The sequence below is a fragment of the Streptomyces sp. BK340 genome, from assembly GCF_007827595.1.
Classification (GTDB): Bacteria; Actinomycetota; Actinomycetes; order Streptomycetales; family Streptomycetaceae; genus Streptomyces.
Window position 1 is genome coordinate 57,672 of record NZ_VISR01000031.1, and the last position, 83,437, is coordinate 141,108.

The window sequence follows — 83,437 nt, forward strand, 5'->3', positions numbered from 1 at the left end:
GATCAACGCGCCCGGCCTCGGCCCGGTCGTGATCCAGGCGCTGCAGTCGCTCGACGTGGGCACGGCCTTCAACGCCGGACTCGCCATCGTCGTCATGGCGATCGTCCTGGACCGGGTCACGACCGCGGCCGCCGCACGCGAGGAGAACGCACGGAACACCGAGCACAGCTTCGCCAAGTGGCGGCGGCCGCTGCTGGGCGCCGGCGCGGCGGTCGCGGTGGTCCTGGTCTACCTCTCGCACACCTACGTGTGGGCGGCCGACTTCCCCGGTGACGGCACCGTCGGCAGCCACATCGCGAGCGCGGCGGACACCGCGACCAACTGGGCGCAGGACCATCTGTCGGGCCTGACCAACGCCATCCGCGACGTCATCACCAACGGCCTGCTCAACCCGTTCCAGACGCTGCTCACGGACTCTCCGTGGTGGCTCGTCGGCGCGGTGCTGGTCGCGCTCGGCGTGGTGCTCGGCGGATGGAAGGCCGGGATCACCACGGCCGTGTGCGTGGGCCTGCTGGTCGGCACCGGTCTGTGGTCGGACGCCATGACCACGCTGGCCTCGACACTCGTCGCGACGGTGCTGGTGATGGTGCTCGGCATCGTCTTCGGCGTGTGGATGGGGCGCAGCGTGATGGTGGACCGGCTGATCCGGCCCAGCCTGGACGCGGCCCAGGTCATGCCGCCGTTCGTCTATCTGGTGCCGTTCCTCGCGCTGTTCGGTGCCAGCCGTTTCACGGCCATCGTCGCCGCGGTCGTCTACGGGGCGCCCGTCGCCATGAAGATCATCGCGGACGGGATCCGGGCCGTGCCCGAGACCACCGTGGAGGCGGCCACCTCCGCCGGGTGCAACACCTGGCAGATCATCACCAAGGTTCAACTGCCGATGTCACGCAGTGCCCTGACGCTCGCGACCAACCAGGGGCTGATCTACGTGCTGTCGATGGTTGTGGTGGGCGGCCTGGTAGGCGCGGGCGCCCTCGGCTACGACGTCGTGGCCGGATTCTCGCAGGGAGAGCTGTACGGCAAGGGGCTGGCGGCGGGACTCGCCATCGTACTGCTCGGAGTCATGTTCGACCGGATCACTCAGGCAGCGGCGCGACGCGCGAGCGCTTAAGGAGCACGACACCATGGCAAGACACTGGCGAGCCGGCGCGGCCGGCCTGGCCGTCCTCGGCCTCACGCTCACGGCGTGTTCGGGCGCGAAGGTCGGTGACACCTCCTCGGGTTCGGACAACGCGGGCGGCTCCGGCAAGTGCGGCACGTTCAACCTCGCGGTCAACCCGTGGGTGGGCTACGAGGCGGACGCGGCGGTCGTCGCGTACGTGGCCGAGCACAACCTCGGCTGCAAGGTCACCAAGAAGAACCTCAAGGAGGAGATCGCCTGGCAGGGCTTCGGCACCGGCGAGGTCGACGCCGTCCTGGAGAACTGGGGCCACGACGATCTGAAGAAGAAGTACATCACCGATCAGAAGACCGCCGTCGACGCCGGCCAGACCGGTAACAAGGGCATCATCGGCTGGTACGTGCCGCCGTGGCTGGCCAAGGCGCACCCCGACATCCTCGACTGGAAGAACCTCGACAAGTACGCGTCCAACTTCAAGACCTCCGAGTCGGGCGGCAAGGGCCAGCTCCTGGACGGCGACCCGTCGTACGTCACCAACGACGCGGCGCTGGTGAAGAACCTGAAGCTGGACTTCAAGGTGGTGTACGCGGGCAGCGAGACCGCGCTCATCCAGGCCTTCCGCACCGCCGAGAAGAACAAGCAGTGGGTGATCGGCTACTTCTACGAGCCGCAGTGGTTCCTGTCCGAGGTCCCGCTGAAGAAGGTCTCCCTGCCGAAGTACACGACGGGCTGTGACGCCGTCGCCGAGAAGATCGCCTGTGACTATCCCGTGTACGACCTGAACAAGATCGTCAGTGCGAAGTTCGCCAAGTCCGGCAGCCCCGCCTACAACCTGGTGAAGAACTTCAACTGGACGAACGACGACCAGAACGAGGTCGCCAAGTACATCGCCCAGGACAAGATGTCCGACGACGCGGCGGCGAAGAAGTGGGTCGACGCCAACAAGGACAAGGTGGACGCCTGGCTCAAGTAGACCGGGTCGGGAAGACGGGTCGGACATGCCCGGCGGGCGGTGCGTGCAGGTGCGCGCCGCCCGCCGGGCATCGCCGTGTCCAGGGGCCTGTTCCGGTCCGTTCCCCGACGTCACGGACCCCTTGACACCCCCTTCAGGGACGGGCACATTGAGTTGCGCAACCTGAACCAAGTTGCGGAACAAGCAACTGCACCGGTCTCAATGTTCGGAGGTTGGGCGATGGCGGGACCCCGAGTGGTCATCATCGGAGCGGGTGTTGTGGGAGCGGCCCTGGCGGACGAGATCTCCGCACGCGGCTGGACCGAGGTGACCGTCGTCGACCAGGGCCCCCTCCCGGCCACGGGAGGATCCTCCTCGCACGCGCCGGGCCTGGTCTTCCAGACGAACCCCTCGAAGACCATGACCGAACTGGCGCGTTACACCGTCGAGAAGTTCTGCTCACTCGACGTCGACGGCAAGCCCTGCTTCCTCCAGGTCGGCGGCCTCGAAGTGGCCACCAGCCCCGAGCGCCTCACCGAACTGCGGCGCCGCCAGGGCTGGATCGCCTCCTGGGGCATCGAGTCGCGCCTGCTGACCCCCGACGAGTGCGTGGAGCAGCACCCGCTGGTCGACCGCGAGAAGGTCCTCGGCGGACTCCTCGTCCCCACCGACGGCCTCGCCAAGGCCGTCCTCGCCGTCGAGGCCCAGATCCGCCGGGCCACCGAGCGCGGTGTGCGCTTCCTCGCCCGCCACGAGGTCCTCGACGTGCGGCAGAGCGAGGGCCGCGTCACCGGTGTGGTGACCGACCAGGGCGAGATCCCGGCCGACATCGTCGTCTGCTGCGCCGGCATCTGGGGACCGAGGATCGCCCGCATGGTCGGGATGAACCTGCCGCTCACCCCGCTCGCCCACCAGCTCGCCTGGACCGGCCCGATCCCCGCCCTCGCCGGCCAGACCGAGGAGGCGGTGCGCCCGATCCTGCGCCACCAGGACGCCGACCTCTACTACCGCGACCGCTTCGACGCCCTCGGCATCGGCTACTACGGCCACCGTCCCATGCCCGTCTCCGCCGACGACATCCTCTCCGTGGACGAGGCCGAACAGATGCCCTCGGTCCTGAAGTTCACCGAGGCGGACTTCGAGGACGCCTGGACCGAGACCCGGTCGCTGCTTCCCGCGACCCGCGAGGCCAAGGTCGAGGAGGGCATCAACGGCCTGTTCTCCTTCACCACCGACGGCTTCCCGCTGCTCGGCGAATCCCAGGACGTCCAGGGCTTCTGGGTCGCCGAGGCCGTGTGGGTCACCCACTCCGCGGGCGTCGGCCGGGCCGTCGCCGAATGGCTGGTCGACGGCTACTGCTCCTCCTTCGACCTGCACGAGTGCGACGTCAACCGCTTCGAGCCGCACCAGCTCTCCCCGGAGTACGTCCTGGCCCGCGACTGCCAGAACTTCGTCGAGGTCTACGACATCCTCCACCCCCTCCAGCCGAGCGGGAAGCCGCGCCCGATCCGCACCAGCCCCTTCTACGCCCGCCAGCAGGAGCACGGCGCGTTCTTCCTGGAGGCGAACGGCTGGGAGCGCCCCCAGTGGTACGAGGCGAACGCCGGGCTGGTCGAAGGCCGCACCATCCCCACCCCCAACGACTGGGCCGCCCGCTACTGGTCGCCCATCGTCGGCGCCGAGGCCCAGGTCACCCGCGAGACCGTCGCCCTGTACGACATGACGGCCCTCAAACGCCTGGAGGTCAGCGGCCCCGGTGCCGCCGGCTTCCTGGAGAGCCTGGTCACCGGCAAGGTCGCCAAGTCCGTCGGCTCGGTGACGTACACCTTGCTGCTGGACCACGACGGCGGCATCCGCAGTGACATCACCGTCGCCCGCCTCGCCCGCGACCTCTTCCAGGTGGGAGCCAACGGCAACCTGGACCTCGACTGGCTCACCCGCCACCTGCCCGCCGACGGTACGGTCCAGGTCCGCGACATCACCCCCGGCACCTGCTGCATCGGCCTGTGGGGCCCGCTCGCCCGCGAGGTCCTGCAGCCGCTCACCGACGAGGACTTCTCCGACGAGGGCCTCAAGTACTTCCGCGCCAAGCGCGCCTACATCGGCTCGGTGCCGGTCACCGCGATGCGGCTGTCCTACGTCGGCGAACTCGGCTGGGAGCTCTACACGACCGCCGACCAGGGCGCGAAGCTCTGGGACACCCTGTGGCAGGCGGCCGAGCCGCTCGGCGGCATCATCGCCGGCCGCGGCGCGTTCAACAGCCTCCGCCTGGAGAAGGGCTACCGCTCCTTCGGTACCGACATGACCTACGAGCACGACCCCTACGAGGCCGGCGTCGGCTTCGCCGTCAAGCTGGACAAGGGCGACTTCGTCGGCAAGGCCGCACTGGAGCGCCGCAAGTCCGACGTGCGGCGCAGGCTGAGCTGCCTCACCATCGACGACCCGCGGGCCGTGGTCATGGGCAAGGAGCCGGTCTACGACGGGGACCGCGCCGTCGGCTACGTGACCAGCGCCGCCCACGGCCACACCATCGGCAAGGGCATCGCCTACGCCTGGCTCCCGGCGGAGCTGGCCACCCCCGGTACCACGGTGCAGATCGGCTACTTCGACCAGCGCATCGAGGCCACCGTCGCCGAGGAGCCCCTGTTCGACCCGACCATGTCCCGCCTCCGTGGCTGACCTGGCGAAGGAGACCCGCCGGTGACCGCACAACTCCTCGACGGCAGGGCGACCGCCGCCGTCATCCGCCGTGAACTCGCCGAGCGCGTGGCCAAGGTGACCGCCGCCACCGGACGGCAGCCCGGCCTCGGCACCGTCCTGGTCGGGGACGACCCCGGCAGCCGCGCCTACGTCGCCGGGAAGCACCGCGACTGTGCGCAGGCCGGTATCGCCTCGCTCCGCCGCGAACTGCCGGCCGACGCCACCCAGCAGCAGGTCGAGGACGTCATCGACGAACTCAACGCCGACCCGGCCTGCACCGGCTACATCGTCCAACTGCCGCTCCCGCGCCATCTGGATGCGGGCGCCGTGCTGGAGCGCATGGACCCCGCCAAGGACGCCGACGGCCTGCACCCGGTCAACCTCGGCCGGCTCGTCCTCGGCGCCGACGCCCCACTGCCCTGCACCCCGCGCGGCATCGTCGAACTGCTGCGCCGCCACGAGGTCCCGCTGGCCGGAGCGCGCGTGTGCGTGGTCGGCCGGGGCATCACCGTCGGGCGGCCGATCGGACTGCTCCTCACCCGCCGCTCGGAGAACGCCACCGTCACCCTGTGCCACACCGCGACCAAGGGCCTGGCCTGGCACGTACGCGAGGCGGACATCGTCGTAGCGGCGGCCGGCTCGCCCGGACTGATCACCGCGGACATGCTGCGCCCCGGCGCGGCAGTCCTGGACGTCGGCATCACCCGCACCGAGCACGGGCTCGTCGGCGACGTCCACCCTCAGGCCGCCCAGGTCGCCGGACGGATCGCGCCCATGCCCGGGGGAGTGGGACCCATGACCCGGGCGATGCTGCTGGCCAACGTCGTCGAGGCCGCAGAGAGGAACGCGAACGCCGTGTGACCACGCTGAACGCCCCGCGAGGGGCGGGCCGGCAACGCGTGGGCGAGGGCGATGCGCAGGCGTTCGCCGCCGGGCGCTCGGCGCCTGCGGGCGTGCTCCTTCTTCGCCCCGGTCCGAGACCCAACTGGGTTCGAACGCAGAGGCGATAGCCGCTATGATCTCCGCGGCAAGGCTGTAGCGCAGAGGTCGTCGCGCCCAAGCATCAAGCTGGAGGACGTCGGTTCGAATCCGACCAGCCTTGCCGCCCTTGTCGTGGAGGAAAGTCGATTGGCGTCGGTTCGTCCTGGGCGGGCGGAGGGCGATGCCGCCCTCGGCGAGCCGGGCACCGGCGATGGACCGGTGGAGTGGTGATGACGCAGCCGACGCCCGTACGCTGCCCCGCGATCGAGCACCCCGACATCCCGATCAGTGATCCCGTCGCTCTGGAGCCGCTGCTCGCCCGCCTGCGGTCCGCCCGGCGGGTCGAGGCCGACGAGACCTTCCCACTCGGCACGGTGCGCGCGGACGGACGTGTCGACCTGTGCAAGCAGGGCCTCGGAGCCGTCGGCGCCGCCCGGCTGATGCCCGTCGCCGCCGCCTCCGCGCACGCCGGGCACGTCCTGCTCGGCACCAACGCCATCGGCAACGAGGGGGCCCGCACGGTCGCTGGCGCGCTGGCCGACGGCCACGGCCTGCGCACGCTCTACCTCGGCTGCAACCGCATCGGCCCCGAGGGCGTCACCGCGCTCGCCGACGCGCTGACGACGGACGGCACCGTCCGCGCCCTGTGGCTCAAGCGCAACCCGGTGGGCGACGAGGGCGCCCGCGCGCTCGCCGCGATGCTCCGCCGCAACACCACGCTGCGCACCCTCGACCTCGTCAACACCGGTCTCACCACCCACGGTCTGCGGGCCCTGTTCGACGCCCTCACCGACCGGCCCAGCCCGGTCGAACGCCTCTTCCTCGGCGGCAACGGCCTGACCGCCGACGCGGCCCCGCTGCTGGCGGCGCTGATCCGTGAGGCGGGTGTGCGCGAGCTGTACCTCCCGGCCAACCACCTCGGAGACGAGGGCGCCGCGATCCTCGCCGCCGCGGCCGACGCCGCACGACCGGTGCGCCTCGGTCTGGGCGGCAACGGGATCGGCCCCGTCGGAGCCCGGGCCCTCGCCGACTCCCTCGGCGGGATCGAGGCACTCGACCTGGGCCGCCCGCCGTCGGAACGCAGCCTCGGCGCCCCCGCCAACACCACCGGCGACGAGGGCGCCCACGCGCTGGCCGCCGCCCTGCCGGGCAGCCCACTGCGCCGGCTGGAGCTGTGCCACACCGGCCTGACCGGCCGGGGCGCGAAGACGCTGCTGGCCGCAGTACCCGACAACTCGTCCCTGGAGTACGTCGGTCTGGGGCCCGGCCTGCCCCGCAAGGTGAAGCGGTCCTTCACCCAGCGACTGCGGCCCGTCGGCAGGGCGCACGCCGACCTGCGCGCGATAGGGAGTGTCTACCGTTGAGCTCTCACAGCGAACTGCGTTGTTTCCCCGCGGACGAGGCGTCGAGCCGGCGCCGGATCCGCCGGTACGCGGTGCCCGGCCGGATGATCGAGCGCGCGACCGAACGCCGTCTGGCCGGTGACTGGCGCGGCGCCTGCGCCGCGGCGAACGTCGACGTCGCCTTCGACCCGGCCGAAGTCGCCGGCCACTGCGGCGACGAGGTCGCCGCGGCTCTCGAGGACGACCTCCGCCACTTCGCCCCCGACCTGCTGCGCTGGCACCTGCCGCGCGTGCTCGGCGGGCGGACCACGCTCGCCACGGACACGACGGTCGTCCTCGCGCGCTACCGCCCCAAGGCAGCGGACGAGGGCCGCCGGGCCACGCCGTACCTGCACATCACCACTCCCGCGATGATCGACGGACCGCAGCGGATCGCCCTGCGGTTCAGTACGGTGACGGACGAACAGGCCGCGGGCGTCTTCGGGCGCACCACGCAGGACTGGCGGTACGCACGGCACCTGTGGGACGCGCGGCACGCCGCCGAGCTGCGCGAACGGTGCGGCGGCTCGGACAGGCCGCCGTTCCTGCACGCCGACGCCACCCCGCGCGGCACGGACGAACTGCCCGCGGCCGACCCCGGCGACGGCGACCCGGCGGCGCGGGCCGAGTGGGTCACGCTGCTGCACCAGAGGGGCGAGATCCAGGCCGCCTTCGCCGCCGCCGGCATCGAGCTGGACCTGACACCCCCGCAGAAGTCGGGCTGGTACCAGGCGGATCCGGAGCGGCTCCTCGGCGGGCTCGCGCTCGACCACACCCGTCTGGAGCCGGAAGTCCGCCGGCACATGGCCGAGGGTGTCGGCGACCGCTTCCTCATCGCCGCGCACTGGCGGACCTACATCCTGCTGGAGCCCGTGGACGCCGGCGGGCTGCTGGCGCGGGCGGTCGACCGGGACGACGTGAAGGGCGAGCCCATCCTCGCCGAGGCCCTGTGGCGCAGGCTCCCCGACCTGGACCTGATGCGCAGCGCAGGCGTCGCGGCGGAGCACCTGCATCCGCTCGTCCGTCAGGCGCTGTTCCCCGCCCTCCGGGCCCCGGACAGCCCGGCCGGCCCGCCAGGGGCACCGGCGCCCGCACCCGTACGGGTCAGGTGCCGAGGGGAATGGCACGAGGTGGCCTTCCGGCCCGGCGGCCTGCTGCACATGCCGCACAGCGACGAGGAACAGCAGCGCGAACGAGCCATGCGCGCCTTCGGCGGTGCCGTCGCCGGATGCTTCGCCGTGGAGCAGACGTGGACCTCCGGAGAGGGCCGTCTGCCGAAGGCGCTGCGGGCACAACGCCACGAACTGTTCCTGCGCGCCCAGCACGGTGACACTCACGGCGTGCTGGAGCTCCTGGACGCGGGCGTCGACCCCCGCGTGCGCGACGCCGGCGGCCGCACCTTGCTGCACGTACTGAACCTCCTCGACCACGAGACGCTGCTGCCGCGGCTGCTGGCGGAGGGACTGGATCTGGAGGCCCGGGACCGGCGGGAGCGCACGCCGCTGTTCGTGGCGGTCAACGACCTCGGTTCGAAGGCGCTGGTGGAGGCGCTCGTCGCCGCCGGGGCGCGACTCGACGTGATCGATCAGTCCGAGTTGTCGCTCGCCCAGCTCGTCCGCCGGTACAAGCGGCCCGACCTGGCCTTCCTCCGGGAACGCGTGCAGGAGGAGCATCCGGGCGTCGGCGCCGAGTGGTGGGACGAGTGGATGGACGACCAGGACGAGTACTACTCCGATGAAGCCGGCGAAGCCGATGAAGCCGACGACGAGGAAGAAACGGCCCCTTGAGCACCGACCGTACCGTCCCGACCGCGCCGTCCGGCCCGCTGGCGGCCGCGGACGAACTCAACCGCAGGCTGCGCTCACGACGGACCGAGCCCGCCGCGAACCCGCAGCTGGAGGCGCTGGCGCTCGCCGTGACGGCCAATCAGCCCGTGCTGCTGTGGGGCGAGCCGGGAATCGGCAAGTCGGCCGCCCTGGAGCAGCTCGCCGCCGGGCTCGGCCTGCCGCTGGAGACGGTCATCGCCAGCGTGCACGAGCCCTCCGACTTCGCCGGGCTGCCGATCGTCGGTGACGACCCCGCCGTGACCGGTGTCCCGATGGCCCCGCCGGACTGGGCGGTCCGCCTCGCCCGGGCCGGACAGGGCCTGCTCTTCTTCGACGAGCTGTCCTCCGCACCGCCGGCCGTGCAGGCCGCGCTGCTGCGCGTGGTGCTCGAACGACGGGTCGGCAGCCTGGTCCTGCCGGAGGCGGTGCGCATCGTCGCCGCCGCCAACCCGCCGTCCAGCGCGGCGGACGGCTGGCATCTCAGCCCGCCGCTCGCCAACCGGTTCGTCCACCTCGAATGGACGCACGACCCCCGGACGGTGGCCCGCGGCATGGCCGGCACCTGGCCGGAGCTGACCGTGCCCCTCGTCTCTGCCGGCAAGGTCCCCGGTGCGGTCGCCCGGGCGCGCGGTGCGATCTCGGGCTTCCTCACGGCCCGGCCCGGCCTGGTCCACCACATCCCCGGCGACGCCGAGAGCCGCGGGCGGTCCTGGCCGTCCCCTCGTACCTGGGAGATGGCACTCAAGCTGCTCGCCGCCGGGTACGCGGCCGGCGCCGGCCGCGAGGCGCTGGCCGCCGCGCTCACCGGCGCCGTCGGGGACGGCGCGGGCATCGAGCTGCTGTCCTACCTCGAACACCTCGATCTGCCCGACCCCGACCGGGTCCTCGCCGACCCGGACGCCTTCGCCCTGCCCGACCGCGGCGACCGGCAACTGGCGTTCCTCATCGCGGTGGTCGCCGCCATCCAGAGCGACCTCACCCGGCCCCGGTGGGAGGCCGGCTGGGCGGTGCTGGCGAAGGCCGTCGACGCGGGCGTACCGGACGTGGCCGCCCGGGCCGCCACCGACCTCGCGGCGATGCGGCGCCTCGACTGGCCCGTACCGCCCGGCATCGACGGGTTCCTGGACCTGCTGCAGATGTCCGGGGCGCTGCCCGGCGCCGGCCGGTGAGCAGCGTGGGGATGACGGAGGAGACCCGCCGCCCCCTGGACATGACCAAGCTGCTCGCCGCCCGCTACCGGGCGGCGAGCGACCGGCCCTATCTGGCCTCGGCGTTGTACGCCCTGACCGTCGTCCCGAGCACAGAGGTCCGGACGATGGGCGTGGACCGGCACTGGCGCTGCTACGTGTCGCCCGCCTTCGTCGACGCGACGCCGGTGCCCGAGCTCGCGGGCGTATGGGTACATGAGGCGGCGCACCTGCTGCGCGACCACCACGGCCGGGCGGACCGGCTCCCGGCCGCCGCCCAGCGCGACTGGCACCGTGTCAACGTCGCGCAGGACTGCGAGATCAACGACGACCTGCTCGCCGACGGCCTGCGGCTGCCCGAGGGGCGCATGGAACCCCGCCTCTTCGGCCTCCCCGAGGGCCAGTTGTTCGAGGTGTACCTGGACCGGCTGCCGCCGCATGTGCGGGCGCCGGACTGCGGATCGGGCGCCCACGGGCGGCCCGCGCCCTGGGAACTCCCCGACTCCGCCGGCCCCGCACGGCTCGGCGACGTCGAGGCGCAGGCCCTGCGGCGGCAGACCGCCGAGGCGATGCGCGCCCATCAGCGCACCCGTGGCACCCTGCCCGCGGGCTGGCAGCGCTGGGCCGAGGAGGTCCTGGAGCCCACGGTGGACTGGCGGCGGGCGCTGTCCGGCGCGGTCCGGGAGGCCGCCGCATGGGCCGGCGGAGCCGTCGACTACACCTACCGCCGCCCCTCGCGCCGCACCCCGGCGCTGCGCGGTGTCGTCCTGCCGAGCCTGCGCCGGCCGTTGCCGCGGGTGGCCGTCGTCATCGACACCTCCGGTTCGATGGGCGACGCCGAACTGGCCGCCGCCCTCGCGGAGGTGACGGGCGTCCTGCGCGAGGTGGGCGTACGGGGCAACCGTGTGACCGTGCTCGCGTGCGACGCCGACGTGCAGGCCGTGTCCCGGGTGGCCGCCACCGAGCAGATCACCCTGGGCGGTGGTGGCGGCACGGACATGCGCGTGGGCATCGAGGCGGCGCTCGCGACGCCGGACCGCCCGAGCATCGTCGTCGTCCTCACCGACGGGTACACCCCCTGGCCCGACGAGACCCCGCCCTGCCGCGTCATCGCGGCCCTGATCGGCTCCGCCGCACCACAGCCCCCGAGCTGGGTGGAGACGGTACGCATTCCCACCTGACACGGGGAGCCCGGCGCACTCCCGGCTCACAGCAGCAGCGGAAGACTCACCAGGGCCGCGCCGCTCGCGCCGAGCGCCGCCAGGATCGAGGCCGGCCAGTTGCGGGACTGGGCGTACGTCAGCAGACCCGCCAGCAGTCCCGCCACCACCGCGGCCAGGAATATGAGCGCCCAGCGCAGTGACAGCCGCTCCGGCGGAGGCGTGGGCGAGGTCGGTTCGGGCATACGGCTCTCCTGCGGCTGCGTCAGAACGGGGACGAGGCAGCCCTGCGTCAGCTGCCGCGCGTTGACTCCGGCCCTGCGACGGCGCACATCCACCCGCTCCGGCCGGTCTTGGGCGATACCGAAACCTTTCGAATGGGTGACCACGCTACTCATGTGATCTAGGTCAGAGAAGGCCTCTGATGCTTCGTCAGCGGGTCTCGGAGTCGCATGGCACGGGGTGGAGCGCTCCGGCGCGCGCCCCCAGGGCGTTCCGTGCTTCTTCAGGCGGTGTCCGGATGGCTGACCAGTCTGCCGCTGTGACCTAGCATCTGCGCCATGACTGGTCCCGAAGCCGACCCGCCCGAAGGAACCGAGGACGCGTTACGGGGCTCCACCGCGAGGGTGGTGGAGCAACTGGGCTGCCAGATCGTGGAAGGCGGCAAGCCCCGCGACCACCACCTCACCGTGGACGCCGTCACGCAGGAGTTCGAAGTCACCCGGCCCATGGCCCGCGAGGCCCTGCAGTCGCTGCACCAGAAGGGCCTGGTGAATCTGCAGCCCCGGATCGGGGCCACCGTCCAGGCGCTGGAGCGGTGGGACCTGCTGGACCCCGACGTGATCGCGTGGCGTCTGGAGGTGGCCCCCGACAGCCAGATGCGGTCACTGACCGAGCTGCGCGAGGTGATCGAGCCCCGGGCGGCCAGACTGGCCGCCGAGAGCCGGTCCGCGGAGATCTGCCACGACCTCACCAGCCACGCCCGCACGCTGCTCGCCCTCAGCCAGGACCCGGACTTCGCACAGCCACGTGAGGGCGCGGCGATCCGGCAGCGCTTCAGGGACGTGGACGCGGCCTTCCACCGGACGCTCCTCGCCGGCTCGCGCAACGAGCTGTTCGTGCGCCTCTCCTATCCGGTCGTCATGGCACTGAACCACCGCATCGACAGGAACTGGGCCGGCGCTCTCCAGGAGGCGATGATCACGCCGACGCGGGCCGTCGCCGGCACCGACACCGTCCAGAGTTACCCCACCCGGCCGGAACCGATCGCCATGTGGCTGCACATGGGGCTGGCCTACGCCATCGACCAGGGTCTGGCCACGGCCGCCGAGGCCTTCGCGGAGGCCCTCCTCGCCGAGATCCGCAGCGGTCGGCTGCACGATCCCGGCGTGCGCGACCGACTGCGGGCGGGCCTGGACCGGTTCAACACCAACGGGCTGCCACCCGCTCATCGAGCCGGGTTCCAGAAGGCCATGTCGGGCTTGTTCCACGCCCGGCGCGCGCCCGTTGTCGTCATGGGCGTGAGCGGGTGCGGCAAGAGCACCGTCGGCCGCTACCTGGCGGACTCGCTCAGGGTGCCGTTCGAGGAGGGGGACAGCTTCCATCCCCGGCGCAACGTCCGGTCGATGGAGAACCGCACCCCTCTCGACGACCGCAGCCGCAGTCCGTGGCTGGCCGCCCTCGCGGGCCGTATGCGGGCGGCGGGTGCGGAGGAGGGACTGGTGATCACCTGCTCCGCACTCAGACGCATCTACCGCGAGTTGCTGCGCGTGGCCCGGCCCGACGCCTTCTTCGTGCACCTGACGATCGACCGGGAGACGGCCACCACCCGTGTGGAGAGCAGGAAGTCGCACTTCATGCCCGCCGCTCTGGTGTCCTCGCAGTTCGAGGACCTGGAACCGCTCGAGGACGACGAGGCAGGGATGACCGTCGACGCGACCCTGCCGGTCGAACGCATCGTCGCCGAGGTCCAGACCGTGCTGGCCCGTCGCACCCGGGGCCGCTGACCCGGGTGTCATCCGGGCGCGGCCACCGCACATGACGGCCGCGCTCTCCGAGAGCAACGACCGAACCGAGCGACCGAACGGAACGACCGCCCGACCGAACGGAACGACCGAACCGCCGGAAAGTGGGGGATCCACCGTGCAGATCGTGTCCGCCGAGGTGATCGTCACCAGCCCGGGACGGAACTTCGTCACCCTGCGCATCATCACCGAGGACGGCGTCGTCGGCCTGGGCGACGCCACGCTCAACGGCCGCGAGCTGGCCGTCCACTCCTACCTGGACAGTCATGTCGTGCCCCTGCTCGTCGGGAGCGACGCCTCCCGCATCGAGGACACCTGGCAGCAGCTCTACCGAGGGGCGTACTGGCGGCGCGGCCCCGTGACCATGGCGGCCATCGCGGCCGTGGACACCGCGCTGTGGGACATCAAGGCCAAGTACGCGGGGATGCCCCTCTACCAGCTCCTCGGCGGGGCGTCCCGCACCGGCGCCCTCGCCTACGGACACGCCTCCGGCCGCGACGTGCCCGAACTGCTCGACTCCATCCGGGCGCACCGGGAGCAGGGCTACCGCGCCATCCGCATACAGACCGGGATACCCGGCTTCGACTCCGTGTACGGCGTCGCCGCGTCGAGCGCCGGCGGCGGAGACCGCTACGACTACGAGCCCGCGCGCCCCGTCGGCGGCGGCCGGTCCCCGCTCACCGTGGAGACCTGGGACACGCGCGCCTACCTACGGCACCTGCCCGGCGTCTTCGAGGCCGTTCGGGCGGAGTTCGGCCCGGAACTCCCGTTGCTGCACGACGGACACCACCGGATGACCCCGATCCAGGCCGCCAGGCTGGGCAAGGCACTGGAACCGTACGACCTGTTCTGGCTGGAGGACGCCACGCCCGCGGAGGACCAGGCGGCCCTGCGCCTGATCCGGCAGCACACGACGACACCGCTGGCCATCGGCGAGGTCTTCAACTCCGTGTACGACTACACCACGTTGCTCAGCGAGCGCCTGATCGACTACGTGCGCTCCGCGGTGACCCACACCGGCGGCGTCACCGCGATGAAGAAGCTGCTCGACCTCGCGGCCGTCTACGGCGTCAGGTCCGGGATGCACGGTCCCACCGACATCTCCCCGGTGGGCATGGCCGCCGCCCTCCATCTGGACCTGGCCGTGCACAACTTCGGCATCCAGGAGTACATGCGCCACTCCGAGCCCACGCTGGAGGTGTTCCGCACCTCCTACCGGTTCGAGCAGGGCCTGCTGCATCCGTCCGACACGCCGGGTCTGGGCGTCGACCTCGACATCGAAGCGGCACGTCACTTCCCCTATCAGCAGGCGTACTTGCCCATCAGCAGGCTGCAGGACGGGACCGTGCACGACTGGTGAGCGACGGCGGGTCGCCCCGGGTGCGTCCGGGGCCGGTGCGTCAGGCCGGTGCGTCCGCCGCGGCAGGGGCTCCTAGGCCCTGTCGTCAAATTCCCGTCTGCCCCACGACGCCTGGCACGCACTCTCGCCGCACCGGGCGAAAGCCCAAGTACGTCCAGTACGAGGACTTCCGCCCGGCACGCCGAGAGCACGCACCAGACGCCGCGAGGCCGCCCTTCGGGCGACGACGGGAATTTGACGACAGGACCTAGGGGATGGCCAGTTCGGCCCAGATCGTCTTCCCGGACGAGGTGTACCGAGTGCCCCAGCGCTGAGACATCTGGGCGACGAGGAACAGGCCGCGGCCGCCCTCGTCGTCCCGGCGCGCCCGCCGCAGGTGGGGTGCGGTGTGCGCGTTGTCGGAGACCTCGCACAGCAGGGAGCGGTCCTTGATCAGCCGCAGCATGACGGGCCCGGTGGCGTACCGGATGCTGTTGGTGACCAGTTCGCTGACCACGAGTTCGGCGGTGAACGACAGTTCGGACAGGCCCCAGTTCTCCAACTGGCGCTCGGCGACCGTGCGCGCGTGCGCCACCATGGCCGGGTCGGGCGGCAGCTCCAGGTCCGCCACCCGGTCGGCGTCGAGACGCCGGGTGCGGACGAGCAGCAACGTGGCATCGTCCGCCTGCGGTCCGGGCGGCCGGGCCGACAGCGCCCGGTCACACAGTTCCTCCAGCGGGCAGCGTTGCCAGGTCAGCACATGGGCAAGCCGGTCGATTCCACTGTCGATGTCGGTGCGCCGGTCCTCCACGACGCCGTCGGTGAAGAACGCCACCACGCTGCCGCTGGACAAGTTCAGATCGACGTTCTCGTACGGCAGGCCGCCCAGGCCCAGGGGCGGTCCCGGCGCCAGCGCAGACAGGGCCACCGAGCCGCTCGCATCGGCCACGATCGGCGGGGGATGGCCCGCGCTCGCCCAGGAGCACCGGCCGCTGACCGGGTTGTAGATCGCGTACAGGCAGGTCACCCCGAGCGCCTCGTCGCTCAGCCCGTCGTTCCCGTGGGGTTCCGCGTCCTGCGCGACCAGGCTGTCCAGCCGGGTGAGCAGTTCGGCCGGGTCCAGGTCCAGCAGGGCCAGGGTCCGCACGGTGGCGCGCAGCCGGCCCATGGTCGCGGCCGCGTGCATGCCGTGCCCCACCACGTCGCCGACGGTCAGGCCCACCCTGGCACCGGACAGCGGGATCAGGTCGAACCAGTCGCCGCCCACACCCACGCGGCTGTCGGCAGGCAGGTAGCGGTACGCCACGTCGACCGCGCTCTGCTCGGGCAGGTGCTGGGGCAGCAGGCTGCGCTGCAGTACCAGGGCCGCCGCATGCTGGCTGGTGTAACGGCGCGCGTTGTCGATGCCGACGGCGGCTCGCTCGGCCAGTTCCACGGCGAGCGTCTGCTCCTCGGGTCCGAAGGGGTCGGGGTTGCTGGTGCGCCGGAAGGTGGCGAGGCCCAGGACCGTATTGCGGGTGAGCAGCGGCACGAAGAGGCAGGAGTGCGAGGCGGCCGCTCGCTCCCCGCGCGCGGCCTCGGGCGGGGAGTCGTCGACGACGAGGCGGCCGGTGCCCAGACTCTGCGCCTGCGGTGACGACGGCGGGTAGGAGACGGGACTGGTCCGGAACTCTTCCGGGGTCCTGCCGTGCATCCGCAGCAGACTGTGCCCCGGTGCCGAGCCCGTCGGCGGCTGCCGGCCCTCGATGACCGCCGGCGGCAGGTCCACCAGCACTTCGTCGGCCAGCTGCGGTACCGCCACGTCGGCGAGCTCCGCGGCCGTACGCCGCACGTCCAGCGACGCACCGATGCGCTTTCCCGCCCGCACCAGCAACGACAGCCGTTCCTGGGCACGGTAGCGCTCGGTGATGTCCAGGGACTCCTCGAACAGGCCGAGCAGCTCGCCGCGGGCATCCACCAGCCGGTGGTACGAGCAGGACCAGACGTGCTCGCGCACCGGGTCGGCGGGGGCGCGGCCGCGATAGTGCATGCCCATGATCGGTTCGCCCGTCGTCATGACGTGCTCCATGATCTGGTCCTCGTCCGGGGGGTGGTGCCGGGAGATGAACTCGCCCTCGGGAAAGAGATCCGCGGCGGGCCGGCCGATGTAGTCGGCGATCCCCGCCAGCTCCAGATCGGTGGAGACGTTCCCCCAGACGACGCGCATGTCGGTGTCGAAGATCGTCAGCCCCACGGTGGACTCGGTCGCCAGCCCCTGCAGCATCGCCAGCTGAGCCTCCCAGCCGCGCAGCGTCTCCAGCTCGGCCGCGACCACGACGGTCGCCGCGAAGCCGAGGTGATCGAGCGGGCTGAACGTCACGGCCGCGCGCAGGGTGCGCCCGTCCCGGCAGGAGAGGTCCAGGACGGCGCTGCGGGGCTTGTGCGTCCTGCAGAGAGCGGACAGTCGCTGCCCGGGGCCCGCTGCCAGCAGCCGGCCGGCCGGCTTTCCGAGTACGTCCTCGGGCGAGTGTCCGAGGAGGCGCTGGGCCGAGGCTCCCCACCCGGAGATGTTGCCTTCGGCGTCCAGTACTGCGGCGGCGGCTTTGGAGAGGTCCAGAGGACTGTGGAAATCTACGTCGGCGGCATTCGGAAAACGATCCATGACACCGCTTCCCTTCGTGCTCCCTCAGCATCCCGTGCCGCACGACGGACGACAACCGCACGCGCGATCGCCACCGCCGCGCTCCACCGGCAGCCCTTCACCAGGTGCGTGACCATCAGCGCGGCCGGCCCGGTGCCGACGCGACAAAGACCGCCGGGTGACGCATCCCCGCCACCCGGCGCCGAAAGTGCGCCGCCGATCAGCACGGCGGCGACGATGCTGGGTATCCGCACCAACAGCAGGGCTGGTGTCGCGCGGCCCTTTTCGGTGCCGGCTCCGGTTGCCGCTGCCGGTCGGAGCCCCCCGAGTGTCCGCAGCCGGTCACCGAAGGTGACGTGGAGCGCCGCCACCGAACCGCCAGACCACGCGACGGCACGCCGGCGGCAGCCACGAGGTGTGCGCTGCCCCGGTCCGGGTCGACCATGGACGAAGACAGAACGCCCGCCGGTACGGCACGAGCCAAGGAGCCGAGCCGGAAGGAACATGAGGCATGGGCACGACGGACGCTTCCAGAGCAGGCGACGACCGGCCGGTGGCCGGCCGTGCCGGGCCGCCCAGTGGCCTGCTCGACCTGCTCGGCGTCGCCGCCGTGGTGCTGAATGCGAAGGGCCAGGTGGTCTTCTGGAGCCCGAAGGCCGAGGAGCTGTTCGGCTACACCGCGGCGGAGGCGCTGGGCCGGAACGCGGCTCGGCTGACGGTCCACGAGGAGCAGCAGGACGAGGTGATCAAGCTGTTCGCCGAGGTCATGGTGTCCGGCACCGACTGGGCCGGGGCCTTCCCGATCCGGCACAAGGACGGCAGCACCCGCCTCGTGGAGTTCCGCAACATGCGGCTGCTGGACGACCTCGGCGAGGTCTACGCCCTGGGTCTCGCCGCGGACCAGGCGACCGTCGAGCGGGTCGAGCGCGATGCAGCACTGGCCGTGCGTCTGGTGTCCCAGTCCCCGATCGGGCTGGCCATTCTGGACCCGGACCTGCGGTACCTCGCCGTGAATCCCGCTCTCGAACGCATCACCGGACAGTCCGCCTCCGAGCGTCTCGGCAGGCGGGCCGGCGAGGTCCTGACCTACCTGGACACGGACCCCGCGGTACGGCTGCGCCGGGTCCTGGAGACGGGTGAGTCGGTCGTGGACCGGGACATCGTCTGCCGTCCCCCCGGTGACCCCGACCACGAGCATGCCTGGTCGGTCTCGTACTACCGGCTGGAGGACTCCGGCGGGCGGGTGCTGGGCCTGGCCTACTCCGTCATCGACGTCACCGAGCGTTATCGGGCTGCCGCGGAGGCGGCACAGGCCCGGCAGCGGCTGGCCCTTATCGCCCGGGCTTCCGCCTGCGTGGGCACCACCCTCGATCTGGAGACGACAGCGCGCGAGCTCGCCGACGTCGTCGTACCGGTCCTGGCCGATGTGGCAGCCGTGGACATACTCGACAGCGCCCTTGACGGCCGGACCACGTCACACGAGGGTCCGGCCCTCTTCCGCGCCCTGGCCGTCAGGGCGGCCCACTCCGCCGAGGCGGTCCCGGCGGCGGACCCCCCGGGGGAACTCGCCTCCTACGACGACGACCGTCTGATCACCCAGTGCGTGCGCACCCGTCAGCCGGTTCTGGTCCCCCGCACCGCTCCTCGGGATCTCGCGCGCATCGCCCGGGACGGTGCGGCCGCCGCCCTCCTCGCGGAGGCCGGCGTGCACTCCTACCTGGCGGTACCGCTCATGGCCCGGGGTGAAGTCCTCGGCGCTCTCGACCTCAAGCGCACCCGGAACCCCGCACCCTTCGACGAGGACGACGCGTTCCTCGCCCGGGAGCTGGCGGCCCGGGCCGCGGTCTGCATCGACAACGCGCGCGGATACCAGGCCCAGCGCCATGCGGCCCTCACCCTCCAGCGCAGCATGCTTCCCGAACCCCCAGCACACCTGCCCGGCCTGACGGTCGCCTGCCGCTACCAGCCCGCCGGCGCCATGAGCGAGGTCGGCGGCGACTGGTACGACGCCATCCCCTGCCAGGGCGACAGGACCGCCCTGGTCGTCGGCGACGTCATGGGCAGCGGCATCAACGCCGCCGCCACCATGGGGCAACTCCGCAGCGCCGCCCGCGCCTTCGCCGAGGTCGCCCTCGCCCCCGCCGAGGCCCTGCGCCACCTCGATCACCTGACCGAAGGTGTCGAGCAGACCATCACGACCTGCATCTACTGCGTCTACGACCCGCACCGGGGCCAGTGCGAGATCTGCCTCGCCGGCCACCTTCCCCCGGTCCTGATGCGCGTCGGCCACGCGGCAGAGCTGCTCGACCTTCCCACCGGCGCACCGCTGGGCGTCGGCGGGGTGCCCTTCGAGGCCACCACCATCGCCTTCCGCCCCGGCGACGAACTGGCCCTCTACACCGACGGCCTGGTCGAGACCCGGAGCGAACCCATCGACGCCCGCCTGAACACCCTCCTCGACGCACTCACCGCGACACGCGGCCAGGATCTGGAAGACACCTGCGACCGCATCCTGGAGATCCTGCGCTCGCCCGGCGGCGAGGACGACGTCGCGCTGCTCGTCGCCCGAGCCCAGCCCTGAACCGGCGACGGCGCGTCAGACCGCAGACGCCACAGGCTTCACCGCGCGGCACGGGACCGGCTCCCGCGGCTGCGGCAGCGCTCCGCCCTCGCCCGGCCCTGCGCTCGTGACGGTGACCGGCCCCGGCGAGCCCCCACGAGAACCATCAGCACCCGCACGCGCGTCCTGATCTACGGTGCCATCAGTCACCTACGACCGGGGAGGAATCGTGCAGCAGCCGCGGACGGCGCTCGCCCAGCGCATAGCCGAGCGGAGAAGGGGTGACGACGATCCCCGTGCGCTCGTCGGCGAGATGCGGCGCTCGGTCCTTCTGGTGCCGGTGGCCGGCGGAGGCCTCTGGTCGGTGCCTTCGGGCGGGGTGCGGTGGATCTGCGGGTTCACCGACGAGGCCGCGCTGGCCCGGTTCGCGCTGTACCACGGGCCCGGTGATCAGCCCATGGACTACGCGGCGCTGCTCGGTGCGCGCATCGTGGACGAGATCGTGCCCGCCCTGGGCGAGCCGGCCGGCCTCGCCGTCGACATCGCCACCGAGGACGGGTCGATGTTCTTCCCGCCGGTCGTCGGCATCGTCGCGGACGAGGTCGCCGTCGACACCGGTCGGGCGGGAGAGGTGCGACCGTGAGCGGCGACGGAGCGGACCTGCAGCTCGACAAGGAATCCGTCGCCAAGTTCACCCAGGGCGTCGGTGCGACCATCGACCAGCTCGGTGAACTCGGCGGCGCCACCGGTTCGGTGATGGGAAAGGGCTTCTCCGAGCTGGCGATGACCGGGATGGAGGCCGGACACCACGGCCTCTCGGTCGACTTCGAGGACTTCTGCGAGCGCTGGGAGTGGGGCGTGCGCGCCCTGGTGCGGGACGCCAGCGAGATCGCGAACCGGCTCGGCCTGGCGGCGGGCACCCAGTGGGAGAACGACCAGTACATCGCGGGCTCGCTCAAGGTGGGCGCCAACTCCGTGTTCGGCGGGAACCCGCACGCCAGTGAGGAGGAGATCGCCAAGCAGGGCTGGGGCGACATCTTCACGCCGGACTATCTGCACCCGGACTGGAGCCCCGAGTCGTTCGAGAAGGCCGGTCACGACATGTCGCAGACGTGGAAGGACACCGGCCGCTCCGTTCTCACCGAGGGGCAGGGCGGCCTGCAGTCGCAGATGCTCAACCAGGTCGCGGGCGTGTCCGACGACCAGTGGAACAAGGCGCTGGACGACACCTTCGGGCCGTCGCCGCAGGAGCGCGCGCAGCAGCAACAGCAGGGTGATTCCGGGGGGAACTGACAGTGGGTATCGGCGACTTCATCAGCGACATCACGCCCGACTCGGTCGAGGACGCGGTCGAGGACGGCGTCGAGTGGGTGGGCGACCGGGTCGAGGACGCGGGCAACTGGACCGCCGACCGGTTGCAGGACGTCGGCTGGAAGTCCGGCGCCGACTGGGTGCGCGAGCAGTCCCGTTCGGTCGCCAACCGGCTGGGCGCCGAGGTCGACGAGATGGACCTCGGGCAGACCGAGGACAAGACCAAGCTGATCTACGGCAGCCCGAGCAAGATCAATTCCATCGCCGGGAAGCTCCGCGCCTTCCAGTCGTCGTTCGACGACACCGGCGACGGCCTCAAGGGCCTCGACTCGTCCCGGCTCAAGGGCGAGGCGGCCGACGCGCTGCGCACCGCGGTGAGCACCCAGCCGCCGAAGTGGTACAACGCCGCCGACTCCTGCGCGAAGGCGGTCGGCGCGCTCGAGTCGTTCGCCGACACCGTCACCTGGGCGCAGGGACGGGCGCAGACGGCGATCGACAAGTGGAAGGAGGGGGTCAAGGCGTCCGAGGACGCTGCCGACGCCCACCGCAAGAAGGTCGACGACTACAACAGCGCCGTCGACCGCTACAACGCACAGCCCGCGGACAAGCGCGACCCGGCCTCGCTCCCTCCCAAGCCCGCACAGACCTTCGACGACCCCGGCAAGACGCTGATGAAGGAGGCTCAGGACATCCTCGCCGAGGCCCGCAAGCAGCGGAACTCGGCGGCGGAGACCGCGAGTTCCGCGGTCCGCGCCGCCCGCGACATGGCGCCGAAGAAGCCGTCGTACTCCGAGCAGCTGCGCGACGGGTACGAGGAAGTGCAGATCATGCAGGACCACGTCGCCGGCGGTCTCATCAAGGGCACGGCCGGCATCGTGAACTTCGTCCGCAGTGTCGACCCCATGGACCCGTACAACCTCACGCACCCGGCCGAGTACGCGACGTCCCTCAACAGCCTGGCCGCGGGCCTGGTGGTGGCTGCCAACGACCCCGTGGGCGCCGGCACCCAGATGGTCAAGGACTTCATGAAGGACCCGTCCGAGGGCGTCGGCCGGCTGATCCCCGACCTGGTGCTGACCGTGGCCACCGACGGCGGCGGGGCCGCGGTGAAGGGCGCGCGCCTGGCCGAGGATGCCTCCGACGCGTCCCGGGTGCGCAAGTTGGTGGACGACGCCGAGGACGGGGCGCACCGCCGTCCGGACGGTGAGCGCACCACCGACGGCTCCGACCCGGTGGACCTCGCCACGGGCCGGATGTTCCTGCCCCAGACCGATGTCGAGATCCCCGGCATCCTGCCGCTGGTCTTCACCCGCCGCACCGAGTCCGGCCTGGCGACCGGCCGCTTCCTGGGCCCGTCCTGGTCGTCCACGGTCGACGAGCGGCTGGCGATCGACGCGATCGGCGTCGTCCATGTCACCGCCGACGGCCTGCTGGTCACCTATCCGCATCCGGTACCCGGCGATCCCACCCGGCCACGGTCGGGCAGGGCCCGTACAGTGCTCGCCCGTGACGCCGACGGCGCCTACGCGCTCACCGACCCCGACTCGGGCGTGGTCCGTCACTTCGCCGCCCCGGCGGGCGCCGAACCCGGCGGTGACGGAACCGCCTGGCTGTCCGGCATCACCGAACGCAACGGTCACGACATCACCGTCGACCGGGCCGAGGACGGGCTGCCGCTGGCCCTCGTCCACTCGGCGGGGCACCAGGTGAGGCTGACCACCGCCGACGGCCGGGTGACCGCGCTCTCCCTGGCCGGCGCGGCAGAGGGCGGCGCGGATCTGCCACTGATGGGCTACGGCTACGTGGACGGCGACCTCACCACCGTGACCAGGCCGTCCGGCGCAACCACCACTTTCCGCTACGACGACCGCCACCGGGTCGTCGCCTGGATCGACTCCAACGGACGCCGCTACGACTACGTCTACGACGACCAGGACCGGGTCGTCGCCGAGGGCGGCGAGGCCGGCCACGTCCAGATCACCCTGGCGTACACCGAACCGGACGCCACGACCGGCCACCGGACGACCGTCCTGACCACCGCCGACGGCCGGGCCACCCGGCACCTGATCGGCCCGGGCTGCCACATCCTCGCCACGACCGACGCACTCGGCGCCACCACCCGGTTCCGCCACGACAAGAGCGGCAACCTGCTGTCCCGTACCGACCCGCTCGGCGCCACCACCGGCCTGACCTACGACGAGGAGGGGCGGCTGGTCTCGGTCGTGCGTCCGGACGGCTCCGAACTGCGCATCGTGCGCGGGCCGTCGGGCCTGCCGGTGGAGGTCGTGGGACCGGACGGCGCCCGCACGACGTACACGTACGACGAGCGCGGCAACCGTACGGCGGTCACCGACCCGGCCGGTCACACCACCCACTGCGCCTACGACGACGCCGGCCGGCTCACCTCCGTCACCGACGCGCTCGGGGACACGACCCGCGTGGAGTGCGACGCGGCGGGGCTCGTCGTGGCGGTGACCGACCCGTCCGGCGCCACCACCCGCACCGAGCGGAACGGGCTCGGCCGCCCGGTCCGCGTCACCGACCCGACGGGCGGGGCCACCCGGCTCGACTGGAACGCGGACGGGTGGCTCGCCCGGCGCACCGGCCCGGGCGGCGCCACCGAGTCATGGACCTACGACGGCGAGGGCAACTGCCTGACCCACACCGACGCCGCCGGCGGCGTGTCGAGCTACGAGTACACCCACTTCGACCTCCCGCTCGCCACCACCCGGCCCGACGGCGGCCGCCACGAGTTCGAGCACGACAACGACCTGCGCCTCACCAGGGTCACCAACCCGCAGGGTCTGACGTGGAGTTACGAGTACGACGCGGTCGGCAACATCGTGTCCGAGACCGACTTCGACGGGCGCACCCTGACCTACCGTGTGGACCCCGCGGGCCGGCTCACCGAGCGGGCCGACGCCCTCGGCGGGACCATCTCCTTCGAGCGCGACCCGCTCGGCCAGGTGCTCCGCAAGAACGTCGACGGTCGGGTGACGACCTACGCGTACGACCGGGCGGGCCGCCTCCTGGAGGCGGTCGGACCCGACAGCGAACTGCGCTACCAGTACGACCGCCGCGGCCAGGTCAAGACCGAGCTGGTGGACGGCCAACCGCTGGTCCATTCCTACGACGCCCTGGGGCGGCGTGTCCGCCGGACGACACCCACCGGCCATGTCACGTCCTACGCCTACGCCTCCGACGGGCTTCCCCTGCGCCTCACCACGGGTGGCCGCCGGGTCGATTTCACCCACGACGCCGCCGGCCGCGAGCTGGCCCGCGTCTTCGGGGACGCGCTCACCATGACGTCGGCCTGGGACGAGGCGGGACGGCTCGCCGCGCAGCACGTCACCGCCGGGGCCCGGGCCGTCAACAGCCGTGCCTACGCCTATCGCGCCGACGGGCACCTGCTGTCCGTCGCGGACCGGCTGGCCGGCACCCGCACCTTCGATCTGGACCCGATGGGCCGGGTCACCGCCGTACACGCCCAGGGCTGGACGGAGCGGTACGCGTACGACGACGCCGGTAACCAGATGTCGGCGTCCTGGCCGGACCGGCACCCCGGCAGCGAGGCGACGGGGGAGCGCGTCTACAGCGGCACGAGCATCACCCGCGCCGGAGGTGTCCGCTTCGAGCACGACGCCCTCGGCCGGGTCACCCTGCGACAGAAGACCCGGCTGTCCCGAAAGCCCGACAGCTGGCGCTACGAGTGGGACACGGAGAACCGCCTCACCTCCGTCACCACCCCCGACGGGACCCGGTGGCGCTACCGCTACGACCCCCTCGGCCGGCGCACCGCGAAGCAGCGCCTGGCGGACGGCGGCGAGAGCGTGGCCGAGGAGGTCCGTTTCACCTGGGACGGCCTCACTCTGTGCGAGCAGACCAGCCACCGGCCGGATGCCCCGCACACGGTCGCTCTCACCTGGGACCACCGGGACGTGGTGCCCCTGGCCCAGACAGAGCGCATCCTGACGGCCGACACCAGGCAGGAGGAGGTCGACCGGCGCTTCTTCGCCATCGCCACCGACCTCGTCGGCACGCCGACCGAACTCATCGACGAGACGGGCGACATCGCCTGGCGCACCCGGAGCACGCTCTGGGGCACCACGGCCTGGTCCCGGGACAGTGGCGCCTATACCCCGCTGCGCTTCCCCGGCCAGTACTACGACCCCGAGACCGGTCTCCACTACAACTGCTTCCGGCACTACGACCCGGAGACCGGCCGTTACACCTCCCCGGACCCGCTGGGTCTGGCCCCCGCTCCGAATCCCGTCGGCTATGTGGCCAACCCGTTCGCGGGGTGCGACCCGCTGGGCCTGATGCCCAAGTACACGAAGGAGGAGAAGGCCCAGCAGGCCAGGGAGAAGGCCGTCAAGACCGCGGACGACGTCATCGAGCGGGCGCAGGGCGGCCGGATGCGGAAGGACGGCGGCTATCACGCGGACACGCGGCACGAGTTCACCGACGAGCGCGTGCTGGAGATCCTGAAGAACCCGGACGCGGTGTACCACTCCTCGGCGGGCAGCGGAAACCTGATCTTCCGTCAGGGCGACGACGTCGTGATCGCCCGGGGCGGCGGCGCCGGAGCGGGCAACGTCGTCACCGCGTACGGTCCCTCGGGCATCAAGGGCACGTCCGGCGCGGAGGCGCTCGGCGGTCTGCCTACCGATCCCGGCGGGCCGATCACCCACGCGGATGTCGTGGGAGGCAGGATTCCGGGCAGGAACGGCAGCTTCATGGCTCCGGCGGAGCAGATCAGATGACGAGGCAGCACGATATGAAGATCACGCTCGACGACGACTGGACCGCGACGGTGACGGGCGAACCCCTGTCCGTCACCCCGGCCTTCGACTTCTTGGGCCCCGGTGTGCGCCTCGCGCCGTACACGAGCCGGGAGGAACGCGAGCGCTTCCTCCTGGACACCTTCGGCAGCCAGGAGTGGCTGTGGGACACCCCGGACACGCTCGGGTTCGACCGGGCGAGCCGGGAACTGGTCGGAGCCGAGTTCCGGCTGCCGCACGAGTCCGCCTCCGCCGAGGACTGTGCCCGCCTCCTCTCCGCACCCCCCGTCCTCCCGGGCGGGCTGCGCGCGGACGAGGAGCGGAACTGCCGTCTGGAGGTGACCTCGGTGCTGTGCCGTGCGCCCGGGGACGCCGTACTGACCTCACTGCGTGACCTCGACGTCCTCGACGAACCGCTGGAGGCCCGCATCGGCATCGCCCAGGACCTGGCGCTCCTGGTCCAGCACGGCACCGTCGTCGGCTGGAGCCTCACCGATCCCGCGCGCTATCTGACGACCGCCTACGCCGCCCCCGACCCCGCCCCGCCGTCCCCGGCCACCCGCCGGCTGTTCAGTGCCTGCCTCGACCTGATCACCGACCCGCTGCTCGAGGAAGTGCAGGACCGCGAACCGGCCGCCCTGGCCCGGCTCCGGGAGATCCACGAGGCTCTGCGTGCCCAGCAGGAGGACCGGCGTCGCGCCGATGCCCTGCTCTCGCTCATCGGCAATCTGGTGGAGGACTACGGGGACAGGTGATGACCGGCCGGGGAGCCTGAGGCGCACCCGGCGCCGCGGGCCGTCGCGTGGGCCACCGCCTCCTTCGGCGTTCCACCCGTCGTCACGGACGCTCGGCGGAGCCGATCTCGCGCAGCATCCCGAAGGCCCGCAGGAGGGGCGCCGGGCCCGTGTCCGTGATGCCGGACGCGCGGCGTGCCCGGCGGGTCCGCAGGACGGCACGGACCGCGGAGAGGGCGGCGCAGGCGATCACGGCCGCCTTGAGATCGGCGTCCGGGGTGTCCGGCGGCAGTCTGCGCCGGACCAGGACGGTGAGCCGCTCCTCGAAGTCGGAGAAGGCCTGCACCAGGCGGGCCGTGACGACGACTTCCATGTCCTCGAGCGGGTGGCTGAGGGCGGTCAGGGTGGAGGCCGCGAACGGCTTGGCCGCCTCCAGCAGGGCGTTGCACACCGCGTCGAGAGGCTCCTCGTCCGCCGGACGCTCCGACAGGGCGTTCTCCACGTAGGCGAAGATCTCGACGCCGTCCGGCAGCAGCAGTGCTTCCTTGCTGTCGAAATAGCGGAAGAACGTGCGCGCGGAGACGTTCGCGTATGCGGCGATGTCCGCAACCGTCGTGGCCTCGAAGCCGCGTTCCTTGAACAGGCGTGCGGCCCCTTCGAGGAGCAGGCGCCGCGTCTCCTCCTTCTTGCGTTCACGCAGTCCAGCAGGGGTGATCTCACTCGGCATGGGTCGAAGCCTCCGCCATGGTGTCGTGACTGTCAATTGGCACGCGTGTCACGCGAGAGCTGTCGCAGACGCAAAGTGTCATGTCTGCCAATTGTCATACGTGCCACTTCTTCTCTAGAGTTCGTGTCACTCGTGACACTTTCCTTGGAGACCACGGTGCCCCGACCCTCACAGCACTCCACGGCGCCGGCCGACGCCCGCACCGATGCGCGTCCGCCGGTGAACCCCGACCCGGTACCCGGCGGACTCGGCCGCCTCGGCCGCTTCTGCGCCCGGCATCCGGCCACGGTGGTCGCCGCCTGGCTGCTGGTCCTCGTCGCCGCCCTGGTCGGGCGGCACCTCGCCGCGCCCACCTTCAGCGACCAGGTCAGCCTGCCCGGCACCGCATCCCACACCGGGGCCGACCTCCTGGCTGCCTCCATGCCCGAAGCGGGCCGGCCCAGCGGCAAGGTCGTCTTCCACGCGGACTCCGGCACCGTGGCGGACCAGCGGTCCGCCCTCGGCCGAACCCTGGCCGACCTGCGCGACCTGCCCCACGTCACCGCCGCTTCCGCAGTCGTGACCAGCGACGACGGACGCACCGCGTACACCACCGTCTCCTTCGACGAGCAGCTGAAGAACCTCGGCCACGACTACACCGGGCGACTCGACACGGCGACGGAGCCCGCCCGGGCGGCAGGGCTGGGCGTCGCCTACGGCGGCGACCTCGAACAGGTGGTCCGGGAACCGGCCGACGACAAGCTGAGCGAGGGCGTGGGCGTCGTCACCGCCCTGGTCATCCTGCTGCTGGCCTTCGGCAGTGTCCTCGCCGCGCTGCTGCCGCTCGCCACCGCGCTGATCAGCGTCGGAGTCGGCCTCGGCGTCGTGGGCATCGTCGCCGCCACGCTGTCGTTCGCGACCTCCGCCACGACGCTCGCCGGCATGATCGGTCTGGGCGTCGGCATCGACTACGCCTTGTTCCTGACGACGCGCTTCCGCCAGGACCTCATGGACGGACGTGATCCGGTCGACGCCGCGGCCCGCACGGCACACACCAGCGGACGCGCCGTTCTCATCGCTGCCCTGACCGTGGCCGTCGCCATGCTGAGCCTGTACGCGTGCGGACTGAGCTTCATCGGCAAGATAGGGCTGGCGGCCACCCTCGCCGTGATCGTGACCGCCGCTGCCGCCCTCACCCTGGTCCCGGCAGCCCTGGGCCTGGTCGGCAGGCACATCGACCGGCTCCGGCTGCGCCGCCCCGTCGCCGAGAGCGGGGGAGCCCGCGACGGCTGGCACCGCTACGCCGAACTCGTCTCCCGGCGCCCGTGGACCTTCCTGGCCGTCGGCCTCGCCGTCCTCGGCGTGTGCTCCGTACCGCTGCTGTCCATGCGCCTCGGCCACGTCGACGCCGGTGCGGACCGACCCGGCAGCAGCACCCGCACCGCGTACGACTGGATCGCGCACGCCGACGGGCAGGGCTTCGGAGCGGGGGCGAACGGCCCGGTCGTCACCGTGGTCGACGTGAGCCACGCGAGCACGCCCGTCGACCGGATCTCGAACGACGTGACCGCGGCGCTGAACGACACCCACGGCGTGGCGTCCTTCACCCCCCTCAGGGCGAGCGCCGACGGAAAGATCCTCGTCACCACGGTCACCCCGACCACGGGTCCACAGGACGCCGCGACCGGCGCCCTGCTGGACACCCTCTCCGGGCGAACCCTGCCGAAGGCCCTCGACGGTACGGGCGCCGCGGCCTCTCTCACCGGCTCCGTGGCCGGCCAGGCCGACTTCCGCGACACGGTCGGCGAGCGGCTGCCGATCGTCATCGGCATCGTCCTGGTCCTCGCCTTCCTGTTGCTCATGACCGTCTTCCGCAGCGTGGTGATCCCCCTCAAGGCCGTCGTCCTCAACCTCCTCACCACGGCCGCGTCCTACGGCGTCCTCGTCGCCGTCTTCCAATGGGGCTGGGGCGACTCACTGCTGGGACTGTCCGAGCCGGTGCCGATCGAGTCGTACGTGCCGATGATGATGTTCGCGATCGTCTTCGGGCTGTCCATGGACTACGAGATCTTCCTGCTCTCCCGGATCGCCGAAACCTGGCATCGCACCGGTGACAACCGGCTCGCCGTGGGGGAGGGACTGTCCGCGACGGCCCGCGTGATCTCCGCCGCGGCCTTCATCATGACCGCGGTGTTCCTGTCCTTCACCTCCTCGCCGACGGTGGTCGTGAAGATGCTCGCCCTGGGGCTGGCGATCAGCGTGATCGTCGACGCCACGGTGGTCCGTCTGATCCTCGTGCCGTCCGCCATGTTCCTCATGGGCAGGGCGAACTGGTGGCTGCCCCGCCGGCTCGACCGGGTCCTCCCGCGCCTGCACGCCTGATCACCCCGTCCGTCCGCCCACCGACCGATTCGGAGCAAGTGAGCTCGTGACCCGCATCCTTCGGAACAAGCCCCGCATCCTCGCCGCGATCGGCGCGGCACTGGCCGCCCTGGTCTGCACGACCGATCTCCTGGTCGAGCATCGGACCGAGGAGCGGATCGACATCCAGGCGTCGCGCCGGCTGAAGCCGCAAGGCCCGGTGCACGCCGACCTGACCACGCCGCTCGCGGGGCTGCGCACCCTCGGCGGGGAGATCGGCGACGTCGAGCTGAGCGCCAAGGGCGTACACCGTCAGCACGCGGTGATGGATGTGAACGTCCGCCTGAAGGACGTCACGACGGACGGCGACAGCGCCGGCGGCACCGGGACCGCCACCGTCGGGTACGACCAGGTGTCCCGCCGCATGGGCGCACTGGGGGACGGCCTGACAGCAGGTGGCCAGGACGGCGATCTGATCCTCGGCGGGAGCGTCGGCCGCCTCGGGCTCCCGGTCACCGTACGGGCCGAGGTGTCCACGACCCCGGACACTTTCACCGTCACGCCCACGACGGTGACCGTTCTCGGCCGCAGCATGGCGGTCGACGACCTGGATGCCCTGCCGGCCGCCTCCGGGCTGCGGGACAGGCTCGAACCCCGGACCGTGGCCGTCACCGGACTGCCCCATGGCGTCGCACTCACCTCGGCGCGCGCCACCGACGACGGCCTGGTGCTCGCCTTCTCGATCGCGGCGGGCCCGACACCGGGCGCAGGCGGGGGAGCCGCCTGACGGTCCGAACGGTCGCGCGCCCGGACGCGAAGCCCCGCCGCCGTCGCCATCCGTGTCGTGCCGGACGCGGTCACACTCTGCTCGCCCGCCGTGTGAGGGTGGCACAACCGAACTTCCCCTGCGGCCTTACGGATCGGAAACCGCCCGGGCCGGCGGTCGGGCTAGCTTCATGACGTATGAGGGTGTGGGAGCCGTTACGGCCATTGCTCGGCAGGCTCGGTGCGGTCCGCAAGGGCCGTTCGTACAAGCGGAGTTCGTGCAGAAGCAGCTCAGGAAGCCGGCACCGCGGCCGAACCGGTCCGGGCCGGCGGCCGCTGCCCGGCTGGCGCAGCATCAGGGGCCGGGTGGCGGTGGTCATCACGGTCCCGATCTGCCTGCTGCCGGCGGTGGCGGGTCTCGCGGTGCACGACCGCGTCCAGGACCTCGGCGCTGCCCGGACGACCCGTACCGAGGTCGGTCTCAGCCTGCGGATCCAGGCCCTGGTGCACCAGCTGCAACGCGAACGCGGCCTGACCAACGGCCTGTTGGGAGGGGAGAAGGCGTTCCGGCCCGCGCTGGACGCCACGCGCACGCGCGTGGGGTCGTCGCTGCGCGCAATGCGGGGTGACACCCTCGTCGAGGGTGTCGTCCGGCGGAACCTGGGGCGCCTCGCCGGCATCCGTGCCGCTGCCGACCGGGGCACCGCCGACAGGGCGGTGACCCTCACCTTCTACACCGACGCGATCGACGCCCTCGACGCCGTCGACCCGGTCACGGAGACCGCGACACGCGCCGACCGCCGACTGAGCGACGGGCTCGCTGCACTGCGGGAGCTGGCCACGGCCGAGGAAGCTGCCTCGGCGTCCTGGCGGCCGAGGGGTGCGACGTCGGTCTGGTCGGCTACGAAATGGCCGTCCTCGCCGACCGCGCCGGTGAACTGCTCACCCCGCAGCTGGTACGCGAACTCCACTCCGCGCCCATGGCCGCGGGACAGCTGTAGCCGGGGGACCGGCACCGCTCGGCACGGTACGCAGCCGGCCCGACCAGGCCAGGGGGGAAGCGGGCCCAGGTGCTGCTGCCGACCGCCGCCTCAGCCGGCGCGGTCGGTGCTGCTGCGGTCCCGCGTCGGAGGCCGGCCGCGTTTTGCCCGGCCCTGGTCGCTCGCTCCGGTCGGCAGCACCGCACGGGCGATGCCGAACCTCGCGTCCCAACTGGTCGGCGCCGCCCGGACCCGGCCGCATCGCGAGTCGCGATCATGCTGCCGAACGTGCCGGAGCTCGCCCTCGTCCACTACGCCGTACTCCGGGCGGCCGGCACCCGACGCACTGCCCGAGGGACCCACCGGCAAGATCCTGAAGCGGGAGATCGTCCCGCCGGCCGGGGTCAGTTCCGCAGCGACGACAGCGCGGCAGCGACCCGATCGGACGCCTCCGGCGGGGTCGAGGCGTGCGGGGAGAGCCTGAGCGAGTCGGTGCGAACCGTCGGCGTGACACCCTCGGCATGCAAGGACTTCGCGACGAGGGACGGATCGTGGTCCGGCATCGTGAAGGAGAGGATGCCCGCACGCCGCGCCGGGTCGGTGGGGGAGAGGACGTGGCCGCCGTACTCCCGGACGACATCGGTGAGTTCGGCGATCCGCGCGGCGATCGCGGCCTCGATCGCCGCGACTGTGTGCCGCTCGACGAGGTCAAGTGCGGCCGCGAACGAGGCGGCCGTCACCGGGCTGAGATTGGTGATCGACCACCGGCGCGCGTCGGGGGCGGGCGGGTGCTCCGTTCCGTCGAAGAGGCCGACGTCCTCGACGCCCGTCCATCCGGTGAGGACCGGCTCCAGGGATTCCAGCGCGCGATCGGACAGCGTCGCGAAGCCGGTGGCCCATCCCGCGCGCAGCCACTTCTGACCCCCCGCGACCAGCACGTCGGCCGCGTCCCAGGGCATCACGGCCACGCCGAACGCCTGGATGGCGTCCACGATCAGCAGCCGGTCCGGTCCGATCGCCTCGCGCAGGGCGGCCAGGTCGGCACGGAAGCCGGTGCGGAAGTCGACGGCGCTGACGGACACGGCCACGACGTCGTCGGTCAGCGCGGCGCGGACCAGGTCGGGGGTGACCCCGCCGCCGGGCGCCGGGTCGAGCCAGCGCGGCGTGGCCCGGCCCAGGCCCGCCGTGCGGCGCCACGGATAGTGGTTGGCCGGGAAGTCGGTGCGCGGCGCCAGGACCACACCGTCCCGAATGCCGAGGGCGGCGTGGAACAGACCGGTGGACGCGTTGGGGAGCAGCACGGTGTGCCGGGCGTCCGTGCCCGCGAGCCGGGCGGCCGTGTCCCGCGCGACCCCTTCCGCGCCCATCAGAGTGTCCACGGTGGTGTGGTCGGCGCCGGCGGACTCCTCCATGGCGCGCGCGGTGGCGGCCACGGCGTCCCGCGACGGCGGACCGAACCGTGCGAAGTCGAGATACCCGGCGGGCGTGTCGAAGTGGGCTGCGTACGACGTGAGCACGGGCTCGTCCTTTCGGGACGGTGCGGGTCGGGCGGTGGGGGCGCCGCCGAAGTCGTAGCGTAGATCGCCCGGGTTCGCCGGGTGAACGCGGGCCGACCGGCTCCCGGACCGTCCGGGCCGCCGGGAGACCTCAGGCGCCCGGAGCTTCCAGCGTCGCCGGGGTGGGGCCGTCGGGGCGGACGGTGATGCCGTACGCCGCCTTCGTGGGGACGGAGGAGAAGGCCGGGATGTGGGCCGGGAGCAGGTGTTCCAGCAGGATGGTCGTCTCGCGGAGCGCGAACTGCAGGCCGAGGCAGGCGCGGGCGCCGATGCCGAAGGGGAAGTAGGCGCCCGGGTGGGCGGGGCGCCCGTCCGGGGCGAGGAAGCGCCGGGGGGCGAAGCGCTCGGGGTCCGGCCACAGTCCGGGATCGCGGTGCGTGAGGTACGGGCAGGTCAGGATGTCGGTGCCCGCCTCGACCGCGTAGCCGGCGAGGGTGTCGTCCTCGGTCGCGTGGCGGGGCAGGATCCATGCGGAGGGATAGAGCCGGAGCGTCTCGTGAACCAGGGCCTGGATGGCCTGACGGCGTTGTGCCGAGCCCTCGGCGCCGGCGGCGAGAGCCTGTTCGCGGGCGGCGGGGTGCCGGTCGAGGAGCAGGTAGAGCCACGTCAGGGTGCTCGCGGTGGTCTCGTGCCCGGCCACGAGCAGCGTGACCAGCTCGTCGCGGATCAGGCGGTCGGTGTACTCGGGCCGCTCGGCGGCGGCCTCGACCAGGACGTGCAGCAGGCCCGGGCCGTCGGGGCCGGCCGCCCCGTCGCGGGCGGCCCCGACGGCGTGCCGGGCGACCGCGTCGATCCTGGCGAGATCGGCGGCGACGGCGCCCTCGGCGTCGGTGGCACCGGCGGGCAGCGTCGGAAGGGCGGCCGCCACGGCCGCGACGGCGGCCAGTTCGTGCTCGGTTCCGTCGTCGAGAGGGTGCCCGGTGAGTGAGCGCCAGATGGCGTCCAGGGCGAAGCGGCGCATCTCCCGGGCGACATCGACGGTCTGCCCGGTACGGGCGTAGCCGTTCCAGCGCCCGGCTGTGGTCCGGGCGGCCCCGACGATCCGCTGTTCGTAGCGGCGCATTCCGGTGCCGGTGAACTGGGACTGCAACAGGCGGCGTTGCTGCTTCCACGCCGTACCGGTGGCGGCGAGGACGCCGTCGCCGATCAGCAGGCGGGCGCGGTGGGAGCGCTTGACGTACCGGTCCGGGTGCCGGGCACCCCTGAGGAGGGGGCCGGCGGCCGTACTTCGTTGTGCGGACGCGGCCGGGGCTCAGTGCCCGGCGGAGCCCTCGGGGCGTGCGTGGCGGGGCAGGAGGAACGCGAGCAGGAAGGTCAGGGCGAGCATGCCGTCCACGATCCACAGCACCGTCTTCATGACGGATCCGAAGCCGCTCTGGAAGGCCGACGACGCGGTGGACTTGAGCGCCGCCGGTATCCGGGCCCCGGCCTGGGGCGAGGTCACGGCGGACCGGGTGTCCTTCTCCAGCCGCGTGCAGGACGCCGGGGTCGCGGCGGGATCCTTGGCGACGGCGCGGTCCGAGGCGCAGGCGCGCAGGTCCGTCACGATGCGGTCCCGAGCGGCGGGCGCGACGTGCGCGGCGGCCAACTGGCCCCGCAGACCGCCCGAGTGGTGGTCCACGGCGGAGGCGATCCCGCCGCCCAGCAGGCCGAAGAACACGGTGCCGAGGATGGCCACGCCGAAGGCGCCGCCGAGCTGCTGCATCGCGGTCATCGTGCCGGACGCCGAACCCGTCTCGTGCTGCTCGACACTGGCGAGCACGATGTCGAAGAACGGTGCCATGAGCAGGCCCATGCCGACGCCGGTGACGAGCAGGGAGGGCAGGAGCTGCCAGGGGCCGACACCGCTGCCGACCATGTCGAGGGTCAGCCACACGCCGAACACACCCAGCGCCATGACCAGCGTGCCGGCCTGCAGTACGGCCCGCCCGAACCGGGCGACGCCCTGGGCGATCCCGAAGCCGACGATCATGCCGCCGGACCAGGGCACCATCACCAGGCCGGCCTTGAGCGGCGAATAGCCGAGGCCGATCTGGGTGTAGAGGTTGAAGACCAGCATGAAGCCCTGCATGGTCGAGAAGAAGACCAGCCCGAGGGCCATGCCGCCGCTGAACCCGCGCTTGCGGAACAGGCTGGGGACGACCAGCGGGTCCCGGCCGTCCTTGCTGCGGCGCGACTCGTACTTGGCGAAGAGGAAGGACACGGCCACCGAGGCGGCCATCATCACGAACGTCCACACCGGCCAGTCGTACTCACGGCCCTGGACCAGCGGGAAGATGATGAGCAGTGCGGCCAGCGAGACCAGGAGCATGCCGGCGATGTCGAGGCGCGGCTTGGTCCCGGAGCGGCCCCTCGGCAGATAGCGCAGGGCACCGAGGAAGGCCGCGGCACCCAGCGGCAGGTTGATCAGGAAGATCATCCGCCAGCCGGTGCCGAAGTAGTCGGCGTCCACCAGCCAGCCCGCCAGGATCGGCCCGCACACCGCGGACAGGCCCATGACCGGGCCGAACATGCCGAAGGCCTTCTGCGACTCCTTCGGCGGGAACATCTCCTTGATCATGCCGAGGCCCTGCGGCAGCATGACCGCGCCGAACAGGCCCTGGACGACACGTGCGCCGATCAGCATCTCGGGCGACACGGATGTCGCGCACAGCAGCGAGCCCAGGGTGAAGCCGGCGGCTCCCACCAGGAACATCCGGCGGCGCCCGTGAATGTCGCCGAGCCGCCCTCCGGTGACGAGGCCGACGGCCATCGAGAGCGTGTACGCGGCGGCGAGCCACTGCAGGGTGGAGGCGCCGCCGCCCAGGTCGGCCCGCATGGAGGGGCCGGCGATGTTCGTGACGACTGCGTCGAGGAGATCCATCACCTCGGCCGCGAGGATCACGAAGAGCGCAGCCCAGCGCCATCGGTAGGGCGCTGGCGAGTCGGTGGGCGTCTCGGCGGACGCGACACCGGTGGTGGACATCGGAACTCCTCGCACATGGGCCGCGCCGCGGTGAGGATCCGCGGGCGCGGTGGGACGGATGGATGTGACTGCCCGGTGCGCTGGTGCTGGTACGCCCCGGGGTGTCGGGTGACCGTACGCGCGACAGAACACTGTTCACACTAACAGAACAGTGCTCACCTGGAGAACGGCGTTCATTAAGATATAGCGCAAGCTCGGCGCCGGGACAAGATATATCGCGTCTCAGTCAAGCGCGCCGCTCAGTGAAGGTGAACACTGTTCTCCCAGTGCCTAAACTGTCGGCATGACCGACGCGGCCTCGAACACCCCCGCAACCCCTCCGCCGTCCCCCTGGGAGCGCGAGCGCCCCACGCGCACCCGCGTCGCCCCCGCGCGCGCACCACTGTCCCGCGAGCGGGTCGTCGAAGCCGCCTTCACCGTGCTCGACCGCCAGGGGCTCGACGGGCTGTCGATGCGCCAGGTCGCGGCCGAGCTGGGGGTCACGGTCTCCGCCCTCTACGCCCACGTCAGGTCCAAGGACGACCTGCTGGAGCTGATGTACGCGCGGCTCTTCGACGGCTTCGAAATGCCCGAACCCGACCCGGAGCGATGGCAGGAGCAGGTGCGGGACTACGCCCGCTCCGGACGGCGGCGCCTGCGGTCCCACCGGGACATGGCCAGGATCTCCATGGCCCACGTCCCCTTCACGGCCGAACTGCTGCCGCACGTCGAGGCGTTGCTCGCCGTCTTCCGCACCGCCGGGCTGCCCGACCGCATCGCGGCGGAGGCCGGGGACCTCATCTCCACCTACATCGACGGGTTCGTCCTGGAGGAGGGCATGTGGCAGGACCGGGCCGACCAGCACGGCGGTGACGGTTCCTCCCTGGCCCGCCCCGACTGGCGCGAGATGGCCGAGGAGATGCGGAACTACTTCTCGGCCCTGCCCGAGGAGGACTTCCCCCATCTGCGCGCCCTGTCCGGGCTGATGGTGTCGGACTCCTCCGACGAGCGGTTCGACATCGGTGTCGAGATCATCCTGCGCGGCCTGGCCAGCTACCTGCCGGACCGGGAGAAGGGACGGCCGGGCGACTGACGCCGGCCGGCCGGGCACCGGCACCATGGCCCGGGGCGAGGCCGCGCATCCGGCACTCCTCAGCCCACCGCGTGCGCCGTCGCCAGGGTGAACACAGCGGTCACCCACGTCCACAGCACCGACAGTGCGAGGTGGCCCGCCGTCCGCAACCGGTGCCCCCGCCACAGCCGCGGTGAGAAGTAGGCGAACTCCATGACCCAGCGCAGGCCCCAGAACAGGGTCTGTCCGCACAGCAGGGCCGTCGGCAGCGGCGCGCCGCTCAGCAGCTCATGGGAGAACGCCAGCGGCAGCGCGCCGAGCAGCACGCAGGTCAGGCCGATGAAGAACACGTGCGCGTAGGAGACCTGACGGGTGAGCAGGCTGCTGCCGCCGAGGTCGCCCGGCCAGCCCAGGATGCGCGGCAGGACCACGTGCAGCAGCCCCATGCCCACGAGCGCCAGGCCGACCAGGCGCAACTGCGAGGTGAGCGTGAGCAGTTCGGTCACGCCGGCTCCCTGGTGAAGGCGAACGCCGTGACCAGGCCCGCGACGCGGCGCTCGGCCGCCGGACGCAGCCCGGCGTACGCGGCCAGCCGGAGCCACTCTGCGCGAGGGAAGAAGTGCCAGGCTCCCGGTCCGAAGACGGCCGTGTTCGCGCAGTCCCGCAGGTGCTCGACCAGGACCAGGCGCCCGCCGGGGCGCAGCGCCCGGGCGCACTGCGCGAACAGCCGCTCCCTGTCCCGCGCCCGCCGCAGCTCGTGGGCGGCGAACACCAGGAAGACGGCATCCGCCATGGCCGGGAGCACGGGCAGCGCCTCCGCCCGGCCGGGTACCGCGTGCGGCGGCGGGGGCACCCTGCGCCGGGCGCGGCGCACCGACCCCTCGGTCATCACGGCCGGGTCGTAGAGGTCGACGGTGGTCTGCCTGGAGGCCGGCCAGCGGTCGGCCAGCGGGACACTCGCCTCGTCGAGGCCGGTGCCCACCACCACGTGCGCGGTCGGCGCCTGCGGCAGCAGCGCGTCCAGCCAGTCGTAGCCGTACAGTTCCGAGCGGTCGTAGACGAGCCAGCTCGCGACCGTGGCAGAGGTGAGCAGACCGACCGCGGCGACGGAGCCCGCCCGGGCCATGGTGCGCAGGGGCGGTGGCAGCCGGCGGGCGACCGCGGCCGAGGCCGCCGCCGTGGCCAGACCGGCCGTGTACCGCGGCCAGTTGTAGGCGATCACGTCCCGGACGCCGGAGCGGCGGGTCACCGCTCACCGCCGGTCTCGCTCCGGCGCAGGCCCCGTTCCCAGCCGTACTCCAGATCGGCGACATGGAAGGCGTTGGCGAGGACCGGCCGCGTTCCGGCGAACGGGGCGTGGTCGAAGAACGTCAGCCGGCGCACGTCCACGGAGACCGGCTGCGGGTCCCAGTGCGCGCGGACCGCCTTGACCACGATCATCGAGCGGGTCTGCGGTTCGTACTCGAAGGTGTACGGGAGCGGGCCCGCGAAGCGCCGGGCGGCGCGCGCGTCCGCGAACGGGCTGCCGGCGGGCAGCGGCGCCGGCGCGCTGCCGAGATCGGCCCGCACGTGCAGATCCGCCCGGCCGTCGGCGCTGTCCACCCGGAACTCCAGCATGCCGGACTCGACACGGGTGCCGATCCGGGCCAGGCGGTAGTTGTAGCGGGTCATCAGATTGCCGCCGAGCGCCATCACCCTGCTGTCGGTGTCGCTGCGCAGGATGCGCAGTCCGCGCATGACGCGGCCGCCCGGGGTGCGGAAGCGGGTGAAGACCCGGTAGCCGGTGAGCAGGTAGTCCGCCCCGAGGCGGGCGGGCAGGCCCGCCGGTCGCAGGGCGCGGGTGTCGACCAGCGCGGCCGCCACGAACCCGTGCTCCCCGTAGGTGTCCAGTTCCAGGCCCGGCGGCACCAGCGGGCGCAGCAGCTCGGCGGGCAGCGCGTACGTCAGCACCAGAGAGTGCGCGAAGCGCGTGCGTATGGGCACGGGATGACGCTGCAGCAGATACCTCACGGCTCGATCCTCCGATCCGCGCCCTCGCCCCCGAGGCGCACCACGCGCACCACACCCCACAGCACCGAGCTGTCCTGCGCCGCCCAACCCGGCCCGCCAGGGCCCGGCTCCCGGGCACTGCGCAGCACCACCACGCCGCCCGGCCGCACCGCGTGGCGCACCGCCGCCCGCAGCCGCCGGGCGAAGCCGGGGCCGGGCCCGTCCAGCACGTTGGAGAGCGTCACCGCGTCGAAGGCACCGCACGGCGCCTGCTCCAACGCGTGCACCACGTCGTCGTGGACCAGCCGGACGCCTGGTGCCCGGGGCGGTGGAGTCCGCGGCGGCTCGGCCCCTGCCAGCAGCCGCCACAGCCACGGATTGCCCGCGTTGGGATGCCCGCACACGGTCCGTTCGAGGCGCCGCCTCAGCACCTCGTCGAAACGCTGTGGGACGACTCCGGCGAACGACGGTCGCAGGGCCACCGCCAGGGCTCCGCCGGGCCGCAGTGCGACCCGCATCAGCCGGCGCAGCCCCGGTGTGTCCAACTCCTCCCGCCAGCGGCGGGCTTGCTCCTGCGGATCGTCGAGGGCCAGGAAGTCGTGCAGCTCCGTCCGGCGCCAGGCGGGCAGCAGCCGGGCCGCGGTGCCCCGGCCCAGGCGCATGACCGCCTCGGCCGTTCCCTCCCGGGTCGCACCGCCGGCCAGCCGCTCGCGCGTGTAGGCGAGCTGCACCGGATTGACGTCCACGGCCGTCACGTCGTACCCCGCCGTATCCAGGGCTGCCGCCGTGTCACCTGCCGAGGCGATGCACAGCACCCGCGCGCCCGCCGGCGGGAAGACCGCCAGCTCGACACCCCAGTCCTCGTACATCCGCCCGAAGAGGAGGCGCGGGCCGCCGAACCCGCCGAGCAGCCGACCGCGCGCCCAGGGTGTCCCGCTCACTCGTCCTCCGTCCACGACACCAGCCAGATCAGCGCCAGGAAGGCCAGGTCCTGTGTCACGAGCCGCCCGGGCTCGTCGATCCGGTCGGCGCCGAAGAGCAGGCCGCCCGTGTTGAACGCCACCACCAGCACGGTCTGTACGATCGCTGCCGCCCGCGCCCGCCGCCCGCTCAGCACCCACACGCCGATCGCGACCTCGGCCAGGCCGATCGCGAGGAGCGCCCCCGTCACCGCCCATCCGGGCAGGAACGGGACGTCCCCCACGATCGCCCGCTGATCCGCCCGCCCCGGCCAGATCTTGCACCAGAACCCCTCGTAGAACCACACCAGAGCGATCGCCCACCGCGCCGCCCAGCCCCGCCATGTCTTGTCCACGCGGTGATCATGCCTGCTGCCCTCCCGCGCGCCACCTCCACCCCCCTGACCGGCGACTCTGGTGGGACAGGGAAGCAGGAATCACCCGTCCGTGCGTGCCGCCGGGAGTTTGCGCCCGTACGCGAGCAGAAGAAGCTCCTGAGCGGGGCGCGGCACCTGAGTGCCCCTGCCGTACGACCACTCCAGATCGGTGGCGCGCAGTTCGACGTCGCCGAGGTCCGCCTCGAAGAAGCGAAGTGTTCGCGGCGCGACGGTGTCCAGGACGATCCGCAGGCGCTCCTGCGGGACTTGCCGGCCGAGGCCGAGCGCGACGGTGATGTCCAGCCCGTGGATCACGTCGTGTCCGAGTGCCGCCGGCGGCCCGCCCACCGGTGGTTTCCCCGGGTGATGAGCGTTGTCCCGCAGTGCGGCAACGAGTTCGTGCGGGGTGAGGGCGGCGGCGTCGCGCCGTGCCAGACGGTCGGTCATCCGGTGCAGGCAGCCCTCGCCGGCCGGCCGCTCATCTGCCTTCCCCGCGGCACCGGTCTGCGCGGGACACTCGAACGCGCCTGCGCCCAGGCCGGTTTCTCCCCGCGCGTCGCCTTCGAAGCCGCAGCGCCGACCCTGGTGGCGCGCCTCGCGGCCCGCGGTCTCGGGGTTGCCGTCGTCCCGGAGCTGCCGTCCGGGACGGCGGCCGCCGCCGGCCTGCGCACCCTCCCCCTGACCGCCCCGGGCCTCCGCGGCCGGATCGCTCTCGCATGGCCGGCGCACGGGCCCGCCACTCCGGCGGCGAAGGCCCTCCTCGCCCGGCTCAGGGAGGCCTTCCCGCCCGTCGACCCCGCAACGGTCCACGAACGCGGGCGGCATCGCCCTCAGGACTGAGCGAAACGGCGCTGCACGTCGGGCCGCGTCCTGAGCCGCTCCGGATAGCCGGGACCCATCCGCACGGACGTGTCCTCGGATCGCATCGGCTCGCCGCACGAGGAGCAGACCACCTCGGCGTGGGCGTCCTGGTCGCACGCTTCGTGATGGAGCGTGACGGGCACCCCCTCCGCACCCGCGAGCCACCGGTCGCCCCAGCGGGTGAGGGCGGCGAGGACCGGGAAGAAGTCACGCCCCTTCTCCGTCAGGCGGTACTCGTGGCGCGGAGGCTCGCTCTCGTAGAGCCGCCTCTCCATGAGGCCTTCGTCGACGAGGCGGCGCAGCCGGTCGGTCAGCGTGTTGCGGGCGATGCCCAGCTGCTGCTGGAACTCGTCGAACCGGCAGCTGCCGTAGAAGGCCTCCCGCAGGATCAGCGACGTCCAGGCGTCACCGATGATGTCCACCGTGCGGGCCACGGAGCACGGCCAGTCGGCGAAGGACGGGCGCGCGGGACTCATGAGGCGTCGCCCACTTCACGGACCAGCTCGATCGCCCGGCCCAGCGTGGCGAGCCGGGCGTCCAGGGTGTCCCCGGCCGGATAGAGGCGGACGGTGTTCACACCGGCGTCGCGCCACACGCTCAGCCGCTGCCGCACCATGTCCTCGGTGCCGATCAGCGTGGTGGCGAGCACCATCTCGTCCGTGACCAGACGTGCAGCTCCGTCCCGGTCACCAGCCTGCCACCGCTCGCGTACCTCCGCGGCCACCTCCGCCCAGCCCTGGCGGCTGTACGCCTGGTTGTAGAAGTTGGTCGAGGCCGAGCCCATCCCGCCGAGGCTGAACGCCAGTTCCTTCTTGCGGCCGGCGACCATGGCGCCCAGCGCCTCCTCGTCCGGCGCGAACGACACCTCGGCGCCCTGGCAGACGTCCAGGTCGGCGCGGCCTCGCCCGCTGCGGGCCAGGCCTTCGTCGAGTGGCGCGAAGTAGGCCTGCGCGGCGCCTTCCGGTACGAAGCTCGTGCCGAGCCAGCCGTCCGCGACCTGCCCCGTCAGCCGGAGCATGGCGGGGGACAGGGCGGCCAGATAGACCGGTATCCGGTGCTCGGCGCGCATGGAGAGCCGCATGGGCCGGGCGTCCCCGTCCGGCAGCGGGATCCGGAACTCGCTGCCGGAGTAGGAGATCCTGGTGCCCTCCATCGCCTGGCGCACGATCTCCACGGTCTCGCGGACCCGGGCCAGCGGCCGCGCGAAGGGGACCCCGTGCAACCCCTCCATCACCTGCGGGCCGGAGGGTCCCAGGCCCAGCAGGAAGCGCCCCCCGGAGAGGTTGGACAAGGTGATGGCCGTCTGGGCCAGCGCCACCGGGGTGCGCGTGCCGACCTGCATGACCGCCGAGCCGAGCAGCATGCGGTCCGTGCGGGCAGCGTAGAAGCCCAGGGCGGAGGGCGCGTCGGAGCCCCATGCCTCGGCGACCCAGCAGATGTCGAGCCCCAGCTTCTCGGCCTCGACCACGAAGTCCGTCTGGTCCGACCAGGCCTCCCCGCCCGCCGCCTCGATCGTCGTCGCGGTCCGCATCACGCCTCCGCCCGCTTCTTGAGGTGTTCCAGGGTGACGCAGATGTTGCGCTCGAACTCGCGCAGGCGCACGAACACGATCTTCTGTTCCTTGTCCGGCATCGCGTCGATGGCGACGGACAGGCCGGAACGTCCCGGACCCATCTGCATCCACTGGGAGAGTTCGGTCCCGCCGTCCCTGGGCGTGAGCCGGAAGCGCCAGACGGCGCTCGGATCGGCGGGATCCTGCACCGCCCAGGCGAACACCCGCGGCGGTTCGCACTCGACGACATGGGAGGTGGTCTCCCACTCCCCGTACGCCTCGTGCCTGCTGCGCCCCACGAACCGGGCGCCGACGGCCGGCTCGGTGACGCCGTCGAGCCACTCCACCGACTGCAGCTCGTCGCTCATGGCCGGCATCAGGCCCACGTCCGAGACCAGCTCCCACACCCGCTCCGGGGGTGCGTCGATCCACGTCGTCACTTCGACCGTCGGTTTGTCCGCGTACCGTGCGCCCGTCCACTCCATCGCGAGACCGGCCTCCTCGTCGTCATCGACTCCTGAGGAGAGCGTTGCGTAATGAGACTTAGCCGGTCAAGATGTCTGCTGTGAGATCTTCGCGGGAACAGGCCGGACGGTGCTCAACCGCCGGGCGGTGGTTCCGGCTTGGTCCAGTCGGGGTCGGCCCAGCGGCCCGGCTCCTGCGGGCCGGGCAGGTCCGGGCGGTACCCGGGATCCCGCTCCCGCCGCAGCCTGACGCTCGTGTGCAGCAGGGCGTCGTCGGGCAGGGGACGGGAGCGCCGGCCCACGAGGATCCACAGCGGGCCGTTGTCGTGCACCGGAGCGCCGGCGAAGTCCTCGGTGACCGCGCAGGTGGTGCCGTAGGCCTGGGGCCGGAACACCAGGTCCTGGGTGACGCCGTCGGTGATCCACTTGAGCGGGATCGTGGAGAGCAGGGGGTCGTCCTCGGCATGCGCGAAGGTGCCGCCGACATCGGAGTGCACCCCGGTGAACCACACCTCCTCGGCGGTGTCCTGACGCGGCGCCGGGCGGCGCGTCACCAGGAACTCGTGGTAGGGGCGGCGCGTTTCGTCGAGCGACACCGCGTGCCGGATGCGGGCGGCATTCGGCAACTGGTGCGTGTACGGCCACTGCAGACTGCCCAGCCGCAGCAGACCTGCCGCCTTCACGGTGTCCCAGACACCGAGGTAGGCCACCGGCAGGGCGTGGTGGGAGACCTGGCGCGGGTTGTTCTGCTTCACCTCCGCCCACAGCGGCTCGTTCTCCGTGCGCCGGCAGAACGCGTGCGAGAACCGCGCGACCTCTTTCTCGCTCCGGTCGATGTCCTGGTTGAAGGAGTACTTCGCCACGGCGTACGGCACCAGGTTCTCCGAGCCCGGGCGCATGAGGCCGGGCTTGTTGAGCATCCCGACGAGTGCCCGGGCGGTGTAGGCACCGCGGCTGAAGCCGAACACGTACACCTGGTCGCCCGGTTGCCAGTTCCGCATCAGGTACGTGTACGCCTCGGCGAGATTGGTCCGCAGCCCGCTGCCGAAGGCCAGCCCCCACAGGCGGGAGAGCCTGCGGCCGACCGGCCCGTTGGCGGTGGCCGACGACATGGTCCCGACGCCGGGGTCGTAGTAGACGAGCTGGCGTGCCGGATCGTCCGCGTCCAGCATCTCCACCAGCCTGACCACGTTCGTGGGATGGCTGGCGCCCACCTGGTTGCCCGTCCCGTCGAGGCAGACGACGATCGCGCGAGGCATGCCGTCCTCCCTGCTAGCCGGAATTGGGTCCGCCGTGCCGTGCCGCGGCGGCGGACAGGGGACCGGAGGCGGTGTGCCGGTCCGGGGAGATCTGCCGGGCGAAGGCCTGCATGGCCACGTCACTGTTCGCCGGCAGGACCGCCATCAGCCCGCGGTTCTGCGCCTCCGCGATCGTCGCGGAGGCCTCGCTGCCCTCGGGGACGAAGGCCAGGCGGACGTGTCCGTCGCCCGAGCCGCGGCGGTCCACCGGGGTGACGGCACCGTGGGTGCCGTCGGGCAGGGTCACCCAGAGCTGGAAGTCGTCGAACCGGACGAAGTCCGCGCCCTTCACGGGCCAGGGATAGTGGTGCTCACCCGGCACCTTGGGCAGGATCCCCTGGTGGTTCCCGCGGCTCAGCGGCACACAGGAGTTGAACAGGCCGTCGGTCCAGGCCTCGACCCCGTCGGCGTCCTTGATGGGCGTGCGCAGCAGCTCCTCGGCGTGCCCGTAGCCCAGTTCCGTCAGGGCGGGCAGGGTGAGCGGGAAGGCGTCGATCAGCTCGGCGGCCTCCTGCCGGAGCCGGTCGACCTTCTCGGGATCGGCGCAGAACTGCATGCTCCACTCGATGCCGACCCGGGCGCGGTACATCAGCCAGTGGTCGCGTCCCCTGACCCACAGGCTGCCGCCGTGGTGCATCTCCCAGTGCTCGGAACCGTTCGGTCCCGCCCCTGGATCGACGGGTCTCGGCCCGTAGGGCAGGTCCGGGTCCTCCATGGCGTGCAGGATCGCGTGGGCAGCCTTCTTGGCGGCGACGAAGTGCGACGATTCAAACCGCTTCGGGTGTTTGACGAGGCGGATCTTCCAGGGATGGTTCTCCGATTCGACGCCGCCCGGCTGAAGTTCGGTGTGGGTCATGGCTGTTCCTCGGCCGGCCCCACGGCCTGTCACCGGCTCGCGGGGCGGAGTTCCCCTGAGCCCATCGTGCGCCTCGAAGGCGGCGGCCGCGAGTCGAGCGGAGACACCGTCAGATCTCGGCGAGGACGGATCGCGACGGCTGTTTCCTGTTCAAGGAAGCCAGAAGCGGTGTTGTCCGGCCGCCGCATGCTTCCGGGCCGGACGGGTAGTCGCGGCACGACAGGAGGAGCGGTGACCGGCCATGCCTACCAGGACCACGTCCGGCAGGGCGGGAAGCCTGACAGAACCCCGATCCACGGGAGCACAGCGATGCCTCTCCGATTCCTGATTCTTGACCACCCTCGGATCCGGCTGTTCCTCGGACAGCCCGTCCTTGCGTTCGCCGGCGCGTCCGAAGGGCATGCGCACCGCCATCGAAACGCGTCGCACGGCAAGGAGCCGGACTCACCCGCTCCCGTTCCGCGGGACCCGCCGCCCAAGGAGGACATCCCGGAGGAGGTGAAGGAACCTCCCCCCGGCCCGGACGAACGGAAAGGGGGCGGCGGTGAGGACGGCGGCGCGGCGCCGGAACCGCCGGATTGAGCCGACCCGTGCGAGGAGGCGAGCCGAGCACCGCCCGGAGCGCGGGGTCGGCGGAGCCCCGTGAGCGCACTCTCGAACTGCGCGTCCGCACCGAAACGGGCCGGCCGAGGTCCGGGCTTGCGTTCGGACCGGGTACCCGGGTCGGCGCGGCTGTCACGCGAGCGCGGCCATGGACGGACGGTCCCGACCTCTCACCGAGTGTGACCACCCCGGCATGCCATGACTCATGACCGCTATGACCGTATCCTCGTCAATGCCGGGTTTACATAAATTGCGACAGGCGCGAGTGCGAGCGAGGCGAGACGTGGTGCGATCCGGCAGGGAACCGACGCCCAGGTGGCGTACGACCGACGGGGCGGGGCCGGTGCGTACCCGTGAGCGGTTCCTGCAGGGAGAGGCGGTCGAGGGAGGCGTACGGTCGCCGATCCTGGGTTCCTGGCAGCGCTCCCGGTCCCTGGGTCTCTCGCCGGACCAGGCCGATCTTCCCTACCGTACGGATTTCGATCCGCACAGCAGGCTCGTCCGTGCGGCCCTCCCGGTGCTCGACCGGTTGCAGTTCACATTCGCCGGCAGCCAGATGAACATCTCCGTCGCCGACGCGAACGGGATCGTCCTCCTGCGCCGCTTCGGCGACGCGTCCATGGTCCGAACCCTCCCCGCGTTCCAGCGCGTTCCGGGATTCGTGTTCGCCGAGCGGTACGCCGGGACCAACGGCATCGGTCTCGCGCTGGCGGAGCGTCAGCTCATCAGGGTCTACGGCGCCGAGCACTTCGCCGAGCGCGCCCAGGGCAACGCCTGCCGCGCGCTGCCCGTCCGTGACCCGCTCAGCGGGTGCATCGAAGGCGTCCTCTGCTTCGGCTATCCGCGCGGCGCCGAGAACCCGGCGCTCGCCACCGTGATCCGCAAGGCGGCCGAGGCCGTCGAACGGCGGCTGCTGGGGCAGAGCTCCGTGCGTGAGCGTGCGCTGCTGCGGTCGTACCTGAGCGCCAGGGCCGACGCCGCCGCGGGGTCGCACACCCGCATCGGCCTGGACGAACTGGCCCCCGAGCTGCACCCCCGCGACCGGGCCGTTCTCCTGGACAGGGCCACCGAGCTGATCTCCTGCGCACAGCGGGGCGCCGTGGACGTGCGCCTGTCCGACGGCCGGCGGGTCACGCTCGTCAGCCGGCCGACGACCAGCGCCTCCGGGGTGGAGGGCATCGCCATCGAAGCCGTCCTGACAGGCCCCGCCTCCCGGCCGCCCGGCGCCGCCCCGAGCCGGGCCGACGACGCCGTCGGCAGCGCCCGGCTCGCCGCCCTGTCCTTCCTGCGGCCGCCCGGAGACCGTCCTGTCCTCCTCGTACCGGACCGTGTCCACGTCGGCCCGACGCCCGGCCGTGCCGCGGCAGCGCCGGTCCGGAGCGGTGCCGACCGTGAGCGGGCCTACCCCACAACCCCCGCCGGGGCGCCGGACCTTCCCGCGGACTCCCGGCCGCTGGCGAGCGGCCTCGTGCTGGTGGGAGAGCCGACGGTGGGGGAGTACGCCCTGGCCGCGCGCCGCCGCCTGGAACTGCTCTCCGAGGCCAGCGCCCGCATCGGCACCACCCTGGACGTGCGCCGCACGGCCGAGGAACTCGCCGAGACGGCCATTCCGCGACTGGCCGACTTCGTCACGATCGACCTGCCGGAGTCCGTCCTGCGCGGCGAGGAGTCCGCCGACCCCCTCGGCGAGCTGCGCCGGACGGTGGTGCGCGGCATCCGCGAGGACCTGCCCTTCAGCCCGGTCGGCAAGCGGATCGACTTCGGCCCGACCACGCCGCAGCTGCGGTGCCTGGTCAGCGGGCAGGCGGTGCTGGAACCGGACCTGAAGGTCGCCGCCGGCTGGCTCGCCCAGGACCCCGAACTCGGCGAACAGCTGCTGGCGGCCGTCCACTCCCTCATCACCGTCCCGCTGGTCGCCCGCGGCGTCGTCCTGGGCGTCGCCAGCTTCTACCGCTCGCAGGACCCCGCCCCCTTCGGCGACGACGACCGCTCGCTGGCCCAGGAGCTCGCCTCGCGCGCCGCCCTGTCCACGGACAACGCCCGCCAGTACACCCACGAGCGCGCCATGGTCCTGGCCCTGCAGCGCAGCCTGCTCCCGCACTGTCTGCCCGATCTGGACGCCGTCGACGTCGCCCACCGCTATCTGCCCGCGGAGTCCGACGTGGGCGGTGACTGGTACGACGTCATCCCCCTCTCCGGCACGCGCGTGGGCCTCTTCGTCGGCGACGTCGTGGGCCACGGCATGCTGTCCGCCGCCACCATGGGGCGCCTGCGCACCGCCGCACGCAGCTTCGCCGAACTGGACTTCCCGCCGGACGAGGTCCTCGCTCATCTCGACAACGTCGTGGGGCGCCTCGACCGGGAGGATCCCGAGTCAGCGGACTTCGGCATCGTCGGAGCGACCTGTCTGTACGCCGTCTACGACCCGACCACACTGCAGTGCGCCATGGCCCGCGCCGGCCACCCCCCGCCCGTGCTCGTCGGCCCCGACGGCACCGTCTCGTTCCCCGACCTGCCCGCCGGGCCGCCGCTCGGACTCGGCGGCCTGCCCTTCGAGACGGCCGAGATGCACCTGTCGGAGGACAGCCAGCTGGTCCTGTACACCGACGGACTCATCGAGGACCGCGAGCGCGACGTCGACGACGTGCTCCACCACCTCTGCGGAGCCCTGGCGCACCCCGAGCACACCCCCGACGAGGCCTGCCAGACCGTGCTGGACCTCGTGGCGCCCGACCACCCCTGCGACGACATCGCCCTGCTGGTCGCCCGTACCCACGCCGTGGACCGGAACCGGATCGCCACCTGGGACCTGGCCGCCGACCCTGCCCTGGTCGGCGAGGTCCGCGCGGACGCCGTACGACAACTGGCCGACTGGGGACTCGACGAGACCGCGTTCGCCGCGGAGCTGATCCTCAGCGAGCTGGTCACGAACGCCGTCCGCCACGGCGCCGGGCCCATCCGGGTACGGCTGCTGCACGCCCACAACCTGATCTGCGAGGTCTCCGACACCAGCAACACCGCCCCGCACCTGCGCCGGGCGGTCAGTACCGACGAGGGCGGCCGCGGTCTGTTCCTAGTGGCGCAGCTGTCGCAGAGCTGGGGCACCCGCTACACCGCCCAGGGCAAGGTCATCTGGGCCGAATGCGCGCTGGACGCGGCCTGACGGCCGACTGAAACGGAATTCAGTGATATGCCCCGTTAGTATCCCTTTGTTCTTATGGGATGAACCAGCCAGGCCGAATCTCCGGAGATGTCCGTGCACGACGCTCCACCCCTGGTCCGTGTCCGCGGGCTCGGCAAGCGCTTCGGCGGAACCCTCGCGCTGACCGGGGTCGACCTGGACGTCCGGGCCGGCAGCGTCCTCGCCCTCCTCGGCCCCAACGGCGCGGGAAAGTCCACCCTCATCAAGGTGCTCGCGGGCGTTCACCACGCCGACGCGGGGCAGATCACCGTGGCCGGGCACCCGCTCGGCACCCGGGAGGCCTCCCGCAGCATGTCCTTCATCCACCAGGACCTCGGTCTGGTGGAGTGGATGACGGTCGCCGAGAACATCGCGCTGAGCACCGGATACCCGCGCCGCGCCGGGCTGATCTCCTGGCGGCGCACCAGGGAGCAGTGCACCGAAGCCCTGCGGACCGTCGCCGCACATCTCGACCCCGAGGCGACCGTCGCCCAACTGGCCCCCGCCGAACGCTCGCTGGTCGCCATCGCCCGAGCCCTCGCGACCCGGGCGAAGCTCATCGTCCTCGACGAGCCCACCGCCCGTCTCCCCGCGGTGGACTGCGCCCGGCTCTTCGGCGTCCTGCACGCCCTGCGCACCCGAGGACACGGCATCCTCTACGTCACCCACCGCCTCGACGAGGTGTACCAGGTGGCCGACACCTTCGCGGTCCTGCGTGACGGCCGCCTGGTCAGCCACGGTCCGGTGGCCGGCCACGGCCCCGCCCGCCTGGTGCGCGACATCGTGGGCTCGGAACCGGCCGACTTCCACCCCGCCGCAGTCCGTGCTGGCGGGCCGGCCCTCCTGACCCTCGACCGCGTCCGCGCCCCGGGCGTGGGCCCGGTCAGCCTGGAACTCGCGGCCGGTGAAGTCCTGGGCCTGGTCGGCCTGACGGGCGCCGGGCACACGGACCTGGGCCGCGCCCTCGCGGGCGCCGGGCCGATCCTCGCGGGGCGGGTGCTCCTCGGCGGCCGGCCCTACCACCCCCGCACCGTCGCGGACGCCGTGCGACTCGGCGTCGGACTGGTCTGCGCCGACCGGCAACGGGAGGGCTGTGCCGCCGAACTGACGGTACGGGAGAACCTCCTGGCCAACCCCCGAGCGGGCGGCCGGCCGGCGCCGCACTGGATCAGTCCCGGCCAGGAACGTGCCCACGCCACCGCCCTGATCGACCGCTTCTCGGTACGTCCCCGTGACAGCGAGGCCCCCATCGCCGTCCTCTCCGGCGGCAACCAGCAGAAGATCATGATCGGCCGGTGGCTGCGCGCGGACCCGCGTCTGCTGATCCTCGAGGAGCCGACGGCGAGCGTGGACGTCGGCGCCCGCACCACGGTCCACCGCCTGCTCGACCAGGCCCTCGCCGCCGGCCTCGGAGCCCTGCTCGTCTCCACCGACTTCGAGGAGGTGACCCGCGTGTGCGGACGCGCCCTGATCTTCGTCCGCGGAACCCCGACGGCCGAGCTGAGCGGTGCGGGCCTGACGGTCTCCGGGCTCACCCGCGCCGCCTGCGCCCTGCCCGGACCCGGAACCGCGACCACCCCGTGACCGCCCGTCCCGCCCCGCCCCGACCGCCCCGGCGCCGGCCCGGCGGCCACCTGGCCGCCGCCTACGGCCTCCTGGCCCTGACGGCCCTGCTCTTCCTGGTCTTCTCCCTCGCCCTGCCCCGCACCTTCCCCACTCGGGAGACCATCGACTCGATCCTGTCCACCCAGTCGATCCCGGCCGTCCTCGCGCTCGCCGCCATGGCCCCCATCGTCACCCGCGCGTTCGACCTCTCCATCGGCTACGTCCTCGGCCTCGCGCACGTCATGGTGCTGCAGCTCGTCGTCGACGGACACTGGCCCTGGCCGCTCGCCTGCCTCGCGGTACTCGTCGGAGCGGGCCTCGTGGGCGTCCTCAACGGCGTCATCGTCGAGTTCGGGCAGATCGACTCCTTCATCGCCACCCTCGGAACCGGCAGCATGCTGTACGCCGTGACCGGATGGGTCACCGGCGGTGCCCGCGTCGTCCCCGGGCCCCGAGGCCTCCCCACGGGCTTCACCGACCTCTACGACGCCACGTTCCTCGGTCTGCCCGTACCGGCCTTCTACGTGCTGGCCCTCGCAGCCTCCCTCTGGCTGGTCCTGGAGCGGCTGCCGCTCGGCCGAGGTCTCTACGTCGTCGGATCCAACCCGCGCGCCGCAGACCTGCTCGGCATCCCGACCCGCAGGTACACCGTCTACGCCTTCACCGCATCCGGGCTGATCACCGGTTTCGCCGGGGTGCTGCTCGCGGCCCAGCTGCAGGTCGGCAACCCGAGCGTCGGCCTGGACTACCTGCTGCCCGCCTTCGCCGGCGCCCTCCTCGGCTCCACGGCCGTCAGACCCGGCCGCCCCAACGCCCTGGGCACGCTCGTCGCCGTCGCCGTCCTGGCCGTCGGTCTCACCGGCATCGCCCAGCTGGGGGGCGACTTCTGGACGACCCCGCTGTTCTACGGCGCCACCCTGCTCCTCGCCGTCGGCCTTGCGGGCTACTCCGCCCGCCGCCGTCTGCGCACCGGCACCGCGGCCGCCGGCGACCTGCCCTCCGTGCCGTCCCCGCCCCCGTGATCGCTCCGATTCTCCGAGGAGTTCCCGTGCCCGGCACCCGCAAGGCCGCCCGCGGCCGCGTCACGGCCCGGTACACCGCCGCAGCCCTGCTGGCAGCGGCAGCAGCCACCCTTGCCGGCTGCGACCGCGGCTCCCCGGACGTGCGGGGAGGCTCCGACACCGGCCCGGCCGGCTGCCCCGCGGTCCAGACGAAGGCGCGGGCCGCGGTGGAACAGGCGGAGAAGGCGGACATGCCCTGGGACGGACCCACCAACGGTCCCAGGGCGGTGTCGGGCAAGGACATCGTCTTCGTCGCGCAGACCATGACCAATCCCGGAGTCGCGGGCGCAGCGAAGGGCGTGCGGGAGGCCGCGCGCGTCATCGGCTGGAAGGTCCGGGTGATCGACGGAGGCGGCACTCCCGCCGGCATCCAGGCGGCCATGAGCCAGGCCGTGACCCTCAGTCCCTCGGGCATCGTCATCGGTGGCTTCGACCCCAACGCGACCTCCCAGCAGGTCGCCCGGGCCGCCGCGCAACGCATCCCGCTCGTCGGCTGGCACGCGCTCGCCGCCCCGGGGCCCAGCCGCCGTCCCCCGCTCTTCACCAACGTCACGACCCGGGTCGAGGACGTGGCGGCCATCAGCGGGCAGTGGATCATCTCGGACTCCGCCGGCCACGCCGGGGCCGTGCTCATCACCGACGCCTCGATCCCGTTCGCCAGGGACAAGTCCGAGCTGATCCGCAAGCAGCTCGCCACCTGCCCGAGCGTGCGGCTGCTCGCGTACGAGAACATCCCCATCGCGGACGCGAGCAGCCGCACCCCGCGGGAGGTCTCGTCGCTCCTCTCCCGCTTCGGGAGCAGGTGGACCCACTCCGTCGCCATCAACGACCTGTACTTCGCCGATGCCGCCCCGGCCTTCCGAGCCGCCGGCCGGAAGGGCTCCGGCCCGCCCTTCAACATCGGCGCCGGCGACGGTGACCCGTCCGCCTTCCAGCGCATCGAGACCCGGCAGTACCAGGCGGCCACGGTCCCCGAGCCGCTGTCCCTGCAGGGCTGGCAGATCGTCGACGAGTTCAACCGTGCCTACGCGGGGCGGCCCGCCAGCGGCTATGTCGCTCCCGTCCACCTGGCCACGGCCGCCAACAGCGGCACCACCACGACCTGGGACCCGCCGGGCTACCGGGAGGGCTACCGAAGGATCTGGGGCCGGTGACCGGTGCCGCCTCGCGAGGGGACCGTCACTGCGACTCCGTCACCGTCCGGTGGGCACCGGCTCGCGGGTTCGCGATTCGGTAGTTCGATGAAGTGTCAACCATGTCTACACTGCCCCCATGGAGGAGACGGTGCGGTGGCTGTCCGCGGAGGAGCAGCGGGCGTGGCGTGGCTTCGTCCGGCTGCAGGAGAGGCTCGGCGGTCGGCTGGCGCGCCTGCTGCAGGCGGACTCGCACATGTCGGCCGCCGACTTCGCGGTGCTGGTCAACCTGACGGACGTACCGGAAGGGCGGCAGCGGTTCCTGGATCTGGCCCGCGCGGTGGAGTGGGAGAAGAGCCGGATGTCCCATCACATCGCCCGTATGGAGAAGCGCGGGCTGGTGGTGCGGCAGGAGTGTCCCGAGGACGGGCGCGGGGCGTTCGTGGTGATGACGGAGGCGGGGCGGGCGGCGATCGAGGCCGCTGCCCCGCGACACGTGGAGGCGGTGCGCGCCCTGTTCCTGGACCATGTCACGCCGGCGGAACTGCGGACGCTGGCCCGGATCGCCGAGCGCGTGGTCGAGAAGCTGGACGAGGATCCGTCCTGACCCGGGAGGCCAGGCATGGGCGGTTGACTCGTCAACCGAGGGCCCGAGTGGCATGATGGTTGATATGGCAACTATCGATGTGCTGTCCGCGCGGGACGTACCCCTGGGCGGACCGAGGGCTCTGCTCGTACGACGGACGCTGCCGCAGCGGGCCCGGACGCTGATCGGGGCCTGGTGCTTCGCCGATCACTACGGCCCCGTCGACGTGACCGTGACCCGCGGCATGGACGTCCCTCCGCATCCGCACACCGGCCTGCAGACGGTGAGCTGGCTGTTCAGCGGGGAGATCGAGCATCGAGACAGCATCGGCACCCACGCCCTCGTACGGCCGGGCGAGATGAACCTCATGACGGGCGGGTCCGGCATCTGCCACTCGGAGGTCTCCACGCCGCGCACCACCGTGCTCCACGGCGTGCAGCTGTGGGTGGCGCTGCCCGAACAGCACCGGAACACCGGCCGCGACTTCCAGCACCACGTGCCCGAACCCGTGCGCGCCGACGGGGCGGAGATCAGGGTCTTCCTGGGCTCACTCGCCGGAGACACCTCCCCGGTGCGGACCTTCACCCCGCTGCTCGGCGCGGAGATAACCCTCGAACCGGGTGCGACGATCACCCTCGCCGTGGACACCGGCTTCGAGCACGGCCTGCTCGTGGACAGCGGGGACGTCCGGCTGGCCGACACCGTGCTGCGCCCCGCCGAGCTCGGCTACGCGGCCCCCGGCGCCGACGCCCTGACGCTGGTCAACGAGTCCGACGGCCCGGCACGGGCGATCCTGCTCGGCGGTCCTCCCTTCGAGGAGGAGATCGTCATCTGGTGGAACTTCATCGGGCGCAGCCACGAGGACATCGTCCGGGCCCGGGCGGACTGGGAGGCCTCGTCCGACCGCTTCGGCACCGTCGAGGGGTACCCGGGGAGCCGGCTGCCCGCACCCGCCCTGCCGAACGCCGTCATCACACCGCGCGGAAACCCGCCGCGCGGCTGACCTCGGTGCTCGCGCGCAGATCGCCGGGAGAAGGCCGGACCAGCCGTACACGACCGCTGGTCCGGCCCCTGGGACGGGTCGGGCTACCCGTTGCCGGTCACCGCGCCGGGAGCTGCCACCACGCGGCCGACGCGTCGCGCAGGGTGTTGGTGCCGCAGTGCACCTCGCCCATGCCGAGGTGGTACGTGTAGTAGTCGTCGATGTACGACACCTTCAGACCGGCCCGCCGGTACGCGGCGTCGACCGCCTTGGTGAAGATGTCCTTGCCGTCGATGACGGGTCCCCACTGGCGCGGGGCCAGGTAGCGGTCGCGGCCGAGGAGCACGCCGTTGACCGCTCCGGGGACGTACGCGCTGGTCGTCACCGTCGCACGAGCCGCCGCACGGGCATCGGCCCCCTTCCCGGCGAGCCACTTCTGCCGCCCGTGGTCCCTGAGCGCGCCCACGAGCGGGGAGCCGGCGCCCATGCGCGTCAGACGGGGCACGGGGACGGCCCGTCCGGGGCCGGCCGACGCCTCCGAGTCGCGCGTGTACAGGGCGGGCACCCGGACGATCTCGGCGTCGGTGATGCCGGTCTCCCGCTTCAGGACCTCCAGGTCGGCCGTGATGCGCTTCGCCGCCATGTCGTTGTCGGCCACCAGGTGCCGGGAGCCGAGCGCCTGACTGATCGTCTCCTTCGGCGCCGGCAGGCCGCTCAGGCCCGGAACGGAGAACATCTTCGTCCTGCCGTGGCCGTCGCGCCGGGCGTCACGCAGCAGTCGCAGCCCGGCCTTCGGGTCGGCGACGCCGATCCGCCAGCCGCGCGGGGTGTCGGCCGGCAGGAACTGCACGAACTCGTCGACGTGGCCGACGCTCAGCCAGGAGGTGTCCAGCAGCAGCGGGTCCTGCAGGCCTTGTGACGTGAGCAGCGTGCGCATCGCCTTCGACGGGCGCGCCCCGCTGTCCTTGCGCTCGCCCATGATGATGCGTCCGGCCGGGAACATACGCCCGCCGTGCGCGTAGGGCGGGATGGTCTCCAGGTTGCCCATGGAGTTGAGCGACCAGTCGTCCGGACGGGCCCGGTCGGTGACCTGGACGACGCCGGTGTTCCGGCCGCGCACCTTCTCGAACAGCTCCCGGCCCGCCTCCCGGTCCAGCTGGGCGGAGCGCAGCATCACCCGCATCACGTGCCGCCGGCCGTCCGGACCGGTCATGCTGACGTAGGCCGGCTCCACGAAGTCCTGGGCCCACGGGTCTGCGTACTTGTCGAAGGTGGCCAGCGGCCTGGTGATGCCGGCCTTCGTGACCTCCTTCGCCAGGTCCTTGACGAACTTCCGCTGCAGGCGCCCGTACTCGCCCCCGCCCCGGACCTTGGTGACCATCACCTGCTGGGCGTCCTGGAGGTGATGCTGCGTCAGCAGCGGCGCGACCCGCAGGGTGACCGAGTCGGAGGCGGACCCGTCGGCGGTCGTCACCGTCAGGCGGATCACCGCGCGGCCGTCCCACTTCGCGACGTCCCGGATCACGTCGGTGGCCTCGACGCCCAACTCCACGCCGGAGCGCAGCTCGGCCGCGGTCAGCCGGGTCCGGGACGTCACCAGGACCCAGCCGCCGGACCGCTTCAGGAAGACGTGGGTGTGCCCCGCTCCCGTGGTGACCTTCAGGCTGCCCTCGGCGTCGGCCGCAACGTCGGGCACGGGCACGGAGCGGACCCGGGCGAGGTCGGCGGCGTCCGCGGCCCCGTCGACCTTCTTGTCGGCGCCGTCGTTGCACGCGGCCAGCTCGGCGTCGGACAGCTTTCTGCCGCCGGGACCGGTGACCGGGCACCGCTTGGTGTCGTCGTCGAGATTGGGCAGGTAGACCGCACCGCGTCCGACGGACCAGGAGTCCTCACCCGTCTCGTCGGTGCTGCCGGTGATGTCGACCTGCCCGTCACGGTTCACGTCCGCGCGCAGATCCGCGCGGTACTGCGGCGCGGAGGCGGTGGCGCTCGGTGCGGCCAGTACGGTGCCGGCCGCGGTGAGAGCGAGGATGACGGGTCCGGCGGGGTGCAGGCGTATGCGTGCACGTGAACGCACAGCGTGTTCCTCTCCATTGGGGGGTTTCGCTGTGCAAGAGGAGGAATGGGAGCTGTGCGTTCACTGTGAGGCGCGTACCCGGCCCAACAGCGGCGGCCCGCCACGCGTTCCATGCGTGACGGGCCGCCGGTCTGTCCGGTATCCGCTGCTACGGTGCTGATCGGCGGTCCGGTGATTCGGAGGTGGACTCGTCCTTGCCGGGCAGGGCGTTCACCTCCTCGTCGTCGAGGATGTGGTCGCCGTAGAGGTCCTGCAGCCAGTTGGTCTGGTAGATGGTGTCGAGGTAGCGCTCACCGAGGTCCGGTGCGACGGCCACCGCGGTGAGGCCGCGTCCGTCCTGCCGGGACAGCCACTCGGTCGCGCCGCTGACCACCGTCCCGGTGGAGCCGCCGAACAGGAAGCCGCGCCTGGCCATGCGGTGACAGGTGCGGATGGTGTCCGCCTCCTCCACCCGGATGACCTCGTCCACGAAGGACTCGTCCAGCAGCGGGGGAACCATGCTCATGCCCAGGCCGGGGATCATCCGGCGGCCCGGCTCGCCGCCGAAGGCCACCGAGCCCACGCTGTCGACGGCCACGATCCGCACCGGCCGGTGCCACTGCCGGAAGTAGCGGGCGCAGCCCATCAGGGTTCCGGCGGTGCCCGCCCCGACGAACAGCACGTCCAGGCGCGGGAAGTGCGTGGCGATCTCCGGTGCGGTCGTGCGGTAGTGCGCCCGCCAGTTGCCCGCGTTGGTGTACTGGCTGAGCCACACGTAGCGGTTGTCGGACGCGCACAGCGCACGGACGTACTCGATCCGGGTGCCCAGGAAGCCGCCGTTCGCGTCCAGGTCGGCCACGACGTGCACCTGGCTGCCGAGCGCCTCCATCAGCAGCCGCGTCGACAGGTTGCAGCGGGAGTCCGTGACACACAGGAACCGGTAGCCCTTGCTGGCGGCGATCATGCTGAGCGCCACGCCCAGGTTCCCGGAGGACGACTCGACAAGGATGGAATCCGGCGTCAGGATTCCGTCCCGCTCGGCGCTCTCCACCATCTCGTTCGCGGCCTTCAACTTGATGGAGCCCGCGAAGTTGAAGCCCTCGCACTTCAGGTAGAGGGAGCATCCGAAGATCGACTCGAGGTCGACGAAGAGACCGCCTTCGTTGAAGTCATGGGGAGCGGAAACTACAGGCACGGTGGGCCTCCTGGTGCCAGGGCCGAGGACAACGCCTCAGCCGAACCGGCGCAGGTCGTGGAAGAAGTCGTCGATGAGGCGGAGATTGCCCGCCACGGCTGCTTCGTCGTAGACGTACTTGCCGACGGCGAGATCGAGCACGCCGAGTCCGAAGGGCGAGAAGATCACGGGGCGGTCGGGCGGCGGGGCCGCGCGTCCGAGCATCACGTCGTTGAGCGTGCCGTTCAGGAAGTCACGGTTGCCGGTGCACTGCTCGACCAAGTGGGGGGACGTGCCGGCCTTCAGGCAGTGCTCGACGTCGTCCACGAAGTTCGCGGAGGCGAGCAGGACCTCGGGGGAGAGGTCGCGCAGCGAGATGTGCAGCACCAGCGGGTTGTGGTCGAACCAGGCCGGGGAGCTGATGTGGGGTTCGCCGGCGATGGTCGCGAAGACCACCAGGTCGCTGGAGCGGATGAGGTCCTCGGCGCTGTCGTGGACGACGATCTCCGCGGTGGTCCCGGCCTGCCGCAGGTAGCCGCAGAACCCGGTGGTGCTCTCGGCGGACAGGTCGTGCACGCCGATCGTGTCGAACGTCCAGTCCGTCCCGGCCAGGAAGGTGTGGATGTAGCGGGCGATCAGCCCGGTGCCGAAGAACCCGATCCGGGTGGGGCGGGACCGGTCGCGGCTGAGCCAGTCGGCGGCCAGCGCGGCGGACGCGGCGGTCCGGGTCGCGCTGATGATGGAGCTCTCCAGACAGGCGAACGGGTAGCCCGTCCCGGGGTCGTTGAGGATGAGCACCGCCGAGGCCCGGGGCAGCCCGGCCCGCACGTTGTCCGGAAAGCTGGAGATCCACTTCATCCCGTCCACGTGCACCGACCCGCCGACGGAGGCGGGCAGCGCGATGATCCGCGCGCTGGGCCGGTCGGGGAACCGCAGGAAGTAGGAGGGCGGGTTGACCGAGTCCCCGGCGCCGTGCAGCCGGTAGGTGGCCTCGACCAGCTCCACGATCTGCTTCTCGCGCCCGCTGAGCGCCTGCTGCACGTGCGTACCGGAGATCACCGCGAACGTGGGCACCGGGGCCCCCTCGGCCAGGGGCTGCCGGGCGGCGGTGGACGACAGTTGGGTCATCGCTCGCTCGCCTCCGAGGTCGGCCAGCAGTCGGCCAGGCGGCGCGGCTCGGCCATGCCGACCAGCACCTGCCGCTCACCGGTGAAGGGCTCTCTGCTGTGGGCGGTGCGCAGGTTGTCGACGAGCATCAGGTCGCCGGCCTGCCAGGGCTCGCGCCGGGTGTGCTGTTCGTAGGTGGTGTTGAGCAGCTGGACGACGTCCTCGCCGATCGGGGTGCCGTCACCGTAGCGGGTGTTGAACGGCAGTCCGTCCGCGCCGTACACGTCCACCAGGTACTCGCGCACCTCGGGAGCCAGCGTCCACTCGTTGAGGAAGGCGATCTGGTTGAACCAGCAGCGCCGGCCGGTGAGCGGGTGCTGCACGACCGCGCTGCGGCGCTGCTCGGTGCGCAGGGAGCCGTCGGGCTGCCAGGCGAAGTCGATGGCGTGGGCGCGGCAGTAGCGCTCGATCTCGGAGTGGTCGTCGGTGCCGAACGACTCCGCCAGGGAGGCGCCGATCTCGTCGTTGTAGGCGCGGGTCAGCAGCCAGCCCTCACGCTCGAAGCGTTCCGTCAGCGTGGTGGGCAGCGCCTGGAGCACCTCTTCCGCGTCGGCCACCGCGGTCGCCCCGCCCTCGTCGGGCGCGGTCAGACACGCGAACAGCATCAGGCCGGGAACCTCCAGCCGGTAGCTCAGCTCGTGGTGCATGCACATCGGCTGGTTGGCCGGCCAGGTGGTGGAGGAGTACAGCCCCGGGCCGTAGGCCTCACGGGGGGCGAAGGCCTCCTGTTCCGGCATCAGACGGCCGGCCAGCTCCGCGAAGACGGCGCCGGCCCGGGACACGTCCCGCAGCCCCAGTCCGCGGACGAGGAGCGCCCCGTGCTCGGAGACCTGCGCATGCAGCGACTCGCGGTACTGGGCCGCCCAACTCGCCGCGTCACCGGGTGACTCGACACGCAGGATCGCGGGTCTGTCCGGCCGCAGCTCCACGTCGAGGGGTGCTGCCAGAGGTGAGGACGACATCTCGGATTCCCTTCGGTTGCCCGTCTGGAGGCTCTGCACGGCTCAGGAGGAGGCCAGCGGAGCCACGACACCCAGGACGGCCCGTGCTGCCTCGGCCGGACGGGTGCGCGTGAAGTAGTGGCCGCCGTCGGCCAGCTCGTGCAGATCCACGTGCTCGGCCAGGAGCAGCCAGTCCCGGTAGTGCCGGCCGTGGCCGGCCGTGTGCGGATCGTCGGCCGCCACGACCACCGATACCGGCACGGACAGCTTCACCGGCGGCGGCCCGTCCAGCGCGGCGCAGAAGTAGCGGTGCGCGGACACGCAGTCGTGCAGGTAGGCGGCACCGATGTGCTCGGCGTGCTGCGCGTTCAGTTCCGCGAGTTCGGTGTAGCCGCTGTCCGCGGTCAGCCGTTCGGCGATCTCGGCGTTGCTCCGGCTCGTCAGTTCGCCGACGGCGGCGTACCGGTCGGGGGCGGTGCCGAGCAACTGCGCGCCGAGGAACACGCGCAGCACCTCCACACCGTGCTCCTGGAGCCGTCTGGCCGTCTCCAACGCCGTTGCGGTGCCCGACGAGTGGCCCCACAGCAGGACCCGGGTCAGGCCACGCGCGGTGATCTCGGCGGCGACCCGCTCCGCCACCTGCTCGATCGACGCGAACGGCTCGGAGTGCGCGGCCAGGTCGTGACCGGGCAGGTCCACCGCGAGGACCGTCATGCCGCGGCCCGCCAACACGCTGGCCATCGGCTGGTAGTTGACCGCGTTGCCGCCCGCGTAGGGGAAGCACACCAGTGCGCAGTCCTTCGCGCCGCCGCCCGCGGTCAGCGGCTGCAGCAGCTCCGGGTGGTGCCGGGGCGTGCCGTCGAGGAGGGCCGCCAGGTCGGCGAGCACCGGGTGCCGGGTGATGTCCTTCAGGGACACCGCGCGGTCCAGCGCGAGGGTGAGTCTGACCGCCGTCAGGGAGGTGCCCCCGGCGTCGAAGAAGTGGTCCTCGCGGCCGATCCGGCCCTCGGGGACCCCCAGCAGATCGGCCCAGACCGCCGCCAGCTTTCGCTCGGTCGGGGTGAGCGGGGCGCTTTCGTCGTCGCCCGGCACGGAAGGTTCGGGCTGCGCCGCCAGGGCGGTGAGCGCCTTCCTGTCGATCTTGCCGTTGGCGGTCAGCGGCAGGGCGGCCTGCCAGTGGAAGGCCGAGGGGACCATGTAGGAGGGCAGGACCGCACCCAGCGCGTCGCGCAGCACGTCGGCCTCCAGGCGCCGGCCCGTGCAGAAGGCGATCAGGTGCTTGCTCCCGCCGGCCCGCTCGGCGACGACCACCGCACCGTCGCGCACCCCGGGCACCCGCAGCAGCGCGTTCTCGATCTCGCCGATCTCGATACGGAAGCCGCGGATCTTGACCTGGTTGTCCCGGCGGCCGAGGAACTCCAGCTTGCCGCCCGGGTGCCAGCGCCCCCAGTCGCCCCCGAGGTAGAGCCGCTCACCGGGCCGGAACGGGTTTTCGCGATAGCACTCACGGGTCCGCTCGGGATCGTTGACGTACCCCCGGCCCACACAGACCCCGGAGAAGGCGATCAGACCGGGAGCGCCCAGCGGCACCAACGACAGGTACTCGTCCACGACATGGACGTGCACGTTGTTGACCGCACGCCCCAGCAGGACCCGCTCGGGCACGCAGTCCATGACCTCGTGGTTGGTGTCGTCCGATGTCTCGGTCAGTCCATAGGCGTTGACCAGCCTGATCCCCGGCTGGATCGCGAACCAGCGCTGGACCAGCTCCCGTTTCAACGCCTCACCGGTCACCGAAACACACCGCAGGTCCGGCAGCGCCCGGGGATGCTGCTCCAGGTACGAGACCACGACCTCCAGATAGGAGGGCACGACCTGCGCCACGCCGGCCCGGCCGCCGGCCAGCGTGTCGACGAACCGCTCCACGTCCACGATCACGTCCTGGCCGACCAGCAGCGTCCGCCCGCCCACCAGCAGCGAGGAAATCAGCTGCCAAAGCGAGATGTCGAAGCACTGCGGGGCGGTCTGCGCCACCACCGAGCCCTCGGCGATCCCCAAGTCGTCGATCTTGGCGTGGAGGTGGTTGAGCATGCCCGCGTGCTCGCACATCGCCCCCTTCGGCTCGCCGGTGGAGCCTGACGTGAAGTAGATGTAGGCCAGCTGGCCGGCGTCGACCCGCACTCCGACGTCACCGTCGGCGTGCCCCTCCGCGTACGCCCCCTCGATCAGCAGCCTCTCGACCCCGGGCAGGGTCGCCAGCGCCTGGTCGAGGGCGTGGGTGCTGCCGGATTCGGTCAGGACCAGCCGGCACCCCGCACGGGACAACGTTGCCACGATGCGGTCGGCCGGGAAGTTCGGCTCGATGGGCAGGTAGGCGCCGCCCGCCTTGAACACGGCCAGGGTCGCGGCCATCCAGTCGAGGTTGCGCTCGGTGACCACGGCCACCACGTCTTCCCGGCCCAGCCCCCGCTTCAGCAGGGCGCGCGCCAACCGGTTCGCGCGCGCGTTGAGTTCGGCGTACGTCCACTCCTGCTCGCCGTGCACGGCCGCCACCGCTTCCGGATGCGCCCGTACCCGCTGCTCGAACAGTTCGTGTGCGCGCGCGTCCGGCAGCTCCCGGCGTGGTCCGGCCAGCTCTTCCAGCTGCTCCCGCACCTCGTCGTCCGACAGCAGACTCTGCCGTGCGTGTTCGGCGTCCACGTCCGCCGTCATCAGCCGCAGCGCCGTCAGGTGGTAGCCGCCGATGCGGGCCGCACTCGTGGCGTCCAGGACATCGGTGCGGTACCTCAGCCGCAGCCTGAGCCGCCCGTCCCGGTCGGACCAGCGCAGCTGCAGCACACCGTCGTCGACCAGCGTGTTCTCGGCACCTCCCCGGGGACCGAACACGACCTCGTACGACGGCTGCGCGGTTCCCAGCTCCCGGCACAGCTCGTCCACCGGGAACTCGCGGTGCGCCAGCAGCTCAGCCTCGGCGTGCTGGGCGGTCGACACCAGTGCGCGCCAGGTCCCGGGGGGCACCGACAGGCGGCACGGCAGCGGCTCGCCCCGCACCCCGGCGGCGTACCCCGTCACCACGTCCTGCTCGCCGGACAGCGCGGCCAGCACCTTGGCGTGTGCGGCCAGCAGCAGTGCGCTGACCGGCACCGCCAGATGCCGTACCAGCCCACGGGCCGCGTCCGCCACGTCGTCCGGCACCGACACCTCGTGCTCGGCCGTTCCGGGAACCGGCTCCCGAACCCACCGTGGCACCGCGGTCGTACCGCCGGCGGTCAGCACACGGCTCCAGAACTCCCGGTCCGTTTCCACGCGCGCTCCCATCGAATGACCTCCCTCAACTCACGGACGCCGCGGCGGCGTCGGCCGAAGAAGGTGCTGTGGCCCGGTCGCCGCCGCAGAGCTGTTCGACGGCATCCGGCATGTCCACGGCGGGGTTGCCTCCCCACCGTGCGTGTGCGGGGACCTCCTCGCCCTTCATGAGGAAGGAGTCCGGCGCCAGTACGGCGCCGTCACCCATCGTCACGCCGTAGTGCACATGGGCGGCGACGCCCAGCGTGCAGCCGGCGCCGAGCGTGGTGCCGTCGGACTTGAAGGTGCCGTCCTCCTGCGAGTGGCACTGGATCTTGCTCCCGACGCTGAGGGTGCAGTCGTCGCCGATGGTGGCGAGCGTCCGTTCCGTCAGGTAGCAGCCGTCGTCGAACACCCGGCTGCCGATGCGTACGCCCAGCAGCCGCCAGACCAGGGCCTTGAACGGGGTGCCGTTGAAGATGTTGAGGTAGTGGTCCGGCACCTTCCACAGGCGCTCGTGCCACCAGAAGTAGGGGTCGTAGATGGAGCACAACCGCGGGCGCAGCGCACGGAACGAGGTGAGGCAGCGCTCCAGCAGGACGTAGTAGAGGGTGGAGAACATGAGCGTGATGGCCAGATAGGTGGCGATCACCACGTGTCCGAGCACGCCGTAGAGGTCGACGGAGGCCAGCCCGAACGCCGTGAGCACAAAGGTGTGCACCCATCTCACGAACAGATGGAAGGCCATCGAGCGGAGGTTGTAGCGGTTCTTGGCGGCGAGACGGTGCTGGAACGTTTCTCCGGTCCTCAGGTCGTCGAACCGCGAGTCACGCTCCACCGACCGGGGAATCTCGAAGCAGGGCGAGCCGAGCAGCCCCACGCCCTCGCGGACCTCACCGTCGAGGGGAATCATCACCTTCGTCGCGAGCAGACAGTTGTCACCCGTCCTGCCGCCCGAGGGATAGGCGATGTTGTTCCCGAGGAAGTTGTGCGGTCCGATCGAAGCCCGCGACACCCGGAACGACGTGCTGGAGAAGTCCGCGTTCACGATGGAGAGCCCGTCGGCCACCATCGTTCCGCTGCCGACGGAGACCAGGTACGGGGTCTCGTGCTGCACTTCGGTACCGAAGTTCGACCCGGTCTGCTCGACGTGGGACAGGTCGTATCCGAGAGCGCGGAGGTAGTACACGATGTAGGAGCTGTCACCGAAGAGCCACTTGAAGAACTTGATGTTCGTCATGCGTGCCGTCGCCCGGTGCAGCGCGTAGTGGAATCCGTAGAGCGGATAGACCCGGTCGGGCTTGACGGCCACACTCACCAGGCGCGGCAGGGAGAACAGGGTGACGACGCCCAGGACGAGGAAGCCGAGGAACAGGACCAGGGACAGGACCAGCGAGTCGTCGAGCACTTCCGACCACGTGAGCGAGGCCGTGTCCGGGCCGAGTCGCTTGCCGATCGCCGGGACCAGGACGAACAGCATGTACAACCCGCCGACGGTGACCGGTATGTACAGGAGGAACAACTGGAGCAGGCTGACGAGGCCGAACCAGGTCCGGCGCGCGGTACCGCACTTGGCCGGTGCGACCCTGACGTAGTCGATCTCCGTGGGCTGTCCCGGGGTCCCGTGCCAGTGTTCGCCGTCCGGGACCGCCTGACCGCGGTACAGGGCGGAGGAGTGACCCAACTGGGCTCCGTCGCCCATCGTCGTGTCGATGTCGAGGACGGTCTTCTCGCCGATGAACACGTCGCGGCCCAGGGTGACCCGCCCGGTCTGGATACGGCCCGCGTGCGCCCGGTAGCCGAGGAAGAACGAATCCTTGCGGATGACCGTACCCTCGCCGATGGTGAGCAGGTCGGTGCAGACCGGGACGGAGTGGGAGAGGATCGTGACTCCCTTGCCGATGTGCGCGCCGAGGGCCCGGAGGTAGAGCACGTAGAGCGGATTGCCGATGAAGAGAATCATCGGATTTCCGTGGAGCAGTACCTTCACGAACCAGAAGCGCAGATAGGCCAGACTCCAGACCGGGATGTCCGCCGGTTTCCAGCGGCCGATGAGAATCCATTTGGCGAGCACCGGGAACAGGCACATGGCCACGAACCCGGCGCCTCCGAAGAGCAGCGACCGCAGATAGATGTGGGTCAGACCCGAGCCGGCGGCGATCCATTCGTAGCCCCGGGCCGCGACGAATCCGGCGACCAGGGAGTACACCAGGAAGATCAGCAGCTGGAGTGTTCCGCAGAGCACATGGCTCGTCCTGCGCGTCGGAGCAGGCGGCGCCGGCGGTGTGGCCGGGACCGGTGACTCGGCGGGAGCGGGTGCGGGTGCGGCTTCCGTGAGAGCCGCCGCGAGGCTCCGGACCGTGGGGTGCCGGTAGATGTCCTTCATGGACGCCGACGGCAGGTCCGGTATTTTCCTGACCCGCGCACAGAACTGGGCCATCACCAAGGAGTTGGCACCGAGGTCGGTGAAGAAGTGGCTGTCGACCGGAATCTGTTCGACGTCCGAGACGTCGGCCAGCACTTCCGCGAACCTCTTCTCGGTGTCTGCTCTCGACGGGCCGGAACTGTTCTGCCTGGCGGCGACTGCTTCGTCCGGCCCGGATATATGGACCTCGGAGGACTGCTCCACCATGCGATCTCCTGGAAGACGTCTGGATCGGGCGAGTTCTCCTTGCTGATCACGAACCGCCGGGTTCAGTTTCGGTCGGCCATGGTGAGCTTGCCACTTCGAAATCGACCGCCGTTCGACGCGGAACGCCCGACGGCCCTGTGTTCCCTGGCTCCCCGCAGTACGGGGGCGCGTTGCGGATCACCCGAATGGCTGTCGTCACCGACCGGCCGGTCGAACCGTCGGCGCCGGCCTCCGGCCGGGAAAGGCGTCGGCCTCCTCCGCGTTCTCCTGACGGTCCTTCCCGGCGGCCTTGCGGCCGGGCAGGACGGCCAGGACGATCACGGCGCCGGCGCCCATGATGATCCCGCCGACGAGGCTGGTCCGTGCGACACCGTGGGCGAAGGACTCGTGGACCGCGTCCACCAGGGCCTGGGCCTGCTGGGGGCAGCCGGACCGGGTCTTCGCGCTGCCGTGCGACCGCGAGTCCGGCCCACACGGACTCCTCGGCGCCGTCCAGTGCGGCGGCCGGGGAGGTGCCTGCCGGCCAGGTCGCCCAGCCTGTCCCTGCAGGCCGTGGCCGGCAGTGAGCCCAGGACGGCGATGCCGAGGGAGCCGCCGAGCTCCAGGGACGTGTCGTTCGCGCCGCCGCCGACGCCCAGTCGGACTCGGGGAAGGAGCCCATGATCGTGTCGGTGGCGGGAGACGCTCAGTCCGAAGAAGATCCAGGTCTCGGGCCTGGCGTACGAGGAGCGGGAGGCCGCGCTCGGAGTGAGCCGCATCGCGGCCCCCGTCTTCGCCGGCGACGCGACGGTGGCCGCCCTCTCGGCGGCCGTACCCTGCTCACGCTTCCGACCGGCCCAACTGGCTCCGGCGGTGCGCACGGCAGCACTGGGGCTGTCCCGTGTGCTGCGCGGAGCCGGCTGAAGGAAAGCCGGGACAGAAGGCTGAGGAGGGAAAGCCGAGAGAGAAAGTCGAGAGAGAAAGCCGAAAGGAAAAAGGGCGGCCCCGGACGCGGGGCCGCCCTGGGGGCTGGGTCAGCGGGTGGCGAGCAGTTCGAGCGTGTCGATCACTCGGTTCGAGAAGCCCCACTCGTTGTCGTACCAGGCGACCACCTTGATGTGGCGGCCGTCGACCCGGGTGAGGGCCGAGTCGAAGATCGACGAGGCCGGGTTGCCCACGATGTCGGCCGACACCAGCGGGTCGTCCGAGTACTCGAGGACGCCGGCGAGCGGGCCCTCGGCCGCCGTGCGGTACGCCGACAGCACCTCGTCGCGGGTCACGTCACGGGATACCGTCGTGTTGAGCTCGACGATCGAGCCGACCGGAACCGGCACGCGGATCGAGTCGCCCGACAGCTTGCCGTCGAGGTTCGGCAGCACGAGACCGATCGCCTTCGCGGCACCCGTCGTGGTCGGCACGATGTTGACCGCGGCGGCACGGGCCCGGCGCGCGTCACGGTGCGGACCGTCCTGCAGGTTCTGCTCCTGCGTGTAGGCGTGCACCGTGGTCATGAAGCCGTGCTCGATACCGGCGAGGTCGTCGAGCACCGCGGCCAGCGGAGCGAGCGCGTTCGTGGTGCACGAGGCGTTCGAGACGACCGTGTGCAGGGCCGCGTCGTACGCGTCGGTGTTCACGCCGAACGCGAGCGTGACGTCGGCGCCGTCCGACGGCGCGCTGACGAGCACCTTCTTCGCACCCGCGTCGAGGTGGGCGCGGGCGGCCTTGGCCGAGGTGAAGCGGCCGGTCGACTCCAGGGCGATGTCGACACCGAGTTCGGCCCACGGCAGCCGGCCCGGGTCGCGCTCGGCGAGCACCTTGATGCGACGGCCGTCGACGACGAGGGTGTCCCCGTCGACGGTCACGGGGCGGCCGAGCCGGCCGGCCGTCGTGTCGTAGGCGAGCAGCCGGGCGAGCGTGGCGGGCTCCGTGAGGTCGTTGACGGCGACGACCTCGAGATCGCTGTCGCGCTCCAGCAGCGCGCGCAGCACGTTGCGTCCGATGCGGCCGAATCCGTTGATGGCGATGCGAGTCATCAGTCATGTCCCTTCGGTTCGCCACCAGGGTCTCGGTACGCGGCCGACCGGGACAGCGGCGCGATCGCCATGGTTCGAAAGGATTGCGCCAGGTGGTGATCGACTACTCGCCCTTGGTGAAGGTGCGTCGGTATTCGCTCGGCGTGGTGCCGAGGATGCGCTGGAAGTGCATCCGCAGATTCGCGCCGGTGCCCAGACCGACATCGGCGGCGATCTTCTCCACGCTCAGTTCCGAACGTTCCAGCAGCTCACGGGCCAGGTCGATGCGGGCGCGCATGACCCACTGCATGGGCGTGTACCCCGTGTCCTCCGCGAAGCGCCGGGAGAAGGTGCGCGGCGAGACGGCCGCGTGCCGGGCGAGCGCCTCCAGGGTGAGCGGCTCGGCGAGCCGGTGCAGGGCCCACTCGCGGGTGGCGGCGAACCGCTCGCCGAGGGGCTCGGGCACGCTGCGCGGCACGTACTGCGCCTGACCGCCGCTGCGGTAGGGGGCCGCGACCAGGCGCCGGGCCGCGTGGTTCGAGGCGGCCACACCGAGGTCGCCGCGCAGCATGTGCAGGCACAGGTCGAGTCCGGAGGCGGCCCCGGCCGACGTCAGCACGCTGCCCTCGTCGACGAACAGCACGTTCTCGTCGACCTGGACGAGCGGATGCTTCGCCGCGAGCGCGCGTGCGTAGTGCCAGTGCGTCGTGGCGCGCTTGCCGTCGAGCAGTCCGGTGGCGGCGAGCGCGAAGGCGCCCGTCGAGATGGCGGCGAGCCGCGCACCGCGGTCGTGGGCGGCGATCAGGCCCTCGACGACGGCCTGCGGCGGGTCTTCGCGGTCCGGGAACCGGTAGCCGGGGATGAACACGATGTCGGCCCATCCGAGCGCGTCGAGACCGTGGGCGGCGTGGTACGACAGGCCGTCGCCGCCGGCCACGAGACCGGGCGCCGCGCCGCACACCCGCACCTCGTACGGCATGCTCGCGCGGGTCGTGAACACCTGTGCCGGAATGCCGACGTCCAGCGGTTTCGCGCCCTCGAGCACGAGAACGGCGACGCGGCGCAGACGGGAGACAGGCACGACGACCAGGGTAATCGCTTGCGCGCCGCCGGTTCCCGGAGCGAAGGAGCCGTCAGGCGCCGGGGTCGAAGGGGATCCCGGACGGCATGGAGTGCGCCAGGGCGTACTGGAAGTCACCGTCCTTGATCTTGATGGTGGCGGCGCCGAAGCCGGCGCTCAGGAGCTTGTCGCGGTAGCCCGCCGGGTAGCCGTTCCAGCCCACCAGACGGGGGAAGTACCAGCCGCCGGTCACGTTCTCCGGGGGCTCGTCGTTGGTGTTGGCGAAGCGGAAGTCGTGGGTGGACACCCCGTCCTTGTGGTAGACGATCTTCGGGTGCGTGCCGTCGAAGCGGACCGAGGAGCGGGCGGCCACCTGGTAGCTCGTGTGCTGGGACACGGACACGTACTGCACCTCGTTGTCCTTGATCCACACCACGACGTGCTCCCAGTCGTGCGTGTGGCCGATGGCCGCCGGGCCGAGCGTCGCCTGGTCCTTCTCGAAGTAGCTGGCGTACATCACCGCGCACCAGCCGTTGTTGCACTTCTCGCGCGAGTAGGTGTTGGCGTTGGCCAGCTGCGCGTAGTCGTGGCAGTGCCCGTTGACGTCGCCGCCGAGCTTCAGGCCGGGGTTGACGGTGCCGTCGGCTCCGATGGCGGCCGTGGCGTAGCAGCCGTCGCCGTCGTAGTCGTAGGCGGGGGAGAAGGTCTGTTCCAGGCCGTCGGCGTTCTGCGGCAGCAGCTGCAGCACGTTCGCGTGGGCGCTCGCCGGGACGGCCACGACGAGCGTCAGCGCGCCGAGGGCACCGAGAAGGGCCTGGGTCAGGGAGTTCGGGTTGCGCATGACGGCTCCTTGCCGGGCGGTTCGGGTCAGCAGTACAGGTTGTCGCCCGCGGGGACACCGAGGATCTGGGTGAAGCGCTGGTAGGCGTCGACGCGGCTCTGCACCTGCGCCGGGTTCCTGCCGTCGCACTCGAGGGAGCCGTTGATGCTGCGGACGGTCTGGCCGAAGCCGGCGCCGCCCACCATCGCGTTGTGCGGGGTCGTGCTGCCCGGTCCGGACTGGGTGTTCCAGTACCACAGGCCGGTCTTCCAGGCGACGGAGGCGTTGTTCTCCACCTGCCAGGGGTTGTTGAGGAGATCGATGCCGAGCGCGTCGCCGGCGGCCTTGTAGTTGAAGTTCCAGCTGAGCTGGATCGGGCCGCGCCCGTAGTAGGCGGCCTGTCCCGCGGGGCAGCCGTAGGGCCGGCTCCAGTCGCAGTAGTGGGGGTAGTTGGCGGTGTTCTGCTCCACCACGTACACCAGTCCGCCGGTCTCGTGGCTGACGTTGGCGAGGAAGGCGGCCGCCTCCTGCTTCCTCACGGTGTCGCTGCCGGTGTTCGCGAAGCCGGGGTAGGCGCTGAGGGCCGCGGTCAGCCCGCTGTAGCTGTAGAACGAGTTCCGGTTCGGGAACATCTGGTTGAACTGCGCCTCGCTCGCCGCGAATCCGGACGGGGTGCCCCCGCCACCACCGCTCCCGGGCGCGTTCCACTTCTGGTTCGCCCCGCCGGAGCAGCTCCAGATCTGCAGCCGGGTGCTGTTGGCGCTGTTGTTGTCCCGCACGTCCAGGCACTTGTCGGCCGCCGGGTTGACGATGTCGTGCGCCGCGGTCACCACCCACTGCTGGTTGGCGCCGCCCGAACAGTCCCACAGCTGGACGGAAGCGCCGTCCGCGGTGCTGCGGTCGGTCACGTCCAGACACTTGCCGAGCGCCCGCAGGGTTCCGTCCCCGGGGTCGGACCAGATCTGGGCGCCGGTTCCGTTGCAGTCGTAGAGCTGTACGGCGGTGCCGTTGGCACTGTTGGCACCCGCCACGTCGACGCACTTTCCGGCGAGTCCGGTGATCGCGCCGTCGGCGGCCTGGGCTGGAGCGGCGGTGAACAGCGCGGCGAGGACGGCGGCGAGCACGAAGCCGATCGTGAAGCGGGACCGTCTGCGGCTGGAAGTCGGCATGGAGGAGTCCACTCCTTGGCTGTGTGGGGGCGCCCGGGAACCTAAAGGTCTGGACCTGCTTTCGTCAAGAGGTGAAGTAAGTGGTGAGGAAGGTGAGTTGATGAATGTCCGGCCGGGGCTGGACCGGGCCGCGTCCGTCAGCCCGTCGGGTGGGAACCCGGTGTGTGGCCGAACGTCCGCCGGAAGACGCGTGCTCTGCCTCGGCGGCGCGGTGGGCTCCCTGCTCGGCGGCGCGCCGGCCGGCCGCTGGGGCAGGGTGACGGCTGCCCGCCGGTCGTACCTGGTCTCGGTCGCGGCGGTCGCGGGCGTGGTGTTCGTACCGGGCCCCGCCCTGTACCTGTTCGTGGCGCTGACCTCGGCCGGTCTGTACGTGCCGTTCTCGCTCCAGGTGACGCTCGGCCAGGACTGCCTTCCCTCGCGGGAGGGCACCGCCGGCGGGATCACCCTCGGCCTGACGGCAGCATCGGCGGTCCGGCCGGCCCTCTCATCGGCCACCTCGCCGACGCGTCCTCCCTGCGGACCGCGCTGGCACCCCTGATCCTCATGCCGGCGCTGAGCCGGCTCCTGTTCCGCCCCCTGCCCGAACCCGACTCCCCGTCGCCCGGCCCGACTTCAGCCGACCGTGGCCGAAATCCCCTCGGGTTCCGGAGCGGCCCCATGCGATGATCGCGAAGCCACACCGGCTCAGGACCTCCGCGGACGGAAGGACCACACCATGGCGACCGAGGCGGCTCGGGTCACGGCCGACCCGGACCACGCACGCATCCCCGACACCCCCGCCGGGGGCACGGTCATCCTGCTCAACGGCACGTCCAGCTCAGGCAAGTCCAGCATCGCCCGGGCGCTCCTCGACCTGCTCGACGGCACGTGGTTCCACCTGCCCGTCGACGCGTTCCACGCCATGCGCTGCGACAATCCCATCGCCGACGAGGACCTCCAGGCCGAGATCGACCGCACCGCCAAGGGCTTCCACCGCGCCGTCGCCGGGATGGCCGCGGGCGGCAACAACGTGGTCGTGAACCATCCGCTCTCCCGCCGCTGGCGGCTGCTCGACCTCCTCGACCTGCTCGTGCCCGAGGACACCGTCCTGATCGGGGTGCGCTGCCCGCTGCCCGAGCTGGAACGCCGGGAGCGCGAGCGGGGCGACCGGCAGCCGGGGCTGGCCGCCATGCAGTACGGGCAGGTGCACTCGCACGCAGTCCACGACCTCGACGTGGACACCAGCCGGCTCTCCCCGCAGGAATGCGCCCTGCGCATCCGCGACTTCCTGCCGGACCGGCCCCGGCCCACCGCCTTCGAACAGCTTCGTACGACCCTGCGGAATCCGGCCTGACGCATCGGTTGGCCTCGGCTGGGCACGTCTGGACAGGTAGGGACAGGTTGATCGGCGATGACGCATCCGCAGGACTCCCCCGACAGCAGATCCACCGGCCGGCAGATCCAGTTGGAGACGCACGGACTCGACGTGATCGGGGACGCTGAGCGCAAGGGCACCCCACGCACGCTGTTCTGGCCCTGGTTCGGTGCGAACGTCTCGGTCCTCGGCCTCAGTTACGGCGCCTTCGCCCTCGGCTTCGGCACCTCCTTCGGGCAGGCCCTCGCCGCCGGCGTGCTGGGCATCGTCGTCTCCTTCCTGCTCTGCGGCTTCATCGCGGTCGCAGGCAAACGCGGTTCGGCGCCCACGATGGTGCTCAGCCGGGCCGCCTACGGCGTGCGCGGCAACCGGCTGCCGTCCGTGATCTCCTGGCTGCTCACCGTCGGCTGGGAGACCGTCCTCACCGCCCTCGCCACCATGGCCACCGCCACCGTCTTCAGCCGGCTCGGCTGGGGCGGCGGCACGGAGACCGAGGTGGTCGCGCTCGTCGTGGTGGCCGCGCTGACCGTGGTCGGCGGGGTCATGGGCTTCGACCTGATCATGCGTCTGCAGACCTGGATCACCGTGATCACGGGCGTGCTCACCGTCGGCTACGTCGGCCTGGTCGCCGACCACATCCACTGGAGCACGGTCAGCGCGATCCCGGCAGGCTCCGCCCAGCAGTTCACCGGCGCGCTGGTGTTCATGATGACCGGCTTCGGGCTCGGCTGGGTCAACGCCGCAGCCGACTACTCCCGCTACCTGCCCCGCAGTTCGGCCGGCCGGGGTGTCATCGGCTGGACCACCTTCGGAGCCTCCGCCGCCCCGCTGCTGCTCCTCGTCTTCGGCCTCCTGCTGGCCGGTTCCTCCGAGACGCTGAGCAAGGCGATCGCGGCCGACCCGATCGGTGCGCTGACCACGATCCTGCCGACCTGGTTCCTGGTGCCGTTCGCGGTGGTCGCCGTCCTCGGCCTGGTGGGCGGCGCCGTCCTCGACATCTACTCCTCCGGCCTGGCCCTGCTCTCCGCGGGCGTGCGTGTGCCCCGCCATCTGGCCGCCCTCTTCGACGGCATCCTGATGATCGCGGGCTCCGTCTACATCGTCTTCTTCGCCGACAGCTTCCTCGCCCAGTTCATGGGCTTCCTGACCACGCTCGGCGTGCCCGTCGCCGCCTGGTGCGGCGTCATGCTCGCCGACCTCGCGCTGCGCCGCCGCGACTACGACGAGAACGACCTGTACCGCCCGCACGGCCGCTACGGCGACGTCCCCCTGCTGCCGCTGCTGCTCACGCTCGGCGCCACCGCTGTCGGCTGGGGCCTGGTCACCAACACCTCCGCGAGCTGGCTGACCTGGCAGGGCTACCTCCTGGAGCCGCTCGGGCTCGGCGGGAGGGCCGGTGCCTGGGCGTACGCCAACCTGGGCGTTCTGGCCGCCCTCGCGCTCGCCTTCCTCGGCACCCTGCTGCGGGGCCGGGGCCGGGTGCGCGAGCAGGAGGCCGACGCGCCGAGCCCGTCGCCGGGCGAGGGGGTGCACAGCGCATGACCTCCGCCCCCGGTCTGCTGGCCGTCATCGACATGCAGCGCGTCTTCGCCGACCCCGCGAGCCCCTGGGCCGCTCCCCGTTTCGCCGACGCGGCCGCGGGCGTACGACGCCTGCTGCCGGCCTTCGGCGACCGTGTCGCCTTCACCCGCTTCCTGGCCCCCGGGCAGCCGACCGGAGCCTGGCGCGCCTACTACGCCCGCTGGCCGTTCGCCCTCCAGCCGCCGGACGCCGAACTGTGGGAACTGGCGGACGAGTTCGCCGGCCACATGGGCCATGTCCTGGACGCCACCACCTTCGGCAAGTGGACCCCGGAACTCGCCGAGCGGGTCGGCCCGGAGGGCCGCCTGGTGCTGGCGGGCGTCAGCACCGACTGCTGTGTGCTGTCCACGGCCCTGGCCGCGGCCGACGCCGGCACGGAGGTCCTGGTGGTCGCGGACGCCTGCGCGGGCGTGGACGACGCCTCCCACGCCAGGACCCTGCACGTGCTGGACCTCTACCGGCCGCTCATCCGGGTCACCACCGTCGACGACCTGCTCGCCGGGGCCCGCCCCTGACCGGCGTCCCGCTCAAGCACCGGCGGATCAGCCGGATCCCCATGCGGGAGATCCGCGGCGGTGGCCGCCCGCCGGACGACCTGCTCGGCCGTCCTGCGCGCCGGCCCGCGAGGGGGAGCTGCTGCCGCGGGCACCGGGGGACTGCCGCTCGACACGCGGAGCGCCGACCGGGCGGCCGACGGCTCCTTCGTCGCGCACGTCGCCGGCCTGCTCGACCCCGACCACTGCCGGCCGACAATCGCCTTCGGCTGACCTGCCACGGCATGTACCCGCCCTCCGCGCAATCCTCACGCATGCCCCGGGCCGCACGGGGTACGCGAGCGGAGCACGCCCGGGCGCCGGCCCGTGCGTGGCCGTACAACCGCCGCTATCTGGGGATCTGCCATGGAAACACCCGCACACGACGCCCTTCCGACGCCGGCCCAGCAGGCGCTGGACGCGCTGGCCGTGAACGCCGAGGACCAAGCCGCCCTGGACACCCTCGCCCACAGCGAGGTGCTCGTCCCCGTGCCGGACGACGCGGTGGACGGCGACGGCAACGGCTCGACGATCGCCCTGCCCATACTGGAACAGGCCGGGGGCGATCCCGTCGTCCCCGTGTTCACCTCGGAGGGAGCGATGACGGATCTGCTTCCCTTCGTCTCCCGCTACCACCTGATCCCCCTCGGCACACTCGCCGCCCACTGGCCCGACGACGACCTCTCCCTGGCCATAGACGGCAACTCGACCCACGGCCTGACCCTCACCTCGCACGGAGTACGGACCCTTCTGGCACGGTGAAGCGCAAGCCGACGTAAGGGGCGCGGGGCCGTGTCGATGTGCGGCTCGGCCGCGCCGGCGCGACGGACCACGACGCACCGCACTCGCGAACGCACCGAGAGCCCACCCGCTCAGAGGCCAAAATGACGGCATGCAATGGATCTCCGGAGCTGCCGGCGGACTGGTCCTGGTGCTGGTCCTGACCAGCATCGTCCGCACCCTCGTAGTCCCCCGAGGCCTCTACTCCATGCTGGTGTTCCGCCTGTGGTGGCTGCTGCGCAGGCTCCTCGGGCTCACCGCCGCGCGCGGCGGCTACCAGGCCATCGACCGCGCCCAGACCTGGCTCGCCCCGCTGATGCTGATCGGCATGCTCGTCACCTGGCTCGGCGGGGCCCTGCTCGGCTACGGCCTCCTGCTGTACGCGGCGTCCCCGCTGTCCTGGGCGACCGCCTTCCGCGAGGCGGGATCCAGCCTGTTCACGCTCGGTTTCGCGAGCGGCGCCCGGCTGAAACTGTCCGTGCTCGACTTCATGGCCGCGGCCACCGGACCCGTCCTGATCGCCCTCCAGATCGCCTACCTGCCCACCCTGTACGCCGCCTACAACCGTCGTGAGCTGGAGGTCACCCTGCTCCAGGCACGGGCCGGCGAGCCCGCCTGGGGCCCGGAGATCCTCGCCCGGCAGTGGCTGGTGGAGACCGAGACCGCGCTGCCCGACCTGTACCGGGCCTGGGAGCGCCTCGCCTCGGACATGGGCGAGAGCCACTCCACGTACCCGACCCTGCTGACCTTCCGCTCCCCGCGCCCGCACCGCAGCTGGCTGGTCGGGCTCATCGCCGTCATGGACGCGGCCGCCCTGCAGCTCGCGCTCGACCCGCGGCTCGCCCCGCCGGAGGCCCGTCTGGTGCTGCGCGCCGGCTTCACCGCCCTGCGCGACATCGCCCGCGTGGTGCGCATCCGCTTCGACCCCGACCCTTCGCCGGGCAGCCCGATCCAGCTGACCTTCGAGGAGTTCGCCGAGGCGGTGGCCATGCTGGACGCGGCCGGTTTCCGTGCGGAACGCAGCCCGAAGAATGCCTGGCCGCACTTCCAGGGCTGGCGGGTCAACTACGAGGCGGTCGCGTACGAGCTGTGCCGCCGCTGCGACGCGGTGCCCGCCCTGTGGACCGGCCCCCGCGACTTCCCGGGCGGGCCCATTCCGCCGCAGCGCCCCATGGACCGCCGGCCCGATGACGGACGGCCGGAACTGCCCCCCGTCTCCGAGTAGTCACCCCGCCCTCCGGCGGGAAGATCCCACCGGAAGGTCCGCCGTACGCGAAGGAGCCGATCGTCGTGAGGGTCGTCCTGCTGGGCACCGCCGCCGGAGGCGGCTTCCCGCAGTGGAACTGCGCCTGCGCGCTGTGCGAGGCCGCCCGCGAGGGGACACTGCCCTCCCGGAGCCAGGAGTGCGCCGCCGTCACCGGAAACGGCCGGGACTGGTGGCTGCTCAACGCGTCGCCCGATCTGCGCACCCAGCTCACCGCCGCCCCAGCCCTGCGGCCCGGCCCCGGCCCCCGCGACACCCCGCTGCGCGGGGTACTGCTCACCGACGCTGAGGCGGACCACGTCACCGGTCTGGCCGAACTGCGCGGAGCTGCGGGCCTGAAGGTCTACGCGGCCCCGCCGGTCCGCGCCGTCCTCACACCCGCCCGCGCCGCCCTGGACCGCTACGCCGCCTGGGAGTGGGCCGACAGCCTGGCCGACGGCGGCTTCGTGCTGTCCGGTGGACTGGTCGTCACGGCCCATCCGGTGGGCACCAAGATCCCGAAGTACGTACCGGCACAGGCGCCCGAGACCGGCGGCCCGTGGGTGACGGCGTACCGCGTCGAGGACCTGGCCAGCGGGGGAGTGCTGGTGTACGCGCCCTGTGTCGGGGCCTGGAGCTCCGTGCTGGACGAGCTGTGCGCGTCGGCCGACTGCGTGCTGCTGGACGGCACCTTCTTCGCGGCCGACGAGATGGGCGGCGCGGTGCGGACCGGTGCCGGGCAGGCGGCCATGGGACACCTGCCGGTCACGGGCCCGGACGGCTCGCTGGAGGCCCTGGCCCGCCATCCGGGCGCACGCCGGATCTACACCCACCTCAACAACACCAACCCGCTGCTGGACCCCTCCTCACGGGCACGCGCGCGCGTGGCCGAACACGGGGTGGAGGTCCTGCCGGACGGGGCGGAGCTGACGCTCTAGCCGGCCCGCTCGGTCAGCATCCGCTCCAGCACCGCCCGCTGGAGCGGCAGTACCTCGGCGTACAGGGCGCGGCCCTTGGCCGTGAGCGCGACCCACACCCCGCGCCGGTCCTCCGCGCACACCGAGCGCTCCACCAGGCCCTCCTTCGCCAGACGGCCGATCAGCCGGGACAGCGCGCTCTGGCTGAGATGGACCCGTCCGACCAGGTTCTGCACCCGGCACTGGTCGCCCTCCCCGGGCGCCGCGGTGGCGAGGATGTCCAGCACCTCGAAGTCGCTCGCGCCCAGCCCGTGCGGGTGCAGGGCACGGTCGATCTCGCACATCGTGTGCGCGTGGAGCGTGAGGATGTCCCGCCACCGCTCCTCGAGCCGGCTGTCGGCCGTCGTGACTGCCATACCCGCACCGTAGCACCGATCCGGCCAATTGTTGAGTGTGCAACTAGTGCGGGCGCAAGCACTCGTACGGGCCTCAGGCGGACGGGTCCTGGAGCAGCCCCACCAGGTTGCCGTCGGGGTCCTTCACCGAGGCGATCAGCCTGCCGTTGCCGACGTCCCGCACGTCCTGGAGCAGTTCCGCGCCCGCCTCCAGCAGCGCGGCGAGCCGCTCCCGCAGATCGGCCACATGCCAGAACGGCACCGGCCCGGTCAGCCCCTGCGCGTGCCCGCTCGGGTCGAGGCCGACATCCTGTCCGGCGGCCTTGAAACCGACGTAGTAGGGCTCGTCGACGTACGGCTCGACGCCCAGCAGGGCGGTGAACAGGGCCTTGGACCGGTCCTTGTCCTTGACGGGGTAGATGATCGTCTGCAGGCCGGCGGTCATGGAACTCACTCCTTCGAGGTGCGTGGCCCGACGGGTTTCCGTCGGTGCTCTCACGCTAGGGCGGGGGAGCCCCGCGCCGCTTCTCCGATCCTGACCGGTTGCGGCGGCGGGCTCCCCGGGGCCGGCGTGGTCACTCGCTGCGCAGCACCTCCGCGACGGTCAGACGGGCCGCCCGCCGGGCCGGGACGAACGCGCCGAGGACCGCGATCACGAGCCCCGCCAGAGCCAGAACGGCCAGCGTCGGGGCGTGCCAGACGTCCGTCAGGTACGACGGGAGGGTGATGTCGATCGCCGCCGCCATCCGCGGCACCACCAGCTCGTAGCCGACGATCCCCAGCGGGATCCCGAGCAGGGAGCCCACCGCGCCGAGCATCGCCATGGATGTCACCGTCATCACCGTGACCTGGCGCGGGGTCATGCCGATCGACTTGAGCATGCCGAGGTCGCGGCGCCGGTCGTGGGTGTTGAGGACCGCCGTGTTGAACACGCCGAGCGAGGCGACCAGGGCGAGCATCAGGGTGAGCGCGGTCGCGGAGCCGACGATGGTGCGCGTGACGTTGTTCGGACCGCTCAGCTGGAGGGACAGACCCGGGTCGGCCGCCCGCACCGCGCGCGCGTACGCCTGCTGGTCGGCGCCCTCGCGGAGTCTGACGTGGTAGGCGATGGGCTTCGCGTCCGGGATCAGGGCCGTGACCGTCGGCCAGGCGCCGACGACCAGCCGGTCGTTGTCCAGCATGGTCTCGCCGACGATGGTCAGCCGCTCCTCGCGGCCGCCCTTGCGCAGCCGCAGACGATCGCCGACGTGTGTGCCGGTCCGGTGCAGGAACGCCGTGCCGGCCACGACCTCCCCGGTGCGGTGCGTCCAGCGGCCCCGGACCAGGACGCTGTCCAGCGGCACGTCCCCGCGCCGGCCCTCGAACATGACCACCTGGGTGGAGCCGACGAGGAGCGCTTCGTCGTCAGACCGCGCCGTGACCCGGGCCGCTCCCGGCAGCGACTCCAGCATCGCCTGGAGCTGCCGGTCGCCGTGCACCGGCCGCACCTCCTTGCCGTGCCGGAGGTTGCCGACGTACACGGTGACGTCGAACGCGTGCTGTCCCGCACCCCCGAAGCCGGTCAGCGTCGTCGTCAGACCCGTCGCGAACGTCACCGTCGTCACGCCGAGGGCCACGGCGGCCAGCGTGAGCGCGCTGCGCGCCGGACGGGCGAACGGCAGCCCCACACCGAGGCTCACCGACCGGGGCAACCGGGCACCCGCCAGGCGCCGCTGGAGGCCGAGCGCCCGTCCGGCACGCGGCGCGCTTCCGGCACTGATCGCCCGCGCCGCCGACATCCGCCGCGCCCGCATCGAGGGCCCCAGCGCGGCCAGCACGCACACGAGCGGCATGCCGAGCAGGGCGAGCGCGTTCACCCATGGCGCGATACCGACGCTGTCGTGCAGCACTCCCGCGTTCGGCCCGGTGAACACGAACCCGAAGAAGGGGTGCGCCAGCAGGTTGCCCGCGAGTGTGCCGAGCGCACAGCCGAGGACGGACGGTACGGAGATCATCACGAGGTAGACGCCCAGCACCTGACCCGGCGAGAACCCCAGCGCCTTGAGGATGCCGATGTGCCGGAACCCGGAGACCACCGCCCCGCCGACCACGTTGGCGACGATCAGCACGGCCACCAGGATGCCCAGGACACCGAAGGCCATCAGGTACGGCGCGTAGGCGCGCGCGACGCTGCCGACCCGGTGCTTCAGCGCCAGATACGTCTCCGACCCGGCGAGCGCGCTCTTCGGCAGCTCCTCGGTCACCTGGGCCATGCCCGCGCGCAACGCACGCTCCGACGACGCGTCCCGGAACCGGAACAGCATCTGGGTGCCCGTCGGGTGCAGGGCCGCGATCTGGTCCGGGGCGACCCAGGCGTCCGCGGTGTGGCTCAGGTCGAAGCCGAACCCGACGATCGTCAGCGTGCGCCCCGACGGCAGGCGGACCTTCTTGCCCAAGTCGTCGGCGGTCCAGTCGGACTGCCGGTTCAGGACGATCTCCCCGGGCCGGGTGGGCCACCGGCCCGCCCACACGTTCACCCGGTCCACCGGACCGCCGGGACCGGAACGCCCCACCACCGTGACCTCACCGCCGAGACCGAAGTTGCCGGCATCGCGCGGAAGGTCCAACGAGGCCTGCCGGAACGGTCCGGCCGCCGCTTCGACCGCGGGCCGCCGGGCCGCGTGGGCCAGTTGCGCGTCCGACACCCCGGCCGGGTCGAACGCGGCGATGACGTGCGGCCCGCGCTGCTTTCCGAAAGCGTGGTCGAAGGGCGCGGACGCCGCGTCCACCAGGCCCAGCGCGACCACGATCGACCCCGTCGACACGAGCGTGACCAGCCAGATGACCAGCGTCTGAAGTCTCCGCCGGCGTACGGCCGCCCGTGCGGCCTTCCACACCGCCCTCATGCGGACGGCTCCAGGGTGTGCTCGCCGGTCACCCGGCCGTCGGCGACCTCCACCAGCCGGCTCGCGCAGCGCCGCGCGAGATGCCGGTCGTGCGTCACGATGATCAGGGTCTGGCCGATCTGGTTCAGGTCCAGCAGCAGGTCCATCACCTGCTCCCCGGCCCTGCTGTCCAGCGCGCCGGTCGGCTCGTCGGCCAGCAGCAGCGCGGGCCGGTTCATCAACGCCCTTGCCACCGCGACCCGTTGCCGCTCACCTCCGCTGAGCACCGCCGGGTAGGCGTTGCGCCGGTCGGCGATGCCGAGTTCCCCGAACAGCTCCAGGGCCCGCCGCCGGGCCTGCCGGGCCGGTGTGCCGGTCAACTGGCCGGCCAGCGCCACATTGTCGAGGGCCGACAGGTCGTCGATGAGGTTGAAGAATTGGAAGATCATGCCGATCCGGCGCCGCCGGTACAGCGCGAGCCCCTTCTCGCTCAACTCCCCGACGTTCTCGCCGTGTACGACGACGGTGCCGGACGACGGCCGGTCGAGACCGGCGATCATGTTGAGCAGCGTGGACTTGCCGCATCCCGAGGGCCCCATCACCGCGACCGCCTCCCCGGCCCGGATCTCCAGCGAGACCCCGCCGAGGGCGACCGTCTCGCCGTACTCCTTGTGCACCCCGTCGAGCCGTACGACGGTGTCTCCCGTTCTCACCTCAGTGACCATGGACAGGACGCTAGAGGGCCGAAGGGGACCGGGGCATCCCTCCGTGGATGGCACCCGGCGGCGGGACTCATCCCAGGGATGCACGGCCCTGAATCCACAGGTCGATGCGGATGTCGGTGCCGTCTGCGAGAGTTGGGCCATGGGGGAGTACGACGTGTTGGCGGCGGCGCTCGCGCCGGCGTGCGCGGCCGTCCTGGTGCTGGCGGCCGCGCTGGTGCGCACCCGGCGCCGGTGGCAGACCGCGGTCGGGGAGCGGGGGTGGCTGCTGGAGCGGGAGCGGGAGAGTGCCGCCGAGGCCGCGATCGCGGCCGAACGCGACCGGATCGCACGTGAGTTGCACGACATCGTCAGCCACAACGTCAGCCTCATGGTCGTCCAGGCGAGCGCCGCCCGCGAGGTGCTCGGCACCATGCCCGACGAGGCCGCGACCGCCCTGCGCGCCGTCGAGGACGCCGGGCGGGGCGCGATGACCGACCTCAGACACCTGCTGGGGCTGCTGGCGCCTGCGCAGAACGGCGAGGACACCGACCCGGGCCCGGCCCGCGCCGACGACCCCGGCACGCCGCTCGCCCCCCAGCCCGGCCTCGACCGGCTCGGGCACCTGGTGGACCGGATATCGTTCGCCGGCCTCCCCGTCGAGGTCCGCATCTCGGGCGAGCCGCGCCCCCTGCCCCAGGGAGTCGACGTGACTGCCTACCGCATCATCCAGGAGGCCCTGACCAATGCGCTCCGGCACGGCGACGGCGGCAAGGCGGAGGTGTCCGTGCGCTACGCCGACCACGCCCTGCGCGTCGAGGTACTCAACACCGGCCTCAGCGTGCTGACCGGCACCGCACCGGCCGTGCCGAAGCCGCACGGTGCGGGCACCGGGCGCGGTCTGCTCGGACTGCGCGAGCGGGTCGCCGTCTACGGCGGGGACCTGGACGCCCGGCGCAGACTCGGCGGTGGCTACCGCGTCCGCGCCCGCATACCCCTGGACCGCCCGTGACGGAGCAGGCGCCCCAGGGCGCGCCCCGCGTCCTGATCGCCGACGACCAGACGCTCATCCGGACCGGCTTCCGGCTGATCCTCACCGCCCGGGGCATCGACGTGGTCGGCGAGGCCGCCGACGGCATCGAGGCGGTCGCCGCCGCCCGTGAACTCTCCCCGGACGTCGTGCTCATGGACATCCGGATGCCGGCCATGGACGGCCTGGAGGCCACCCGGCTCATCCTGGAGCAGACCCCGGACTGCCGGGTGCTGATGCTGACCACCTTCGACCTGGACCGGTACGTGTACACGGCACTGTCGCTCGGGGCCAGCGGCTTCCTGCTGAAGGACGTCACGCCGGAACACCTGGCGGCGGCCGTGCGACTCGTCGGCACCGGCGACGCCCTGCTGGCGCCGCAGATCACCCGGCGCCTGGTGGAGCGGTACGCGGCCGAGGCCGAGCGGACGGCCGAGACCGTCCCCGCCGACCTGGCCGCTCTCACACCCCGCGAGCGGGAGGTGCTGACCCTGATGGGACGCGGCCTGTCCAACACCGAACTGGCCGCCGAGCTGACCCTCAGCGAGGCCACGGTCAAGTCCCACGTGGCCCGGATCTTCGCCAAGCTGGGGCTGCGCGACCGCGCCCAGGCGGTCGTCCTCGCCTATGAGACGGGGCTGGTCAGACCGGGCCGGCGGTGACCGGCCCGGGCGTCCTCAGGTCGACTCGCGGCGCACCGGTTCCGTCGGGAGGATCACCGCGGCCGGATCCTCGCCGCCGATCTGGGCGAGCAGCACCCGCACCATCTCGGAGCTGATCCGGTCCCGCGGCCGGCGGATGGTGGTCAGTGCCGGAGTGACGGCGGTCGCCGCGGGGGAGTCGTACCGCCCACGGCGATGTCCTGCGGCACCCGCTTGCCCGCCCGCTGCAGCACCGCCGGCACGCCCTGGGCCATCAGGTCGGAGGCCACGAACACGGCGTCCAGGTCGGTGGCCTGCGCCGGCAGCCGCTCCGCGCCCGCCTCACCGCCGGCCCGGCTGTAGTCGCCGGAGACGATCAGCCGCTCGTCCACCTCGAAGCCCGCCTCGGCGAGCACCTCCTTGTACCCGGCGAGCCGCTCCCCCCGTTATGTTCTTCGCGGTCCTGCAAGAGGGCCGCTGGCCTCCGGACCCGGCATGGCTGGTCCCCCCTGTCGAACGTATGACCTGGGGGGTG

The 83,437-nt window shown here is 72.0% G+C and carries 65 protein-coding genes and 6 pseudogenes (1 of these 71 running past the window's edge); 38 read left to right on the top strand and 33 right to left on the bottom strand.

Annotation, left to right across the window (positions count from 1 at the left end):
- The 8 genes from FB157_RS38645 to FB157_RS38685 all read left to right on the top strand — a co-directional run.
- Positions 1-1,111, top strand: partial view of a proline/glycine betaine ABC transporter permease gene (locus tag FB157_RS38645; RefSeq protein ID WP_145885403.1) — the 3' portion only. The gene continues 899 nt to the left of window position 1, outside the view; only the last 1,111 of its 2,010 coding nucleotides appear in the window; its start codon lies off the left edge, out of view; the stop codon is at positions 1,109-1,111.
- Positions 1,112-1,124: 13 nt separating this feature from the next.
- Positions 1,125-2,093, top strand: coding sequence for an ABC transporter substrate-binding protein (locus FB157_RS38650; protein WP_145885404.1), 969 nt, complete (start codon positions 1,125-1,127; stop codon positions 2,091-2,093).
- 219 nt (positions 2,094-2,312) lie between these two features.
- Positions 2,313-4,751 carry an FAD-dependent oxidoreductase gene (locus tag FB157_RS38655; protein ID WP_145885405.1) on the top strand — a complete coding sequence of 813 codons (2,439 nt, stop codon included), beginning with the start codon at positions 2,313-2,315 and terminating at the stop codon, positions 4,749-4,751.
- 21 nt (positions 4,752-4,772) lie between these two features.
- Positions 4,773-5,633 carry a bifunctional methylenetetrahydrofolate dehydrogenase/methenyltetrahydrofolate cyclohydrolase gene (locus FB157_RS38660; protein ID WP_145885406.1) on the top strand — a complete coding sequence of 287 codons (861 nt, stop codon included), beginning with the start codon at positions 4,773-4,775 and terminating at the stop codon, positions 5,631-5,633.
- A 350-nt stretch (positions 5,634-5,983) separates the two neighbouring features.
- On the top strand, positions 5,984-7,117 hold the full coding sequence (locus FB157_RS38670; RefSeq protein ID WP_145885407.1) for a gala protein: 1,134 nt from the start codon (positions 5,984-5,986) through the stop codon (positions 7,115-7,117).
- The gene (locus FB157_RS38675; RefSeq protein ID WP_145885408.1) at positions 7,114-8,922 is read left to right on the top strand and encodes an ankyrin repeat domain-containing protein; all 1,809 of its coding nucleotides are present in this window, start codon (positions 7,114-7,116) and stop codon (positions 8,920-8,922) included. Before FB157_RS38670 ends, FB157_RS38675 begins: the two co-directional genes overlap by 4 nt.
- Entirely contained in the window at positions 8,919-10,130 is a 1,212-nt protein-coding gene (locus tag FB157_RS38680) for an AAA family ATPase (protein ID WP_145885409.1), read from the top strand. Before FB157_RS38675 ends, FB157_RS38680 begins: the two co-directional genes overlap by 4 nt.
- A gap of 11 nt (positions 10,131-10,141) precedes the next feature.
- A complete protein-coding gene (locus FB157_RS38685) occupies positions 10,142-11,329 on the top strand; it encodes a DUF2201 family putative metallopeptidase (RefSeq protein WP_145885410.1) in 1,188 nt (395 codons plus the stop codon).
- A 26-nt stretch (positions 11,330-11,355) separates the two neighbouring features.
- Here FB157_RS38685 and FB157_RS38690 read toward each other — a convergent pair whose 3' ends face one another.
- Positions 11,356-11,553 (bottom strand): hypothetical protein, encoded by a 198-nt coding sequence (locus FB157_RS38690; RefSeq protein ID WP_145885411.1) that lies wholly within the window; start codon positions 11,551-11,553, stop codon positions 11,356-11,358.
- Between the two features lie 315 nt (positions 11,554-11,868).
- Here FB157_RS38690 and FB157_RS38695 point away from each other — a divergent pair, with 315 nt between their 5' ends.
- Complete coding sequence (locus tag FB157_RS38695) at positions 11,869-13,314, top strand: gluconokinase, GntK/IdnK-type (RefSeq protein ID WP_145885412.1); 1,446 nt, start codon at positions 11,869-11,871, stop codon at positions 13,312-13,314.
- 136 nt (positions 13,315-13,450) lie between these two features.
- On the top strand, positions 13,451-14,692 hold the full coding sequence (manD, locus tag FB157_RS38700; protein WP_145885413.1) for a D-mannonate dehydratase ManD: 1,242 nt from the start codon (positions 13,451-13,453) through the stop codon (positions 14,690-14,692).
- 247 nt (positions 14,693-14,939) lie between these two features.
- On the opposite strand, the gene FB157_RS38710 is transcribed toward manD, so the two are convergent.
- A complete protein-coding gene (locus FB157_RS38710; RefSeq protein WP_145885414.1) occupies positions 14,940-17,312 on the bottom strand; it encodes a SpoIIE family protein phosphatase in 2,373 nt (790 codons plus the stop codon).
- Positions 17,313-17,802: 490 nt separating this feature from the next.
- On the opposite strand from FB157_RS38710, the gene FB157_RS38715 reads away from it, so the two are divergent.
- The 5 genes from FB157_RS38715 (at position 17,803) to FB157_RS38735 (ending at position 26,698) form a co-directional block, all read left to right on the top strand.
- A complete protein-coding gene (locus tag FB157_RS38715) occupies positions 17,803-19,872 on the top strand; it encodes a SpoIIE family protein phosphatase (protein WP_145885415.1) in 2,070 nt (689 codons plus the stop codon).
- Between the two features lie 208 nt (positions 19,873-20,080).
- Positions 20,081-20,494, top strand: a complete 414-nt coding sequence (locus tag FB157_RS38720) for a hypothetical protein (protein ID WP_186581883.1) — start codon at positions 20,081-20,083, stop codon at positions 20,492-20,494.
- Positions 20,491-21,144 carry a hypothetical protein gene (locus FB157_RS38725; protein ID WP_145885416.1) on the top strand — a complete coding sequence of 218 codons (654 nt, stop codon included), beginning with the start codon at positions 20,491-20,493 and terminating at the stop codon, positions 21,142-21,144. Before FB157_RS38720 ends, FB157_RS38725 begins: the two co-directional genes overlap by 4 nt.
- Positions 21,145-21,146: 2 nt before the next feature.
- On the top strand, positions 21,147-25,925 hold the full coding sequence (locus FB157_RS38730; RefSeq protein WP_145885417.1) for a putative T7SS-secreted protein: 4,779 nt from the start codon (positions 21,147-21,149) through the stop codon (positions 25,923-25,925).
- Positions 25,922-26,698, top strand: coding sequence for a hypothetical protein (locus FB157_RS38735; protein ID WP_261386810.1), 777 nt, complete (start codon positions 25,922-25,924; stop codon positions 26,696-26,698). The genes FB157_RS38730 and FB157_RS38735 overlap by 4 nt, the downstream gene beginning before the upstream one ends.
- A gap of 82 nt (positions 26,699-26,780) precedes the next feature.
- Here the strand turns inward: FB157_RS38735 and FB157_RS38740 are convergent, their stop codons facing one another.
- Positions 26,781-27,404, bottom strand: a complete 624-nt coding sequence (locus FB157_RS38740; RefSeq protein WP_145885418.1) for a TetR/AcrR family transcriptional regulator — start codon at positions 27,402-27,404, stop codon at positions 26,781-26,783.
- 156 nt (positions 27,405-27,560) lie between these two features.
- Here FB157_RS38740 and FB157_RS38745 point away from each other — a divergent pair, with 156 nt between their 5' ends.
- From FB157_RS38745 to FB157_RS48945, 4 genes and pseudogenes are all read left to right on the top strand, one after another.
- The gene (locus tag FB157_RS38745) at positions 27,561-29,765 is read left to right on the top strand and encodes an MMPL family transporter (protein ID WP_261386811.1); all 2,205 of its coding nucleotides are present in this window, start codon (positions 27,561-27,563) and stop codon (positions 29,763-29,765) included.
- A gap of 46 nt (positions 29,766-29,811) precedes the next feature.
- Positions 29,812-30,531, top strand: a complete 720-nt coding sequence (locus FB157_RS38750) for an LmeA family phospholipid-binding protein (protein ID WP_145885419.1) — start codon at positions 29,812-29,814, stop codon at positions 30,529-30,531.
- A 176-nt stretch (positions 30,532-30,707) separates the two neighbouring features.
- Positions 30,708-31,310, top strand: a pseudogene (locus tag FB157_RS48940) (nitrate- and nitrite sensing domain-containing protein); the annotation flags it as partial.
- Between the two features lie 47 nt (positions 31,311-31,357).
- Positions 31,358-31,510, top strand: a pseudogene (locus tag FB157_RS48945) (dynein regulation protein LC7); the annotation flags it as partial.
- A gap of 383 nt (positions 31,511-31,893) precedes the next feature.
- On the opposite strand, the gene FB157_RS38760 reads toward FB157_RS48945, so the two are convergent.
- The 3 genes from FB157_RS38760 to FB157_RS38770 form a co-directional block, all read right to left on the bottom strand.
- Positions 31,894-33,006 (bottom strand): aminotransferase class V-fold PLP-dependent enzyme, encoded by a 1,113-nt coding sequence (locus tag FB157_RS38760; protein ID WP_145885421.1) that lies wholly within the window; start codon positions 33,004-33,006, stop codon positions 31,894-31,896.
- A gap of 130 nt (positions 33,007-33,136) precedes the next feature.
- Positions 33,137-34,198, bottom strand: a complete 1,062-nt coding sequence (locus FB157_RS38765) for a cytochrome P450 (RefSeq protein WP_145885422.1) — start codon at positions 34,196-34,198, stop codon at positions 33,137-33,139.
- 99 nt (positions 34,199-34,297) lie between these two features.
- Complete coding sequence (locus FB157_RS38770) at positions 34,298-36,010, bottom strand: MFS transporter (RefSeq protein WP_145885423.1); 1,713 nt, start codon at positions 36,008-36,010, stop codon at positions 34,298-34,300.
- Between the two features lie 283 nt (positions 36,011-36,293).
- Here FB157_RS38770 and FB157_RS38775 point away from each other — a divergent pair, with 283 nt between their 5' ends.
- Positions 36,294-37,082, top strand: a complete 789-nt coding sequence (locus FB157_RS38775) for a TetR/AcrR family transcriptional regulator (RefSeq protein WP_145885424.1) — start codon at positions 36,294-36,296, stop codon at positions 37,080-37,082.
- Positions 37,083-37,141: 59 nt separating this feature from the next.
- Here FB157_RS38775 and FB157_RS38780 read toward each other — a convergent pair whose 3' ends face one another.
- From FB157_RS38780 to FB157_RS48950, 6 genes are all read right to left on the bottom strand, one after another.
- Positions 37,142-37,567: a hypothetical protein gene (locus tag FB157_RS38780; protein ID WP_145885425.1), complete on the bottom strand. Its 426-nt coding sequence runs from the start codon at positions 37,565-37,567 to the stop codon at positions 37,142-37,144.
- Positions 37,564-38,310 carry a class I SAM-dependent methyltransferase gene (locus FB157_RS38785; protein ID WP_222441006.1) on the bottom strand — a complete coding sequence of 249 codons (747 nt, stop codon included), beginning with the start codon at positions 38,308-38,310 and terminating at the stop codon, positions 37,564-37,566. Before FB157_RS38785 ends, FB157_RS38780 begins: the two co-directional genes overlap by 4 nt.
- On the bottom strand, positions 38,307-39,044 hold the full coding sequence (locus tag FB157_RS38790; protein WP_222441007.1) for a DUF2071 domain-containing protein: 738 nt from the start codon (positions 39,042-39,044) through the stop codon (positions 38,307-38,309). Before FB157_RS38790 ends, FB157_RS38785 begins: the two co-directional genes overlap by 4 nt.
- A 23-nt stretch (positions 39,045-39,067) precedes the next feature.
- Positions 39,068-39,991, bottom strand: a complete 924-nt coding sequence (locus FB157_RS38795; RefSeq protein ID WP_145885426.1) for a DUF3419 domain-containing protein — start codon at positions 39,989-39,991, stop codon at positions 39,068-39,070.
- Entirely contained in the window at positions 39,988-40,365 is a 378-nt protein-coding gene (locus FB157_RS38800; protein ID WP_222441008.1) for a DoxX-like family protein, read from the bottom strand. The genes FB157_RS38795 and FB157_RS38800 overlap by 4 nt, the downstream gene beginning before the upstream one ends.
- Before the next feature lie 81 nt (positions 40,366-40,446).
- A complete protein-coding gene (locus tag FB157_RS48950) occupies positions 40,447-40,833 on the bottom strand; it encodes a hypothetical protein (protein WP_315903862.1) in 387 nt (128 codons plus the stop codon).
- Between the two features lie 3 nt (positions 40,834-40,836).
- Here FB157_RS48950 and FB157_RS48955 point away from each other — a divergent pair, with 3 nt between their 5' ends.
- Entirely contained in the window at positions 40,837-41,226 is a 390-nt protein-coding gene (locus tag FB157_RS48955; protein WP_315903863.1) for a LysR substrate-binding domain-containing protein, read from the top strand.
- On the opposite strand, the gene FB157_RS38810 is transcribed toward FB157_RS48955, so the two are convergent.
- The 5 genes from FB157_RS38810 to FB157_RS38830 form a co-directional block, all read right to left on the bottom strand.
- Positions 41,217-41,723: a helix-turn-helix domain-containing protein gene (locus FB157_RS38810; RefSeq protein WP_145885428.1), complete on the bottom strand. Its 507-nt coding sequence runs from the start codon at positions 41,721-41,723 to the stop codon at positions 41,217-41,219. The genes FB157_RS48955 and FB157_RS38810 overlap by 10 nt on opposite strands.
- Entirely contained in the window at positions 41,720-42,778 is a 1,059-nt protein-coding gene (locus FB157_RS38815) for an LLM class flavin-dependent oxidoreductase (RefSeq protein ID WP_145885429.1), read from the bottom strand. The genes FB157_RS38810 and FB157_RS38815 overlap by 4 nt, the downstream gene beginning before the upstream one ends.
- Complete coding sequence (locus tag FB157_RS38820) at positions 42,778-43,284, bottom strand: SRPBCC family protein (protein ID WP_145885430.1); 507 nt, start codon at positions 43,282-43,284, stop codon at positions 42,778-42,780. The genes FB157_RS38815 and FB157_RS38820 overlap by 1 nt, the downstream gene beginning before the upstream one ends.
- 113 nt (positions 43,285-43,397) lie before the next feature.
- On the bottom strand, positions 43,398-44,522 hold the full coding sequence (locus FB157_RS38825; RefSeq protein WP_145885431.1) for a DUF2235 domain-containing protein: 1,125 nt from the start codon (positions 44,520-44,522) through the stop codon (positions 43,398-43,400).
- Between the two features lie 13 nt (positions 44,523-44,535).
- Entirely contained in the window at positions 44,536-45,450 is a 915-nt protein-coding gene (locus FB157_RS38830; RefSeq protein WP_398947954.1) for a DUF6424 family protein, read from the bottom strand.
- Positions 45,451-46,303: 853 nt separating this feature from the next.
- Here FB157_RS38830 and FB157_RS38835 point away from each other — a divergent pair.
- The 6 genes from FB157_RS38835 to FB157_RS38860 all read left to right on the top strand — a co-directional run bounded on the left by FB157_RS38835 (position 46,304) and on the right by FB157_RS38860 (position 54,589).
- Entirely contained in the window at positions 46,304-49,183 is a 2,880-nt protein-coding gene (locus FB157_RS38835) for a SpoIIE family protein phosphatase (protein WP_261386812.1), read from the top strand.
- Positions 49,184-49,270: 87 nt separating this feature from the next.
- On the top strand, positions 49,271-50,785 hold the full coding sequence (locus FB157_RS38840) for a sugar ABC transporter ATP-binding protein (RefSeq protein WP_145885434.1): 1,515 nt from the start codon (positions 49,271-49,273) through the stop codon (positions 50,783-50,785).
- Positions 50,782-51,828 carry an ABC transporter permease gene (locus FB157_RS38845; protein ID WP_145885435.1) on the top strand — a complete coding sequence of 349 codons (1,047 nt, stop codon included), beginning with the start codon at positions 50,782-50,784 and terminating at the stop codon, positions 51,826-51,828. Before FB157_RS38840 ends, FB157_RS38845 begins: the two co-directional genes overlap by 4 nt.
- Before the next feature lie 26 nt (positions 51,829-51,854).
- Positions 51,855-53,021 carry a substrate-binding domain-containing protein gene (locus FB157_RS38850; protein WP_145885436.1) on the top strand — a complete coding sequence of 389 codons (1,167 nt, stop codon included), beginning with the start codon at positions 51,855-51,857 and terminating at the stop codon, positions 53,019-53,021.
- A gap of 118 nt (positions 53,022-53,139) precedes the next feature.
- Positions 53,140-53,607, top strand: coding sequence for a MarR family winged helix-turn-helix transcriptional regulator (locus FB157_RS38855; protein WP_145885437.1), 468 nt, complete (start codon positions 53,140-53,142; stop codon positions 53,605-53,607).
- A gap of 64 nt (positions 53,608-53,671) precedes the next feature.
- Positions 53,672-54,589 carry a pirin family protein gene (locus FB157_RS38860; protein WP_261386813.1) on the top strand — a complete coding sequence of 306 codons (918 nt, stop codon included), beginning with the start codon at positions 53,672-53,674 and terminating at the stop codon, positions 54,587-54,589.
- A gap of 97 nt (positions 54,590-54,686) precedes the next feature.
- Here FB157_RS38860 and FB157_RS38865 read toward each other — a convergent pair whose 3' ends face one another.
- From FB157_RS38865 to FB157_RS38895, 7 genes and pseudogenes are all read right to left on the bottom strand, one after another.
- Positions 54,687-56,645: a protein-arginine deiminase domain-containing protein gene (locus FB157_RS38865; protein ID WP_145885439.1), complete on the bottom strand. Its 1,959-nt coding sequence runs from the start codon at positions 56,643-56,645 to the stop codon at positions 54,687-54,689.
- A 148-nt stretch (positions 56,646-56,793) separates the two neighbouring features.
- Positions 56,794-57,819: a 2,3-diaminopropionate biosynthesis protein SbnA gene (sbnA, locus tag FB157_RS38870; RefSeq protein WP_145885440.1), complete on the bottom strand. Its 1,026-nt coding sequence runs from the start codon at positions 57,817-57,819 to the stop codon at positions 56,794-56,796.
- A gap of 36 nt (positions 57,820-57,855) precedes the next feature.
- Positions 57,856-58,926, bottom strand: coding sequence for a 2,3-diaminopropionate biosynthesis protein SbnB (gene sbnB, locus FB157_RS38875; protein WP_145885441.1), 1,071 nt, complete (start codon positions 58,924-58,926; stop codon positions 57,856-57,858).
- Positions 58,923-59,927 (bottom strand): TauD/TfdA family dioxygenase, encoded by a 1,005-nt coding sequence (locus FB157_RS38880; RefSeq protein ID WP_145885442.1) that lies wholly within the window; start codon positions 59,925-59,927, stop codon positions 58,923-58,925. Before FB157_RS38880 ends, sbnB begins: the two co-directional genes overlap by 4 nt.
- Positions 59,928-59,969: 42 nt before the next feature.
- Complete coding sequence (locus FB157_RS38885; RefSeq protein ID WP_145885443.1) at positions 59,970-63,224, bottom strand: non-ribosomal peptide synthetase; 3,255 nt, start codon at positions 63,222-63,224, stop codon at positions 59,970-59,972.
- A gap of 13 nt (positions 63,225-63,237) precedes the next feature.
- Entirely contained in the window at positions 63,238-65,823 is a 2,586-nt protein-coding gene (locus FB157_RS38890) for a Pls/PosA family non-ribosomal peptide synthetase (protein ID WP_145885444.1), read from the bottom strand.
- A gap of 195 nt (positions 65,824-66,018) precedes the next feature.
- Positions 66,019-66,505: pseudogene (locus FB157_RS38895) on the bottom strand (MFS transporter); the annotation flags it as partial.
- An 11-nt stretch (positions 66,506-66,516) separates the two neighbouring features.
- Here FB157_RS38895 and FB157_RS38900 point away from each other — a divergent pair.
- Positions 66,517-66,726, top strand: a pseudogene (locus FB157_RS38900) (IclR family transcriptional regulator C-terminal domain-containing protein); the annotation flags it as partial.
- A 110-nt stretch (positions 66,727-66,836) separates the two neighbouring features.
- Here FB157_RS38900 and gap read toward each other — a convergent pair.
- The 4 genes from gap to FB157_RS38920 form a co-directional block, all read right to left on the bottom strand.
- Positions 66,837-67,835, bottom strand: coding sequence for a type I glyceraldehyde-3-phosphate dehydrogenase (gene gap / locus FB157_RS38905; protein WP_145885445.1), 999 nt, complete (start codon positions 67,833-67,835; stop codon positions 66,837-66,839).
- 103 nt (positions 67,836-67,938) lie between these two features.
- A complete protein-coding gene (locus FB157_RS38910) occupies positions 67,939-68,895 on the bottom strand; it encodes a GlxA family transcriptional regulator (protein WP_145885446.1) in 957 nt (318 codons plus the stop codon).
- Between the two features lie 52 nt (positions 68,896-68,947).
- On the bottom strand, positions 68,948-69,715 hold the full coding sequence (locus tag FB157_RS38915; RefSeq protein WP_145885447.1) for an NPP1 family protein: 768 nt from the start codon (positions 69,713-69,715) through the stop codon (positions 68,948-68,950).
- Between the two features lie 26 nt (positions 69,716-69,741).
- On the bottom strand, positions 69,742-70,863 hold the full coding sequence (locus tag FB157_RS38920) for a chitinase (RefSeq protein WP_145885448.1): 1,122 nt from the start codon (positions 70,861-70,863) through the stop codon (positions 69,742-69,744).
- Positions 70,864-71,029: 166 nt separating this feature from the next.
- Here FB157_RS38920 and FB157_RS38925 point away from each other — a divergent pair.
- The 8 genes and pseudogenes from FB157_RS38925 to pqqB form a co-directional block, all read left to right on the top strand.
- A pseudogene (locus tag FB157_RS38925) lies at positions 71,030-71,529 on the top strand (MFS transporter); the annotation flags it as partial.
- A gap of 49 nt (positions 71,530-71,578) precedes the next feature.
- Positions 71,579-72,196 carry a phosphotransferase-like protein gene (locus FB157_RS38930; protein ID WP_145885449.1) on the top strand — a complete coding sequence of 206 codons (618 nt, stop codon included), beginning with the start codon at positions 71,579-71,581 and terminating at the stop codon, positions 72,194-72,196.
- A 57-nt stretch (positions 72,197-72,253) separates the two neighbouring features.
- On the top strand, positions 72,254-73,759 hold the full coding sequence (locus tag FB157_RS38935) for a cytosine permease (protein WP_145885450.1): 1,506 nt from the start codon (positions 72,254-72,256) through the stop codon (positions 73,757-73,759).
- The gene (locus FB157_RS38940; RefSeq protein ID WP_145885451.1) at positions 73,756-74,313 is read left to right on the top strand and encodes a cysteine hydrolase family protein; all 558 of its coding nucleotides are present in this window, start codon (positions 73,756-73,758) and stop codon (positions 74,311-74,313) included. The genes FB157_RS38935 and FB157_RS38940 overlap by 4 nt, the downstream gene beginning before the upstream one ends.
- A 60-nt stretch (positions 74,314-74,373) precedes the next feature.
- On the top strand, positions 74,374-74,565 hold the full coding sequence (locus tag FB157_RS38945; protein WP_145885452.1) for a hypothetical protein: 192 nt from the start codon (positions 74,374-74,376) through the stop codon (positions 74,563-74,565).
- Positions 74,566-74,697: 132 nt separating this feature from the next.
- Positions 74,698-75,093 carry an SseB family protein gene (locus FB157_RS38950; RefSeq protein ID WP_145885453.1) on the top strand — a complete coding sequence of 132 codons (396 nt, stop codon included), beginning with the start codon at positions 74,698-74,700 and terminating at the stop codon, positions 75,091-75,093.
- A gap of 130 nt (positions 75,094-75,223) precedes the next feature.
- A complete protein-coding gene (locus FB157_RS38955; protein WP_186581884.1) occupies positions 75,224-76,336 on the top strand; it encodes a hypothetical protein in 1,113 nt (370 codons plus the stop codon).
- Between the two features lie 65 nt (positions 76,337-76,401).
- Positions 76,402-77,292, top strand: coding sequence for a pyrroloquinoline quinone biosynthesis protein PqqB (gene pqqB, locus FB157_RS38960; RefSeq protein ID WP_145885454.1), 891 nt, complete (start codon positions 76,402-76,404; stop codon positions 77,290-77,292).
- Here the strand turns inward: pqqB and FB157_RS38965 are convergent.
- The 4 genes from FB157_RS38965 to FB157_RS38980 all read right to left on the bottom strand — a co-directional run bounded on the left by FB157_RS38965 (position 77,289) and on the right by FB157_RS38980 (position 81,255).
- Positions 77,289-77,687: a MarR family winged helix-turn-helix transcriptional regulator gene (locus FB157_RS38965; protein ID WP_145885455.1), complete on the bottom strand. Its 399-nt coding sequence runs from the start codon at positions 77,685-77,687 to the stop codon at positions 77,289-77,291. The genes pqqB and FB157_RS38965 overlap by 4 nt on opposite strands.
- Positions 77,688-77,760: 73 nt before the next feature.
- Complete coding sequence (locus FB157_RS38970; protein ID WP_145885456.1) at positions 77,761-78,111, bottom strand: VOC family protein; 351 nt, start codon at positions 78,109-78,111, stop codon at positions 77,761-77,763.
- Positions 78,112-78,241: 130 nt separating this feature from the next.
- Positions 78,242-80,551 carry an FtsX-like permease family protein gene (locus FB157_RS38975; protein ID WP_145885457.1) on the bottom strand — a complete coding sequence of 770 codons (2,310 nt, stop codon included), beginning with the start codon at positions 80,549-80,551 and terminating at the stop codon, positions 78,242-78,244.
- Positions 80,548-81,255 carry an ABC transporter ATP-binding protein gene (locus tag FB157_RS38980; protein WP_145885458.1) on the bottom strand — a complete coding sequence of 236 codons (708 nt, stop codon included), beginning with the start codon at positions 81,253-81,255 and terminating at the stop codon, positions 80,548-80,550. The genes FB157_RS38975 and FB157_RS38980 overlap by 4 nt, the downstream gene beginning before the upstream one ends.
- 139 nt (positions 81,256-81,394) lie before the next feature.
- Here FB157_RS38980 and FB157_RS38985 point away from each other — a divergent pair, with 139 nt between their 5' ends.
- Both FB157_RS38985 and FB157_RS38990 read left to right on the top strand, forming a co-directional pair.
- Positions 81,395-82,243 (top strand): sensor histidine kinase, encoded by an 849-nt coding sequence (locus FB157_RS38985; protein ID WP_145885459.1) that lies wholly within the window; start codon positions 81,395-81,397, stop codon positions 82,241-82,243.
- On the top strand, positions 82,240-82,923 hold the full coding sequence (locus FB157_RS38990) for a response regulator transcription factor (protein ID WP_145885460.1): 684 nt from the start codon (positions 82,240-82,242) through the stop codon (positions 82,921-82,923). Before FB157_RS38985 ends, FB157_RS38990 begins: the two co-directional genes overlap by 4 nt.
- A 15-nt stretch (positions 82,924-82,938) precedes the next feature.
- Here the strand turns inward: FB157_RS38990 and FB157_RS38995 are convergent.
- Positions 82,939-83,342: pseudogene (locus FB157_RS38995) on the bottom strand (LacI family DNA-binding transcriptional regulator); the annotation flags it as partial.
- Positions 83,343-83,437 lie beyond the last annotated feature (95 nt).

Excerpts from the sequence above, each read along its gene's own strand:
- FB157_RS38655 (WP_145885405.1), top strand. The coding sequence starts at position 2,313 with ATGGCGGGACCCCGAGTGGTCATCATCGGAGCGGGTGTTGTGGGAGCG.
- FB157_RS38820 (WP_145885430.1), bottom strand. The coding sequence starts at position 43,284 with ATGGAGTGGACGGGCGCACGGTACGCGGACAAACCGACGGTCGAAGTG.
- FB157_RS38815 (WP_145885429.1), bottom strand. The coding sequence starts at position 42,778 with ATGCGGACCGCGACGACGATCGAGGCGGCGGGCGGGGAGGCCTGGTCG.
- FB157_RS38670 (WP_145885407.1), top strand. The coding sequence starts at position 5,984 with ATGACGCAGCCGACGCCCGTACGCTGCCCCGCGATCGAGCACCCCGAC.
- FB157_RS38980 (WP_145885458.1), bottom strand. The coding sequence starts at position 81,255 with ATGGTCACTGAGGTGAGAACGGGAGACACCGTCGTACGGCTCGACGGG.
- FB157_RS38740 (WP_145885418.1), bottom strand. The coding sequence starts at position 27,404 with ATGCCGAGTGAGATCACCCCTGCTGGACTGCGTGAACGCAAGAAGGAG.
- FB157_RS38855 (WP_145885437.1), top strand. The coding sequence starts at position 53,140 with ATGGAGGAGACGGTGCGGTGGCTGTCCGCGGAGGAGCAGCGGGCGTGG.
- FB157_RS38710 (WP_145885414.1), bottom strand. The coding sequence starts at position 17,312 with ATGGATCGTTTTCCGAATGCCGCCGACGTAGATTTCCACAGTCCTCTG.
- FB157_RS38955 (WP_186581884.1), top strand. The coding sequence starts at position 75,224 with ATGCAATGGATCTCCGGAGCTGCCGGCGGACTGGTCCTGGTGCTGGTC.
- FB157_RS38915 (WP_145885447.1), bottom strand. The coding sequence starts at position 69,715 with ATGCGCAACCCGAACTCCCTGACCCAGGCCCTTCTCGGTGCCCTCGGC.
- FB157_RS38840 (WP_145885434.1), top strand. The coding sequence starts at position 49,271 with ATGTCCGTGCACGACGCTCCACCCCTGGTCCGTGTCCGCGGGCTCGGC.
- FB157_RS38690 (WP_145885411.1), bottom strand. The coding sequence starts at position 11,553 with ATGCCCGAACCGACCTCGCCCACGCCTCCGCCGGAGCGGCTGTCACTG.
- FB157_RS38935 (WP_145885450.1), top strand. The coding sequence starts at position 72,254 with ATGACGCATCCGCAGGACTCCCCCGACAGCAGATCCACCGGCCGGCAG.
- FB157_RS38715 (WP_145885415.1), top strand. The coding sequence starts at position 17,803 with ATGGGCACGACGGACGCTTCCAGAGCAGGCGACGACCGGCCGGTGGCC.
- FB157_RS38985 (WP_145885459.1), top strand. The coding sequence starts at position 81,395 with ATGGGGGAGTACGACGTGTTGGCGGCGGCGCTCGCGCCGGCGTGCGCG.
- FB157_RS38735 (WP_261386810.1), top strand. The coding sequence starts at position 25,922 with ATGACGAGGCAGCACGATATGAAGATCACGCTCGACGACGACTGGACC.
- FB157_RS38880 (WP_145885442.1), bottom strand. The coding sequence starts at position 59,927 with ATGTCGTCCTCACCTCTGGCAGCACCCCTCGACGTGGAGCTGCGGCCG.
- FB157_RS38890 (WP_145885444.1), bottom strand. The coding sequence starts at position 65,823 with ATGGTGGAGCAGTCCTCCGAGGTCCATATATCCGGGCCGGACGAAGCA.
- FB157_RS38825 (WP_145885431.1), bottom strand. The coding sequence starts at position 44,522 with ATGCCTCGCGCGATCGTCGTCTGCCTCGACGGGACGGGCAACCAGGTG.
- FB157_RS38770 (WP_145885423.1), bottom strand. The coding sequence starts at position 36,010 with ATGTCCACCACCGGTGTCGCGTCCGCCGAGACGCCCACCGACTCGCCA.
- FB157_RS38685 (WP_145885410.1), top strand. The coding sequence starts at position 10,142 with ATGACGGAGGAGACCCGCCGCCCCCTGGACATGACCAAGCTGCTCGCC.
- FB157_RS38950 (WP_145885453.1), top strand. The coding sequence starts at position 74,698 with ATGGAAACACCCGCACACGACGCCCTTCCGACGCCGGCCCAGCAGGCG.
- FB157_RS38930 (WP_145885449.1), top strand. The coding sequence starts at position 71,579 with ATGGCGACCGAGGCGGCTCGGGTCACGGCCGACCCGGACCACGCACGC.
- FB157_RS38650 (WP_145885404.1), top strand. The coding sequence starts at position 1,125 with ATGGCAAGACACTGGCGAGCCGGCGCGGCCGGCCTGGCCGTCCTCGGC.
- gap (WP_145885445.1), bottom strand. The coding sequence starts at position 67,835 with ATGACTCGCATCGCCATCAACGGATTCGGCCGCATCGGACGCAACGTG.
- FB157_RS38695 (WP_145885412.1), top strand. The coding sequence starts at position 11,869 with ATGACTGGTCCCGAAGCCGACCCGCCCGAAGGAACCGAGGACGCGTTA.
- FB157_RS48950 (WP_315903862.1), bottom strand. The coding sequence starts at position 40,833 with ATGACCGACCGTCTGGCACGGCGCGACGCCGCCGCCCTCACCCCGCAC.
- FB157_RS38810 (WP_145885428.1), bottom strand. The coding sequence starts at position 41,723 with ATGAGTCCCGCGCGCCCGTCCTTCGCCGACTGGCCGTGCTCCGTGGCC.
- FB157_RS38775 (WP_145885424.1), top strand. The coding sequence starts at position 36,294 with ATGACCGACGCGGCCTCGAACACCCCCGCAACCCCTCCGCCGTCCCCC.
- FB157_RS38940 (WP_145885451.1), top strand. The coding sequence starts at position 73,756 with ATGACCTCCGCCCCCGGTCTGCTGGCCGTCATCGACATGCAGCGCGTC.
- FB157_RS38965 (WP_145885455.1), bottom strand. The coding sequence starts at position 77,687 with ATGGCAGTCACGACGGCCGACAGCCGGCTCGAGGAGCGGTGGCGGGAC.
- FB157_RS38885 (WP_145885443.1), bottom strand. The coding sequence starts at position 63,224 with ATGGGAGCGCGCGTGGAAACGGACCGGGAGTTCTGGAGCCGTGTGCTG.
- FB157_RS38970 (WP_145885456.1), bottom strand. The coding sequence starts at position 78,111 with ATGACCGCCGGCCTGCAGACGATCATCTACCCCGTCAAGGACAAGGAC.
- FB157_RS38860 (WP_261386813.1), top strand. The coding sequence starts at position 53,672 with ATGGCAACTATCGATGTGCTGTCCGCGCGGGACGTACCCCTGGGCGGA.
- FB157_RS38920 (WP_145885448.1), bottom strand. The coding sequence starts at position 70,863 with ATGCCGACTTCCAGCCGCAGACGGTCCCGCTTCACGATCGGCTTCGTG.
- sbnB (WP_145885441.1), bottom strand. The coding sequence starts at position 58,926 with ATGACCCAACTGTCGTCCACCGCCGCCCGGCAGCCCCTGGCCGAGGGG.
- FB157_RS38975 (WP_145885457.1), bottom strand. The coding sequence starts at position 80,551 with ATGAGGGCGGTGTGGAAGGCCGCACGGGCGGCCGTACGCCGGCGGAGA.